This is a genomic window from Variovorax sp. LjRoot175, assembly GCF_964253805.1.
In the GTDB taxonomy this organism is placed as follows: domain Bacteria; phylum Pseudomonadota; class Gammaproteobacteria; order Burkholderiales; family Burkholderiaceae_C; genus Variovorax.
Window position 1 is genome coordinate 1,331,347 of record NZ_CAXURY020000002.1, and the last position, 106,082, is coordinate 1,437,428.

120 protein-coding genes, 1 tRNA gene and 4 pseudogenes (2 of these 125 only partly in view) are annotated in these 106,082 nt (G+C 64.7%); 74 read left to right on the plus strand and 51 right to left on the minus strand.

Features of this window, described 5'->3' with window-relative positions; all coding sequences use genetic code 11:
* The 3 genes in view from ACSQ89_RS36735 to ACSQ89_RS36745 are tightly spaced (at most 17 nt apart) and all read right to left on the minus strand, a layout consistent with a single transcriptional unit that may run on beyond the window.
* Positions 1-892, minus strand: the 5' portion of a protein-coding gene (locus tag ACSQ89_RS36735; RefSeq protein ID WP_436297060.1) for a phosphatidylglycerol lysyltransferase domain-containing protein. The gene continues 35 nt to the left of window position 1, outside the view; the window shows 892 of its 927 coding nt (coding positions 1-892); its start codon is at positions 890-892; the stop codon falls past the left edge of the window.
* Positions 889-1,695, minus strand: coding sequence for a TIGR03084 family metal-binding protein (locus ACSQ89_RS36740; protein WP_436297061.1), 807 nt, complete (start codon positions 1,693-1,695; stop codon positions 889-891). The genes ACSQ89_RS36735 and ACSQ89_RS36740 overlap by 4 nt, the downstream gene beginning before the upstream one ends.
* Positions 1,696-1,712: 17 nt before the next feature.
* Entirely contained in the window at positions 1,713-2,888 is a 1,176-nt protein-coding gene (locus ACSQ89_RS36745; RefSeq protein ID WP_436297062.1) for an acyl-CoA dehydrogenase family protein, read from the minus strand.
* 142 nt (positions 2,889-3,030) lie between these two features.
* On the opposite strand from ACSQ89_RS36745, the gene ACSQ89_RS36750 reads away from it, so the two are divergent.
* The gene (locus ACSQ89_RS36750) at positions 3,031-4,581 is read left to right on the plus strand and encodes a class I adenylate-forming enzyme family protein (RefSeq protein WP_436297063.1); all 1,551 of its coding nucleotides are present in this window, start codon (positions 3,031-3,033) and stop codon (positions 4,579-4,581) included.
* A gap of 31 nt (positions 4,582-4,612) precedes the next feature.
* Here the strand turns inward: ACSQ89_RS36750 and ACSQ89_RS36755 are convergent, their stop codons facing one another.
* Positions 4,613-5,164 (minus strand): DUF2889 domain-containing protein, encoded by a 552-nt coding sequence (locus tag ACSQ89_RS36755; protein WP_436297064.1) that lies wholly within the window; start codon positions 5,162-5,164, stop codon positions 4,613-4,615.
* Between the two features lie 200 nt (positions 5,165-5,364).
* On the opposite strand from ACSQ89_RS36755, the gene ACSQ89_RS36760 reads away from it, so the two are divergent.
* Positions 5,365-7,167 carry an acyclic terpene utilization AtuA family protein gene (locus ACSQ89_RS36760; RefSeq protein ID WP_436297065.1) on the plus strand — a complete coding sequence of 601 codons (1,803 nt, stop codon included), beginning with the start codon at positions 5,365-5,367 and terminating at the stop codon, positions 7,165-7,167.
* A 361-nt stretch (positions 7,168-7,528) separates the two neighbouring features.
* Here ACSQ89_RS36760 and ACSQ89_RS36765 read toward each other — a convergent pair.
* Together ACSQ89_RS36765 and ACSQ89_RS36770 are read right to left on the minus strand one after the other, a co-directional pair.
* Positions 7,529-7,700, minus strand: a pseudogene (locus tag ACSQ89_RS36765) (adenosylmethionine--8-amino-7-oxononanoate transaminase); the annotation flags it as partial.
* A 171-nt stretch (positions 7,701-7,871) separates the two neighbouring features.
* Positions 7,872-9,902: an FAD-dependent oxidoreductase gene (locus ACSQ89_RS36770; protein ID WP_436297284.1), complete on the minus strand. Its 2,031-nt coding sequence runs from the start codon at positions 9,900-9,902 to the stop codon at positions 7,872-7,874.
* Positions 9,903-10,519: 617 nt separating this feature from the next.
* Here ACSQ89_RS36770 and ACSQ89_RS36775 point away from each other — a divergent pair.
* The 3 genes from ACSQ89_RS36775 (at position 10,520) to ACSQ89_RS36785 (ending at position 13,620) form a co-directional block, all read left to right on the plus strand.
* Positions 10,520-10,696: a hypothetical protein gene (locus ACSQ89_RS36775; protein ID WP_436297066.1), complete on the plus strand. Its 177-nt coding sequence runs from the start codon at positions 10,520-10,522 to the stop codon at positions 10,694-10,696.
* A gap of 159 nt (positions 10,697-10,855) precedes the next feature.
* Positions 10,856-11,677 (plus strand): SDR family oxidoreductase, encoded by an 822-nt coding sequence (locus ACSQ89_RS36780; RefSeq protein WP_436297285.1) that lies wholly within the window; start codon positions 10,856-10,858, stop codon positions 11,675-11,677.
* A gap of 350 nt (positions 11,678-12,027) precedes the next feature.
* Positions 12,028-13,620 (plus strand): long-chain-fatty-acid--CoA ligase, encoded by a 1,593-nt coding sequence (locus tag ACSQ89_RS36785; protein ID WP_436297067.1) that lies wholly within the window; start codon positions 12,028-12,030, stop codon positions 13,618-13,620.
* 29 nt (positions 13,621-13,649) lie between these two features.
* Here the strand turns inward: ACSQ89_RS36785 and ACSQ89_RS36790 are convergent, their stop codons facing one another.
* Entirely contained in the window at positions 13,650-14,276 is a 627-nt protein-coding gene (locus tag ACSQ89_RS36790) for a TetR/AcrR family transcriptional regulator (protein ID WP_436297068.1), read from the minus strand.
* Positions 14,277-14,440: 164 nt separating this feature from the next.
* Between ACSQ89_RS36790 and ACSQ89_RS36795 the strand changes: the two genes are divergently transcribed.
* Complete coding sequence (locus ACSQ89_RS36795) at positions 14,441-15,319, plus strand: helix-turn-helix domain-containing protein (protein ID WP_436297069.1); 879 nt, start codon at positions 14,441-14,443, stop codon at positions 15,317-15,319.
* Between the two features lie 136 nt (positions 15,320-15,455).
* On the opposite strand, the gene ACSQ89_RS36800 is transcribed toward ACSQ89_RS36795, so the two are convergent.
* The gene (locus tag ACSQ89_RS36800) at positions 15,456-15,752 is read right to left on the minus strand and encodes a hypothetical protein (protein WP_436297070.1); all 297 of its coding nucleotides are present in this window, start codon (positions 15,750-15,752) and stop codon (positions 15,456-15,458) included.
* Positions 15,753-15,908: 156 nt separating this feature from the next.
* Positions 15,909-16,133 (minus strand): annotated as a pseudogene (locus ACSQ89_RS36805) (DDE-type integrase/transposase/recombinase); the annotation flags it as partial.
* Between ACSQ89_RS36805 and ACSQ89_RS36810 the strand changes: the two are divergent.
* The 3 genes from ACSQ89_RS36810 (at position 16,083) to ACSQ89_RS36820 (ending at position 19,016) form a co-directional block, all read left to right on the plus strand.
* Positions 16,083-17,246 carry an ATP-dependent nuclease gene (locus ACSQ89_RS36810; RefSeq protein WP_436297071.1) on the plus strand — a complete coding sequence of 388 codons (1,164 nt, stop codon included), beginning with the start codon at positions 16,083-16,085 and terminating at the stop codon, positions 17,244-17,246. The pseudogene ACSQ89_RS36805 and the gene ACSQ89_RS36810 overlap by 51 nt on opposite strands.
* A gap of 75 nt (positions 17,247-17,321) precedes the next feature.
* Positions 17,322-18,413, plus strand: coding sequence for a hypothetical protein (locus ACSQ89_RS36815; RefSeq protein WP_436297072.1), 1,092 nt, complete (start codon positions 17,322-17,324; stop codon positions 18,411-18,413).
* Between the two features lie 117 nt (positions 18,414-18,530).
* Positions 18,531-19,016, plus strand: coding sequence for a hypothetical protein (locus tag ACSQ89_RS36820; protein ID WP_436297073.1), 486 nt, complete (start codon positions 18,531-18,533; stop codon positions 19,014-19,016).
* Between the two features lie 271 nt (positions 19,017-19,287).
* Here ACSQ89_RS36820 and ACSQ89_RS36825 read toward each other — a convergent pair whose 3' ends face one another.
* The gene (locus ACSQ89_RS36825; RefSeq protein WP_436297074.1) at positions 19,288-20,061 is read right to left on the minus strand and encodes a hypothetical protein; all 774 of its coding nucleotides are present in this window, start codon (positions 20,059-20,061) and stop codon (positions 19,288-19,290) included.
* A 524-nt stretch (positions 20,062-20,585) separates the two neighbouring features.
* Positions 20,586-22,658, minus strand: a complete 2,073-nt coding sequence (locus ACSQ89_RS36830) for a VTT domain-containing protein (RefSeq protein ID WP_436297075.1) — start codon at positions 22,656-22,658, stop codon at positions 20,586-20,588.
* A gap of 260 nt (positions 22,659-22,918) precedes the next feature.
* Here ACSQ89_RS36830 and ACSQ89_RS36835 point away from each other — a divergent pair, with 260 nt between their 5' ends.
* Positions 22,919-23,530, plus strand: a complete 612-nt coding sequence (locus tag ACSQ89_RS36835; RefSeq protein WP_436297076.1) for a phosphatase PAP2 family protein — start codon at positions 22,919-22,921, stop codon at positions 23,528-23,530.
* Positions 23,531-23,624: 94 nt separating this feature from the next.
* Here the strand turns inward: ACSQ89_RS36835 and ACSQ89_RS36840 are convergent, their stop codons facing one another.
* Both ACSQ89_RS36840 and merC read right to left on the minus strand, forming a co-directional pair.
* Positions 23,625-23,900: a GDCCVxC domain-containing (seleno)protein gene (locus ACSQ89_RS36840; protein ID WP_436297077.1), complete on the minus strand. Its 276-nt coding sequence runs from the start codon at positions 23,898-23,900 to the stop codon at positions 23,625-23,627.
* Entirely contained in the window at positions 23,897-24,319 is a 423-nt protein-coding gene (gene merC / locus ACSQ89_RS36845) for an organomercurial transporter MerC (RefSeq protein WP_436297078.1), read from the minus strand. The genes ACSQ89_RS36840 and merC overlap by 4 nt, the downstream gene beginning before the upstream one ends.
* Before the next feature lie 66 nt (positions 24,320-24,385).
* Here merC and merR point away from each other — a divergent pair, with 66 nt between their 5' ends.
* The 16 genes from merR (at position 24,386) to dsbD (ending at position 36,136) form a co-directional block, all read left to right on the plus strand.
* A complete protein-coding gene (gene merR, locus ACSQ89_RS36850) occupies positions 24,386-24,793 on the plus strand; it encodes an Hg(II)-responsive transcriptional regulator (protein ID WP_436297079.1) in 408 nt (135 codons plus the stop codon).
* A gap of 482 nt (positions 24,794-25,275) precedes the next feature.
* A complete protein-coding gene (locus ACSQ89_RS36855) occupies positions 25,276-25,617 on the plus strand; it encodes a MerR family DNA-binding protein (RefSeq protein WP_436297286.1) in 342 nt (113 codons plus the stop codon).
* A 199-nt stretch (positions 25,618-25,816) separates the two neighbouring features.
* Positions 25,817-26,263, plus strand: a complete 447-nt coding sequence (locus ACSQ89_RS36860) for a hypothetical protein (protein WP_436297080.1) — start codon at positions 25,817-25,819, stop codon at positions 26,261-26,263.
* 148 nt (positions 26,264-26,411) lie between these two features.
* A complete protein-coding gene (locus ACSQ89_RS36865) occupies positions 26,412-26,753 on the plus strand; it encodes a P-II family nitrogen regulator (protein WP_436297081.1) in 342 nt (113 codons plus the stop codon).
* A gap of 60 nt (positions 26,754-26,813) precedes the next feature.
* Entirely contained in the window at positions 26,814-27,068 is a 255-nt protein-coding gene (locus ACSQ89_RS36870; RefSeq protein WP_436297082.1) for a DUF2933 domain-containing protein, read from the plus strand.
* 46 nt (positions 27,069-27,114) lie between these two features.
* Entirely contained in the window at positions 27,115-27,711 is a 597-nt protein-coding gene (gene petA, locus ACSQ89_RS36875) for a ubiquinol-cytochrome c reductase iron-sulfur subunit (RefSeq protein ID WP_436297083.1), read from the plus strand.
* Positions 27,712-27,729: 18 nt separating this feature from the next.
* The gene (locus ACSQ89_RS36880) at positions 27,730-28,404 is read left to right on the plus strand and encodes a c-type cytochrome (protein WP_436297084.1); all 675 of its coding nucleotides are present in this window, start codon (positions 27,730-27,732) and stop codon (positions 28,402-28,404) included.
* On the plus strand, positions 28,401-28,979 hold the full coding sequence (locus tag ACSQ89_RS36885) for a TlpA disulfide reductase family protein (RefSeq protein ID WP_436297085.1): 579 nt from the start codon (positions 28,401-28,403) through the stop codon (positions 28,977-28,979). Before ACSQ89_RS36880 ends, ACSQ89_RS36885 begins: the two co-directional genes overlap by 4 nt.
* A gap of 3 nt (positions 28,980-28,982) precedes the next feature.
* Positions 28,983-29,576, plus strand: coding sequence for an SCO family protein (locus ACSQ89_RS36890; RefSeq protein ID WP_436297086.1), 594 nt, complete (start codon positions 28,983-28,985; stop codon positions 29,574-29,576).
* A gap of 51 nt (positions 29,577-29,627) precedes the next feature.
* Positions 29,628-30,542, plus strand: coding sequence for a F510_1955 family glycosylhydrolase (locus ACSQ89_RS36895; RefSeq protein WP_436297087.1), 915 nt, complete (start codon positions 29,628-29,630; stop codon positions 30,540-30,542).
* Positions 30,535-30,669 carry a hypothetical protein gene (locus ACSQ89_RS36900; RefSeq protein ID WP_436297088.1) on the plus strand — a complete coding sequence of 45 codons (135 nt, stop codon included), beginning with the start codon at positions 30,535-30,537 and terminating at the stop codon, positions 30,667-30,669. The genes ACSQ89_RS36895 and ACSQ89_RS36900 overlap by 8 nt, the downstream gene beginning before the upstream one ends.
* Before the next feature lie 42 nt (positions 30,670-30,711).
* Positions 30,712-32,295, plus strand: a complete 1,584-nt coding sequence (locus ACSQ89_RS36905) for a multicopper oxidase family protein (protein ID WP_436297089.1) — start codon at positions 30,712-30,714, stop codon at positions 32,293-32,295.
* A 6-nt stretch (positions 32,296-32,301) separates the two neighbouring features.
* On the plus strand, positions 32,302-33,018 hold the full coding sequence (locus tag ACSQ89_RS36910; protein WP_436297090.1) for a DsbC family protein: 717 nt from the start codon (positions 32,302-32,304) through the stop codon (positions 33,016-33,018).
* Entirely contained in the window at positions 33,015-33,545 is a 531-nt protein-coding gene (locus ACSQ89_RS36915; protein ID WP_436297091.1) for a TlpA disulfide reductase family protein, read from the plus strand. The genes ACSQ89_RS36910 and ACSQ89_RS36915 overlap by 4 nt, the downstream gene beginning before the upstream one ends.
* 40 nt (positions 33,546-33,585) lie before the next feature.
* Positions 33,586-34,137: a PCYCGC motif-containing (lipo)protein gene (locus ACSQ89_RS36920; protein WP_436297092.1), complete on the plus strand. Its 552-nt coding sequence runs from the start codon at positions 33,586-33,588 to the stop codon at positions 34,135-34,137.
* Complete coding sequence (gene dsbD, locus ACSQ89_RS36925; protein WP_436297093.1) at positions 34,085-36,136, plus strand: protein-disulfide reductase DsbD; 2,052 nt, start codon at positions 34,085-34,087, stop codon at positions 36,134-36,136. The genes ACSQ89_RS36920 and dsbD overlap by 53 nt, the downstream gene beginning before the upstream one ends.
* Here the strand turns inward: dsbD and ACSQ89_RS36930 are convergent, their stop codons facing one another.
* The 6 genes from ACSQ89_RS36930 to ACSQ89_RS36955 all read right to left on the minus strand — a co-directional run bounded on the left by ACSQ89_RS36930 (position 36,137) and on the right by ACSQ89_RS36955 (position 44,390).
* Positions 36,137-36,490, minus strand: a complete 354-nt coding sequence (locus ACSQ89_RS36930) for a hypothetical protein (RefSeq protein WP_436297094.1) — start codon at positions 36,488-36,490, stop codon at positions 36,137-36,139.
* Positions 36,477-39,647 (minus strand): efflux RND transporter permease subunit, encoded by a 3,171-nt coding sequence (locus tag ACSQ89_RS36935; protein WP_436297095.1) that lies wholly within the window; start codon positions 39,645-39,647, stop codon positions 36,477-36,479. The genes ACSQ89_RS36930 and ACSQ89_RS36935 overlap by 14 nt, the downstream gene beginning before the upstream one ends.
* Positions 39,644-41,308, minus strand: coding sequence for an efflux RND transporter periplasmic adaptor subunit (locus tag ACSQ89_RS36940; RefSeq protein WP_436297096.1), 1,665 nt, complete (start codon positions 41,306-41,308; stop codon positions 39,644-39,646). The genes ACSQ89_RS36935 and ACSQ89_RS36940 overlap by 4 nt, the downstream gene beginning before the upstream one ends.
* Before the next feature lie 2 nt (positions 41,309-41,310).
* Complete coding sequence (locus ACSQ89_RS36945) at positions 41,311-42,594, minus strand: TolC family protein (RefSeq protein ID WP_436297097.1); 1,284 nt, start codon at positions 42,592-42,594, stop codon at positions 41,311-41,313.
* Positions 42,595-42,734: 140 nt separating this feature from the next.
* Positions 42,735-43,178 carry a hypothetical protein gene (locus ACSQ89_RS36950; protein ID WP_436297098.1) on the minus strand — a complete coding sequence of 148 codons (444 nt, stop codon included), beginning with the start codon at positions 43,176-43,178 and terminating at the stop codon, positions 42,735-42,737.
* A gap of 387 nt (positions 43,179-43,565) precedes the next feature.
* Positions 43,566-44,390 (minus strand): AraC family transcriptional regulator, encoded by an 825-nt coding sequence (locus tag ACSQ89_RS36955; protein ID WP_436297099.1) that lies wholly within the window; start codon positions 44,388-44,390, stop codon positions 43,566-43,568.
* Between the two features lie 85 nt (positions 44,391-44,475).
* Here ACSQ89_RS36955 and ACSQ89_RS36960 point away from each other — a divergent pair, with 85 nt between their 5' ends.
* The 3 genes from ACSQ89_RS36960 to ACSQ89_RS36970 all read left to right on the plus strand — a co-directional run bounded on the left by ACSQ89_RS36960 (position 44,476) and on the right by ACSQ89_RS36970 (position 46,506).
* Positions 44,476-45,012 (plus strand): peroxiredoxin-like family protein, encoded by a 537-nt coding sequence (locus ACSQ89_RS36960; RefSeq protein WP_436297100.1) that lies wholly within the window; start codon positions 44,476-44,478, stop codon positions 45,010-45,012.
* Between the two features lie 306 nt (positions 45,013-45,318).
* Positions 45,319-46,041: a haloacid dehalogenase type II gene (locus ACSQ89_RS36965; RefSeq protein WP_436297101.1), complete on the plus strand. Its 723-nt coding sequence runs from the start codon at positions 45,319-45,321 to the stop codon at positions 46,039-46,041.
* Positions 46,042-46,053: 12 nt separating this feature from the next.
* Positions 46,054-46,506 (plus strand): DUF302 domain-containing protein, encoded by a 453-nt coding sequence (locus tag ACSQ89_RS36970; RefSeq protein ID WP_436297102.1) that lies wholly within the window; start codon positions 46,054-46,056, stop codon positions 46,504-46,506.
* Between the two features lie 25 nt (positions 46,507-46,531).
* Here ACSQ89_RS36970 and ACSQ89_RS36975 read toward each other — a convergent pair whose 3' ends face one another.
* From ACSQ89_RS36975 to ACSQ89_RS36985, 3 genes are all read right to left on the minus strand, one after another.
* On the minus strand, positions 46,532-46,858 hold the full coding sequence (locus ACSQ89_RS36975) for a hypothetical protein (RefSeq protein ID WP_436297103.1): 327 nt from the start codon (positions 46,856-46,858) through the stop codon (positions 46,532-46,534).
* A 131-nt stretch (positions 46,859-46,989) separates the two neighbouring features.
* Positions 46,990-47,802 (minus strand): universal stress protein, encoded by an 813-nt coding sequence (locus tag ACSQ89_RS36980; protein WP_436297104.1) that lies wholly within the window; start codon positions 47,800-47,802, stop codon positions 46,990-46,992.
* Positions 47,799-48,257 carry a hypothetical protein gene (locus ACSQ89_RS36985; RefSeq protein WP_436297105.1) on the minus strand — a complete coding sequence of 153 codons (459 nt, stop codon included), beginning with the start codon at positions 48,255-48,257 and terminating at the stop codon, positions 47,799-47,801. Before ACSQ89_RS36985 ends, ACSQ89_RS36980 begins: the two co-directional genes overlap by 4 nt.
* Before the next feature lie 17 nt (positions 48,258-48,274).
* Here ACSQ89_RS36985 and ACSQ89_RS36990 point away from each other — a divergent pair, with 17 nt between their 5' ends.
* From ACSQ89_RS36990 to ACSQ89_RS37005, 4 genes are all read left to right on the plus strand, one after another.
* On the plus strand, positions 48,275-48,484 hold the full coding sequence (locus ACSQ89_RS36990) for a hypothetical protein (RefSeq protein WP_436297106.1): 210 nt from the start codon (positions 48,275-48,277) through the stop codon (positions 48,482-48,484).
* A gap of 86 nt (positions 48,485-48,570) precedes the next feature.
* Positions 48,571-48,729, plus strand: coding sequence for an autotransporter outer membrane beta-barrel domain-containing protein (locus ACSQ89_RS36995; RefSeq protein WP_436297107.1), 159 nt, complete (start codon positions 48,571-48,573; stop codon positions 48,727-48,729).
* A gap of 100 nt (positions 48,730-48,829) precedes the next feature.
* The gene (locus ACSQ89_RS37000) at positions 48,830-49,162 is read left to right on the plus strand and encodes a hypothetical protein (protein ID WP_436297108.1); all 333 of its coding nucleotides are present in this window, start codon (positions 48,830-48,832) and stop codon (positions 49,160-49,162) included.
* Positions 49,149-49,424, plus strand: a complete 276-nt coding sequence (locus ACSQ89_RS37005) for a hypothetical protein (protein ID WP_436297109.1) — start codon at positions 49,149-49,151, stop codon at positions 49,422-49,424. The genes ACSQ89_RS37000 and ACSQ89_RS37005 overlap by 14 nt, the downstream gene beginning before the upstream one ends.
* A 261-nt stretch (positions 49,425-49,685) precedes the next feature.
* Here the strand turns inward: ACSQ89_RS37005 and ACSQ89_RS37010 are convergent, their stop codons facing one another.
* The 3 genes from ACSQ89_RS37010 to ACSQ89_RS37020 form a co-directional block, all read right to left on the minus strand.
* Positions 49,686-50,732, minus strand: coding sequence for a serine hydrolase (locus tag ACSQ89_RS37010; protein WP_436297110.1), 1,047 nt, complete (start codon positions 50,730-50,732; stop codon positions 49,686-49,688).
* Positions 50,733-50,792: 60 nt separating this feature from the next.
* Complete coding sequence (locus ACSQ89_RS37015) at positions 50,793-52,052, minus strand: putative Na+/H+ antiporter (RefSeq protein ID WP_436297111.1); 1,260 nt, start codon at positions 52,050-52,052, stop codon at positions 50,793-50,795.
* Positions 52,053-52,202: 150 nt separating this feature from the next.
* Positions 52,203-52,514 carry a DUF1090 family protein gene (locus ACSQ89_RS37020; protein ID WP_436297112.1) on the minus strand — a complete coding sequence of 104 codons (312 nt, stop codon included), beginning with the start codon at positions 52,512-52,514 and terminating at the stop codon, positions 52,203-52,205.
* A gap of 37 nt (positions 52,515-52,551) precedes the next feature.
* Here ACSQ89_RS37020 and ACSQ89_RS37025 point away from each other — a divergent pair, with 37 nt between their 5' ends.
* The gene (locus ACSQ89_RS37025; protein WP_436297113.1) at positions 52,552-53,937 is read left to right on the plus strand and encodes a chloride channel protein; all 1,386 of its coding nucleotides are present in this window, start codon (positions 52,552-52,554) and stop codon (positions 53,935-53,937) included.
* A 107-nt stretch (positions 53,938-54,044) separates the two neighbouring features.
* Here the strand turns inward: ACSQ89_RS37025 and ACSQ89_RS37030 are convergent, their stop codons facing one another.
* Complete coding sequence (locus ACSQ89_RS37030) at positions 54,045-55,508, minus strand: HAMP domain-containing sensor histidine kinase (protein WP_436297114.1); 1,464 nt, start codon at positions 55,506-55,508, stop codon at positions 54,045-54,047.
* The gene (locus ACSQ89_RS37035; RefSeq protein WP_436297115.1) at positions 55,505-56,230 is read right to left on the minus strand and encodes a response regulator transcription factor; all 726 of its coding nucleotides are present in this window, start codon (positions 56,228-56,230) and stop codon (positions 55,505-55,507) included. The genes ACSQ89_RS37030 and ACSQ89_RS37035 overlap by 4 nt, the downstream gene beginning before the upstream one ends.
* 97 nt (positions 56,231-56,327) lie before the next feature.
* Between ACSQ89_RS37035 and ACSQ89_RS37040 the strand changes: the two genes are divergently transcribed.
* The 13 genes and pseudogenes from ACSQ89_RS37040 (at position 56,328) to ACSQ89_RS37100 (ending at position 65,690) form a co-directional block, all read left to right on the plus strand.
* On the plus strand, positions 56,328-56,954 hold the full coding sequence (locus ACSQ89_RS37040) for a cytochrome b/b6 domain-containing protein (RefSeq protein WP_436297116.1): 627 nt from the start codon (positions 56,328-56,330) through the stop codon (positions 56,952-56,954).
* Entirely contained in the window at positions 56,951-57,742 is a 792-nt protein-coding gene (locus ACSQ89_RS37045) for a molybdopterin-binding protein (RefSeq protein WP_436297117.1), read from the plus strand. The genes ACSQ89_RS37040 and ACSQ89_RS37045 overlap by 4 nt, the downstream gene beginning before the upstream one ends.
* Positions 57,743-57,829: 87 nt before the next feature.
* Entirely contained in the window at positions 57,830-58,081 is a 252-nt protein-coding gene (locus ACSQ89_RS37050; protein WP_436297118.1) for a pentapeptide MXKDX repeat protein, read from the plus strand.
* A 260-nt stretch (positions 58,082-58,341) separates the two neighbouring features.
* Positions 58,342-58,785: pseudogene (locus ACSQ89_RS37055) on the plus strand (thioredoxin family protein); the annotation flags it as partial.
* Between the two features lie 20 nt (positions 58,786-58,805).
* On the plus strand, positions 58,806-59,540 hold the full coding sequence (msrA, locus tag ACSQ89_RS37060) for a peptide-methionine (S)-S-oxide reductase MsrA (RefSeq protein ID WP_436297119.1): 735 nt from the start codon (positions 58,806-58,808) through the stop codon (positions 59,538-59,540).
* Positions 59,541-59,552: 12 nt separating this feature from the next.
* Complete coding sequence (locus ACSQ89_RS37065) at positions 59,553-60,023, plus strand: DM13 domain-containing protein (protein WP_436297120.1); 471 nt, start codon at positions 59,553-59,555, stop codon at positions 60,021-60,023.
* 62 nt (positions 60,024-60,085) lie between these two features.
* On the plus strand, positions 60,086-60,364 hold the full coding sequence (locus tag ACSQ89_RS37070; protein WP_436297121.1) for a plasmid pRiA4b ORF-3 family protein: 279 nt from the start codon (positions 60,086-60,088) through the stop codon (positions 60,362-60,364).
* Positions 60,279-60,740, plus strand: a complete 462-nt coding sequence (locus ACSQ89_RS37075) for a plasmid pRiA4b ORF-3 family protein (protein WP_436297122.1) — start codon at positions 60,279-60,281, stop codon at positions 60,738-60,740. Before ACSQ89_RS37070 ends, ACSQ89_RS37075 begins: the two co-directional genes overlap by 86 nt.
* Complete coding sequence (locus ACSQ89_RS37080; RefSeq protein ID WP_436297123.1) at positions 60,712-62,124, plus strand: ISKra4 family transposase; 1,413 nt, start codon at positions 60,712-60,714, stop codon at positions 62,122-62,124. The genes ACSQ89_RS37075 and ACSQ89_RS37080 overlap by 29 nt, the downstream gene beginning before the upstream one ends.
* 52 nt (positions 62,125-62,176) lie before the next feature.
* Positions 62,177-62,962: a hypothetical protein gene (locus tag ACSQ89_RS37085; RefSeq protein WP_436297124.1), complete on the plus strand. Its 786-nt coding sequence runs from the start codon at positions 62,177-62,179 to the stop codon at positions 62,960-62,962.
* A gap of 22 nt (positions 62,963-62,984) precedes the next feature.
* Positions 62,985-63,072, plus strand: a tRNA-Asn gene (locus ACSQ89_RS37090).
* Between the two features lie 148 nt (positions 63,073-63,220).
* A complete protein-coding gene (locus ACSQ89_RS37095) occupies positions 63,221-63,847 on the plus strand; it encodes a hypothetical protein (RefSeq protein ID WP_436297125.1) in 627 nt (208 codons plus the stop codon).
* 643 nt (positions 63,848-64,490) lie between these two features.
* Positions 64,491-65,690 (plus strand): IS256 family transposase, encoded by a 1,200-nt coding sequence (locus tag ACSQ89_RS37100; RefSeq protein WP_436297126.1) that lies wholly within the window; start codon positions 64,491-64,493, stop codon positions 65,688-65,690.
* 705 nt (positions 65,691-66,395) lie between these two features.
* Here the strand turns inward: ACSQ89_RS37100 and ACSQ89_RS37105 are convergent.
* On the minus strand, positions 66,396-66,995 hold the full coding sequence (locus ACSQ89_RS37105; RefSeq protein WP_436297287.1) for a helix-turn-helix domain-containing protein: 600 nt from the start codon (positions 66,993-66,995) through the stop codon (positions 66,396-66,398).
* Between the two features lie 193 nt (positions 66,996-67,188).
* Between ACSQ89_RS37105 and ACSQ89_RS37110 the strand changes: the two genes are divergently transcribed.
* Positions 67,189-67,596 (plus strand): helix-turn-helix domain-containing protein, encoded by a 408-nt coding sequence (locus tag ACSQ89_RS37110; RefSeq protein ID WP_436297127.1) that lies wholly within the window; start codon positions 67,189-67,191, stop codon positions 67,594-67,596.
* A gap of 167 nt (positions 67,597-67,763) precedes the next feature.
* Here ACSQ89_RS37110 and ACSQ89_RS37115 read toward each other — a convergent pair whose 3' ends face one another.
* From ACSQ89_RS37115 to ACSQ89_RS37130, 4 genes are read right to left on the minus strand one after another with little or no spacing between them, the layout of a single operon-like run.
* Positions 67,764-68,384: a hypothetical protein gene (locus tag ACSQ89_RS37115; RefSeq protein WP_436297128.1), complete on the minus strand. Its 621-nt coding sequence runs from the start codon at positions 68,382-68,384 to the stop codon at positions 67,764-67,766.
* Between the two features lie 9 nt (positions 68,385-68,393).
* The gene (locus ACSQ89_RS37120) at positions 68,394-68,522 is read right to left on the minus strand and encodes a hypothetical protein (RefSeq protein ID WP_436297129.1); all 129 of its coding nucleotides are present in this window, start codon (positions 68,520-68,522) and stop codon (positions 68,394-68,396) included.
* Positions 68,519-68,926: a chorismate mutase family protein gene (locus ACSQ89_RS37125; protein ID WP_436297130.1), complete on the minus strand. Its 408-nt coding sequence runs from the start codon at positions 68,924-68,926 to the stop codon at positions 68,519-68,521. The genes ACSQ89_RS37120 and ACSQ89_RS37125 overlap by 4 nt, the downstream gene beginning before the upstream one ends.
* Before the next feature lie 11 nt (positions 68,927-68,937).
* Positions 68,938-69,987, minus strand: coding sequence for a Bug family tripartite tricarboxylate transporter substrate binding protein (locus tag ACSQ89_RS37130; RefSeq protein ID WP_436297131.1), 1,050 nt, complete (start codon positions 69,985-69,987; stop codon positions 68,938-68,940).
* A gap of 296 nt (positions 69,988-70,283) precedes the next feature.
* Between ACSQ89_RS37130 and ACSQ89_RS37135 the strand changes: the two genes are divergently transcribed.
* The 4 genes from ACSQ89_RS37135 to ACSQ89_RS37150 are packed head-to-tail and all read left to right on the plus strand — an operon-like array spanning position 70,284 to position 71,976.
* Positions 70,284-70,487 (plus strand): hypothetical protein, encoded by a 204-nt coding sequence (locus tag ACSQ89_RS37135; RefSeq protein ID WP_436297132.1) that lies wholly within the window; start codon positions 70,284-70,286, stop codon positions 70,485-70,487.
* Between the two features lie 58 nt (positions 70,488-70,545).
* Positions 70,546-71,157, plus strand: a complete 612-nt coding sequence (locus tag ACSQ89_RS37140; protein WP_436297133.1) for an acyl-homoserine-lactone synthase — start codon at positions 70,546-70,548, stop codon at positions 71,155-71,157.
* Between the two features lie 23 nt (positions 71,158-71,180).
* Complete coding sequence (locus tag ACSQ89_RS37145; RefSeq protein ID WP_436297134.1) at positions 71,181-71,519, plus strand: transcriptional regulator; 339 nt, start codon at positions 71,181-71,183, stop codon at positions 71,517-71,519.
* Positions 71,494-71,976 (plus strand): helix-turn-helix domain-containing protein, encoded by a 483-nt coding sequence (locus ACSQ89_RS37150; protein ID WP_436297135.1) that lies wholly within the window; start codon positions 71,494-71,496, stop codon positions 71,974-71,976. Before ACSQ89_RS37145 ends, ACSQ89_RS37150 begins: the two co-directional genes overlap by 26 nt.
* Positions 71,977-72,054: 78 nt before the next feature.
* Here the strand turns inward: ACSQ89_RS37150 and ACSQ89_RS37155 are convergent, their stop codons facing one another.
* The 4 genes from ACSQ89_RS37155 to ACSQ89_RS37170 form a co-directional block, all read right to left on the minus strand.
* A complete protein-coding gene (locus ACSQ89_RS37155) occupies positions 72,055-72,693 on the minus strand; it encodes an autoinducer binding domain-containing protein (protein WP_436297136.1) in 639 nt (212 codons plus the stop codon).
* A gap of 231 nt (positions 72,694-72,924) precedes the next feature.
* Complete coding sequence (locus tag ACSQ89_RS37160; protein WP_436297137.1) at positions 72,925-73,596, minus strand: RES family NAD+ phosphorylase; 672 nt, start codon at positions 73,594-73,596, stop codon at positions 72,925-72,927.
* Positions 73,593-74,231, minus strand: a complete 639-nt coding sequence (locus ACSQ89_RS37165; protein WP_436297138.1) for a hypothetical protein — start codon at positions 74,229-74,231, stop codon at positions 73,593-73,595. Before ACSQ89_RS37165 ends, ACSQ89_RS37160 begins: the two co-directional genes overlap by 4 nt.
* 158 nt (positions 74,232-74,389) lie before the next feature.
* Positions 74,390-75,070 (minus strand): autoinducer binding domain-containing protein, encoded by a 681-nt coding sequence (locus ACSQ89_RS37170; RefSeq protein WP_436297139.1) that lies wholly within the window; start codon positions 75,068-75,070, stop codon positions 74,390-74,392.
* A gap of 279 nt (positions 75,071-75,349) precedes the next feature.
* Between ACSQ89_RS37170 and ACSQ89_RS37175 the strand changes: the two genes are divergently transcribed.
* Both ACSQ89_RS37175 and ACSQ89_RS37180 read left to right on the plus strand, forming a co-directional pair.
* A complete protein-coding gene (locus tag ACSQ89_RS37175; RefSeq protein ID WP_436297140.1) occupies positions 75,350-76,012 on the plus strand; it encodes a hypothetical protein in 663 nt (220 codons plus the stop codon).
* 1 nt (position 76,013) lies between these two features.
* Positions 76,014-76,304 carry a helix-turn-helix domain-containing protein gene (locus tag ACSQ89_RS37180; RefSeq protein WP_436297141.1) on the plus strand — a complete coding sequence of 97 codons (291 nt, stop codon included), beginning with the start codon at positions 76,014-76,016 and terminating at the stop codon, positions 76,302-76,304.
* A 132-nt stretch (positions 76,305-76,436) separates the two neighbouring features.
* Here the strand turns inward: ACSQ89_RS37180 and ACSQ89_RS37185 are convergent, their stop codons facing one another.
* The 8 genes from ACSQ89_RS37185 to ACSQ89_RS37220 all read right to left on the minus strand — a co-directional run bounded on the left by ACSQ89_RS37185 (position 76,437) and on the right by ACSQ89_RS37220 (position 80,622).
* Entirely contained in the window at positions 76,437-76,712 is a 276-nt protein-coding gene (locus ACSQ89_RS37185; protein ID WP_436297142.1) for a type II toxin-antitoxin system RelE/ParE family toxin, read from the minus strand.
* Positions 76,712-76,957 carry a CopG family ribbon-helix-helix protein gene (locus ACSQ89_RS37190; protein WP_436297143.1) on the minus strand — a complete coding sequence of 82 codons (246 nt, stop codon included), beginning with the start codon at positions 76,955-76,957 and terminating at the stop codon, positions 76,712-76,714. The genes ACSQ89_RS37185 and ACSQ89_RS37190 overlap by 1 nt, the downstream gene beginning before the upstream one ends.
* A gap of 734 nt (positions 76,958-77,691) precedes the next feature.
* On the minus strand, positions 77,692-78,021 hold the full coding sequence (locus ACSQ89_RS37195; RefSeq protein WP_436297144.1) for a CcdB family protein: 330 nt from the start codon (positions 78,019-78,021) through the stop codon (positions 77,692-77,694).
* Positions 78,022-78,028: 7 nt separating this feature from the next.
* On the minus strand, positions 78,029-78,295 hold the full coding sequence (locus tag ACSQ89_RS37200) for a type II toxin-antitoxin system Phd/YefM family antitoxin (protein ID WP_093111842.1): 267 nt from the start codon (positions 78,293-78,295) through the stop codon (positions 78,029-78,031).
* An 816-nt stretch (positions 78,296-79,111) separates the two neighbouring features.
* Positions 79,112-79,483, minus strand: coding sequence for a DUF4365 domain-containing protein (locus ACSQ89_RS37205; RefSeq protein WP_436297145.1), 372 nt, complete (start codon positions 79,481-79,483; stop codon positions 79,112-79,114).
* A gap of 66 nt (positions 79,484-79,549) precedes the next feature.
* Positions 79,550-79,906 (minus strand): PIN domain-containing protein, encoded by a 357-nt coding sequence (locus ACSQ89_RS37210; protein WP_436297288.1) that lies wholly within the window; start codon positions 79,904-79,906, stop codon positions 79,550-79,552.
* Positions 79,798-80,127 carry a hypothetical protein gene (locus ACSQ89_RS37215; protein WP_436297146.1) on the minus strand — a complete coding sequence of 110 codons (330 nt, stop codon included), beginning with the start codon at positions 80,125-80,127 and terminating at the stop codon, positions 79,798-79,800. Before ACSQ89_RS37215 ends, ACSQ89_RS37210 begins: the two co-directional genes overlap by 109 nt.
* A gap of 3 nt (positions 80,128-80,130) precedes the next feature.
* Positions 80,131-80,622: a helix-turn-helix domain-containing protein gene (locus ACSQ89_RS37220; protein ID WP_244504125.1), complete on the minus strand. Its 492-nt coding sequence runs from the start codon at positions 80,620-80,622 to the stop codon at positions 80,131-80,133.
* A gap of 332 nt (positions 80,623-80,954) precedes the next feature.
* On the opposite strand from ACSQ89_RS37220, the gene ACSQ89_RS37225 reads away from it, so the two are divergent.
* Complete coding sequence (locus tag ACSQ89_RS37225) at positions 80,955-81,317, plus strand: hypothetical protein (RefSeq protein ID WP_436297147.1); 363 nt, start codon at positions 80,955-80,957, stop codon at positions 81,315-81,317.
* Between the two features lie 509 nt (positions 81,318-81,826).
* Here the strand turns inward: ACSQ89_RS37225 and ACSQ89_RS37230 are convergent.
* The gene (locus tag ACSQ89_RS37230; protein WP_436297148.1) at positions 81,827-82,945 is read right to left on the minus strand and encodes a YeiH family putative sulfate export transporter; all 1,119 of its coding nucleotides are present in this window, start codon (positions 82,943-82,945) and stop codon (positions 81,827-81,829) included.
* A gap of 78 nt (positions 82,946-83,023) precedes the next feature.
* Here ACSQ89_RS37230 and ACSQ89_RS37235 point away from each other — a divergent pair, with 78 nt between their 5' ends.
* From ACSQ89_RS37235 to ACSQ89_RS37280, 10 genes are all read left to right on the plus strand, one after another.
* Positions 83,024-84,013, plus strand: coding sequence for a LysR family transcriptional regulator (locus ACSQ89_RS37235; protein ID WP_436297149.1), 990 nt, complete (start codon positions 83,024-83,026; stop codon positions 84,011-84,013).
* A 342-nt stretch (positions 84,014-84,355) separates the two neighbouring features.
* The gene (locus ACSQ89_RS37240; protein ID WP_436297150.1) at positions 84,356-85,189 is read left to right on the plus strand and encodes a GntR family transcriptional regulator; all 834 of its coding nucleotides are present in this window, start codon (positions 84,356-84,358) and stop codon (positions 85,187-85,189) included.
* Positions 85,190-85,193: 4 nt separating this feature from the next.
* Entirely contained in the window at positions 85,194-86,165 is a 972-nt protein-coding gene (locus ACSQ89_RS37245; RefSeq protein WP_436297151.1) for a Bug family tripartite tricarboxylate transporter substrate binding protein, read from the plus strand.
* 5 nt (positions 86,166-86,170) lie between these two features.
* The gene (locus ACSQ89_RS37250) at positions 86,171-87,400 is read left to right on the plus strand and encodes an aconitase X (protein ID WP_436297152.1); all 1,230 of its coding nucleotides are present in this window, start codon (positions 86,171-86,173) and stop codon (positions 87,398-87,400) included.
* Entirely contained in the window at positions 87,397-87,873 is a 477-nt protein-coding gene (locus ACSQ89_RS37255; protein ID WP_436297153.1) for an aconitase X swivel domain-containing protein, read from the plus strand. Before ACSQ89_RS37250 ends, ACSQ89_RS37255 begins: the two co-directional genes overlap by 4 nt.
* A 107-nt stretch (positions 87,874-87,980) precedes the next feature.
* Positions 87,981-89,483, plus strand: a complete 1,503-nt coding sequence (locus ACSQ89_RS37260; protein ID WP_436297154.1) for an FAD-linked oxidase C-terminal domain-containing protein — start codon at positions 87,981-87,983, stop codon at positions 89,481-89,483.
* 8 nt (positions 89,484-89,491) lie between these two features.
* The gene (gene glcE, locus ACSQ89_RS37265; RefSeq protein WP_436297289.1) at positions 89,492-90,589 is read left to right on the plus strand and encodes a glycolate oxidase subunit GlcE; all 1,098 of its coding nucleotides are present in this window, start codon (positions 89,492-89,494) and stop codon (positions 90,587-90,589) included.
* An 11-nt stretch (positions 90,590-90,600) separates the two neighbouring features.
* Positions 90,601-91,845: a glycolate oxidase subunit GlcF gene (gene glcF / locus ACSQ89_RS37270; RefSeq protein WP_436297155.1), complete on the plus strand. Its 1,245-nt coding sequence runs from the start codon at positions 90,601-90,603 to the stop codon at positions 91,843-91,845.
* Positions 91,846-91,950: 105 nt separating this feature from the next.
* The gene (locus tag ACSQ89_RS37275; protein ID WP_436297156.1) at positions 91,951-92,307 is read left to right on the plus strand and encodes a YidH family protein; all 357 of its coding nucleotides are present in this window, start codon (positions 91,951-91,953) and stop codon (positions 92,305-92,307) included.
* The gene (locus ACSQ89_RS37280) at positions 92,304-92,606 is read left to right on the plus strand and encodes a DUF202 domain-containing protein (protein ID WP_436297157.1); all 303 of its coding nucleotides are present in this window, start codon (positions 92,304-92,306) and stop codon (positions 92,604-92,606) included. Before ACSQ89_RS37275 ends, ACSQ89_RS37280 begins: the two co-directional genes overlap by 4 nt.
* A 225-nt stretch (positions 92,607-92,831) precedes the next feature.
* Here the strand turns inward: ACSQ89_RS37280 and ACSQ89_RS37285 are convergent, their stop codons facing one another.
* Positions 92,832-94,001: a mandelate racemase/muconate lactonizing enzyme family protein gene (locus tag ACSQ89_RS37285; protein WP_436297158.1), complete on the minus strand. Its 1,170-nt coding sequence runs from the start codon at positions 93,999-94,001 to the stop codon at positions 92,832-92,834.
* Between ACSQ89_RS37285 and ACSQ89_RS37290 the strand changes: the two genes are divergently transcribed.
* Positions 94,000-94,785 carry a GntR family transcriptional regulator gene (locus ACSQ89_RS37290; protein WP_436297159.1) on the plus strand — a complete coding sequence of 262 codons (786 nt, stop codon included), beginning with the start codon at positions 94,000-94,002 and terminating at the stop codon, positions 94,783-94,785. The two genes, ACSQ89_RS37285 and ACSQ89_RS37290, sit on opposite strands and share 2 nt — an antisense overlap.
* A gap of 9 nt (positions 94,786-94,794) precedes the next feature.
* On the opposite strand, the gene ACSQ89_RS37295 is transcribed toward ACSQ89_RS37290, so the two are convergent.
* Both ACSQ89_RS37295 and ACSQ89_RS37300 read right to left on the minus strand, forming a co-directional pair.
* Positions 94,795-95,763: a Bug family tripartite tricarboxylate transporter substrate binding protein gene (locus ACSQ89_RS37295; protein ID WP_436297160.1), complete on the minus strand. Its 969-nt coding sequence runs from the start codon at positions 95,761-95,763 to the stop codon at positions 94,795-94,797.
* A gap of 56 nt (positions 95,764-95,819) precedes the next feature.
* Positions 95,820-96,764, minus strand: a complete 945-nt coding sequence (locus ACSQ89_RS37300) for a hydroxyacid dehydrogenase (protein WP_436297161.1) — start codon at positions 96,762-96,764, stop codon at positions 95,820-95,822.
* A gap of 129 nt (positions 96,765-96,893) precedes the next feature.
* Between ACSQ89_RS37300 and ACSQ89_RS37305 the strand changes: the two genes are divergently transcribed.
* A complete protein-coding gene (locus tag ACSQ89_RS37305; protein WP_436297162.1) occupies positions 96,894-97,262 on the plus strand; it encodes an SDR family NAD(P)-dependent oxidoreductase in 369 nt (122 codons plus the stop codon).
* A 30-nt stretch (positions 97,263-97,292) separates the two neighbouring features.
* The gene (locus tag ACSQ89_RS37310) at positions 97,293-98,216 is read left to right on the plus strand and encodes a MurR/RpiR family transcriptional regulator (RefSeq protein WP_436297163.1); all 924 of its coding nucleotides are present in this window, start codon (positions 97,293-97,295) and stop codon (positions 98,214-98,216) included.
* On the opposite strand, the gene ACSQ89_RS37315 is transcribed toward ACSQ89_RS37310, so the two are convergent.
* The gene (locus ACSQ89_RS37315; protein WP_436297164.1) at positions 98,153-99,007 is read right to left on the minus strand and encodes an HAD-IIA family hydrolase; all 855 of its coding nucleotides are present in this window, start codon (positions 99,005-99,007) and stop codon (positions 98,153-98,155) included. The two genes, ACSQ89_RS37310 and ACSQ89_RS37315, sit on opposite strands and share 64 nt — an antisense overlap.
* Positions 99,008-99,190: 183 nt before the next feature.
* Between ACSQ89_RS37315 and ACSQ89_RS37320 the strand changes: the two genes are divergently transcribed.
* The 5 genes from ACSQ89_RS37320 to ACSQ89_RS37340 all read left to right on the plus strand — a co-directional run bounded on the left by ACSQ89_RS37320 (position 99,191) and on the right by ACSQ89_RS37340 (position 104,578).
* On the plus strand, positions 99,191-100,123 hold the full coding sequence (locus tag ACSQ89_RS37320; RefSeq protein WP_436297165.1) for a phosphate/phosphite/phosphonate ABC transporter substrate-binding protein: 933 nt from the start codon (positions 99,191-99,193) through the stop codon (positions 100,121-100,123).
* Complete coding sequence (gene phnC / locus ACSQ89_RS37325; protein WP_436297166.1) at positions 100,120-100,956, plus strand: phosphonate ABC transporter ATP-binding protein; 837 nt, start codon at positions 100,120-100,122, stop codon at positions 100,954-100,956. Before ACSQ89_RS37320 ends, phnC begins: the two co-directional genes overlap by 4 nt.
* Complete coding sequence (gene phnE, locus ACSQ89_RS37330) at positions 100,953-101,990, plus strand: phosphonate ABC transporter, permease protein PhnE (protein WP_436297167.1); 1,038 nt, start codon at positions 100,953-100,955, stop codon at positions 101,988-101,990. Before phnC ends, phnE begins: the two co-directional genes overlap by 4 nt.
* 73 nt (positions 101,991-102,063) lie before the next feature.
* Positions 102,064-102,282, plus strand: coding sequence for a hypothetical protein (locus ACSQ89_RS37335; RefSeq protein WP_436297168.1), 219 nt, complete (start codon positions 102,064-102,066; stop codon positions 102,280-102,282).
* Positions 102,283-102,322: 40 nt separating this feature from the next.
* On the plus strand, positions 102,323-104,578 hold the full coding sequence (locus ACSQ89_RS37340; protein WP_436297169.1) for a phosphocholine-specific phospholipase C: 2,256 nt from the start codon (positions 102,323-102,325) through the stop codon (positions 104,576-104,578).
* A gap of 290 nt (positions 104,579-104,868) precedes the next feature.
* Here ACSQ89_RS37340 and ACSQ89_RS37345 read toward each other — a convergent pair.
* Positions 104,869-105,408, minus strand: a pseudogene (locus tag ACSQ89_RS37345) (methyl-accepting chemotaxis protein); the annotation flags it as partial.
* Positions 105,409-105,612: 204 nt separating this feature from the next.
* On the opposite strand from ACSQ89_RS37345, the gene ACSQ89_RS37350 reads away from it, so the two are divergent.
* A complete protein-coding gene (locus ACSQ89_RS37350; protein ID WP_436297170.1) occupies positions 105,613-105,786 on the plus strand; it encodes a hypothetical protein in 174 nt (57 codons plus the stop codon).
* Positions 105,787-105,868: 82 nt separating this feature from the next.
* Here the strand turns inward: ACSQ89_RS37350 and mctP are convergent, their stop codons facing one another.
* Positions 105,869-106,082, minus strand: partial view of a monocarboxylate uptake permease MctP gene (gene mctP, locus ACSQ89_RS37355; RefSeq protein ID WP_436297171.1) — the end only. It continues 1,319 nt past the right edge of the window; only the last 214 of its 1,533 coding nucleotides appear in the window; its start codon lies beyond the right edge, outside the window — the gene reads right to left on this strand; it ends in the stop codon at positions 105,869-105,871.

The following is a 106,082-nucleotide window of genomic DNA, read 5'->3' on the forward strand; positions in this document are numbered from 1 at the left end:
CGCTGTCGATGGGCAACGGGCCTTCGGGATTCAGCCGCACGCGCAGCTTCGGCAGCATGGCGCTCGGCTGGAAGGACATCTTGCTGCGCCTGAAACCGGGCAGCCCCATGTCCTGCTCGAAGTTGAGCCATGCGACCCGGCGCGGAAACTGGGTGCAGAAGTGATGGAACATGTAGGGGTAGATGCCGTTGTGGCTGTCGAGCCCCTTGGCAAAGCGCATCACGAAGACCCCCGGCTGCAGCTCCTGGGCCAAGACAAATCCGACCGGCTGCCCCTCGGCAAAGTACAGGTAGCCCTCCAGACCGAAGACCGCGGCGAGGTCGATGGCTTCAAGACAGGCGGCGTCGTCGGCTTCGCCTTCACCCTTCCCCTTTTGCGCCATCCAGCCCTTGAGCACCTGCCGGGCGGCAGCGGCGAGGCTCTGGTCGAAGGGGTGGCTCGATGGGACGTGGGCGGCCAGGAATTGGCGCATCTGATTGCGCTTCCTGGCCAGTGCGCGCCCCGGGTATTCGGCAAAGGTGGTCGCCGCGTACAGGTAGTCGGCATCGTCGCGCGACGCGCAGACGCTGAAGCGGTCCGGCGCCAGCCGCGCCGCATGGCGGCTCGCCACGGGGTAGAAACAATCATGGCCTTCGAGGAGCACGCGCAACGCGTCGATCGGTGCCGCGCCCGGGTCGAACAAAGGCATCAGATGTCGCGTGCCATCGTAGGCGCAGCCCGAGATGCACGGCCATTCACCGGGCAGGAAATGGTAGTCGTGCACAGCGCGAAAGAAGTAGAGGTTCGAAAACGCGTGGTCCGACAGGCAGTGTTCCGCGCTGCCCTGGCTCAGGCTGGCGAGGGCCGCGTCGATGGGCCGCCGCATCCGAAGATCGAGCGGCAGGCCAGTCAAGGGGCGTACACCACCTTGCGCACGCCCGGCGCCGGCGCATCGGCGGGCGGCCCGGCAAAGCACTGCGCCACCGACAGCCATTGCCGGGCGGACCCGCTGCTGTACTCCAGGTCGGTATCGGCCAGGTTGCGCCGCTGCGTGACCAGCAGGCAGAAGTCCTCCGCGGTGCCACGCACGAACTCGGGCGAGGCCGGGTCGCCCCAGGACCAGACGCCGCCCTCCGGGGCATCGAGCTCGACATGCGGAACGACGGCCGGCACCGGCAGCTTTCGATTGACGAAGGTCCAGCCGAAGGTGGTCACGCCGATGTGGGCAATGTGCTTGAGTCGGGAGGTCGCCAGGCGCCGGCGGGCCACCACGTCCCAGACGTCCTGGCCATGGGCCCAGGTCTCCATCAGGCGGGCAGTGGCAAAGGAGCGCGCACTCATGCTCGGTCCGTACCAGGGCAGGCGCGCCTTGGGGTCGAGGGCGGCCAGCGCGTCGACCAGCTGCCCGGAGAGGGGCTCCCAGTGCGCGAGCAGCGAAGGCCCGTCGAGGTGACCATACTTGTCCCGCGCGATCGCGCTGATTTCCTTGCCGGTGGCGAGAAGCGCATTGAGCGCAGCCGTGTCGCGCGCGAAGACATCGGGATCGGTGGCCGACTGCAAGCCGGTTTCGTCGAAGAAGCAAAGATGCGCGATCTCGTCCCACGGCGTCCAGCCGTAGAACTCGCTCTTCAAGCGCCATTGCGCCGGCGTCAACGTGCGCGCCAGCGCCGCCAGTTCCGAATACTCGGCGCGAAGATCGCTGATGGTGCCGTTCATCGTGGTCCTGCTCTTGTCTATACACCCAGCTGCCGCGCAGCCAGGTCCTTCATCACCTCTTCCGATCCGCCGCCGATCATCATGACCTTGACCTCGCGGTAGATGCGTTCGCTCTGCGTGCCCCGCATGTAGCCCATGCCGCCCAGCAGTTGCACCGCCTGGTCGGCACAGAACTGCATCGCCTGCGTCGCCTGGACCTTCGCCAGGCAGATGCGCGCCACCAGGCGCGCCGGATCGGAGAGTTGGTGCTCGATGCGGTAGGCCAGGTCATAGACGAGCGTGCGCGCGGCGTCGATGCGCAAGGTCATGTCCATCAGCTTGTGGCGCACCACTTGCCGCTCGGATAGCGGGATGCCGGACAAGGTCCGCTGGCGCGTCCAGTCCACCGCCTCCTTCAGGCACACCTCGGCATAGCCGCAGGCCAAGGCGGACATGAACAACCGTTCGCTGTTGAAGTTCTTCATGAAGATCTTGAAGCCGCGGTTCTCGACGCCCACGAGGTTGGTTGCCGGAACCCTGCAGTTGTCGAAATGCAGATGCGCGGTGTCGGAGCTCCACCAGCCCATCTTCTTGAGCGGCGTGCGCGTGAGACCCGGCGTGTCGCCGTCGATCACCAGCACCGAGATGCCGCCCGAGCCCTTGACCGCCGGGTCCGTGCGCACGGCGGTGGTGATGAAGTCGGCGCGGATGCCGGAGGTGATGAAGGTCTTCTCGCCATTCACGACGTAGTGGTCGCCGTCGCGGACCGCGGTGGTCCGGAGGTTGGCCACGTCGGAGCCGCCCGACGGCTCCGTGATGGCCAGCGCGGCGATCTTCTTGCCCGCCAGCACCGGCGGGATGACCCGGCGCTTGAGCTCGTCGCTGCCAGCAGCAAGAATGGGAGGCAACGCGATGCTGTGCGAATTCATCGAGGCCTGCACGCCCCCGCCGCCGCAGCGAGCGAACTCTTCGGCCACCACAAGCTGGTAGAACACATCGGCCGGCGTGCCGCCGTATTCCTCCGGATAGCCCAGTCCCTGTATGCCCATCTCGGCGGCACGTTCGTAGAGGGAGCGCGGGAAGGTCTCGGCCTCGTCCCACTCGTGCACGTTGGGGGTGATCTCGCGCGCGACGAAGTCGCGCAGGCTGGCTCGAAACTGTTCGTGGTCGGGGCTGAAATAGAAGGGCAGCGGTGGCGCGTCCAGAAACTCCATGGGTGTCTCCTGTGACTTCGAAGGCTAGCCCCTGCCTTGCGCCAGGTCTTGCGCCAACTCGCTAGGGTCAGCGACTTGGCGCAAGCCAATCGGTGGCGCAGGCCTTAACCTGAGGACATCATTCTCCCGTCCTGGACCGCCCATGAATCCAACGCCAGAAGCCGGCCTGACCCTGTCCCAAGCCTTGGCGAGCGCCGCCCGCTCTCACCCGGCAGTCGTCGCCTACATCGATCGTGGCCGCAACTTCTCGTTCAGTGACGTCGAGGCGGCGAGCGACAGACTGGCGTGCGCGCTGCTGGCGCTCGGTTTGTCACGCGGCGACCGGCTGGCCTTGCTGGCCGACAACCGGATCGAGTGGCTGCAAATGTTCTTCGCAGCCGCCAGGATCGGCGTGGCGGTGGTTGCGCTCAGCCCCCGCTACCGGGACGCGGAGATCGAGTACATGCTCGGCGACAGCCAGACCCGGGCCGTCTTCACCCTGGGCCGGGTGGAGGACTTCGACTGCCTCGCCATGTTCGAACGGCTCGCGCCGCGCTTGCCCGACCTACGGCATGTTGTCGCCATGGACGGCGATGACTTTGCCACCATGGCGGCCACCGTCGTGGATCCGGGCCTGCTCGCCGCAGCTTCATCCGCGGTGCGCGCGGACGACCTTGTCATGGTGATCTATACCTCAGGGACGACCGGGCGCCCCAAGGGCTGCGCGCTGACCCACGCCAGCCTGCTGGCATCGGCGCGCGGCCAGGTGGACCATACGCGCGTGCGGGCCGGCGATCTCATGCAGCTGAGCAATCCGTTCAACCACGTCGGCGGGATCACCTGCGGCATCCTGTCGCAGATGCTCGCCGGCGGCAGTTGCGAGCTGGTGCCGGCGTTCAAGGCGAAGACGGTGCTCGACATGATCCGAAGGCACCCGCCGGCGATCCTGGTCGGCGTGCCGACGATGATGGCGCTGCTGCTGATGCATCCCGAATCGGAATCCGCGGACCTGAGCACGGTCCGCCTCATCATCACCGGCGGCTCCAACGTCGACGCCACGCTGCTTGCACAACTGCAGCAGCGCATGCCCCAGGCCACGGTGATGAACCTGTACGGCCTCTCGGAAGCCTCCGGAGCGCTGGTGATGACGCCCTGGGACTGCGCCGACGAGGACCTGATGCAGTCCATCGGCCAACCCCTGGCGGGCGCCGAAGTGCAAGTCATCGGGCCGGACGGCCGCGAACTGCCGCCCGGCGAAGTCGGCGAACTCCGCTTCCGCGGCCTCGGTGTGGTGCGCGGCTATATCGGCGCTGCCGCCGACTCCGGCGCATTCGCCGACGGCTGGCTGCACACCGGCGACCTGGGGCTGATCGACGAACGCGGCTTCATCACGCTCAAGGGCCGAATGAAGGACATGTACATCCAGGGCGGTTTCAACGTCTATCCGGCCGAGGTCGAGGCGCTGATCGCCACGCATCCCCAGGTGCTGATGGTCGCCGGCATCGGCGTGCCCGACCCTGTGCTCGGCGAAGTGGGCCGCTATTTCGTCGTCGCCAAGGAGGGCAGCGAGCTCACGTCCGCCGACGTTCTGGCCCATTGCGCCGGCAGGATCGCAGACTACAAGATGCCGCGGCAGATCGTGCTGCGCACCGAACTGCCGTTCACCCCGGCAGGCAAGATCCACAAGGCCCGGTTGCGATCAGAGCCTGTGTGACGCCAGGCGTGCGGCAAGGACGGTGCGCCCTTCAAGGGGCGAGCTTGTCCGCGCTGCGAAACCAGCGCGGATAGAAGGTCGCCACCATGGGCCCATCGGTCGCGAGGGCGTGGCAGCCGTCGAGATTGAAAGGCCGTTCCGTTTCTGGCTGGTGGATGTCACCGGCCAGCGTCTGGATCACGCCGGTGGCCATCGTCGAGAGCAATTCCGTCAGGTGCGTGCAGCCGCGCACGCCGGCGAAAAGGCGCCGTATGCTCCCGCGGAAACCGGGCCCCACGCGCAGGCCGACCAGCCCATCGTAAGTCGGGGTGATGCTGCCGCAGACGCCGGCGAACGGAGAAGCATCGGTGACAGCCACCGCCGCACGAATCAGCGCCGCGTCGTCGACCGTCAATCGCAACCACATCGAGTGGATGAACTGGCCGGCCGGGCGCCCGCCGCCGGGATAGCTCACGTCCTGTGCGCGCATGTCTGTCAGATGGCCTTCGACGTCCCACAGCCCGTCGCCTCGCCGATACCCGCGAATGCTGATGGTGCGGGTGTGCGTGGCCTCGCGCTCGACGGCGGATGGGGGCAAAGGCATTGAAGAGATCGCGATTCGGATGCTGGAGGAGCGTCCATGGTGCCGGCGCCGTGAATGCATGTCTTGCGCCCAGTGGCTGCATGCCAGCATGTTGGCGCAAGCCTTTTGGGAAGCATCCCGGTAAGCTGACCGCCGTCGGAATTGCGCCGCCGCCCACGCGACGGCGCCTCACATTGCTCCACTCAAGCCAGGAATAGTTCATGACAAGCAGCAAGGAACCCACACAGAAAATCGTCCGCATCGGCGGCGCCTCGGGCTTCTGGGGCGACAGCATGGTGGCCGCGCCGCAGCTGGTGAAGCTGGGCAAGCTCGACTATCTGGTGTTCGACTTCCTGGCCGAGACGACGATGTCGATCCTGGCTTCGGCGCGCGCCAGGAAGCCCGAGATGGGCTATGCGACGGACTTCGTCGACATCGCGATGAAGTCCGTGCTCGGCGAAGTGAAGCGCCAGGGCATCAAGGTGATCAGCAATGCGGGCGGCATCAACCCGCAGGGATGCGCCGACGCGCTGCAGGCGCTGGCCGCCGCCGAAGGCATCTCGCTTCGCATCGCGGTCGTCGAGGGCGACGACGTCAGCGCGCAGATGCCGGCACTGCGCGAGCGCGGCGCCAAGGACATGTTCACCGGCGAGGCACTGCCCGAGAAGGTGCTGAGCGCCAACGCCTACCTCGGCGCGCTGCCGATCGCCGCCGCGCTCGCGGCGGGTGCCGAGGTGGTGATCACCGGGCGCTGTGTGGACAGCGCCGTCACGCTGGGACCGCTGATGCACGAGTTCGGATGGACCGGCCAGGACTTCGACCTGCTGGCCTCCGGCAGCCTCGCCGGGCACATCATCGAATGCGGATGCCAGGCCACCGGCGGCCTGCACACCGACTGGGAAGACATTCCCGACTGGGCGAACATGGGCTACCCGATCGTCGAGTGCCATGCCGATGGCAGCTTCGTCGTCACCAAGCCCGAGGGCACCGGCGGCAAGGTGATCCGCGCCAATGTCGCCGAGCAGATGCTGTACGAGATCGGCGACCCTGCCGCCTACATGCTGCCCGACGTCGACTGCGATTTTCGCGAGGTCGTGATCGAGCAGCAGGCGGACAACCGTGTGCGCGTCGGCCCTGCCAAGGGGCGAGCGCCCTCTGCGAGCTACAAGGTCTCCGCGACCCAGCTCGACGGCTTTCGCTGCGCGGGCAGCATGGTCATCATCGGCATCGATGCCGAGAAAAAGGCGCGACGCACGGCCGAAGCGATCATCGAACGCACCAGCAACATCCTGCGCGAGAGCGGCCAGCCGCCCTTCACTTCCACCTACATCGAGGTGATCGGCTCGGAGTCGCTCTACGGTCCGCACGCACGCACGCGGGACGTGCGCGAGGTCATGATGCGCGTTGTCGCCAATCATCCGCAGAAGGCCGCGCTCGCCATTTTCGCGCGCGAGATCGCACCGTCGGGCACGTCCTGGGCGCCTGGCACGACAAGCCCGGGCGGGGGGCGACCCTCGGTGTCGCCCTTGATCAAGCCCTTTTCATTCACGCTGGACAAGCAGGCCGTCGGCGTCGCATTCGTCCTCAATGGCGAACGCCACGCCGTCTCCGTTCCCCCCAGCGCGGGCGACACCCGTCCGCCGGCCACCGAGCCTCCTGCTCGCTTGGCGGATACCGGAGAGCTGCTGGAGGATGTGCGTCTGATCCAACTCGCCTATGCACGCAGCGGCGACAAAGGCAACATCTCCAATATCGGCCTGATCGCGCGGCGCCCGGAGTGGTTGCCACTGCTGTGGGACCGGGTGACTTCGGAGGCCGTTCAGGGCTACTTTTCGCATATGGTTCACGGCAAGGTCGAGCGCTTCTATCTGCCGGGCACTGCCTCGATGAACCTGCTACTGCACGACGCCCTGGACGGCGGCGGCCCCTCGTCGATGCGCATGGACCCGCTCGGCAAGGGCATGGCGCAGATGCTGCTCGACATGACTATTTCGGTACCGAGATCTATCGCAGCGATTGTCTGAGAGCCCCCGATCGCTGTTCCGATCGAGCTACAGGTTCTGGGCCACATGCTGACGGATGCTCATGGCGGCCGCTCAAGGGCCTCGACGAGCACTTTGTTATGGAGGTGCCTAGAGGCTGAGGGCATTGAAGTCGCGAAGGCATGACCCACTTCATCTTCTAGGCTGGCGCCCAGCACATGGACCAGCGCCGGCGGCGCTGGCCGTCAGATATAGGTCCGCGCCGACCGCAGCAAGGCGTCAGTGATGACCGGGTGTGCGGCAATGAACGCACCGCCGATGCCGGCCGCCTTGCCCAGCGTGTCCATGCAGAGATCAGTCGCTCGCTGCACAGGCCGAAATGCGCCAGCGAGCCGCGGCCCTGCGCCAACATGACGTGGAGCAGCGTGTCGAGCTGACCCTTGACCGCCGCGTTCGAACAGGTTGACCCACCACGAACTGGTGGCGTCGAAGTAGCGGCCGCCGTCGTAGTCGAACACCCAAGGTCTCTCGCCGCAGGCGATCGGCAGGGGTGGCACAGCGGCGGCGCGCTTCATCAGCGTGCACGGGTGCCACACGTGCCGCAGGCTGCGCTGCTGCTAAGACGCGCCCACGAAGTTCATGACCGCGCGATGGATGGCGCAGCGTCGCTCGGGCCGGTGAGCTTCCGCCGGGCCTGCAATGGAGTTTGCATATCGTGTCTCCCCTTGAAGACGCCACGTCGCCCATCAGAGGGCCATGGCCGAACGTACGCCTTGTTCGATGGCGCGCATCGCGTCAAGCTCCAGCGCGAGCAGCGCGCCGCCGATCACCGTCGTGGGCAGCCCGAACCGCTGCAGCGGGCCCAACAGATCGGCCCGCGATTGCTGTCCGGCGCACACAACGATGGTGTCGGCCACGATGAGTCGTGGCTCATCATTCACCCGCACATGCAAGCCGTGGTCATCAATGCGTTCGTATTGCACCCCACCGAGCATGTGCACCCCCTTGCGCTCCAGAATCGCGCGGCGGATCCATCCGGTCGTCTTGGCCAGCCCTTGACCCAAGCGTGCCTCCTTGCGCTGCAGCAGCCAAACCTCACGAGGAGAGGCGGCATCGCGCGAAGGAACCAAGCCGCCCCGGGCTTGCACGGAAAGGTCGATGCCCCACGCCGCAGCAAAGCGATTCAGGGGCGAGTCGCCAGGAGGTTCGGCGTGGGTGAGCAGCTCGGCCACATCGAATCCGATCCCGCCGGCGCCGATGATCGCCACGCGCGCGCCGGCCTGGCGCCGCCCGGTGATCAGGTCGACGTAGCTCACCACTGAGGCATGTTCGATACCGACGATCTCGGGCACGCGGGCTGTCACGCCGGTGGCGAGTACCACGTGTTCGAATCCGTCGGCGGCCAGCTCATTGGCTGTCGCCTGGTGTTCCAGTCGCAGCTGCACGCCTGTCACCTCGATGCGCCGCGCGAAATATCGCAGCGTCTCGTTGAACTCCTCCTTGCCGGGAATTCGGCGAGCCAGGTTGAACTGTCCACCGATGACAGGTGCTGCGTCGAACAACACGACGTGGTGCCCTCGTTCAGCCGCGGTGACCGCGCAGGCCAGGCCGGCCGGGCCCGAACCTACCACCGCCACCCGCCGCGGTCGCGTGGCAGGGACGATATGCATCTCGGTCTCGCGGCAGGCCCGAGGGTTGACCAGGCAGCTGGTTTGGCCGCCGCTGAAGGCCTGATCCAGACAAGCTTGATTGCATGCGATGCAGGTGTTGATCTCATCCGCGCGGCCGGAGGCAGCCTTCTTGACGAATTCGGGGTCGGCCAACAAGGGGCGTGCCATCGAAATCATGTCCGCCTCACCCCGGGCCAAGATGCCTTCGGCGACTGCGGGGTCGTTGATACGGTTGCTGGCCACCACCGGAATGCGAAGTTCCCGCTTCAACCTGGCGGTGAGCGGTACGAAGGCCGCGCGCGGCACCATCGTCGCGATGGTGGGAATGCGGGCCTCGTGCCAGCCCACATAAGGGTTGATCATCGTGGCGCCCGCGTTCTGAATCTCGTGTGCGAGCGACACTACTTCATCCCAGGTGCAGCCGCCATCGACGAGGTCCAGCATCGAAAGCCGGTAGATGAGAATGAAATCTGCACGCGTGGCGGCGCGTGTGCGGCGAATCACCTCCAGTGCAAAGCGCATGCGGTTGGTCGCGCTACCGCCCCAGATGTCGGTGCGTTGGTTGGCGCGCGGCGCGAGGAATTGGTTGATGAGGTAGCCCTCGGCACCCATCACCTCCACGCCGTCGTACCCGACGTCCTGTGCCAGACGCGCGGCGAGTGCATAGTCGCCGATGCTGCGCTCGATGTCATCCTCCCTCATCTCGCGCGGCGTGACGCTCGAGATCGGCGAACGAATCGCCGAAGGCGCCACGCCTTGGGAGTGCCGGGCATAGCGGCCGGCATGCAGCAGTTGCATCGAGATGAGGCCGCCTTCAGCGTGCACGGCCGCGGTGATGCGCCGATGAGGTGCTGCATCGGCCGGGCTGGCGAGCGTGGTCATGTCCTTGAACATGTTGCCCTCAACGTTCGGCGACAGCCCGCCCGCGACGATCAGGCCGACGCCGCCGCGGGCGCGTTCTGCGTAGTACGCCGCCATTCGTTCGAAGCCGTTCGGCGCCTCTTCGAGCCCCGTGTGCATGGAGCCCATCAGCACGCGGTTGGGAAGAATGACGCCGCCCGGCAGTTCGATCGGGCTCAGCAACGTGGGGTAGGGTGAAAGATTCATGATGAGGAGTGGAAGTGCGCAGGACGTTCCCGGTGATCGCAAGCCTAGTGGGTTGGCTGCAAGCGCGTCTTGTGCCAAATGGCTGATCTGCGTGGCACGGTCAAGCCGACAGCTGACGCAGGCGGGCACTGAACGGTTCAGGGACTTTCGTGACGCGCCGGGTCTTCGGGGCAATGAACACGAAGCCGATCTCGCCGCGGCCACTTCCCGCCGGGTCGTCTCCCCGCCATCCGGAAGACGAGGTCGAAGCCATACCTGTTGAAGCCCAGCGGCTTCATTCGCAGCAAGGGATCCGGCTTTCGGCGGCAAGCCCAGCGGGCTCAATGTGCCCCGGAGCCCGTTGCGAGGCGACCCGTCTTGGCGCCCGTGCCCCGGGCGCTAGCACTGGCCGCGGGACCGTCTTCCGCGCGTTTGGCATACCTTGCAGACTCACCACCAAGCGAAACAGGTTGTGAATCAGTGGCAGCCTGAACGGGAGCGCTGACCGATCAGACGCAGCGTAGGCATCGCGGATCTGCGGGTCGTCCTGCGCGCAGTAGCCGTTCGTCTGATCGCCCAGTCGGTGGCAAGTGCGGATTTCCCCACCGCCCGCAGGGCAGACCGCAGCCAGAAACGTGATGCCGAACATCCTGCTGATGGCGGTGATCGGAGGTCTCAGCACGGTGTATGGCGCGGCTCTCGGCGTGGTGCTGTTCACCGTGGCCAAGAACTACCTGCAGTTGCTCCTGAAGACTATCAGCGGCGGCCTTTCGGGCCTGCCGGTGGTCGCGCATCTGTTCGCCCCCGAACCCTAAATGCTGTGGTTCGGCTTTGTCTCCCGTGCTGACGGTCTGCTTTTTCCCCAGCGGCATCATCGGCAAGCTTCGCCAGCACGCGGCGCGGCGTTAGCCAATCGGCACAAGACCCCGGCCGGCGTTCCCTGGAAGATGGCGCTCGATTTACCGAGAGGCAACATGAACACGCTCAAGGACAAGACGCTCTTCATCACCGGCGCCAGCCGCGGAATCGGCAAGGCCATCGCGTTGCGCGCCGCCCGCGACGGCGCCCGTATCGTGATCGCCGCCAAGACGGCCGAGCCGGATCCGCGTCTGCCGGGCACGATCTTCAGCGCCGCAGAAGAGATCGAGTCCGCCGGCGGCCAGGCGCTGCCCGTGATTGTCGACGTGCGCGACGAGGCGCAAGTGCAGGCCGCCGTCGATCAGGCGGTGGCGCGCTTCGGCGGCCTCGACGTGCTGGTCAACAACGCCAGCGCGATCCACCCGCATGGCGTGCTGCAAACGCCGGTGAAGAGATATGACCTGATGATGGACATCAACGTGCGCGGCAGCTTCGTGTGCGCCCAAGCCTGCCTGCCGCACCTGCTGAAGTCAACGAACGCCCATGTGCTGAGCCTGTCGCCGCCGATCAACCTGAACCCGCGCTGGCTGGGCGTCCACGCTGCCTACACGATGTCCAAGTACGGCATGAGCCTGCTAGCACTCGGGGTGGCCGAAGAATTCCGCGACCGCGGCGTCGCGGCCAACACACTGTGGCCACGCACGTTGATCGCGACGTCGGCATTGAACCTCGCCGCGCCTGGCCCGGCGGCGCGAGCGCGCACGCCCGAGATCATGGCCGAAGCCGCGTACTGGATCCTCACCCGGGACAGCCGACAGCTCAGCGGGCAGAGCTTCATCGACGAGGAAGTGCTGCGTGGCACCGGCGTCACGGACTTCGAACGCTACGCGGCGCAACCCGGCGGCACCCTCGAACTGGACTACTTCGTCGAGACCTGAAGCAGCGCCGGTCGGGCCGACGTTCAGCCCTGCTTCGACAAGGTGCCCATGAACTTGCAGAGGACCTGCAGCATCACTTCGTCAGCACCGCACCTCCGTGTCGCAGAAGATGCGCGGATCCATCAGGCCGCCTTGCGCCGGCGCCATCACGACCTAGGCCCGGTCACGCGCAATGACGCCTCGGGACTGGTCCTCGGCGTGGATGTGTTGCAGCCACGCCGAGCCTGCTGCGATGCCTGACGCGAACGCCGCCCTTCGGGTAGTCCCTGCCCTTGGCTAGCCAGTTGAAGCAATCGCTCAGCCAATGGGTCCCGTAATTTCACTGCTTTACAGCAATACCGGAGACCCACATGCGTGACCCAGAATTCGACCGCCTTCCCACGCTGACCCAACTGGTCCGCCGCCGCGCCAGCGCCCTGCCACAGTCGGAGGCCTTCAGGACTCCGTCCAAGGTGTGGAGCTTCGCCGACATCCACTCGGCATCGAACCGCATGGCCCAGGGCTTGAAGACGATGGGGCTGGGTCCGGGCGATCGCATCGGCTGCTTCACCAAGCAGAGCGCCGAATGCGTGGTGGCGTTGATGGCCGCGGCCAAGATCGGCGCGGTCTGCGCGATCTTCAACTGGCGGCTCACAGCGCACGAGCTGCGGTACGTGGTGCAGCAAAGCGAGGCGCGCCTGCTGATCACGGACACGGCCCTGCTGCCGGTGGTGCAGAAGATCGAAGCACCGCTGGTCACGCGAACCCTACTGGCCGATCAGGCTGCGGGGGAATCATCGCTGTCGGCCTGGCGCGAGACACAGCCCGATCTGGATACGGGCCACGAGCCCGGCATCGGCGACACCGTGCTGCAGCTCAATTCGTCCGGCACCACGGGGCTACCGAAGGCAATCGAGATCTCGCACTTCGGTCTGCTGGAACAGTGCCGCCGCCTGGGCGACGTGGCCGGCTACCCGCTGTCGGAGCGCTTCGTCATGCTGAATGCGCTGCCCAACTTTCACGTCGCCGGCATCGTCACGATGCTTTCGACGATGTACGAGGGCGGCACCACGGTTTGCTACCCCGAGTTCGTGCCGGCCGTGGTGGTGCAGGACCTGCAGGAACTGAAGATCACCCACACGTTCCTCGTGCCGGCCATGCTGCAGTTCCTGCTCACGGTGCCGGGCGTGGAAAAGGCCGACTTCTCGTCGCTGAAGGGTGTCATCTACGGCGGGTCGCCCATCGCGGAGTCTCTGCTGGTGCAGTCGATGAAGGTTTTCCGGTGCGGCTTCTTCCAGGTGTACGGCATGACCGAGATCTCGGGCGGTCTGACTTTCTTGCGCGCTGAAGATCACGCGCCCGATGGCCCTCGGGCGCATCTCCTGCGTTCGGCAGGCCAGCCGACTCCCGGCTTCGAACTCAAGGTGGTGGACCCCAGCACAGGCGCCCCGGTGCCGGAGGGCGGCACGGGCGAGATCTGGGCGCGCTGCTCCACGGTGATGAACGGCTATTTCCGCAACCCTGAGGCTACCAACGCCGTGTTTCCGGAGGGCCGCGGCGATGGCACGCCGTGGTACCGCACTGGTGATGCAGGCTGCCTGCGTGAAGGCTTCCTCTACATCCAGGACCGAGTGAAGGACATGATCGTCTCCGGCGGCGAGAACATCTACCCGGCGGAAATCGAGAACGTGCTCAGCGCCCATCCAGCCGTCGCCGAGGTGGCGGTCATCGGTGTGCCGGATCCGACTTGGGGCGAGTCCGTCAAGGCCGTCGTCGTTGCCAAGCCGGGCCAGCAACCCCCGCCCGAGGAACTGATCGCCTTCTGCCGCGAGCAACTGGCCGGCTACAAGTGCCCGCGCTCGGTGGACTTCGCCACGGCGCTGCCGCGCAACCCCACCGGCAAGCTGCTCAAACGCCTCCTGCGCGAACCGTTCTGGGCTTCCCAGAAGCGCCAGGTGACCTGAAGAGAACGCCGACCCGCTGCTTGGCGCTCTCAGTCGACACCTCGCAGCATCAGCCGGCATAGCACGTCGGCGAAGCTGTCCGTCGTGTAGCGCCCGTCGTTGCGGAACCAGGTGATCGCGCCAGTGGTCGTGCTGTGGATCACCCGCACAGTGGCCTGGGCCTCCGTTCTCAGGAGCCCGGCAGCCTCGCACTCCTCAGCGACTGAAAGCACGAGGTCGAAGTAGCGCTGACGCAGAGCGCGCAGTTCGGGCTGCAGGCCAGCGGGCACGTCGCGCCATTCAGATATCAGAACCCCGAAGTAGTCGCGCGTGCGGCTGCCCAGGAAGCATTCCAGTTCGAAGCACACGACCGCACGCAAGCGTGCGGCCGGATCGGTGATGCCCGCCACCAGCGCTTCGGCGCCCGTGCAGATCGTCAACGCGGCTTCCCGAAGGATCTCCGCGAGCATCTGCTCTTTCGACGCAAAGTGATGAAACAGGCTGCCGCTGAGGATGCCGCAGCCGGCCGCGATGTCGCGCACCGTCGTCGCGTGGTAGCCCCGCTCGCGAAACAGACGCGCCGCAGCGAGCAACACGCGCTGCCTTGGAATCGCCGACTCGCGCGTTTTGCGCGCGCGGCCGCCTTTGCGCTCCGTGAGGACTTCGGAGGTGGTCATGAATGAAGCATCTGCTTGGTTGACTAAGACCGCATTGTCAGCTCAATCTCAACTCCGCTGCGACGCAGATCGCCGAGATTATGGAATACCCTTAGTTCATAACCAAGCGCTTGCTTGGTATATTCACGTCAAGTAAAGTGAGCACAGATCCCAAGGAGACAATGATGCCGGATACACCCCGGAACTCGAAGCACTCGGCATCGCTGCTCTCCGCGCACACAGGCGTGATGCTGGTCGACGACAGGCGCAGCCTGTATCGCGGCCGGCTGGTCGAGGCGATTGACCGCAACTTCGGCGGGCATGTCATCTATGTGGGTCTAGACGGGCCTCTGCTCTTCAAGCGGGGAAAAGGGTCGTGGGAATGCGCCACGATCGCGACCGCACCGCCCCATGCACTTCATTCCGTACGCGCAAGCAACGGCTATGTGGCGCAGGTGCTGCTAGAGGAAGAAGACGTCAGCAGCCAGGATCTGCCGGCCTGGGTCAAGTCCAGTGAGGTCGACCCGCTTGCCGAGCCTGCTGCATCCCGACTGCGTGCCAGGATGCAGGCAATCAATGTTCCCTCCGAAGAGGAGGTCAGTCTGGCCCTGGACATGGCGCTGTTCGGCATGCAATTGCCGAAGCGCTCGCTGGACGAGCGAATCGCCCGAGTCGTCTCCGCCATTCAAGCCGAGCCGGGAGCGGCCCATTCTGCCGCCGCATGCGCCCTGCTTGTCGGCTTGTCTCAGTCGCGCTTCTTGCATCTTTTCGCTGCGGAACTCGGCACGCCGTTTCGGCGATTCCGCGCATGGAAGCGCGCTCGGGGCCTGCTCGGTCTGTTGCATCAGGACTGCAGCCTCACCGAGATGGCGCTGGATTCCGGCTATGCCGATTCCTCGCACTTCAGCAACGCCATTCGATGCAGCTACGGGCTGCGGCCTCGCGACATCGTTGCCGGGGGCCGGCGCATGCAGACCATCCATGTGAGACGAAGTCGCACGTGGGGGCTTCACGACCAAGTTGCCTCTGTCGGCCATCTGCGCAGCCACACCCAAATGCCCTGAGCAAGGGCGCGTGGCCCTCCGTACATGGGAAAGCGCGGCGGCGCCGCCGCCAGTGTGAATGTCCCCTTTGCAGGGACAGACAGCCCACGTCTTTGAAGTAACCATTCCAGGCTAGTACGACATCCCGTAAATACGCTTACACGCTTGGATCTCGATATGGAGCCAGCATGGTGACGACAGCCTCGGCGGTTTGGCGCATGTTGCCGGCGGCAGGCAGAGGCTCCCAACGGCCGCTGTGGGTGCGGAATGCGGCGGTGTAGTGGTGCCGGGCGGTTTCGGTCAGACGCGCGACGGTGTCGAGCGCGTCGTCGCGTCGCATCTGAATGAGCAGATGCTTGCCGTAAGGCCTGACGTGGGCTGCGGTATGGCCGGTGAGTTCGGCCAGCAGGCGCTGCAGTTCAGCGGCTCGATCGGGTGACAGGGTTGCGGGCATAGGTGGCGAAGTGTTTGGGCTCGCCAGTTTGCAGCTCAAAGCCGGCAAACGTCCAACGAAACGGCTTGGGTGAGACGTTGCGCTGGGCGATGAATTCCTCCGGGATCTGTCGCAATAGCAGCGCCGGACCGAGCGAGCCCAGTTTGTCCGTGTCGCTCAGGTGAACGCCAACGAGTAGAACTTCGCTGCTGCGGACGAAGCTTGACCCTCGAGGCAGTCCATCTGCCCCTTCCTGATCATGTGCATTGTCTCGATGCCGGCAATGAGCGCTCGCGCGGACCGGAATGACTTGAAGCCGAGCATCGGCCGCACGATGCGTTTGACGGCTCGATGGTCTTGTTCGACGATGTTGTTGAGGTATTTCGACTGGCGCATCTCGATGTCCGCCCCGGAGTCGGCTTGAATGCTCTGGAAAAGGACCAGCGCTACCTTGACTTTAAGCAGAAGTTCGCAGAGCTCTTCGAATCGCCAGAGTCTGGCGTCCGGAAGCTCCTCCAAGAAACCAGCGACCGGGTTCGGACTCATCTGGCCCTGCAATTTCCCGACTGCACAGCACTCGAGTTCAAAGTGGAAATTCCGCCGTTCGAGGATTTTCTAAAGGGCTACACCACGACAGTCGATGATGGCGTAGCGACCAATGCCGATGCGAAGGGAGACGGTATGCAGCGTGCGCTAATGCTCGCGATTATCAAAGCCCACGCCGACGCACGGCGACATGATGCGCTAGGGAAAGCCTTCTTGTTCTTCATCGATGAGGCCGAACTCCATCTTCATCCCACGGCTCAGCGACAGCTCAAGAGCGCGCTGAGCAGCCTCGCCGATGGCGTCGACCAAGTCTTCATCACCACGCATTCGTCCGTGTTCCTTTCGGATACCCATCCTCATCAGGTCGAGTTTGTTGTGGAGAAGGACGATGGCGCGACGACCGTTCAGCGTATGACACCAAGAGACAGAACGCGAGCCGTTTACGAGCTTCTCGGCGGTAGCCCCACGGACCTTCTGTTGCCTGCAAACTTCCTCATCGTTGAGGGTCAGAGTGAAGCAACGTTCCTGGAAATCGTTTGCTCCCGCCACTACCCAGAAAAGCCGCGCATTCATATCGTAGCCGCCGACGGCGATGACGAACGACAAGCGCAGTATCTGGCGGCAGTCATGAAGGCGTACGTGCCACTCGGCGATTCACCGATTTACAAGACTAGAGCAGTGCTGATGTTCGACGCTCCAACCGGACCGGAGAAGGCAGCGAGGCTGGAGACCTTCTTGAACCATCATCCGCACATCCGAGACAACGAGCGGGCCCACACGCTGCCCACGCTGGGGCTTGAGGATTACTACCCGGCTGCCCTGCGTGAGCAGTTCGCCGCTCTGAAGCAGAAGGTGAAGCTCGCGAAAATGATGGGCAAGAGCGTCACTCGAGAATCGTTTGAGGCGGACATGCCCGTTGCGTTCACCGCTTTGACAAAGTGTTGGGGCCTCGCTTACGGCGCAGCTTAACCCAGTATCGCCGCGGCATGAGGCAACCGCCGCCATGTCGCGGGACCCCCTATCATCCTTGGACGAGGAAACCCCATGGCTGAAATGTTGTTGCCAGCAATGCTGCTGTTCGGATTGATTGCGGGCGCCATCATGGCGTGGTTGGTAGCAAAAAGCCGAGGGGCTGCGATAGCGGAAGCGGCTGTCGGCAAGGCCGAGGCAGCGGCCCAGGGCGAGCTGGTCCAGTTGCGTGAGCGGGTCCGTGCGGCCGACGAAATCCGACGCGAGACCCATGAGCGGTTGGCGCAGGCCGAACGCGAAGCTGACAGCATTCGAGGCGAGCTCGAAGGGGCACAGCGTGAGGTGGCGACGCTTACCGAACGCGCGAGCCGGGTGTCGACCCTCGAACTAGAGCTTCAGCGCGCCGAACAAATGGCGCGGGACACTGCGGTGGAGGCTGCTCGCCTGGGACGGGAGTCGGGCGAGAACGCCAAGGCGGTGGGGCTTCTGACCGAGACGGTGAGCGAGCTCCGACGCGAGAAGGACGACCTCGAGCACAAGCTGGGAGCAACGGACGCGGCGCTCAACGAGAGCAACGAGCGCAAGGCGGCGCTTGAAGAGCAGACGCTTCAATTGGCGCCGCTGCGCCAAGAACTGACCACGTTCAGCCGACAACTGGTCGACGCTCAGGCGGCGCTGAATGCCGCCAACGAACGCAGGGCGAGGTTGGAAGAACAAGTTCTTCAGATTGCGCCGCTGCAAGCCTCGCTGGCAGCGACCATCCAACAGCTGGATGCAGCTGAGAAGGAGCTCAATGACCTTCGTGAGAGTTCCGCTGGCGAGATTGCCAGATTGACGTATTGCGCCACTCCTGCTCGGACGCAACGGGATCAATGTCATGGTCGACGGCTGTTTCCGCGGCAGAAGACGGCCCCGCTCGGGCGCCATCCGATGAAGGGAAACCAGCACATCGCCCGCGGCCTCGCCGCTGGCCGACAACCGGCTCCATCCTGGCCGAGCAGCTATGCCGATCGGCCCGTCGTCGGCGCCGCGATTCAAGGTAAGTTGAAAACCGACTGCGGCACGCCATTGAACCTTGCGCGATGCCCGGAGGCGCCGTCGACCGAGAAAAAGCACGGGCGCCTTTGGATTTTCGAGACGCGCGCCATTGGACGTTGGTTTTTGTGACGTTTGCGCCACTGGACTTTCGCTGGTTTTGCGCAGGCGTGCGGACGGAGCAGCGACTTAGCCGCTGCCGTGTTAGGCGTGTGACATGATCCGGCGGTCTTGTAACCCGAAGGCGCTATGGCAACGAAACCCAAGAAGATCCCATACAAGGATCGGAGCCAAATTGAAAAAATTGAGAGCCAATGGCACAAGCTGTCAGGTTTGCAAACCCGAGAAGAGTGGTCAGCGGCAGTCGTCCGCGCGGCGACCGCTTCCGAGCTCGCCGCGACCTTTGTAATCCACGAAGAGTTGAACTCGCGCACCGACTTTGATGACGGCCTGATCGACGGCCTCTTGATCTGGGCCAATGGCCTTGACGGTAAAGTGAGCCGGCTGATTCTTCCGTTGGTGAAGAACCGACCGAAGCGGCACAAGGCCGTGACGAAGCTCTATGGGGACGACATGAAAAAAGTGAACAGGAAGCGGAACGAGATCGTTCACGGTGGCCACTTCTGCTCGAAAAGAGAAGCGACTGCGCTCATCGCCACGTGCAAGACCTTCGTGGAAGGCATGGTCGCGCCGTATGAATTGGGTTTCGAGCTATCTGATCCGGAGTCGACGTAGAAGACCGCCAAAGCGGTGCCGCGGTGGTAGCGGTGCTTATGCAGGTCTGGCGCCCAACCCCGCCGATCCCTCTCTTCCGCGTCGCGCCAATGCGAGTGAGTAGCAGATGGCCTCGGCGCCCCAGACGGATGCGAGTCGGCCGGGCGCGCCCCCGAAAGTTAGGTGGCGCGTTCACGAACGTCCAGTGTCGTTGCGGAGCGCCACTGAACCTCTGACAATCCAGATCTCACGCCATCGGAGAGATCCGGGTCCGAATCGCGGTTGTGAAGCTTCAACGAATCCGGGTACGGGCCTTGTTGTACGCACCCCAGGTCATCGAGCCATCGATCAGGCCAGCTGCCGGGAAAACGACAGCATCCCTCGCCGCTTCGACTGCCCGAGCGGCGAATGTGTTGCCAGAGGCGCGGTCGGCCTCGGCTACCAACGCTGCGTTGGTGTTCATCTCCATGACATAGCCTCGCATCATGCGTATCTCCTCCGGGGTCGCTGTCGAGTGGTCACCCAGCTGGGCAGGCGTGATGGCTTCGGGCTTACATGCCCCCTTCTTCCAGAGTGGCCCATAAGAGATCGTGTCGTAGCAGATCAGTGACAACCGCGAGCGAGCAACGGTCAGCTTGAACTCGCTTTGGTCGGCAGCTCGCCGGCGATCGGCTTCTGCCTTGCGCTGCGCTTCCTCGGCCGCGGGAACCCCTATTGCGGTGGGCGGTGTCCAGCCGGGTTGGTTCCATAAGCTTCCAGATGCATTCGATGTGGACTGCTGTCCAAGATACCAGCCGCGTGCGTTCATGCATGCGCCAAATAGACCTGAGTTGGTTTCTACTGTGTCGATGGCGGCGCCGCCGAACCTATTCACCTGGGCACGCCCCTGACGCTGCTGAGACTCTTGCAGGCAGACGTACTTGTCCTCTGCGAATTCGCTCTGCGTTCCGCCTGGCTTCGTCCACACCAAGGGAGCACAGCCAGTAAGGGCTGCTGTGAGCACCACGAGTGCGGCCGCGCCGCCCAAGTTGGCCGCAAAACTGTTTGGCTCGAACCCATAAAGCATCTTCGCCCCTCCATCTGGTACCGCCGCCAGCTGTTGTGATTGTAGCCAAATGTATCCAGAGCTGGCGCCTCTGCAAAATTCTGCTGGTGGAAAACCGGCGAATCGTGATGAAGGTCGCCCTGCGTCGGCAGCACTGGCGTGCCGGTCGCGCAACGCCACCACGCGCGGCAGCCGATCTGAGCACCAGGGAGGACGCCCATCGAAGGAAAAGGACGCGGGTCGGGCCAATAGCCGCGTCACCCACCGCGCCACCAGCGGCGACGAGGAGACGACCAAGCCGAGAAGCAGGCAGCTGTCGATCGGCGCCCATGATGGTTCCGCCGACCGTTTGCGCATCAAGGTGTTAGGCGCCGGTCCCGCACGCTACCTTGTACCCGCTGTTCGCCACACTTTGAATTTTCGGGAGGGTTTTTCACCATAGATTGAATTGTCCGGTTGCCCGACCGCACGACCTGGTCGCGGGTTGGCTGGCGCTGTCTCCACGATCAATGCGGTCGCTTCGGCAACGCCTCCGAGTGCGCAGCTCACCAGACCAGCAGGACGACCCGACCGGTCCGTTCCCTCAGGTGCGCCGAGCCCTGTTGAGCGCGAACATCCTGAGCGAGCCGCCGCAGCGGCGTTGTGAAGTCGTGTTCCGTTACGGCGAGCGTAATCAAGCCGGCAGGATGTCTCAGGCGCTCGATGGTTGCCATGCCGATCCACAACGGGCGCGGCGGCCCTGCTCCGACGTTGTCGACGACATAGGGCGACGGCCACAGACGCAGCACGATGCGTTCGTCGGCGTTCAGCGCTTTCATGAACGTCATCCCTTGCGCTTCGCCATGGTCGAGCTTTGGCAGCACGGCGAGCTGATCGATGGGCGTGTTCGGCAACAGCCACAGCAGCGCCGTCTTCGCGTCCCAGGGCGGTGGGACATGCCATCCCGCCCGCTTCAGAACGCCCCCAACGTCCTCCGCCGGGCCTGCCCATTGAACCGAAAACGGCTCTTCGGCGTCGCCCCCGAGGTCGGTTCGGGCAGAGGCAAGACCACGCCATCCCTCCGCTCGCCAGTCGGCGACAGGTACCGTGTCGCTTCGTGGGCGGTAGGCGTACTGCGCCAGATCGGCGTGGTGATATTCGCCGACAACCCAACCACCGACGAGCGCCAAGGTCATCCCGACCACCATCGACAGCGGCAAGGCAGACACCTTCTCATGTCGCACATGGTTGAGGTAGGCGATGCTCAGCAACGCCACCCAGGCAAGACCCAGACTCAAGCTGGCCAGCACGTCCGAGAACCAGTGAGCGCCCAGGTACAACCGTGAGAACGCGACCAGCGCAATCACCATCGCGGCCGACATCGTGGTGGCGATCTTCGTTCCAACCGGTTTGGCCCGCGCCAGCAGGAAGGCCAGGAAGCCGTAGACCACGATGTTCATCGCGGCATGGCCGCTCGGGAACGAAAAGGGATCGATCCCGCTGTAGATCTCGGTCGGTCGCGCGCGACCGAGAGTGAACTTCAGCGTCCAGACGAGCAACTGGGCAAAACCGGCGGCCACCAGCCAATACCCCAGCGTGCGCCAGCAGCGCTTTGCCGCCAGCCACAACGAAACAGCGCCAATGACGGAAATCACGACGGGGGCACTGCCCAATTCGGTGATGGCCACCATGACGCTGTCGCCCCAGGCCGTGCGAAGCGTCTGCAGCATTGTGTAGACGCGCCGGTCGACCTGCACGAGCGGGTCGTTGGACAGCACGTCTTCGAGCACGCCGAGGAACAGCCAGATGCTGCCGAACAGCAGCAACGCGGTGACCAGCAGCACCTTCGACTCGGCTCGGGCGGGATCGAACAGGGACATCACGATGCGCGCGGGCGAGTTCGATCTTGTGCTGGCCCAGGCCACAGCGCGATCTCGCCAGCCTCCGATGCGCGGCCGCGCCTGGCGATGCAGGAAGGCGACGACCCAAGCAACGAGCCACAGGGCGCCGGCGACGAGGATCACCAGGACGGCGAGCCGTGAACTAACGGCACCGGCCAATTGGAGCGAGGCACCAAATAGGAAACCGGGAGCGAGGTGAGCCGCTGCCCACACCAACGCCGACAGGACGTTGAACACGTAGAACTGCGGGGCCGGCAGGCCCGACATGCCGGCGATAACCGGCACGATGGCTCGCAGCGGGCCGAGAAAGCGTGCAAGAAAAACGCTCTTGCCGCCATTCTTCGAGAAGTACGCTTGCCCTCGATCGAAAAGAGCGGGATAGGCCTTCATCGGCCACAGCGCGCGAATCCGATCCCGATGGCGGCGGCCGAGCCAGAAGCTGATGCTGTCGCCGGCGACCGCACCGCTCACTGCGGCAACTGCCGTCCACGCCGGATCGAGCGCCTGGAGTCCGACGAGCATGCCACCGACGAAGACGATTGAACTGCCCGGAACGACCGTACCGATCACCGCCAGCGCCTCGAGCAGGGCCGCCGCGAACACCGCGCCGAGCGCCAGTTGCGGGTGCTCCAAAAAATAGCCGATCAGCGCTTGAAGATGTGGTTCCACCAGCGTTCCATTGTCGGCGCCCGGACCGTTCACGGGTGATCGAACGTCGTGATTGGACTTGGCCGTCATTGCGGCAGTAGCTTGGCGTCGATCACAAAACTATCAAATTGAGTACCTGGTTCAGCTTGCGTTCATAAGTGGAACCGAGCATCGCGCCATGCTGACTTTGAAGCCTTGGGTTCATGTTTCCACCATCTGCTCCCACGCCACCTCGGTTTTGACGTGAATCGCCGCTGTCCGGGGTGCTTGGGTGAAGCGTCGAGCGGCCCTCGCGGGGTGCTATCCGTGACCTTATGCGGCTTGCGTGCGCACCGAATGCGGGAGGCCGCATGAGGGCAGTGAATCTCGCCCTGTTCCAGTGGATCGCCGCGGGCTATGACCCCAATCCCTGGCTACTGCCTCTCGCCTCCGCCATCGCGCTCGGCGGGGCCTGGGTGACTGTGGGCCTGATGGGATGGGCGGTATGGCAGCGTCCTTCAGAGCGCGTCTATGTAATAGCCGCTTTGGTGGTTTCCGCGGCAACCGCCTCCATTGCGCATGCCATCGCGGGGTTGCTCGACCTGCCACGCCCTTTCATGTTGGGCCTGAGCCCTGCCTACATCGCACACGGTGCTCGCGGATCGCTGCCAAGTGCGCACGCAGCCGTGATGTTCACCGTCGCCCTGATCTTTCTGCTGCGCCCTCGACTTCGGGTCTTGGGATTTGCGATGGTCGCTGCCGCCGCCATCACCGGATGGGCGCGGGTGTACGTCGGCGTCCATTTTCCCTTGGACATCGCTGCGGGTCTGTTGGTCGCCGTGGCGGTCGGTACAGCCTTCTCTGTCGTTCAGTGGCTGGGTCGCCGCTCCATCGCCCCGTTCATCGCGCGCGATGACTGCCGTGAAGGCCCGCTGGCCCCCGCGGTCGAAACGGCCGGCCACTGGCGTGGAGATTCGCCATGAACAATCCATTCAATCGGCCTTAGGTCCGAGCATCTGCGCGCACTTATGAAGCGCACCCGCTTGACCGCGCCCAGAGGCTATGTCGTGACGGCAATCAAGTAACCTGGGCGCGACCTGCGGGGATGGCGCGCAGGCCCTCCCCGCAGCATTGTCTCTGCGCCTGGACCGACGGGCATTTCACCGAGCCGAACGAGCAGAACACGCAGCAATCGCCAGGCTTCGGGCGCAACAAGGCCTTGCAGCGCTCGCATTCATAGAAGAACTGGCAGGCATCAACAGGCATCTGCTCGCGCTTCTCGTGGCCGCAGTGCGGACATGTGAGCACCGAGTCGAGAACCCCGGCGCCGTGTGAGCTCTCTGCTCGGGTCATGGGCGCCTCTGTTCGATCGCGCAGTCCTCCGCGTCGCAGCGCTTGTGCGCCGGCGACAGGAGATCCCATAGCGAAACGCCGACCATGAAGGCCAGTCCCGTGTACAGCAGCTCGGCGGTCCACCAATGGCCGAAGAACAGCAGCATGGCCGCAAGGACGATCGCCGGGCCGATCATGCCCAACAAGCTGCGGTGCCACTGGCGGTGACGTAACCAGCCCAAAGCATTGGCGATCAGCGCAACGGCGGCAAACAGCGGCAGCAAGGTGGTGAGAAACAGGCCCTCGTACTCGCTGAAGACGCCAAGGCCCGCTGCAGCGCCGAGGCTCGCCAGGGCCGGAAAACAGGCCGGGCACGAGGCGGCAGAGATGATGCTCCCAAGTGCCCCCGCCTTGTCGGCCGCACGCGTGATCCATTCCATCGATCGATTCCTTGTCTGTTCGATGAGCCCACAATACTCCCGTACTCAAGTACGGAGTCAAGCGGTATGAAACAGCTGATCGACGGCAAATTGAGCATCGGCGCCTTCGCCGAGGCGGCGAGTGTCAATGTGGAGACGATCCGGTTTTACCAGCGCAAGGGGCTGCTGCCGGAACCACAGAGGCCTCGTGGCGGCATCCGGCGCTATGGGGATGCCGATGTGGCGCGGGTGCGCTTCGTCAAGTCCGCCCAGCGCCTGGGCTTCAGTCTCGACGAGGTCGCTGGATTGCTCGCGCTGGACGACGGCACGCATTGCGACGACGCGCGCCAATTCGCGGAGCAGAAGCTCGCCGATGTGCGCGCCAAGCTGGCGGACCTGCATCGCATCGAGTCGGTCCTGGCCTCCTTGATTGACGACTGCTGCGCGAGCCGCGCGAGGGTGTCCTGCCCATTGATCGCTGCGCTGCAGGAATAGCCATAGCGGGCAGCGATCGGCTACGCTGCGGCCCCCTGCGGACCTCGATTCCTGGGCGCCACGCCCGATCGAATCGGTCCTCGCGGCGCGCCGCGGCAGACCGGTATCGCAGGCACCTCGGCGCGATGCCTGGCTGAATGGCCGACCTACTTCACGGACTTGGGTCTTGCCTTCCTTGGCAAATTCAAACTCAACGTCCCTTGCCGTCGGCGAACTTATCCAACAGTGCGAACAACTCCCACAAGGTACCATGGATTTGACTCGGTGCGTCTTGACTTTCCCATGGTGGCGAGGCTCAGACTTTGTTCGGCGAAGCTGCCGCGCTGGAAAGGAGGTCGACCATGTTGATGCATAACAGCGCACCGCGGCGCGAACGGGCCGCAAGCTGGCCAGGGGGACACCGCCACCGAGCGCCGGCACCAACCAACGCGAAGCGGTGCAACATCGGTCAGGCGGCCGTACGCTCCGGCGTGACGGCCAAGATGATCCGCTACTACGAGTCCATGGGCCTGCTGCCCCCGGTGGCCCGCACCGAGGCGGGCTACCGGCTGTACGGGGACAACGAGGTTCATACGCTGCACTTCATCAGCCGGGCCCGGAATCTCGGTTTCGCCATGAATGAGATTGCCGAGTTGCTGAAGCTCTGGCAGAACCATCGCCGAGCGAATACCGATGTCAGACGCATCGCTCTGGTCCACATCGCCGAGCTCGAGCGCCGGGTGGATCAGTTGAAGTCGATGAAGCGTGCGCTCGAGGCCTTGGCCGCGTCCTGTCATGGCATCGAGCGGCCAGCGTGTCCGATCCTCGATGAACGCGCCGAATGAGCGAGCGTCGGTGGATGTGGGCGCGCCGCGGAGGTGGTGGTGGTGGTGGTGGTGGTGGTGGTGGTGGTGGTGGAGATCATCGCTGTCGCCGTCGCTTTTGGGCTTATTCGCCGGTGGCGCTTCCATTCCCCGGATTGACGCAGTGCAACATCGTTGCAGGCTGGGAACTGCTCCCCTTGCCGTTGCTCAAATGATCGTCATGACCATCCTGCCCTCCTGGCGCTCGATCTGTCGGCTGTTGATCGGTGTGCTGATGCTCACGCAGCTGGCGATCGCCGCCCATGCCTGCGTCGGTTTGTCGCGCATGGACATGCCTGCGCGGGACCGGAACGCCGATTCCGCCGTCGCGATGGCCGGCAGTGGCGTGGTCGGCATGAGTACGCCGGACCTCGGCGCCGCTGCAGATCAGGGCGACGGCATGGACCCCAAGCTGTCGAATCTTTGCGTCGCGCACTGCCAATACGGACCACAGAGTGCAGACCACGCCCAAGTGCTCGCCATGCCTGCGGTTCTGGCAACCTATCTCTACACGCTCCCACCGCTCGGTGAGGTTGCCGTGAACGCAGGACTTCCCCCTGGGCTGTGGCGTCCACCTGCCGCGGCGGAGCCGCCGCACGCCATCTTGCACTGCTGCTGGCGCATTTGACCCGCATCTGACGCGTGTGCTGGCGACCTGACCGGTCGTCGGCACGCGCGTCCGCACGATGCTCGGCCGGCGAGGTTAATTCGTTTGCCCGGATTTTCGCCCACCGCTTCTTGCTGTCGATCAGACAGCCGAAAACAGCGAGGAAATCATGAATTTCAAGTATGTCGTGGCAATCGTCCCGCCCGACGCGATGAAGTCGCTAAGCGCGAAGCTCAGGAGCATTGGCGTCGAAGGGATCACGCTGACGAAGGTAAAGGGTTTCGGCGAGTACAAGAATTTCTTTACCGATGACCTGCTCAGCGAGCACATCAAGATCGAGATCTTCACGGAGGACTCGAAGGTGGAGTCGCTGCTCGGCACCTTTTTGGAAGTTGGCAAGGCCGATATTCCCGGCGCAGGCATCGTGGCGGTGATGCCGGTGGACAGGTTCCTCCACCTTCGCACCGGGACCGAGGTCTTGCCAGTCCGGTCTGCTCCAAAGGCCCTCTAGCCGGCGAACGCAAAGAGGCTCAATCCCTCACTGCGACGCCCCATCTCAAAGGATTCAATCATGAACTGCGATTTCAAGACGATGATCAAGATCGCTGTCGGCTTAGGCGCTGCGCTCGCGGTGGCGTACTTCGCGGTACCCGCAGCCCACGCGTTCATTCTGGCCAGTGCACCGCTCTTGCTCACACTTGTCTGTCCCATTGCGATGATCCTCATGATGAAGGGCATGAACGGTAGCAAGAACGATGAGAGGTCCAAGCTCGACGAAAGCAAGATGAAGTCCTGGGTCGGCGATGCCGACCCGGACAGGGCCTAGCGAGCGCGTCGGAGTGCGCGTTCGCGCCCACCCTGGAGGCCCCCAGATGCCACAGACGGCAAACCCCAGCGACCCTGCACGTCGCCGGTGGGTCACGGCCTGCTCCGCAGCCGGCAGCGTTGGCATCGTCGCGACAAGCGTGCCCTTCGTCGCTTCGATGGCCCCCAGCGAGCGAGCGCGCGCGTTCGGCGCGCCCGTGGAGGTGGACGTCGGAACCGTCAAGCCGGGCGAGCTAAGGACCGTGGAATGGCGCGGCAGGCCGGTGTGGGTGCTGCGCCGCAATGCGGACATGCTCGCGGCCTTGCGCAGCCACGACGGCCTCTTGAGCGACCCGCGTTCGACCCGGCAGGGGCAGCAACCGGACTATGCACGCAATGACCTGCGTTCGGTGAAGCCCGACATCGCCGTGCTGGTGGCGATCTGCACCCACCTGGGTTGCGTCCCGATCTTCAGGCCGGAACCAGGCGCCCCCGACATCGGCGCGGCATGGCCCGGCGGCTTCTTTTGCCCCTGCCACGGATCGAAGTTCGATCTCGCAGGCCGTGTCTTCAAGAACGTGCCCGCGCCCAGCAATCTCGAGGTGCCGCCGCACCACTACACCGGCGACTCGAAATTGCTCATCGGCGAGGGCCCGGTGGCCTGATCGAGGAGGTTCCAGATGATGCTTGCCAGCTTCGGTCGCGTTGCTCTTCTGGGAGTCGCCGGGAGCTTCTCATGGATCGCGCCTTCGCATGGCGCGGGGGACGTCGAGCGCGGCGCGCGGGCATCGCGTGCCTGCATGGCCTGCCATTCGTTCGCGCCAGGACGTCACATGACCGGTCCGAGCCTCGCCAGCGTGTGGAACAGCAGGGCCGGCACCGCCACCGGGTTCGGCCGCTATTCGGAAGCGCTGAAGCGCTCGGAGATCGTCTGGAACGAGAAGACCCTGGATGCGTGGCTGCAGAACCCGGCCGCATTGGTTCCGAACAACACGATGCTCGTCGCTGGCATACCGGACGCCGGCACGCGCAACGATCTGCTGGCCTATCTGCAGGCCGTGTCCGAAGGACGGGTGTCGGCGCCGGACCGAGGGCTGCCGAACCTCAAGCGTGTCGACGCGTCCCGCGAGGTTGCCACGATCCGCTACTGCGGCGATGCCTACCGCGTCGTCACCGGCGACGGCAAGAGCCGCATCTGGTGGGAATTCAACCTGCGCTTCAAGACGGACGGCAGCCCCGAGGGCCCGTCAGCCGGCAAGCCGGTCGTCATCGGCAGCGGCATGCAGGGAGACCGGGCCGTGGTCGTCTTCTCGCGCCCCGAGGAGATCTCGACGTTCATTCGCAAGGAGTGCCCGTGACGATCCGAAAGCGATGGTTCGTGCTCGCCGCGCTGGCGGCCACCCTCGGTGCCATCCCGGTGCTGCGCCTGACGCGGGGTGCACGGCGCGCCGATCCTGACCTCGTGCTTCACGCGCGCCCGAGGGAGGTGGCGAATCTGCGGTTCTCGGACGGCGACGGAAAGCCGACGAGCCTGGCCGCATTCCGCGGCAAGTTCGTGCTGCTCAACGTGTGGGCCACCTGGTGCCCGCCGTGCGTGGAAGAATTGCCGACCCTGGATCGCTTGCAGGCCACGCTGGGCGGGCCCGGCTTCGAAGTCGTCGCACTCTCGATCGATCGCGGCGGTCTGCCGGTCGTGCGGGACTTCTTCGATCGCACGAGCATCAAGCACCTGCAGCCGTACATGGACACGTTCGGCGACACGTTGTCGAATCTCGCCGTGGCCGGTGTGCCGCTGACGCTTTTCATCGATCGGGAGGGGCGCGAAATAGGCCGCAAATCCGGCCCAGCCGCGTGGGACAACCCGCGGATGGTCGAACTGATACGCCGCCGCATGGCGGCTGATCCAGCGCCATCACAACCGGCGCGAGAGTAGGCCATGGTCCTGAGAGCATTTCTCGTCGTCGCGCTGGCGTTACTCGTGGCAGCCTGTGGCGAGCGCGCGAGCGGCCCGACATCGCCGTTCAAGTCGACCGACATTTCGAAGGTCGAATGGGGACAGGACTTTCACCTGACCGACCACAACGGCGAGCCGAGGAGCGTCGCCGACTTCAGGGGAAAGGTGGTGCTGCTGTTCTTCGGCTTCACGAACTGCCCGGACGTGTGCCCGACGACGATGGCCGACATGGCACGCGTGGTCGACAGGCTCGGCCCCGCCGGCCGGCGCGTGCAAGGCCTGTTCGTCACGGTGGACCCAGCGCGGGACACGCCCCAGGTGCTGGCGAGCTACGTGACCGCCTTCCACCCGAGTTTTCTTGGCCTGTACGGCGACCCGGACGCCACCGCGTCGCTGGCCCAGGAGTTCAAGTTCTTCCACGACGCGCAGGCCGCCGATGCTGAGGGCCACTACGCGGTCACGCACGGAAGCGCCATCTATGTCTACGACCCCCAAGGCCGCTTGCACCTGCTGATGGGCACCGAGAGGACCGTCGACACCATGGCGGCCGACGTCGCGCGGCTGCTGCGGGGGTGACGAACGAACCGATGGCCGAACAACACCTTTTCATCAACATCAAGGATCGACATGCAGTTCATCAACAAGCACAGGTTTCGCGCTCTCCTGCTCATGCTGGTACTCGGCGTGTCCGCGGCGATTCGTGTCCACGCCGGCGAGCCTGTCACCCTGATGCACGTCCACGGCCTGGCCTACAGCGCGGACGGCAAGCGACTCATGATTCCGAGCCACCACGGCCTGGCCGTCTTCGAGAACGGACGCTGGTCGAAGGCCGCCGGGCCGGCGCACGACTACATGGGCTTCTCGACCACGCGCGACACGCTGTACAGCAGCGGGCACCCCGCGCCGGGCTCGGGCTTGACCAACCCCTTCGGCCTGATCAAGAGCAACGATGGCGGCAGCACCTGGCAGAAGCTCGGGCTCGAGGGCGAATCGGACTTCCACACCCTGGCGACGAGCTACGGCATCAACGCGGTGTACGTGTTCAACCACGCACCGAACTCCCGCATGCCACGAGCCGGCATCCACCACACGAGCAACGACGGCCTCAAGTGGACGCGCGCCGCAGCCAGGGGACTGGGCCGCGAACTCAACAGCCTGGCCGTACACCCCACCGACGCCAGCATCGTCGCCGCCGGCACGGCCGACGGGCTCTACCTGTCCCGGGATTCGGCCGAGACATTCGAGCGGTTGGCCGGCGGCCAGCGCGTGCTTGCCGAGGCCTTCGACCTCGATGGACAGCACCTGTGGTTCGGCACGTATTCGGGCAAGGCGACGTTGGCGCGGATCGCCTTGAAGGCCGGCTCCAAACCGGAAGAGCTGCCGATCCCGGCCCTGACCGAGGACGCGGTGGCGTACATCGCACAGAACCCCGTGCGGCGCAGCGAAATTGCGATGGCCACCTTCAAGCGAAGCGTGTTTCTCAGCAAGGACCAGGGCCGCACCTGGTCGCAGCTTGCGCAGAACGGAGTGACCCATGAATGACTCCAAGAAAAGTATGGCGATGAAGATCGTGGTGAACGTGCTTGCCGTCATCGGCGGCATCGCGGTGCTGAGCGTCATCGGCATGGCGCTGATGCATACCGAGATGATGGGCAGTCTGGTCTGCTGAGGGGCCAGAGTCCCCGCAGCCACGCTACATCGGAGAGCCATCGTGAACCCTCAACGGCGCCGCGTCCTGATCCGTGCCGCGACTTCTGCGGCTGCGGCCGCGCTCGGCCTGCCTGGCGTGAGGGCCGGAACCGGCAGAGCGCGCGACATCGATGTCCACATCGAACTGCACGCGGTGCCGGACCAGGTTGCCGTTCATCCGGGCGCCAAGACGCGCGTGTGGCGCTACCGCGGCAGGCTGCTGCGCGGCGAGACGAATGCGCTCGACGCGTCGGCAGACTCCTTCCCGGGGCCGATTATCCGCGTTCGCCATGGTCAGCGCGTACGCATCGATCTCATCAACGGGTTGCCGGAGTCCACCATCGTTCATTGGCACGGGCTGCATGTTCCGCAGGACATGGACGGCCATCCGCGCCACGCGATCGCGCCGGGCGCGCGCTATGTTTACGAATTCACCGTAGTCAATCGCGCCGGCAGCTACTGGTTTCATCCTCACCCGCATGGCAGGACGGGCAAGCAGGCCTACGCCGGGCTGGTGGGACTGTTCCTGGTGAGCGACGAGGAGGAGGCCGCGCTCGACCTGCCCACGGGGCCGCACGATCTTGCGTTGGTCCTGCAGGATCGAAACTTCGACGACGACAACCAGTTCGTCTATCTGGAGGCAGACGGCGGCGGTGCGGGCACGCAGGGCCACGGGATGATGGGCGGCGGCATGGCCTCAATGATGGCCCGCATGATGGGCGTGCTCGGCGACGAGGTCCTCGTCAACGGCAGGCCGCAAGCAAGCTTCGAGGTCGATCGACGGGCGTATCGCCTTCGGCTTCTCAATGCGTCGAACACGCGCATGTACAAGCTGGCGTGGAGCGACGGTTCGCCGCTGACCGTGATCGCCACCGATGGCGGCTTATTGGCTGCGCCCGTGCAACGCGACTACGTCATGCTCGCGCCCGCCGAGCGGGTCGACCTGTGGGTGGACTTCGGCCGCTGGCAGGCCGGCATCGAGCTCGCGCTGCGAAGCCTGGCTTTCGAAGGCGGCATGGACATGGGCGGCATGATGGGGAGCGCCGCTGCCCTACCCGATGGCGCGCCGTTTCCGGTGCTCCGGCTCCGGGTTCGGGACGGCGCAACCATTGTGGGCGCCACGTTGCCGCGGCGCCTCTCGACGCTGCCGCCCCCGGCGCCGCGAACGGCCATCAACGCAGGGCACCCCAAGGTCTTCGAGCTCACGATGGGCATGATGGTCTGGGGCATCAATGGCGAAGGCTTCGACATGCTCGGCGCGAGCCCGCTCGAGACTATCAAGCTGGGAACGCACGAGGTCTGGGAGTTCCGCAACGAGGGCCAGGCGGGGATGATGGGCATGGCGATGCCGCACTCGATGCACGTGCACGGGTTGCAGTTCCGCGTGATCGGGCGCTCGGTCTCGAGCCGGTTTGCACGCAGCTACGAGACCGTCAAGGCCGGCCTCGTCGACGAAGGCTGGAAGGATACGGTGCTCGTGATGCCGGGCGAACGCGTTCGCATCCTGCTCGGCTTTGCGGACTATCCGGGGCTGTTCCTCTATCACTGTCACATGCTGGAGCACGAGGACGCCGGCATGATGCGCAACTACCTCGTCAAGGCCTAGACCATGATGGAGCGCCTGCTGATGATCATCGCGGCGGCAACCGTAGCTACCGTCGCCACGGCAGCTCGCGCCGACGACGCCGCGGCGCGCGCAACGTTGCAGCGCGCATTTCCGCGAAGCCCGATCCAGGGCATTTCGAAGACGCCCGTTCCGGGCGTGCTCGAAGCCGCGATCGAAGGCCAGGTCTTCTACATCACGGAGGACGGCGGGTACATCCTTGGCGGCCCGCTGCTCGACGTCAAAGCCGACCGCAACCTCACCGAGGCCCGGCTCGAACAGATCAATGCGATTCCCTTCGACAGCCTCCCCCTCGATTGGGCGATCAAGCGAGTCAAGGGCGGTGGTGCGCGCAAGATCGCCATCTTCGAGGATCCCGACTGCCCGTACTGCAAGACGCTGGAGCAGACGCTTGCGGGCATGGACAACTTGACGGTGTATGTCTTCCTGTATCCCATCGAGCAGATCCATCCGGACGCGGCCGCGAAGTCCAGGGCGGTCTGGTGCGCCAGGGACCGGGTCAAGGCCTGGGACGAGGTCATGCGCACCGGCATCGCGCCGGCCGCCGCAGACTGCGACAACCCGATTGGGAAGATCGTCGAATTTGGGAAGCGGCACCGGATCACTGGCACGCCGACGACGATTCTTGCGGACGGGCGTCGACTGCTGGGCGCCGTCCCTCGCAGCGAGTTGGAAGCGCAGCTGCAGAAGGCGGCGAAGCGATGAGCCACGATGAGGAGCAGGCGATGAACAGGTTTGCCATGGGCCGCTACGTGCTGGCGATCGTGCTCGGTATGGCATTGGTGGCGACGGCCGCCTACGTGTTCCTGTCTCGGCCGTCGGCGCCGGAGGTTGGGTACGTCACGCTCGATGGCGAAACGACGAGCACGCAGCGTCTGCGCGGCAACGTTGTGTACGTCGTCTTCTGGGCCACGAGTTGCGCCACCTGCATCAAGGAAATGCCGGACCTCGTGAAAACGTACGAGCGCTATGCGCCGCGCGGCTTCGAGTTGATCGCCGTCGCGATGGCATACGACCCGCCGGAGTATGTCGCGAACTACACGCGTAAGCACGGGCTGCCCTTCAAGGTCGTGCTCGACAAGGACGGTTCGATCGCCGCGGCGTTCGGCGGCGTGGACCTGACTCCCACCGCAGTGCTGATCGACAAGCGCGGCAGGATCCTGAGCCGATTCGTGGGCGAGCCCGACTTCGGGTCGCTCCACGCCGCCATCGAGCGCGAGCTCGCCAGTTGATGGTCACCCTCAGCACAGACCTCACGAAGGAGACGACACCATGAAACATCGCGGCAATTTATCCAAGGCTCGATCACCAGAACCGCGCGCTCCCCAGCGACCCGGGCGCCACCGTGCAGTCATCGCGGCCATGATGCTGGGACTGGCCGGTGTTCTGCTGCTGCTGACCTGGCTGGTTCCGGTCCGGCCGGCCCCGCAACAGGCTGCGAACACCGACCGCGCACAGACATCGGCCGAGTCGGGCTGGACCGTGGGCATGCTGCGCCCCGACGGCTTGCGCATCATTCCGACCGGACGGGAGGACGCGTCGGCCGTCCTCGACCCGCAACGCTTCTCGCAGGCGGAGGTCCGCCACGGCTACTGGATCGCCACCCGGATCCCGGCGGTGTTGAACAAGCTGTATTGCTGGTGCGGCTGCGAGAACCGTGGCGTCCACCGCTCCAACCTCCAGTGTTTCGAGGATCGGATGGCCGAGGATTGCCCTGTGTGTCTCGGGACCGCCGAGATCGCGTACGACATGACCAAAAAGGGCATCACCGATGCCGCAAAGATTCAGGCCGCAGTTGACGTCCACTGGGGACCGAACCGGTGAACTCGAGGTCGATCGCAGCATGACAACCGGCACACATCGGCACTGCGCAGACTCGATCGCGCCGCCGGCACCATCTGCACCGCTATTCCGCAGTGCTTGGGCAAGTGCGATGCGTGGTTTGGGCTGGTTGATTTTTGCCGGGTCCACCATCGCGTTTGCGCAAGGCGATACGCCCGGCCCCGGTCCGGCGCCGCAGTCCAGCACGGCGCCAGCAGCGCCGGGCGCGCTGGATTCGATCCGGAAGTGGCTGGGCGGCTCCAGCGCGCAGCCTGAGTTGCTGCCACCGGAGCAGGCGTTCCGCCTTGCGGTGCGGGCGAAGGATGCGAACACGCTCGTCGCCGAATTGACGCCAGCCAACAACTACTACCTCTACCGCGATCGCATCAGCTTCAGCATCGCGGATCCACCGACGGTGTCCGTCGCCAGCGTGTCGCTGCCGAAGGGCGACCCGAAGGCCGACCCGACCTTCGGGACGGTGGAGGTATTCCACCGGCCGTTCGAGGCCATCATCACCTTGCGGCACGGACAAGGTCATGCGGACCAGGTCCAGTTACGCGCGATCTACCAGGGCTGCAACGAGCCGCTGGGCGTCTGCTATCCGCCGATCGAGAAGACCCTTACGGTGGCGCTGTCCGGTCCGACCACTTCAGGGGGTTCTTCGACAGCGCAGCTTGCCGATGCGACGAGCCCGCCCGCGGCAGATTTATCGGACGAAGGCCGCGTTCGCCAGCTGTTCGCGCGCGGTGGCACCTGGGCCCTGGTGGCGGCGTTCTTCGGATTCGGCCTCCTGTTGGCCTTCACGCCTTGCATGCTGCCGATGATCCCCATCCTGTCCGGCATCATCGTGGGCCAGGGGCAGCACATCACGCGGCGCCGCGCCCTCGGCCTGTCATCGGTCTACGTGTTGGCGATGGCGATCACCTACGCGCTGGCCGGCGTGACTGCAGGGCTCGCCGGCACGCTGCTGTCGGCCTACCTGCAAAGTGCGTGGGTGCTGGGCAGCTTTGCAGCCATCTTCGTGCTGCTGGCACTGTCGATGTTCGGCCTTTACGAACTGCAGCTGCCTGCTGCGATACAGAGCAGGCTGGCCAACGTTGGCAGCCGGCACAAGGGTGGCAGGGTGGCGGGTGCATTCCTGATGGGCGTGCTCTCGGCGGTGATCGTGGGGCCCTGCGTTGCCGCCCCGCTGGCGGGGGCCCTGCTGTACATCGGTCAAACGCGCGACATCGTATTGGGCGGCACGGCGCTGTTTGCGATGGCCCTCGGGATGGGCCTGCCGCTGCTCGTCGTGGGGGCAACGACAGGTACCCTGCTGCCGAAGGCCGGCGCGTGGACGGCGTCGGTCAAACGGGTCTTCGGCGGGATCATGCTGGCCGTCGCCGTCTACACGGTGTCGCCAGTCATTCCGGTTGTTGTACAGCAGCTGCTTTGGGCCGCGTTGCTGATCGTGCCCGCCATCTACCTGCACGCTCTCGACCCGTTGCCCGCCGACTCGCCGGGCCATAGACGCCTGTTCAAAGGCGCAGCCGTGCTGGCGCTGGTAACGGGCATCGCTTTGTTGGTCGGCGCGCTGTCGGGCCATCGCGAGATCTTGCAGCCGCTGGCCGGCTTCCGTGGTGCGGATCGCGTGGAGCGCCGGGAACTCGCGTTCCAGCCCGTGAACAGCGTCGCCGAACTGGAGAGCCGCCTGCGCACGGCGCAAGGCCGAACGGTCATGCTGGACTTCTGGGCCGAGTGGTGCGTGTCGTGCAAGGAAATGGACAGGTTCACATTCAGCGACCCGCGCGTCCAGGCCCGATTGAAGGACACGGTGCTGCTTCGCGCCGACGTCACCGCCAACACCGCGGACCATCGCGCCTTGCTCGAGCGCTTTTCGCTGTTCGGTCCACCCGGCATCGTGTTCTTCAACCAGCAGGGGCGCGCGATCAACTTCCGCGTGATCGGATACCAGCCACCGGAAGAGTTCCTCGCATCGTTGGACCGGGCGCTTGCGCCGTGATCACCGGCAGTACAGGATGCGCACTGGCAACCGTACAAGCTGGCCTCCCGTGTCGAAATACTCTGCTTCAAGAATCGACGGGGCATGAACCCGCCAAATCGGCGCTTCATGCTCCCTGCACTCGCCACTGAAGCCGTGCGATGCTGGTGCCGGAGCGACGTAGCAGCGCGCGCACGGCATGCGGTCCGAGGCCGTCGGCATCGATTCCGAAGCCATGGCCGAGATCGCTATCGGCCCGGTCTCCCGCATCACGGGAATCGATGCCCACGCCCCCGCGCCCGGCAAGGCCAGACACAGGAACAGCGCAACGCCAAAGAGTGCACGCCATCGTTGGAGGCATTCAGGGCGTGCCATGGCGCCTCCTCCAGAACGCAAGCGCCGGTGCGCCCCGCTCACGCGTCCGGCGCATCAGAAGGTAGGCCGCCGGAATCACGAACATCGACAGCAGCGGCGCGGTGATCATCCCACCCACCATCGGCGCGGCGATGCGCTGCATGACCTCGGAGCCGGTGCCGCTGCCCCACATGATCGGGAACAGGCCAGCCAAGATGACAGCGACCGTCATCGCCTTGGGTCGCACGCGCAGCACCGCTCCTTCGCGGATGGCATCCAGCAGGTCGGCGTTCTCGGTGCGACCTTCGTCGAGCCGGTCCTGCCACGCGTGCTTGAGGTACAGCAGCATGATCACGCCGAACTCCGCGGACACGCCTGCGAGTGCGATGAATCCGACCGCTCCTGCGACGGACAGGTTGTAGCCGAGCAGGTACAGCAGCCAGATGCCGCCCACCAGCGCGAACGGCAACGCGGCCATGATCAACAGCGCTTCGTCAAAGCGCTTGAAGGTCAGGTACAGCAGCACAAAGATGATGAGCAGCGTGAACGGAACGACCACCTTCAGCTTCGCGGTGGCGCGCTCGAGGAATTCGAACTGCCCCGACCAGGAGACCGAGTAGCCCGGAGGCAGCTTCACCTCCTTCATGACCACGCGCTGCATGTCCTGCACCGCCCCGCGCAGGTCGCGCCCTCGAATATCGACATAGACCCAGCCCGACAGCCGCGCGTTTTCGCTGCGCAGCATCGGCGGCCCATCGGTAATCCGGATATCCGCGACGTCGGACAGCACCAGCCGCGCGCCGCGTTCGGTGACGATCGGCAGCGTCCGCAGCTTCTCCAGAGAATCGCGGATCTCACGCGGGTAGCGCATGTTGATGGGGAAGCGTTGCAGGCCTTCGACCGTCTCGCCGATGTTCTCGCCACCCACGGCCGAGGCGATGACCGACTGCACGTCCGCGATGTTCATGCCAAAGCGGGCGGCTTCGTCGCGTTTGATGTTCACGTCCACATAGCGTCCGCCGGTGAGCCGCTCCGCCAACGCGCTCGACACGCCCGGCACGTCCTTCAGCGCACGCTCGATCTCACCCGTGAGGCGGTCGATAGTCGTCAGGTCGGTGCCCGCCACCTTGACGCCCACCGGGCTCTTGATGCCGGTGGCCAGCATGTCGATCCGATTGCGGATCGGTGGCACCCAGATGTTGGTCAGGCCCGGCACCTTGACGATGCGGTCGAGCTCTTCGACCAGCTTGTCCTGCGTCATGCCGGCACGCCATTCGTTTTGAGGCTTGAACTGGATCGTGGTCTCGAACATCTCCATCGGTGCCGGATCTGTGGCCGTCTCTGCACGCCCCGCCTTTCCGTACACGCTGGCCACCTCGGGCACGGTCTTGATCAGGCGGTCGGTCTGCTGCAGCAGCTCGCCGGCCTTGCCCACCGACAGGCCCGGAAGTGCCGAAGGCATGTAGAGCAGGTCGCCCTCGTCCAGCCGCGGCATGAACTCGCCGCCGATGTGCTGCAGTGGCCACAGGCTCAGCACCAGCACGATTGCGGCGCCCACCAGCGTCAGCTTCGGCCAGCGCAGCACCGCGTTCAGCAACGGCCGATAGGCCGCGATGAGAAAGCGATTCAGGGGATTGGTCTTCTCATCGGGAATCCTGCCGCGGATCAGATAACCCATCAGCACCGGAATCAGCGTCACCGACAACCCCGCCGCTGCCGCCATCGCGTAGGTCTTGGTGAAGGCCAGCGGCGAGAACAGCCGCCCCTCTTGCGCCTCCAGCGTGAACACCGGAATGAAGGACAGCGTGATGATCAGCAGCGAGAAGAACAGCGCCGGACCTACCTCGGCCGCCGAATCGGCGATCACTCGCCAGTGCAGCGCTCCCTGCAGCGTCTGGTTCGGGTGTTCATGGTTCCACTGCTCGATGTGCTTGTGGGCGTTCTCGATCATCACCACCGCCGCGTCCACCATCGCGCCGATGGCGATCGCGATGCCGCCGAGCGACATGATGTTCGCGTTGACGCCCTGGTAGTGCATCACGATGAAGGCGGCGAGGATGCCGATCGGGAGCGAAACGATCGCAACGAAGGCCGAGCGCAGGTGGAACAGGAAAATGAAACACACCACCGCGACGACGAGGAATTCCTCCAGCAGCTTGTGGCTCAGGTTCTCCACCGCGCGCTCGATCAGGCCCGACCGGTCGTAGGTGGGCACGATCTCCACGCCCTGGGGCAAGCTCGCCTGAAGGGTCTTGAGCTTTTCCTTCACCGCGGCGATGGTCTCCAGCGCGTTCTTTCCCGAGCGCATCACGATCACGCCGCCCGCAGTCTCGCCCTCGCCGTCGAGTTCGCCGATGCCGCGCCGCATCTCGGGACCAACCTGGATGCGGGCCACGTCGCCGAGACGCACCGACACGCCGGCATCGGTCGTCATGAGCGGCACCTTGCGGAAGTCATCCAGGCTCTGGAGGTAGCCCGAGGCGCGCACCATGTACTCGGCCTCGCCGAGTTCGAGCACCGACCCGCCGGTCTCCTGGTTGGCCTTCTGGATCGCTTCGACCACCTTGGTGTGCGGAATCCTGTAGGCCGCAAGCTTGTCGGGGTCGAGCACGATCTGGTACTGGCGCACCATGCCGCCCACCGAGGCGACCTCCGCGACGTTGGGCACCGTCTTGAGCTCGTACTTCAGGAACCAGTCCTGCAGGGCGCGCAGTTGCGAGGCGTCCTGCGTGCCGCTGCGGTCGACCAGGGCATACTGGTAGATCCAGCCCACGCCCGTGGCGTCGGGGCCGAGCGATGCCTTGGCGCCGGCCGGCAGGCGCGACTGCACCTGGTTCAGATACTCCAGCACGCGCGAGCGCGCCCAGTAGAGATCGGTGCCGTCCTCGAACAGCACATAGACGAAGGAGTCGCCGAAGAACGAGTAGCCGCGCACCGTCTTCGCGCCCGGCACCGACAGCATCGTCGTCGTCAGCGGGTAGGTGATCTGGTTTTCGACAATGCGCGGCGCCTGGCCCGGGTAGGTGGTGCGGATGATGACCTGCACGTCTGAGAGATCGGGCAGCGCATCCAGCGGCGTGCGCGTCACCGAGTACACGCCCCAGGCACTGACCAACAGCGTGGCCAGCAACACCAGGAAGCGGTTGGCGATCGACCATCGGATGAGCCTCGCGATCATTGCTTGCTTCCCTTTTCAGCGGGCGCTGCCGCCCTGGGCTCGGGCGCCATCGGCGTCACTCGGGTGAGCTGCGGCAGGTCGTCCTTGTCCATGAAGAACTCGAAGGTCACCCGGTCGCCGGTCTGGACATTGCGCGGTGCGCCGCCTGTGGGCAGCTTGAAGTCCATCGTCATCGGGCCCCACTTCATCGTGGCGATGGGGTCATGCGACAAGGTCATCGCGTCCTTGCTGATGCTTTCCACCTTGGCCTCGCCCACGTGCCTTGGAGCGCTCGCGGCTGCGGCGCCAGAAGGCGCAGCGCCCGATGCCGGCACGCTGTTCAAGCGCGCCTCGACACCCCTCAAACTCGCTTCCGAGTCGATCAGGAACTGCGATGAGACGACCACCCGCTGTCCCGCCTGCAAGCCGCGCTTGACCTCGGTCTGCCCACCGCTCTCGATGCCGATCTCGACATCCGCCGGGCTGAAGCGGCCGTTCTCCTCGGCCAGCATGACCACGGTGCGCTTGCCCGTCTGGATGACGGCCTCGGTCGGAATCAGCAGCACCTTGTCGGCGCGCATGTCCATGAACTGCATCGACACGAACATGCCCGGCACCAGCCGCGCGCCCGGGTTCGCCAGCTCCAGCCGCGCCTTCAAGGTGCGCGTCGTCGGGTTGACGTCGGGCAGGATGGCCTGCACCTTGCCGTCGAAGGCTTCGCCGGGAACAGCCGGGCTCCTTGCCTGCACCTTGGCGCCGGGTCGCAGCAAGGCAGCCTGGCTCTCCGGCACCTCGGCGTTGGCCCAAACGGTGGAAAGCCCGTTGATGCGGAACAGCGTGGCGCCCGGCATCACGGTCATCCCCTCTCTCGTCGTCAATTCGGTGATGACGCCGCCGATCGGCGCAATCAGCGTTATGCGAGGCTGCGTGCGGCCGGTGCGTGCCACGAGCTCGATCTGCCCCTCGCTCATGCCCACCTGCCGCATGCGCTGGCGAGCGCCATCGACCAATGGGGCCAAGTCGGTGCCGCGCATGCGCTGAACCGACAGGAACTCCTCCTGGGCTGCAATCCAATCGGGAACGTAGAGTTCGGCGAGGGCCTGTCCCTTGGCCACGCGGTCGAGCGTGGCACGCACATGCAGGCGCTCGACGTACCCGGTCGCCCGCGCCTGCACGATGACCTGATCGCGCTCGTTGAAAGCGATGCTGCCGACCGCCGCGACCTGCGGGGACAGCGTGCCTTCCGACACGACTGCGGCGCGCACACCCAGGTTCTGCTGGACGCGCGGGCTGACGGTCACCTTGTTCTGGTCGCCGTCGCCGCCGGCATAGACCGGCGACATCATCATGTCCATGAAGGGCGACTTGGCCGGCTTGTCGAACTTGTTTCCCGGCACCATGGGGTCGTGGTAGTAGAGGATCTTCTTGCCGTTCGCGGGGTCGGTATCGCCGGCTTTGAGGCCGGCGGCCATATGGCGCCGAGTGGCGTCCTCGCCCGACTCATTGCTCGGTGCCGCCGGTGCTGCGGAAGGCGGCGCGGTAGCAGTCGCTGCACTCCCAGGTGCGGCCGGCGACCCCGCCAAGCCCATGCCGCGCTGCATGCCCAGGGTGTACAAGCCGAAGCCCGCCGCGCCGAGGACGCCGGCGGCGATCAAGCCGATCAAGAGGGGTTTGAGCTTCATGTTCATTTCTCCGTCACTTCAGATGCACGACCCTGCAGAGGCGAACGGCGTTCGGTCGGAATCAGATAGTTGAGTTGCGCCCAGAGGCCAGCCGTCTCCATCTCGAGACGAACCCGTTCCATGCGCGTGTCGATCTCCATGCGCCGGGCCTCGAGCACACTGCCGAGCAGCCCGCCTCCCCGATACGCCGCCATCGCGGCGCGCGTGCGCTCTGAGGCAAGTGGGATCAACGTCTTGTCGTATTGAGTCAGGCGGTCCCGGTTGCTCTTCCACTCTTGCAGCCAGCTGTGCGCTTCTGCCAGGCGCTCGCGAATGGCTTCCTCGCGCTGGTCGTGTGCCTGATCCGCCAGGGCCAGCTTGGCGGCAAGCTCGCGATCCTGCCGTTTCGCCGGGTCGACTTTCAGCGGGATCGAGACATTGAGCGAGACCATGTTCGAGTAGGCGGAGCCGCGCTGGCTGTACATCAGCTCCACGCTCCAGTCGGAGTGCTTGTTGCTTCGGGCCACCTCGGCCTCGGCGCGCGCGACTTCCTCCTGCCTGGCCAACATGGCGATCTGCGGGTGATTCGCGATCTGACTTTCGAGGCTCCATGCATCGAGATGGAGATCGGCCAGATCCGGCGGCGCGGCCAGTTCCTGGTTGGCGTCGTCGCCGACCCAGCGCGCAAGCTTCGTTTTGGCCGTCGCGATCTGCCTGTCGGCTTGCCGGATGCGGTCGTCGATCTGTGCGACGGCCGAACGCGCGGCGAACGCATCGGCCTGCGAGCCGCGGCCCCCCCGGTAGGCGGCGTCGGCAGCCTCGATCTGAAGGCCGGCTTCGTCACGCTGAGCGACCAGAATGGCACGCACACGTTCCTGGTAGTGGCGTTCCAGCCAGGCGGCTGCAGTGTCCCGCTGCAGACTGGCGAGTGCGACGGCACGTCCTGCCTCGGCCGCCTCTGCCTCCCGTTCGAAGCGGGTCGACCTGGCTTTGCGCTTGTCTGCGCGGGTCAATTCCTGCATCACGCCAATGGAGCGCATGGTCATGAAGTCGCGCGTCAAGCTGAATCGGTCGGAACCGTTGACGGGCAGATTGTTGATTCCTGCCTTGAGCGTTGGATCTGGCAACTGCCTGGCGGCGACTGCCATCTCGCGCGAGGCTGACGCGGCGGCATCCTGTGCAGTGAGCTGGCGCGAGCGTTGTTGCGCCAGCTCGAGTGCCCGGGCTAGCGTCAGCGCGGGCTCCGCGTACGCGCTCAGAGTTGTGAGGGTCAGGCACAACGCGGCCAGGAATGAAACGATGAACATGAAATCTCCAGACAACGAAACAATGGCTTCGTGTAGCGCCCAGTGCGCCGGGGCGAGCAGGAGCTCATCGGCGCAGGCGAGCACGACCGATGCGCCGAACCGACCCCGTTGAGGGTCGTCAGCGCGCGTCGTCTGAGAGATCAGATTCGGAAACAGCAGTGCAGGATGGCGTGCGGCGGATCCACCGAAGCCAATGCACTCGACGCAGCGGCCGCAGGGCGCGGCCGCATCGCGACATCGGTCGCGTAGGGTGTGATGAGAAGGGTTGTAAGCAGTACGATGGGCACCGTCAGCGTCGGGGCATGGTCGCTCTGCTGGCCGTAGCGGCAATGTTCGGCGCAGAGATTGGGTGACGGGTCCGTCGCCCCGGCCATGTCGGCGCAGGGACTGGTGGCCTGAGAAGCCGCCATGGGCATGGCTGTGTTGCTGACGTCGAGCGCCGCCGCGTTGTCCGAAAGCATCCGCATCTCGGTCGAAGCACCCGAAAGGAGTCCGGGACAGGCGTAGGCCGCAACGGCCATTTGCGCAAAAAGCAGCACTCCGATCAGCGCGCGACCTACCCTATGCAGCCATCGGCGCTTCATGGATGCGCCTCCAGAGCAGCCCGGAAAACCAACAGCAACGCATCGCCAGCGCTAGATGCGGTGACGTATGGGCGGGCGATGGCTGGGTTGGCAAACATGCGATGGCGGTGGATTGAGAAGTCCGAGTCGGCAAAGTTCAATTCTCGATCAAATCTATGGACCGGCCAAGGTTCGTAGGTTCTCAGAATACTGGGCGGCATTCTCGCGAGTTGCCAATTAACGGTTCCCGGCCGCTACCGAATGTCGATCCGATGAACGAGAAGTCGTTGTCATTTCGATCGTGGGATGCAGATTCATGGGACGCTTGTTTCTGGGTTGAGGTGCATGGCGTGTACCCGTCGGCCGAGACCACCATCGCGCAGGTCGTCGTCCTGGTCATCGCGGGGCCTAAGAAGATGCAGGCTGGACCAGTGCCGAAGTGCTGCGCGCATCACCTCGTTTTCCTGATACTGCGCTCGATCTCGCCGCTGCGGGCGCAGACCCATACGTTCGAGAGTACGCGCGTGAAAACGCAGCCGCGCTACCGAAGCCAGTGCGCCGGGCCACCGACTTGACGGTGTCGCCGGACTCCAGATATCGACGTGCCAAGGTCAGGCGCCATGCAGATAGGTAGGCCATCGGGGTTGTGCCAACGACTGCACGGAAGAGCGCCATGAAGTGACTGCGGGACATTCCGGCCCGCATGGCGAGATCGTCCACCCTCCAGGCGCGCGACGGCATATCGTGGATCGAGACGAGCGCTCGATGCAGTGCTGGATGGGCGAGCGCGGCAAGCAGGCCCGATTCGGCTGTGCCGGCGTCGATCGCCTTTCGCAGCACCATCAGCACGATGACCTCGGCCAGACGGTCCAGGGCGGCGGTACGTCCGCACCGGCTGTCGAACGCTTCGGCCAGGAAAGCAGCTACGGTGGCCCGAAGCGCAGGCACCTCATCCAGTTGGATCGACAGCTCCTCGGGCATCGCAATCATCAACGGATTCGTGTCGTTGTCGAATTCGACCTGCGCCGCGACCAGCACGTCCTGCGGATACCGGTCGAACCCTACGGAGCGGAAGACCACTTGGCCCGCGAGCCCGTCCGCAGTGCCGGCGACGATGAGCGTCGGCCCTTTCACCACCGTCGGCAGCGGGACGACCGCGGCCGCCAGCTTGAACGTCTGGACGAAGGCCGTTAGTCGGTCAACTTTTCGGAGCGGATTCGGACTTTGGATCATGAATCAAGGAGCATTCGTTTCCCAACGTATGGGATCTTATGGGTTCGGTTGCAACTTCTGCGACCAGGCACTGAAGGGAAAACTGATGCTCATACCCCGACAACAAGCCCCCGCGCTGGCGCTCGATACCCTTGAGCACGGGCGCTTCGACCTGGCTGAAGAACGCCCAGGCCTCATGACGCTCGTCTGCTTCTACAGAGGGCTGCATTGCCCGATCTGTGGCAACTATTTGAAGGAACTGGAGCGACAGACGGCCGCATTTGCGCAGCGCGGGGTCACGACCGTCGCGATCAGTTCAGACGATGAAGGGCGCGCGCGGGCGATGGCGGAAAAAGTGGGCGCCAAGGATCTACGCATTGGATACGGCCTCGCCCTCGCCGATGCGAGGAAGTGGGGGCTCTACATTTCTTCATCCCGCGGCAAGACGTCAATCGGCATTGAGGAACCGGCCCTGTTTTCGGAACCCGGTGTTTTCATGGTCCGACCCGATCGCACCATCTACTACTTGTCCGTGCAGTCGATGCCATTCGTGCGCCCGAACTTTGCCGAGATGGTGCAGGCCCTGGATTTCATCATCAAGAACGACTACCCGGCGCGCGGCGAGTATGTCGGCGCTGTGTGATCCATGTCTTGGAGTAGCTGAATCGACGCGATCAAGTTCGCTAAGCGCGGCGCGGGAATACCATGCGCCTCCGAAGACATCGTGGCCGAGCAAGTTCACGTCGAGCGCTCGCCGCCGCCCACTTGCCCACTTGCATAGTGCTGCTGGCTTCCCAACAGATCCTGAACTGCGCGGGCGGAAAGTCTGACGGTGCGCATGGCCGTTACGGCATGGGCTGCGTATCTGTAAGAAACTCGGCAACGCGCCTACGGATCCGACAAGCAGGATCGCAGCGGCCGTGCGAACCTTCAAGGACGCTAGGGCAATATGAAACTTCGCGCCATCACCTTCGACACCGGAGGAACCGTGCTCGATTGGCACAGCGGTGTCGTGCGAGCGCTCCGCCGGGTCGCGGCCCAACAGGGTCCGCAAGCCGATTGGCATGCCATTGCCAACGACTGGCGCAGGCGCACCATGGCCGCGATCGTCGGGCTTCAGCAGCCGACCTTCAATATGGACGACGTACATCGCCGGACCCTCGACGAGTCATTGACTCACTTCGGCCTGCAGGCATTGACACCGGCGCAGCGACACGACGTCTGGCGCGCGTGGCATGAACTGGACGCCTGGCCCGACTTTCCCGCTGCCATGGCGACATTGCGCGAGGTCCTGCCCGTCGTGTCGTTCACGATGTTGCCCACGTCCTTGGTGATCGATGTTTCTCGCAGGAACGCCCTGACCTGGGATGCGGTGATCTCATGCGAAATGATCGGCGTCTACAAGCCGCATGCGCAGGCGTATGAAACGGCGGCGCGGTGGCTGGGCCTTCCGCCTTCCGAGATCCTCATGGTGGCGTGCCACAACTTCGACCTCAACGCCGCCCATGCGGCGGGCTATCGGACCGCATTCGTGCGTCGGTCCGACGAATGGGGCCCCGAAGGACCGCCGGACCCGCATCCGAACATGGACTACGACTTCGTGGAGGATGGGTTCGAAGGTCTGTCGAGCAGCGTGCTGCGCGCACTCGGCGAGCCGGAGATCGGCCCATAAGCAGGGGAAAATATGACACTCGTTCGCATCACAGTCGCTGCCGCATGTGCGCTCTTCGCCTTCGCCGCCTTGGCTGCAGAGGGCCTGATCGCCATCAAGAGCCCGCACTCGCCCGCAGAAACAGCGTCGCGCCTCGAGGCCGCGATCAAGCAACGAGGATTGACCGTGTTCGCGCGTATCGATCATGCCGCTGGCGCGTCCGCGGTTGGAAAGACGCTGCGCCCGACCGAGGTGTTCATCTTCGGCAGCGCCCAGGCAGGTACGCCATTCATGCTGTGCCAGCAAACAGTGGGGATCGACCTCCCGCTCAAGGCCTTGATCTGGCAGGACGCGAATCAGCAGACCTGGTTCGGCTACAACGACCCTGCCTGGCTCGCCCGACGGCATGGGGCGAGCGCCTGCCCGTCGGTCGAGGGCCTGATCAAGGCCTTGTCGGGCCTGGGCGCGGCGGCCACGGCACCCTAGGCTCGCGTTCGATGCTGCTGCGCGGTCAGACGGCGCCGACGTACTCACCGCGGGCCGGGTAGTTCTTCGCAAGCGCGAAGTCGAGCGCGCCGAGCAGGTCGTCGAAATGCGGGCGTGCAAAGGGCATGGTCTGAACCGAGGCGTAATACAGCGTCGCGTCCGGTCGCATGATGAATATGCCGGGCTCAGCGAAAAGCGCAGGCTCCTCAATCCCGATGGACGTCGTGCCGCGCGAGGTGCTGATGTACAGGCCCCATTCCCGCGCCTTCGAGAGCGGCAGGTCGTAGCCGATACGCAAGTTCTCGGCCTTGAGTGCAAGCGTCAGCGATCCGCGTGGTGCGGCGGCGGCCACATGTCTTCGGAGACCTGCAAGCCCAGGCGTACAGTCTGCCCCGCCGAGTTCGCGCGTCGATCGTCGCGAGTGAGCTGCGCGAGGCATTCGCTGCTGTCTCTGCAACCGTCGGGGCCGGCGCCTGATCGGGATCAGCGCAGTATCAGCACCGGCACTTCACTCGCGCGCAGCAGCGTCGTCGTCGTGCTGCCGACGATGAACTGGCGGATTCGCGAATGGCCGTAGGCACCCACCACCAATAGCGTTTCCTTGCGCGTTGACCAGCACGGGCAAAACCGCCTCTGGTTCGCCATCCAGCAGTTCGGTAGTGACGTTGAATCCACTCGCTGCGAGCAGTTGCTGTGCTTGGTCAAGGTGCCTTCGTGCCGCAGAAAGGTCGGCCCCCCGCCATGGCCACCAGCGTCGGCAATCCGGTGAGCAGCGGACTGGCTGGCGGTCACCCGCGCGACCGTCTTGCGCGCGGTCGGGCTGCCATCAAAGGCAAGCACGACACGTTGCGGCGCTGCAAAGCTGTGGCCGGGCACAACCAGCATCGGCCGTTGTACCGAGCGGACCAGTTGCTCCACATGATGGTCGAGATAGATCCTGGCGGATTTGCTGATGCGATGGTGCTCGCCCAGGATGAACAGCCGTGCGTCAGGCTCCAACTCCAACGCGGTCGTGGCCAGATCGCCATGTCGCATCCGGCCGTCAAGCCGAGTCAGACCGGCACCAGCCGCGCGCTCGCGGGCGGCGGCCAGCAGGCGGCGCTCCACTTCCGGCGCGAGCTTGCTGCGTTGCTCGTCGAGCTCGCTCAGTTCCTGCAGGAGCGAGTCCTGCGCGCCCAGGCCGATGGCCCCGCTGTAGTCGGCCATTGCCGCTCGTTCCGGCTGGCGCTCCAGCACATGCAGGAACTCCAGCGGCACATCCAGCCGCTGTGCGGCCCAGGCGGCGCCGTCTATCATGGCCGTGGTGTTGGTTTGCCCATCAGTGCAGGCGTAGACCATATCCGTGGGCTGGGAACGGGGAGGTCCGGCGCCTGGTCGCCGCCCTCGCGGTCCTGCTCGGCGTGCTCGTCATCGTTCGCCCGCACCGCCTCGCTGCCCGCCTGGGGCATCGCAAGCGCCCCGCTCTGCGCGGTGCTGCTGGGCGCGCGCGCTTGCGAGCTGATCGCGCAATCCGCGTTCGTCTGCTGGGCAGTCTCTTGCGCATCGCGTAGCGCCTGGCGCTTGGCGTCGAGCAGCTGGGCCGCGGCTTCCGCGCCGCGCCGGCGGCTCTGCTGCTCGCGAGCCCATTCGCCCTCCAGCTGCCTGGTCGCCTTGCGGGCCCGGTCGACGTCGGCCAGCGTGCATTTTTCCTGCACGGCATAGTGCACCTCGGCGTCGCGCGGGTCCCCCTCGGGCCGCGCGGATCGGTGCAAAAAGCTCCCGGGCGTGGATGGGCGGCGTCGCTTATCCGATACAGATCGGCGGCGGCTGGATCGCCCTGCCGCAGGCGCAGCTAACATACCAGCGCATCAACCCCGACGAGTCGGCCGATATCGCGGCGCTGGTGCGCTTCCGGACCTCCGAGTCGCTGGCCGGTCAGATGGGTGCCGCTTCGCCAGGACCTGGGCGCTGGACGAAAGCGACAAGCTGCGGTCCATGACCACTGGCTGCGCGCCAACCTGTGGCACGAGTTCATGGGCGACAACAAGACGGAGTTCTCGTCGGCCACAGGCTTCCTGCCCTTAGTTGGGCTGGGACCTGGGCGGCACGTGGGTAGAGATGGCCGCGGGCTTCAGCGCGCAGCTCACGCGCCGCGCCACGGCATACGCGCAGGTCGGCTACATGCGCGGCGCGAGCGACCGCCATGCTGTCGATGGCAAGGTCGGGATGCGGATCAACTGGTAGCAATCGCCGATCTTCGACCTGAGTGCTGATCTTTTCGTAGGCGTGCTGTAGGTAAACGCTTTAGCTGGCTACCATTGCGACCGAGGAGAACAAGACGGTCATGGAGCAGACGAACGCGCCCCGCAAGTGGTTGGAGATGACCAAGCCCCTTTCCGACAAGCTCGATGCACTTCGGGAAATGGCGAGCCCTTCGAAGGCGCTGGACATGCTGAAAGCCCTTGAGCCCTCGTCCCGCACGCTCGAATCGATATCGAGAATGAACTCGATGTTCGCGAAGCAAAGGCGGGAACTGACGGAATTCTCCAGGGAGCCACATGACGTAGACGAGTGCGCCCTGGGGCTGCTAGTCGCTAGTCGGGTGAGCTCGGATGTCACGCCCTCTCGATTCTGGGGCTGCCGCCACAACCGGTCACTCTCCCATGCACGCGTTTGAGGACCAAGACTCTGGGCAAACGCTGGCGCAAGGTATCGAGGAATACTTTACCGCCAATCCAGGCTTGGCGAAGGATCGGAACATGACAGCGGAGGCGAAGCACTTTTTCCGATGCCATGACGCAGTTCATGTTGTCTTTGGATGCGGAACAACTCTGAACGATGAAGCGGTAGTCAAGATGGCCAGCATTTTCGGAACAACTGCGGGGCTCAAGGTCTTGAAAGGATACCGGCTGCACGAATCACTGGACATTTACCGGTAACTTCGCATTGCTGACGTCCTGAGGTCGATCGCGCACTCAGTGATCGTCGTCCCTCGCACGATCCGGCGCTGCCTTTCTCAGCGTGCACGTTGGCCCTGGACAGATCATCAACAATACCTCCATACTCCGCTGTACGAACTGCGGCAGCAGTTTGGCATCACTGTCGCCCATAGCCTCGCCACCAAGAATGAGCCCTAACCCCTTCGCCTGGGGGGCTAGAAGCAAAGCTCCATTCGAGAAGCATCGGACCTGAACGGGCGCTCACCGTTTGACCGCACGAAGAACAATGTCGGTGATGACGTCATCGGCTTGACCTTGGCTCTTTCCACGCTGCTCCGTCGAATCTGACGTCACGACGACTACCAGTCTCATGCCCGGATTCACGTAGATCCGCTGGCCGTCGTCTGCTCCCGCCATGTACGGCGCCGGGAGGCTGAGCGTAGGCGCGACCCACCATGCATAGCCGTAACCCCAGTTGATCGGCGGCCCCCCGTTGGACTGTTTGCGGGTAGCTGCCTCGGCATAATCAGGCGCCATCAGTGTCGCGCCCTTCCAAGAACCCATCTGCAGTTGCAACTGGCCGAGCTTCGCCATATCGCGCGCAGTGAGCTCCAGACCGCTGTAGCCGAGTTCGCCGCCGCCTGGCCGATCGATTCGCCACAAGTAGCGCTGGATCCGAAGCGGTCCGAAGAGTTCCTTCCGCGCGAAATGCGAAACGCTCGTCCTCGTTGCGCTGACCAACACCCTTGCCGCCAAATGAGCCGTGCCCGCGTTGAAGCTGAACGTGGTACCGGGGTCGCTGACCAAAGGTCGTTGAAGAGCGAAATCCACAGGAAACGCCCACTTGCCGACTTGCTTGATCGCAGGGTCGAACCCGGCTGTCATGGTCAGAATGTGCGCAAGGGTCATCGTCCGCACCCTGACGTCGACGCCTTCGTCGAGCGCTTCCGGCAGAAAGTCAGCAATGGGCTGGTCGACGCTTCTGATGAACCCCTTCTGAAGTGCGACGCCCACCAGCATTGACACCACGCTCGTGGTCCCGGAGCGCATGTCATGCAAGCTCGAGGGTCCCAGGCCGGCTCGGTAGTATTCAAAGGCAAGCCGACCGTGACGCACGATGACCACGCTCCTGATAGCTTTTTCTTTCGATTCGAGCCCACGCACCAGCTCGTTCAGATGCTCAACGTCGAGTCCCTGCTCGCTCGGCGACGACAGCTGCCAACCGTCTCGCACTTCCTTGCGCGACTGCGGATGCGCCGAGCCCGCGGCCGCCAGCGTGAGAACTGCAGCCATGAGGAGTTGCGACATGCTCCGCCCTGAGCGACTGCGGCAATGATTCGACAAGATAGCCATGCCAGTTCTGCCGGATCACAGGAGGATAAGCGCAGCCACTGCGACCAGCGTCGGAAGCAAAGCTCCCAGAAATAGCCCACCCGCGCCAATCGTCTCGTCGGAAAACCCTCGCTTCAGGAGCGCCACCCCGGCGGGGTTTGGCGCATTCGCAATCATGGTCAATCCGCCTCCGGCTACCGCGCCAGCCACCAGGCTGTACTTCGCCTCCTCGGAGATTCCCGTGATGAGAGAGCCAAGGTACGTCAATGCCGCGTTGTCGGTCACCGCGGTGAGAGCGGTCGCTCCGAAGAAGAGCACCTGGGGCGACATGCTCGACACGAGAGGCTGAAGCCACCACTGCTGCATTCCGCCGAGCACCACCAGACCTGCGAGGAAAAAAGCCACCAAAAGCGCTTCCTTGATGATGAGCGGATTCTGGTGACGCTCGTAGGCTTGGGTAAAGCCGAGGAACAACAGAAACAGTCCCAGGAATGCGACTGGATGGTGAGCCAGCGCCACGACAGCGACAAGAAAACCCAGGTGTACGGCAACCACTGCCATCGGAATCGCTTCCTGCTTGGATTGATTGGGCGGCGCCAGTTTGGCATCAAGGTGGCGGCGAAGCGCCACCGTCGCGACGCTCGCGTTCACAACAACGGCAATGGCCGCCTTCCAGCCGAAGGTGACCAGCATGAAGGAGGAGTCCCAACCCCATGTCGAAGCGACCATCAGCACCGGCGGCGCTGCGAAGGACGTTAGCGTGCCGCCGATCGATACGTTCACGAACAGCACCCCCAAGGCAAGGTACTTGACGTGCTCGGGGACGTCGGGCCTGAAAACCTGCGGGGCGAGCATCAGCGCTGCAATGGTCATGGCCGCCGGCTCCGTGATAGCGGACCCCAGCAGAGGGACGGCGGCCAGCCCGAGCCAGGCTGTGGCCACTGATGTGCGCACCGGCAGACGGCGAGCGGCGAGGTCTACGGCGCTCACCACAGCCTGCAGGATCGGCCGAGAGGCAGCAACCACCATCACCACGAAGACGAACAAGGGCTCCGTGTACTGTCGCGATTCGGCATACGCCAATGCCTGGTCGCCGCCACTGATGACGGCAATGGCCAGCACCAGGACGGTAGCCCAGAAGCCAAAGACAACCTCCACCTCGCCCAAGAGATGGAAAACGCCTGCATGGCGGGGGAAGCTATGCGACAGCTTCTCGAACTGCTTGGCTGCGAAGGTGTGGATGAGCGCGACTGCAAAGAGGCCGGCGGCAATCAACTCAATCGTGTGTTGAGGCATCGGTTCTCAGGCGTAGAACGGCCGCGCGGCGGCCCGACCAGCGCTGAACCTGTCCGACCACCCCGATGCGGACACCCATGGGCAGTTTAACGACGTTGAGAAACCAGCGGCTCGGTCTGGCGGAGTTCTGCCCGACGGCGAAGCGAGCCGTCACGGCCCCTGCGCCTTCAGCTTGCGCAGCAACTCCTCTGCGCGATCGAGTTCGAGCCGCAGGTCACGGATCTCCTGCTCCAGCTTCTCGACGCGGTCCGCGCGGGTCTGCGGCGGAGCGAGGGTCTGGCAGCGGGCCTGCAGCGCGCTCAACACTTCGGCAAGTTGCCGTCGCCCGAGCAGCTGACCTTTGGAGCGAGCGAGATCGATGTTCCGCTCGAGAGCGGCCTCTTCGACCTTGCAATCGGATTCGCCTATCTGCCCGATCGGTCGCGCGAACGCAGCGACGGTCAATCCCAGCGGGACGATCATCAAGCTTGATTTCACGCGATCGTGTAGAAGAACGTCGATGAACCGCGAACCCGATTTCCTGCAGAACCTGCGCGCCGAGCTCTCCAGCGGCCGCGTCTGGCTCGACCGCGCTATCGTTCTTGGCTACGCGGTGGCCGCGGGCCTGTTCGTGGTGGCGTTCACGATCGCGAGCGACTGGGTCTTCGGGCTATTCCACAGCCTGCACCGCTCCCAACCCTGGGCAATCCTGCTCTGGACGCCGCTCGCCACGGCGGCGATCGTCTGGACAACGAGACGCTGGTTCCCGGGCGCTGCCGGCTCGGGCATCCCCCAGGTCAAGGCCGCGCTGCATCCGGCGCTGCCGCCTGAACGACGCAACCTGCTGGTGTCGCTGCGACTGACGGTCGCGAAGATCGGGCTCGCGGTGGCAGGGCTCTCCGCGGGCCTGTCGATCGGCCGCGAAGGCCCTTCAGTGCAGGTCGCGGCCGGCGTGATGCAACATGCAAGGCGCTGGCTCTCGCCCGGTACGTCGATCGACGCGCGCGCCCTGCTGGTCGCAGGCGGTGCGGCCGGCATCGCCGCCGCTTTCAATGCACCGCTCGCGGGCATCGTGTTCGCGATCGAGGAGTTGTCGGGCCGGCTCGAGGCGCGCGCGAGCGGCCTCATCATCACGGCGATTGTGCTGGCCGGCCTGGTTGCAGTGTCGGCCTTCGGCAACCTCAGCTACTTCGGCGTCATCAGGGTTCCCCACATCAGCTGGGACGCACTGGGGCCGGGCCTGCTGGTGGCGATGGCGACGGGAGTGGCAGGCGGCTTGTTCGCGCGGCTGCTGATCGCTTCGCTCACCGGCGCGCCCGAGCGGCTGAATCGCGTCCGCGCGCGCTGGCCGGTGCGCTTCGCTGCGGTTGGCGGCCTCACGGTGGCGGTGATCGGCCTGGTGACCGGTGGTGTCACTTTCGGCGCCGGGTCCGAAGCCGTGAAACGGATGCTGGCCGGGCACGACGAACTCTCGCCGCTCTATACGCTGCTCAAGTTCATCGCAACCTGGCTCACCGCCTGGTGTGGCGTGCCGGGCGGCATCTTCGCGCCCGCGTTGTCGATCGGAGCCGGGATCGGCAACGGGATCTCCCAGCTTGCCGGCCCCGGGCTCGGACCTGCATTGATCGCCATGGGCATGGCCGGATTTCTCGCCGCCGTGACGCAGGCGCCGCTCACCGCTTTCATCATCGTGATGGAGATGGTCGATGGCCATTCGATGGTTTTGAGCCTGATGGCTTCAGCCATGCTGGCCAGCCTGGTCTCGCGGATGATCAGCCGGCCCCTCTATGAATCGCTGGCCGAGCACATGGTGGGTGGCGCGATAGGCTCGCCGGCGCCGGTTGTGACGGCGTCGCAGCCAGAGGCCAGCGAAGAGACGTCCGCTCCGGAGCGCCCGCTCGTGTAGTGCTGCCTTGCTTGGCGCGTGGCCCCACAGATCCTGAGCGGCGTGATTGCCAGTTGCACCAATGGAATTGGGCCGCAGGCTTTCGTGCGCTTCGCCGCCGCCTTCTCCTAGGTTAGACGGAAGGAAAACACCGCGCCCTTGTCGGGACGCGGAAGCAGCCGGATGTCACTGCCATGCAACTGCAGGATGCGTTGCACGATCACGAGCCCGAGGCCACCGCCGCGGTCTCCGCCCGAAGAGAATGCGGGGCGCGTGAAGAGCACCTTGCTCAGCTCGCTGGGAATGCCCGGGCCGGTGTCGCTGATCTCGACCTGCACACCCTCTTTCTGCTGCCGCAACTGGACCACGATTTCGCCTCCTTCCGGCGTGTGCCGGATCGCGTTGTCCAGCAGGTTGGTCAGCACGCGCTCGATCATTCCCAGATCGGCGGTCACCACCGGCAGTCCCGGCGCGATGTCCGGCACCAGACGCTGGCGCCGCGCCTCCGCCGCCAGCTCGAACTTCTGGAACACGTCCTGCACGAGGTCGGCCAGCGCGAAGCTCTCCTTCTCGGGCTTGACGACGCCGTACTCGAGGCGTGCCAGTTCGAACAGCTCTTGAGCCAGCCGCGCGACCTTGCGGCTCTGTGCCAGAGCGATCTCGAGGTAGCGGCGGCTGTCTGCGGTGTTCAGCGAATCAGCTTTGACCAGCAGCGTCTCCAGGTAGCCGTGCAGCGAGGTGAGCGGCGTGCGCAGGTCGTGCGAGATGTTGGCGAACAGCTCGCGCCGCTGCTGGTCCTGCAGGGTCAGCTCGCGCCACTGCTCGGCGATGCGCTGCGTCATCTGCGCAAAAGCCTGGCCGAGCATCGCGATCTCGTCGCTGCCTTGGCCCTCCGGTCCGGGCGCTGGCACGGAACTCTTCAACGCGTCGACGCCATCCGTTTCGAACCTGCGCACCGCGGCCGTCAGCTCGCGCAGGGGGCGGGTGATCAAGTGGAAGGCGGCCAACCCCGCGAGCAGGCCCAGCAGCGCCACCAGGCCCATCGACCACAGCGTGGTGCGCAGCACGCTGCTGGCGGCGACGTTGGCGGCCAGTGCGTCGCGCTCCTCGCCGAACAGCACCACGTAGACATAGCCGGCGTCACGGCCGTCGACGCGCAATGGTGCAGCGCTGAACACCTTCCGGACGGCGTCGCTGCGCGGGTCGTCGCCCAGGATGGGCAGCGGCTCGCCGGCCAGCAGGCGCCGGATCGGCGCGATGTCCACCTGATTGCGCTTCAGGTGTCCCGGCGGAGCTGCCTGTGCCTCGATGCGGCCGTCCGGTGCGAGCAGGTAGACCTCGACGCTGGGATTGACCGCCATCAGCTTGTCGAAGAGGTCGCGCACCGCGGCTTCGTTGAGTCCGCCGCGCCCCATCAAAGTCGAGTTGCTCGCGATGTGCGCCGCGAGGCCGCTGGAGAGGCGCTGCGTCACTTCCTGTTCGTGGCGCACGTTGGCTTCCATCTGCAGCCATGCGGAGGCGCCGCAGCAGGCGAGCAGCAGCACCGCGAACACCACGGACAGCCGCTGCGACAGGCTGGCCCGAACACTCATGCGTCTCTCTCCTCCGCCTCGGAAGCGGACAGCTTGTAGCCGCGTCCCCACACGGTGAGGATGCGACGCGGCTGCGCAGGGTCGGCCTCGACCTTCATGCGCAGCCGGTTGATGTGCGTGTTGACGGTGTGCTCATAGCCGTCGTGCTGGTAGCCCCACACCTGATTGAGCAGATCGAGGCGCGAGAACACCTTGCCCGGGTGGCGCGCGAAGAAGTGCAGCAGGTCGAACTCGCGCGGCGTCAGATCGACCGGCTTGCCGTCGACCTCGGCCTCGCGTGCGACCGGGTCGATGCGCAGGTTGCCGAGATCGAGCCGGCCCGATTCCATGCGGGCATTGCGCGCCAGCGCGTCGGTGCGCCTCAGCAGCGCCCGCACCCGTGCCACCAGCTCCAGCACCGAAAAGGGCTTGGCGAGATAGTCGTCCGCACCGAGCTCCAGGCCCAGGATGCGGTGGACCTCGCTGGAGCGCGCGCTGGTGATGATGATCGGCGTGTAGCGTGTCATCGCGCGCGCCCTGCGGCAGATCTCGAGACCGTCGACGCCCGGCAGCATGAGGTCAAGGATCAGTGCGTCCCAGCTCCCGCGCTCGAGCTCGCGCAGGCCCGCATGCCCGTCAGCGGCGTGTTCCACCGCATAGCCCTCGTCGAGCAGGTGCATGCGCAGCAGCTCTGCGATGTGGGCGTCGTCTTCGACGATCAGGACGCGTTTAGAAGATTCCATCCCGGCGGATTGTCCCGCGATATTGACGGCGCGGTTATCACGATTAATTGAACTCTTCGTGATGAATCGGCCACCCGGCGAGCCCAACAATGCGTCCATGAACCGCGACGCCATGCACCGCGCCAATGCTCCGATCCATCCGGTATGGATGCGGGTCACGCATTGGCTCAATGCCGTGGCCGTGCTGGTGCTGGTCACCAGCGGTTGGCAGATCTACAACGCCTCGCCGTTGTTTCCCTTTTCGTTTCCATCGTCGATCACCCTGGGCGGCTGGCTCGCCGGCGCGCTGCAGTGGCACTTCGCGGCGATGTGGCTGCTAGCGGCGAATGGCCTCGTCTACCTGGCGCTGAATGTGGCGAGCGGGCGCTTGTTCCGCAAGTTCTTCCCCCTCTCGCCGGCCGGCATCTGGCGCGATGCACTCGCCGCGCTGAAGGGCAAGCTCTCGCACGCCGATCCCCGCCGGTACAACAGCGTCCAGCGCTTCGCCTACGTGTTTGTAATGCTCGACATCGCGCTGCTGGTCCTGTCGGGCCTCGTGCTCTGGAAATCGGTCCAGTTCGCGTCCTTGCGCGAGCTGCTGGGCGGCTACGAATTCGCCCGCCGGATCCACTTCTTCGCGATGGCTGCGATGGTCGCCTTCGTGGCCGTGCATCTGGTGATGGTCGCACTGGTTCCGCGCACCTTGCTGACGATGCTGAGCGCCCACGGGGGAGAGAAGCAATGAAGGTCTTCAAGCGTCCGGCCCTGGTCGGTGTCGACGGCGAGGCAGCGCTTGCCGAAGCGAGAAAGCTGATCGGCCGCCGCGTCGAAGCGCCCGCGCGCCGCGCCTTCCTGCAACGCTCGCTGACGCTGGGCGGCCTTTCCCTGCTGAGCGGCTGCAGCATCAACGACAACGCCAGTGTCGAAGCGGCCCTCATGCGCATCTCGCGCTTCAACGACGCCGCGCAAGCCTGGATCTTCGACCCGAACCAGCTCGCGCCGATCTATCCCGACTCGATGATCACGCGGCCGTTTCCGTTCAACGCATACTACGGCGAGGACGAGGTTCGCGAGGTCGACGAGGCGAGCTACAGGCTCGAAGTCACCGGCCTAGTCGCCGACAAGCGCAACTGGGCCCTGGCCGACCTGCGCGCCATGCCGCAGCAGGACCAGGTCACGCGGCACATCTGCGTGGAAGGCTGGAGCGCCATCGGCAAGTGGGGCGGCGTGCCCTTTGCCGAGTTCCTGCGCAGGGTCGGCGCCGACACGAGCGCGAAGTACGTCGGCTTCAAGTGTGCCGACGACTACTTCACCAGCATCGACATGCCCACGGCGCTGCATGCTCAGACCCTGCTCGTGCTGAGCTACGACGGCCAGCCGCTTCCGCCCAAGTATGGCTTCCCGATGAAGCTGCGCATGCCTACCAAGCTGGGCTACAAGAATCCGAAGCACATCAAGGCGATCTCCGTCACCAACACCTACCCTGGCGGCTACTGGGAAGACCAGGGCTACAACTGGTTCGGCGGCAGCTGAGTCCATGGCGGACTCGGCGTTGTTGAAACGCGCGGCCGTGTTCTCTTGAACCGTGCCATTTAGAACCTGACCCTAGAGGACACTGAAATGAACAAGCTCACCGCAACACTGTTGGCCGCCTGCATGGCCGCCGGCTCCGTCTCGGCCTTCGCCGCGGACGAGATGAAGAAGGATGGCATGGCCAAGGACGGCATGGCCAAGGATTCAATGGCCAAGGACGGCATGAAGAAAGACAGCATGGCGAAAGATGGCATGAAGAAGGACGGCATGAAGAAGGACGGGATGGCGAAGGACTCGATGGCCAAGGATGCCATGAAGAAGGACGAGATGAAGAAGTAGCCGCCACAGCGCTCCGACGGAGATCCATCGTGATCCTGTTCATCCTTCTGGCCGGCGTCACGGCGGTTGCGCTCGGCGCCGACACCGGCCTGCTCGCGCAGCGGTCGTCGGGCAGCGTCGGAGCGTCGGTCGGGAAGAGCCTGTTGCAGCGACTTCGCCCGCCCGAACGCGCGCCGGCTACAGCGCTGCGCCGGTCGGCGCTCGTGCGAGGCGGATTCATGACCGTCCAGGACAATGCGTCCAGCGCTCGGCTCCCAACGCTTCCGATTGAGGGGGCGATGCCGCCGCTCACCGGTGCCGTCGAATGGCTCAACTCGCCGCCGCTCACCGCCGAAGCGCTTCGCGGCAAGGTGGTGTTGGTCGACTTCTGGACCTACTCGTGCATCAACTGCCTGAATGCGCTGCCTCACGTGCGCGACTGGCACCGCAAGTACAAAGACCAGGGCCTGGTCGTGGTCGGCGTGCATTCACCCGAGTTCGCCTTCGAGAAAAACATCAACAATGTGAAGCGCGCGGTGGACCGGCTCGAGGTCGCGTTTCCGGTGGCGATCGACAACAACTTCACCATCTGGCGCGCCTTCGGCAACAGCTACTGGCCGGCGCACTACTTCGTCGACGCCAAGGGTCGCATCCGCTTTCATCACTTCGGCGAAGGCGAATACGACAAGTCGGAGCAGGTGATCCAGCAACTCCTGGAAGAAGCACGCAAGGAAGCAAAGCCGATATGAAGAATCCATCGAACCCCAGTTCGCCGCGGCGTCTCGCACTTGCCGCGCTCGCGCTCCTCAGCGGCATGGCGGTGTGGCATGCCATGCCCTCGCTCGCAGCGGAGGCAGCCGTGGTCATTCCAGCAGCTGTGGAGGATCTGGCCGTCGTGCCAGGCGCGGTATCGGAGACGGCCGTGATCGCGGGCGGCTGCTTCTGGGGCGTGCAGGGTGTCTTCCAGCACGTGAAGGGCGTGACCAGCGCCGTGTCGGGCTATGCCGGCGGCGACGCAGCCACGGCCAAGTACGGGGCAATCGGTTCCGGCCGGACTGGCCACGCCGAGGCTGTTCGCATCACCTACGATCCGCGACAGATCAGCTTTGGACAACTGCTGCAGATCTACTTTTCGGTGGCGCACAACCCGACCGAGCTGAACCGCCAGGGGCCGGACAGCGGGACGCAGTACCGCTCGGCGATTTTTCCGGAGAATGCGGAGCAGGCGCGAGTGGCCAAGACCTACATTGCGCAGCTCGACAAGGCCAAGGTGTTCGGCAAGTCGATCGCCACCACCGTCGAGCCGGCGAAGACTTTCTACCCGGCGGAGGCGTATCACCAGGACTACATGACGCGCAACCCGCGGCAACCCTACATCGCAATCAACGACCTGCCCAAGGTCGGCAACCTGAAGCGCGTGTTCCCCGAACGCTATCGCGCTGAACCTGTGCTGGTGGGCGCCACCGGCACCCTGCAGTAGCGCGATCAACGCATGAAGAAGATTCTCCTCCTGATTGTTTCGCACGCTGTCGTGGCTGCTGCGGGCTTCGGCGTGGGCATCTATGCCTTGCCCATTCTCACGGCGCCGCCCGCACCTGCGCCGGCCGAGGTCACTGCACTGGCCGCCCAAGCGCAGTTCACCGGTCGGTTCAGGCGTGACCTGATGGACAGCGACGTCCTGCACTGGGGTGAAGGCACGGTGGCGGTGAGTCGCAGCGCGGTGTCACTGCAAGGCAGGGTTGCGCCCGGGCCCGACTACAAGCTCTACCTCGCGCCGGAGTTCGTCCAGACCGAGGCCGACTTCCTGCGGGTGAAGGCGAGGATGCTGCGCGTAGGCGACGTGAAGACCTTCGAGAACTTCATCGTGCCGATGCCGGCATCGGCCGATCCGACGGCCTACAACACGGTCATCGTCTGGTGCGAATCGTTCGGCGAGTTCATCACCGCAGCCCAGTACCGATGATGGCGTTGTTGGAGAGCATCCCATTCCTGGGGGTGTGCAGTGCAGCAAAGTAAGCTTCGGAGATGGAAACCGCGGCGTCATCTGGGCAAGGAGTCTTGCAGCTGCGCGCAGTGCTGAGGGGCATCAGTCCGCTGATCTGGCGCCGGCTCTTGGTGCGGGTCGATACAAGCATCGCCCAGCTGCACCACATCCTCCAGGTCGCTTTCGGTTGGCAGGACATGCACCTGCACCGCTTTGAGATCCGCGGCCGCGAATATGGAATCCACCAAGAGGGCGGGCCCGTTCTTCGATACCGACGCTCACAAGGCTTTGATCGGCCAACTGAAGCTGCGGCGCCATGAGCGATTCATCTACGAGTACGACTTCGGCGATAAGTGGGTTCACGATCTGCGCATCGAGGCGACCTTGCCCATCGACCCCAAGAGGGGATACCCGGTCTGCATCGCGGGCGGGCGTGCAGCGCCTCCGGAGGATTGCGGTGGCCCGCACGCGTTCATGGCCAAGCGACCGGCGTATGCCGTGATCGGCGGCGCGGGCGAATCCCCGCGCGAGTTTGAGGATCTTCTTGACGAGGTGGAAGACGAGGAATGGGACATTCTGCGTCGCTACCACCCCGACCGTTTCGATCGGCGCGGCGTCAATCGCAAGCTTGCCGCTTTGGCTGCGCCATTCCACGAGAGGTGTGCAGATGAAGGTCATCATCCAGATTTGCATTGAAGGGGCAGCGTTGCGACCACCCTTCACCGTCCCCATTCACACCATTGATCGCCGATGTGATCAGGTACAGGATGTTGGACTCGCCCTCGAGGATGCCAAGTCCCTACTGGGGCAGCTGCAGCAAACGCTTGTGCGAGAGCAACTGGAGCACTACTTGACCGATCACAGGGCGTGCCCGCACTGCGGCAAACAGCGGGCGATAAAGGGCTACCATCCGCTGCGTTTTCGCACCGCCTTTGGCGATATCTGCCTGCGCAGTCCCCGTTGGAACCGCTGTCTCTGCGAGCAATGCCGAGAGGCCACGTTCTGCCCATTGAGCGAGCTTCTGACGGTGCACACGGCGCCGGAACTGGCGTACCTGGAAGCCAAGTGGGCCGCGCAAGGCTCCTTCGCGGCCGTCGGGGCGCTGTTGCATGATGTATTGCCCGTCGATCAGGCGCTGCGTCAGGAGACCATTCGCCGGCATGTCCTGGCCACAGCTGAGCGACTCGAAGCGCAGCTCGGGCCGGAACAATTCGCCTACGACGGTGGCTGCCAGCGTGAGATCGAAGCGTCACCTGAGCCTGCGGCCCCGATCACGGTGGGGCTGGATGGGGGCTACATCCGGGGACGCGAACGATTGCCCGGCGCCAACGGATGCTTCGAAGTCATCGCGGGCAAGAGCATTCCCGAGGAAGGTGCCGCCAAGGTCTTCGCCTTTGTTCATCGGATAGACCGTAAACCCAAGCGCCGGCTGCGCGCCGTGCTCGAATCGCAAGGCGTCTTGCCGCGTCAGCACGTTACCTTCCTTTGTGATGGCGGCGACACTGTGCGCGAGCTTGGCGCATACGTGCATCCGCGGTCCGAGCACATACTGGATTGGTTTCACATCGCGATGCGAGTCGAACAACTTCTGCAGACGACACGCGGGCTGCAAGGGGCAGAGAAAGCGGTGCTCCTCACGGGCATTGAGCGCGTCAAATGGTTCTTGTGGCACGGCAACGTGATCCGTGCCGATGACACCCTGAACAACCTCCTTGAAGAGATCGATGATGCGCGCGACAGGCAGCGAAGAGCGGGCTTCCCGAGCTCGGTCGTACTCAAGAAGCTTGCCCGAGCACTCGATGAATTCGCGACCTACGTCGACAACAATGCCGGTGCCATCGTCAACTACGGCGAACGCTACCGGTGCGGGGAGCGCATTTCCACCGGTTTCGTCGAATCCGCGGTCAACCAGGTGATCGCCAAACGGTTCGTGAAGAAGCAGCAGATGCGCTGGACGCCGCGCGGCGCTCACCTATTGCTTCAGGTACGGACCCAGGTCTTGAACGGCGAGCTGCGCGCGTCCTTCGAGAAGTGGTACCCGCGCTCCGGCGCGCCAGTCCAAGAGCCGCTCGCGGCGTAGCCGCGAGGGATTGCTGCATCGCACACCCCCAGGAATGGGATGCTCACCCCCGATGGGCGTGCGCAATGCCGCTCGATTGCTCTGGGAGACGGCGCGGCGGGAGGCCGAGGAGGTTCAGCGCGGCGAGCTGGAATCGGTGCGCTCGGAGCTCCAAGAACGCGAGAACGGGCTGGCCGAGGCGCAGGCAGCGCTCGCGCAGCGCGAGGACGCGTTCGCCCAGGCGCGGGTGAGCCTAGACGCCGCGCTGGCTTCGTCACAGCAGGCTCGCGAGGCGCTGGAGCGCCAACTTAAGGAGCACGCCCTCGAGGCGCACCGGGTGCGCACGGGCCTGGACGACGACATCAAGCGGCTGACCACCCTGCTCTCCCAGGCCGGCGAAACCCAGGAACGCATGCGTCGGGAGCACGCCGAGGCGATGGCCGCGCGCGACCAGGACCTGCGCCAGGCCGAAGATCGACACGCCGGCCAGGAGCGCCGGATGCTGGCGGAGGTCGATCGGGCCAGGCAAACGGCCAAGGCGCTGGAATCCGAGCTGGCCCGGGAGCAGCAGCGGCGGGCCAAGAGCGAAGAAGCGGCGGCCAAGCGACTGGAGGCAGAGCTGGAGAAGCTCCACCAGGCTCGCGAAGCAGCGCGGCAGACCGAGGCCGGGCTGCGCGAGCAACTGGCCGCACAAGGCATCGATCTGGCGCAGGCGCGAACCCAGACAGAAGCGCTCGTGAGCCGGATCGACGAGGAAAAAGCCTCGCACGAGAAGACGCGGCGGATGTTGGCCGAGACCCTGGTCAGCAAGTCAGCTGCGAAGGCCGATACCTCCGTTCGTCGACGGCGGAAGCCTTGAGCCGCGAAGAGCGAGGGGGTTTTCATCGCTGGTCACTTGGCGCAACCAACGTTTTGACTGACGGACTGTTAATCCGTAGGTCCCTGGTTCGAGCCCAGGTCGAGGAGCCACTACAAGCCGCAAGGCAACTGGAAAGCCCGGTTGCGCTCATGCGCGAGGAGGATGCGGTACGTGCTAACGAAGCATACGAGGTGCTTCGCCGCTCTCGCGGCAACGGCGGGCGCTGAATCGCCACATCAATTCCCAAGACATCTCAGAATGACGCAACAAGCACGAGACATCATCTTCTACCAAGGCAGCGAGCATTTCATTTCCCCTGAACCGCTAGAGTCGTACCGCGACCTGCCAGAGTTCATGGCGCTCAGCACCGCAAACCATCGCGGATACACCGCAGTGTGGACTGTTGTGGTCGACCGGCTCTTTCTCGTCTCCCTAAGCGGCTGGGCGGACGGTGCGGCGGAAGCAGGCATTCGCGGCGTCTTCCCAACGTGCGAAGCGCCCGTACGCGCTGACTGGTTCTCTGGAGAATTGATGCTCCAGAGTGGCAGACTCCTGAGCCCGAGTGAACTCGACCCGTTGTACGAGGACGAGAAGGTGCTCTATGTCGTTGCCGGTCGCATCCAGAGCATGAGGAAGCTGCAACGTCCCAGAAGGCCCGTGCAATCGGACCGCCTCCTGAGAGCACACGTGACCGAGTTGGACAGTGTGGACTCTCGCATCCTTCATGCGCTTGAGGTAAACCACATTACGACCATCGGCGGCTTGGTTCGCCTTGACGCGCTAGATGTCATGCGTGCGGCGCAACTAGACCTTGCGGCCTTGGCCCAACTTGAGGCCGCGCTGGCAGAGGAAGGCCTCACATTTGGACTTCAGGTGCCCGACTAACCTCGCTTCCGCTTCGCTGGCGTTCGCGAACTGCCAGCCAAGCATCAGCGTCTTCTTGACGCCAGCGAAGCAACTTGGTTCCAGGGAGTTGCAGGCACGGCGGGACGTCGTCGGGGTTGTGGCGAAGGGCGTGCTTGATTGCACTGGGGCTGCGGGCAAGGAGGCGTGAGAGGTCGTCGAGTTCGAGAAGTGGGGCCATGAGACTTCGGGCGCGCTTGTTGGCGGCGAAAGCTCTCTCGCAGCTCAAGTCCTGCCGCCGGGCGCTGCGCGGGGACCTCGGTGACCGGTATAGCTCAACGCTTTTGATGCGGCTCCGTGGCACCCCCTGCACTCGGTTTGGTTGCGCATGCGTTCCCTTCCAGACCGCCTCCGCCCGAGACATTTGGTCACAGAAGTTCAGACGCGCGGAGGAGGGGGGCCGCGCTATGCGGCGCAATTTCAGAGTCTGCATGGGCAAGCCCTTTTTCCGTTGATGTCCCGGGAAGTGGTGTAAGTCTTCTTTCACTCGCTGCGCGGCAAGGCGCGTAGGGCGTAGCCCGAAGCGGCTTGCCGCGCAGCGACCGCTCCCTTCGGGGGTGGCCATCGTGAAGTCCGGATAAGTTTGGGGTGCGACCCACCAAACCTGTCCATAAAGGAAATCACAATGACCACCGCCACTATGGCATTAGCCGAGCTCGCCGAGAAGGGAGCCGACGTCGACGTCCTGCGCCAGATGGTGCAGTTCATGGCCCAGCGCCTGATGGAGCTCGATGTCGACGGCCGCTGCGGCGCCGCCTATGACGAGAAGAATCCCGCCGAACGGCTCAACAGCCGCAACGGCTACCGCGAGCGCACCTGGGACACGCGCGCGGGCAGCGTCGAGCTGAAGATCCCCAAGCTGCGCCAGGGCAGCTACTTCCCCGAATTCCTGGAGCCCCGGCGCACCGCCGAGAAGGCGCTCACGGCCGTCATCCAGGAAGCCTACGTGCAAGGCATCTCCACCCGCTCGGTGGACGACCTGGTCAAGTCGCTCGGCATGAGCGGCGTCTCCAAGAGCCAGGTCAGCCGCCTGTGCGGCGAACTCGATGAGCGCGTTAACGCCTTCCTGGGGCGTCAGATCGAGGGCGACTGGCCCTACCTGTGGATCGATGCCACTTACGTCAAGACCCGCGAGGCCGGGCGCATCGTGAGCGTGGCGGTGATAGTGGCCGTGGGCGTGAACACCGACGGTCAGCGCGAGGTGCTGGGCTTGAAGGTCGGTGCCTCGGAGGCCGAGCCCTTCTGGACCGAGTTCCTGCGCAGCCTGAACCGTCGAGGTCTTCGCGGTGTGAAGCTCGTGATCAGCGACAGCCACGAGGGCATCAAGGCGGCCGCCGCGAAGGTGCTGAAGGCCACCTGGCAGCGTTGCCGGGTGCACTTCATGCGCAACGCTCTGGCGCATGCCGGCAAGACGCAGCGGCGCATGGTCTCGGCCGCCATCGGCACGGTGTTCGTGCAGGACTCGGCCGATGCAGCGCGCGCGCAATGGCGGTCGGTGGCCGATCAGCTCCGAGACAAGTTCCCCAAGCTCGGCTCGCTGATGGACGACGCGGAGAACGACGTGCTGGCCTTCATGACATTCCCACGGGCGCACTGGACCCAGATCTACAGCACCAACCCCTTGGAACGGCTGAACGCCGAGATCAAGCGACGCACGAACGTCGTGGGCATCTTCCCCAACGACGCCTCGATCACGCGGCTCGTCGGCGCCATGATGCTCGAGCAGAACGACGAGTGGTCCCTCAACCGGCGCTACATGCAGTTGGAGGGCTTGCAGACCCTGAGCGATACTGCGCCCACTCGGCTGTCCGCAGTGGCACGCTGAGTACCGTGCAGCTCAGCCTTCTCCGGGCTGTGGACCTACACCACGGAATGGGACGCGACCCTTTTTCCCAAAGAGAAATCAGGTATTGAAGGGGCCTGAACATCAGGTCCCGGACTCCTCGAAATCAGGTTCTATTTTGAATCCGTACACATCGAAAGAACTCGAGCAGCTCCTCCTTAGAAGCCGCAGAGGCGCAGGAGGCGCCGATCCCCCCGCGACCTAGAACCAAACTGTGCGGCGCCGTTTATGACTATATTCGCCCGTTTACGACTGTATTAGGGCGTTTACGACTATTTTGGTCTTGAACAAACAGCCAACCTCCACGAAAGATCTTCTGCAAGGGTGTAAATCGAGTTTACGGACCACCTCAACCTCTGGGAGAGAACCCAACTCGGCGTAGAGACCACGACTTGCGGCACGCGTGCATAGAAGCAATTGTCAAGGAGATTCCCAACCGACTTTCATTTGTACAGAGGCCCTCCGCTCGTATGGCGGAAGTGCCACAACTTTTGTTAACCGGCGCCGGCCCTATGCGAATCGGGTTCTATTCGAACAAGAAACTCAAGAATCTCCGCGTAAGAAGCGTCTTCTATTCGAACGATCCAAGACAGCTCGCTTCCTCGAAGGTTAGCGATCCACAGTTACGCTCTTCGCCAGATTCCGCGGATTGTCCACGTTCAGGCCCGTGGAGTCTTTTCAGGGTGACTATCCGCGCAGCGTAAACACGACGGATAGGTATGACACAGGCTGCACCTCTACGGCCTCGATCCCATGCAATGCCGTGGCGTCGAACAGAAGCGAATCTCCCACTTTGAGTTGGACGACCTTTGTTCCGTACCGATAGCTCACTTCGCCCGACAACAGGTACAAGAACTTATGACCCGGGTGCTGGAACGTGACATAGGGCTTGGCGCCAGGCAGAAGGGTCACAAGGTAGGGTTCGACGAAGAGGTTTCCCGAAAGGATGTGGCCAATCAGTTCATAGCGGTAGTCCGCAACGACTCCGACGCGGTCGACCTGCACTCCCCTGCCAGCGGGCACATGGGAAAAGTCGGTTCGGCCTGGCTGGTCGCCAAAGAACCGCGAGATCGGAACGTTCAGTCCACGCGCTATGCGATAGAGGGTATCAACCGAGGGAGACACCAAGCCCCGCTCGATGCGAGACAGCATGGATGCAGAAATGCCGGAAGTGGCTGCAACCTTGCTACCCGGGACCCCCGCCGCGAGTCGCAGAGCGCGTACCTGAGCGCCGACCTCGCATGCAGCAGGCCTATGCGATGGTGGGGTTGTCGGCCGGAGAGCCAGCGTCCGCGCGATCGAGGCGGGCAGCTTTACAGCTTTTCCGGTCGGAAACGGTGAAGCCATTGTCACGATGCCTTTCCCGGTGCTGGCCAGCGGCGGACATGCAGAGGGAGTGAAATTTACTCTTTGAGGATTATAAGCTTCGAAGCATGTATTGCGTGGCAATAGATGCCGCAGCCAAGCAGATTCGGCGCCAATGAGTACATCACCGCGCCGATCCATCATTCCAAATGGCGCCGTTCCCCGACCGATCACGCCAGCCAGCGTTACAGAGAAAGAGCGCAGCTCGAACCCCGTCTCGTTGGCGCTCGGCAAGCACCTCAAGGCTCTGCGAATCTCAAGGCAGTTGTCCCAGGAGGAAATGGCTGACAAGGCCGAAGTTGATCGCACACTTGTCAGTCGCATTGAGCGAGGAGTGGCTAATCCGTCGTTGATGACACTGTCTGTCATCTGCTACGTGCTCGATATCTCGCTATCGGAACTGATGACGCCCATTAAGAAGAATCTCATGCCGCAATGGGCTGATCCGACTGCGCCGATTCGTCGCCAGAACCGTCGTCGCTCCGATAAGCCCTCCACTGGAGCCAAACGCCGCCTCCGCTAGGGACCTAGCGTGGCGCTGGAGCTAGGTGCAGAACTGCGTCGGACGCACGCTCGCTGGAGGTATCGCTCGTGTGAGCGAGCGGTACTTGTGCGACGCACGACAGCGCGCCCGCAGATGATCTTGGTACAAGCGCCGAGCGTGATTTCGGCGAGATCGTCCGGGAGGCTTCAGCTGCCGCCGAGACTCGACGATCGTCCGATTCGTTCCCGATACTGGCGTGCGACCGGGCTGTCCTTCCAGACAACCGCCCTGCCCTCGTCGACGGCTTCGCGTCCGTAGACGATCCATGCGTCGCAGATGCTGCCGATGGGCTCGATCACCTCAAAGCGCTCAGCATGTGCCTCGGCGAAGGACGCGAAAACGATGCCCGCTTCGTAGCGTCCTTCAGCTAGGCTTGCCTGGACCGCGAGCACCGTAGGCTCGTGGACGACGGTCGGCCAGGCGGAAAGGTCGGCATAGCTCTGCGTAGCGGGCTGCACGCCGACCTTGCCGGCGCCCTTCCCGCTTCCCACGGCGCGTACCAGCGCCATGGGACGGCTGGGGGAGATGAAGGCGTCGACCACCACCATTGCCGTGCGATAGGTGCCTGTGATCTCGGCGGCTGTGGGATGAACGGCGCATTGAAGCAGGTAGTCCGCCTTGCCGGCAATCAGCGCGCAAGCTCCGGCGTGGAAGTCGTCGAACAGCACGATGTGAGTGGTATGCGACAGGCCATGCGCGGCGAGGTACTGCTGAAGAACGAAGTGGTGGTTGCTGCCCTCGCGGCCTAGCGTCGAGAAAATGAGCATGTGCTTGCTTTAGCGGTAGAGCATGGCTTTTGAGAGATGGTCGACCTCGATGGCCGGCTTGGCAAGGGGCGCGGCCTTCGCGAGCTGCCGGCAATGCCTCGACCGGCTCTCGGTTGAACGGAAGGTGAGCGGCTTCATGCCGGCGTCGCGGGCACGCCGATGATCTCATCCTCCAGGCGGCAGGTCTCCGTGATGATCAGCTCGTAGAGCGCACGCAAGAACACCGGGCTCATGCCGTGCTCGGCCGCGAAGGCAGCCGCTCGTTCCTGCACCACCCCGATGCGGTGCGGCTGCATCATCGGGATGGCATGGTCGCGCTTGTGCAGGCCGATCCGGCAGCAGCAGTCAAGCCTTTGCCGCAGGGTCTCGAGCAGCGTCCTGTCCAGGCCGTCGAGCTCGTCGCGCAGCGACTGCAGGATTTGTTGGGCTTCCTCGTAGCTGCTGGCAGGGGCTGCGCCTCCGCTCTGCGGGGCCGAGGTTGCGTCATTGGCCGCGGCTGTGGTTTTCTGGCGCCCGTCCGGGCGCGGCTGTTCCGGGTTCATGCTGCGCCTCCCTACTCGAGCTTGATGCCCTGGCTCGCGATGATCTGGGTGAGCGCTGCCGTGTCCGCCCTCACCCGACGGACCAGCGCCTCGCCCGATATGCCGGCTGCCTCGTAGCCATGCTGGAAGAGTTTCTGCCGCACCTCGGGGGAGCGGATGACTTCCGAGAGGACCTGGGTCAGGCGCTGGACGATCGGGGCGGGCAGGCTGGCGGGGGCTGCCGCAGCAGTCCAGATCTCGAGCTCGAAATCCTTGAGTCCTGCTTCCTGCAAGCTCGGGTAGTCGGGCACGAGTGCGGAGCGGCGCGCCGAGGTCACGCCGATCGCGCGGAGCTTTCCGGCCTTGACCTGCACTTCGGCGAGGCCCGGCGGAAGGAGCGCCAGTTGCAACTGGGCGCTGGCCAGGCCGGTGATGACCTGCGGATTGCCCTGATAGGGCACGTGCACGGCGCCGATCCCGGTGCGGGCCTTGAGGAGCTCCATGCCGAGGTGGCCGATCGTGCCGATGCCGGGCGTCCCATAGCTCCAGGTGCTGCCGGCAGCGCGCGCGGTGTCGAGGAAGCCGCGGGCGTCGGCCTTCGAGACCTCCGGCGTGGTGGCGAGCACCAGGGGTGCCGTGCAGATGATGCTGAGCGGCACCAGGTCCTTTTGCGGATCGTATGGGGTCGCCGGATTGAGGACCTTGGCGATCGTCATGTTGCCGTTGATGAGGATGCCCACTGTGTGTTTGTCGGTGGACTTCGCGACGATGTCCGCCGCGATGTTGCCGCTGGCGCCCGGATGGTTCTCGACGACCACCGGCTGGCCCAGCGCCCTCGCCATGGGGATGGCCAGGGCGCGTGCAACGAAGTCCGGCGACGAACCGCCGCCAAAGCCGACGATGAGGCGCAGCGGTCGCGTCGGCCAGTTCAGATCCGCCGGCTGGGTGTTCGAGGTGCCCGGTGGGCTGGGATCGGTGCGACTCGCACCGGACGATTGCGCGGAGGCGACGCCGGCGCAGGCGAGCGCGCCGAAAACGCACAACAGGCGCGCCGCAAATGATCGAAAAAGGAGGAAGGACATGGCAAGAGAAGTTGGAAATCGGAAGCCAAGTCTTTCTTCGACAACGCGCCGAATCAACTCCTGCTTGGTGCGCAAAAAGCCTCCACACTGGCTCAGCGCCGCACAGGCCCGACTTGCCCACGAGCGGGTGAAGCCATGGCTCGTCGCAATTGCTTGGTGTGCAAGATCGTTGTCGAGCGTCGGCGGCGCGCTGCTGCGCTGCAGGCGTGTCGCGGCACGCGCGCGACGATTCTTGCTGCGTCTTCGCGTCAGCTGCGGTCATCGCGGCAGTCCCTCAAGGCGCTTTCAGGGTGCGCATGCTGATCGGCTTTTCGAGTGACTTGGGCCTGGTCATGCGTGAAGCGATGCACGTGCGAAGGGCGCAGCTTGCGTTCCCCGCCCTCGACCATTCCGGGGTGCATCCAGGAGCGCTCGCGATCCTGTCAGCCTGTGGTGAGCGGCAGCGCATTCGTGGTGTCAGGCAGGACGATCATGTGATCAGCCCCTGCCAAATCTGGTAGTGCCGCCCTGCCCGCTGCCTCGCTGTAATGCGATCACTTCGGACAAGAAGGGTCGCACATGGAATTCATCACGGGCACCGCCGATGTTCTCCCGCCAGGCATGCTGTTCGATCTGGCGCACTACCGCCATCGCGTCTTCGTGCAAGGTCTGGGCTGGAAGCTTCCTGCGCGACAGCGCATTGAACTCGACGAGTTCGACCGGCGCGATACGCGGTACGTGGTGGCGCTGGACACCCAGCGCAGGATCGTCGGCACGACCCGACTGCTGCCGACCGAGGGCCCCTACCTGCTCAAGGAAGTGTTCCCCGATCTGTTGGGCGGCGCGCGGTTTCCGCATTCACCGCAGATGTGGGAGCTCTCGCGCTTCGCGGCGGTGGATCTCGAGTCGGCGAAACGGGACTTCCACCGTTCGCTCGCCTCCCCGCTCGCGCTGCAGGTCCTGGAGGCGGCCATGGGCCTGGCGGCCCGCTGCGGCGCGACCCAGCTGATCAGCGTTTCGCCCCCGGCGGTCGAACGCATCCTGCGCGCCGCCGGCCTGCGCGCACAACGCGCCGGACCCCCGATGGAATTCGACGGCGAGATGCTCATCGCCTGCCTCCTCCAGGTCGATCCGACCTGGCGCGCGCCGGCATCCGCCTCGGTCACGCCAGGCGAGCGCGTCGCCGCCTGAGTATATCGGCAGGAACTACGCCATTGGCGTACACTTCGAACATCCTGACGGTCGTTGAAACGCCGACGTTCCAGAAGCTTTGGCCGAACTATTGGACGGAGGAAGAGCGCGGCGAGTTCGCAGCCTACATCGCAGCGAACCCAGACGATGGAGACCCGGTAAAGGGATCGGGAGGTGTGCGGAAGGTGCGATGGAGCCGGGCTGGATCGGGCAAGAGTGGCGGCGTGCGGATTGTCTACTTCAACCGCAAGAAGGCCGGCGAAGTCGTTCTGTTGTTGATCTACGCCAAAGCGAACCTTGATTCGATCTCCGGCGAAACGTTGAAGGAGTTGCGTGATGCCGCAGAAAACGCCTCTGAGTGATGCCGAGCTGGCTGCCTTTGAAGCCGGCCAGGACTTCGAAGCCTTGCTCGTTCAATCGGCGCGCGAGATGGGCGCCGGGAAGGCGCGCAAGGTGTACACCCCTGTCGTGGCAGCTCGCGAAAATGCGGGCCTGTCGCAAGCCGCGTTTGCCGAACTGCTCGGTGTCTCTGTGCGCACCTTGCAGCAGTGGGAACAGGGCCGTCGCGAGCCCACGGGCGCAGCGAAGACGCTGATAACGATCGCCGCAAAGATGCCGGAAGCACTCAAGGCAGTCGATCCGAATTTCAAGGCGCCCGCCGCGCGCGTTGCCAGTGCCCGTGCGGTTGCCGTCATGCGTAGCGCAGTCGAGGCGGCAAACAACGCATTTGAGGCCGTGCAGCGCGCAGCTGTCCATTCCGCAAAGAAGGCACCTCAGCGCGCCCATGGCCGCGTGGTTGCCAAGCACATCAAGGCCTGAATCCATCGAATGCCGGGCAACAGCTCGCGAGACCTACGACGGGTCGCGGTGGGGTGTGCGAAGGTTTTGGGACACCTCTCACCGGCCGTCGATAGCGTCCAGCCGAGCGCATCGCCGCCTGATCGCGACGAAACGCGTCAGCGCAGGCTTGCCGTCGGCCGTCCATCGGAGAACCTCGACCTGCCGACGCGTGAACGGCTCGTGGATCGCCGCCTGGGCGCCGCCAAGATGGCCGGCGAGTGTCAAATGCGCGTTGTTCGCGAGCCAGCGCATCATAGGATCGTGCGCGAGAAGCTCTTTGCGCGTTAACCGCTCGTTCGAACGCGCAAGCGTGAGCATGCCCATGCGGCCATCGGCATCGAAACAGGATTGGGCCCAGCCCACACGCAGGCCGAAGGAGCGCGCCTCCTCCCACATCTGCGGTGCTCGCTCGAAAAGCTTGTTGCTCCACACCACCGGCTGCGCACTGCGCGTACCGTGCGCGACGGTGGGGTCTGTGCGCAGGTAACCCGCCTCGAGGTAGCGCTCGCGCCAGCCGCGCTCGTAACTCGAGAGGATCAGCGTTTTCGGATTGGTGAACGACAGCGGAAGGCGCAGGCCATAGGCACAGTACTCGAAGCCGAGCTCGCGTGCGCCGAGCGCGATCTGCGCGAACGCGTCCTCCGGGCTGCGTGCGCCCGTGAGCCGCCGCAATACGTCATGGGCCCACAGTGCCATCGAAGATGGCCTCTCTCGAAGTACGGGACGCGAGGCACTCACATCCCGGTCGGGGGCAAGGCACCCCCCGCTGCCTGAAGGCTCGAGCACTTCCTCCAGCAGCCACAAGAGAAGTCTAGAAGTGACCCCAGCAGCCGACCGGCCCGCGCACAGCTGATGCCGCTCGCCGCGCCGGACAAGGTGCCGCGCGGTGCCCGGTGGCCGGCGCGTGCGCGCCGCCCGATCTCCGGCTCACACTTCGTGCAGCTTCAGGGACCGCACCAGCGCCAGCAACTCCGCGCGCCGCGCCCCGACGGCCAAGGGTTCTTCATTCAGCACCTCGAACGGCGGCTCGGGAAGGCGTTGCCCGAACAGCATCAGACAGCGGGCCGCATCGTGGCGCTTCGAGCCGTAGCCGATCGCCTGGGCCGCCGGTCGCTGCAGGTAAGCCGCCTGGGACCAGCGCCTGGTCTGCGGATAGCACCCCGGCAGACTGTCGATCAACTGCGCCCGCGAGATCTCCTGCAGCCTCGGCAGATACGGCGTATGGAAGCTGACATACCGCAGCACCGGCGGCAGCTTCAGCTTGACCAAGTGGAAATGCGCCAGCGAGGCCACCTCGAACAAGCCGGGCGGCGAGAGTGAGACGTCGTGCAGCACGGACTCCATGTAAGCGGCTTCCGGGCTGCTCGCAACATAGTAGGTGTGCACCGGCGTGTCATCCGCCTGGTCAATGGGCGCAAAGCGGGTGTCGCCCCAGCCTTCGGCGAACGTCTGTGCCGTGGTGCTGGGATGGCTGCGCGTGCAGTACACGTGGTACCAAACGGGCACCTCCTCGTGCGTTACTTCCCGGACCTCGAAGTCCTCGGCCGCGCCGGGGTCGGGAAGGTCGCAGGCCGCGCCGTGCGGCGGACCGCCGCTCATGCGACGTAGCTAGTGCGCCGCCGCTGCGCCGCATGGAGCACGGCGTCATGCCGGTCCAGCGCCTCCTTTGGCGCGACCGGCGTGCCGTCGGCTCCGACGATCCAGGCATTCGGGTAGTGGAACCACGCCGCCAACACCCACGGGTCGGCGACTTCTCCGAAGGCTTTCAAGATCTCGCGGATGACAGGCAGGGGCTCGTACATCGCATCGAACTGGTAGCGGGCGAAGTACTCCCTCCCGCCGTGGCTCACGCCGTAGATACGCCCACGCCGCTTCCAGTCGCTCGCCGGCTGCGACTTGCTCTTGGGCGCCGCTGCCTGCAGCACGTTCAACTGCTCGGCGGTCAACCAGTCGCCCTCGGCGAACACCTGCCGCAGCGTCCGCATCCGATGCACGCGGTCCTCGAGCAGTTCGGTGCTCGGCTCCAGCAGGCCTGTGGCGATCTCCGCCAAATGGTCGGCACGCACGATCACCTGACCCTGGCCGGCGTGCATCAACACCACCAGCGCCTTCTCGATAGCTTCGACCACCGACGACACCGCTGCCGGATCGGTATCGTCCGGCATGTTGACCGGCACACGCAGCCCGCCGGCCGGCCCGGCAGGCATTTGAAAGTGCATCGCTTCGTTGGGCATGGCGGGCTCCTTTGGCTTCCGATCTTGCCGACATACTATCATCAATCGTCAATCTCGGCAAAAGAACGCGTTCGTGACGGCGTGGGTCGAAGGGCGCCCGCCCCCGGGCGGAGATCATTGGACCTGCCTTGTGGTTGGTCCCCGCTGGCCCTTTGCTGCTACGTGACGGCCAGCGGCTGCGCCGTCGAGTCGGTGCTAGCGCTCGCTTCGTCGCGCCGGTGGACGGCAACGCCGCTTCGTGTTCCAGCAATTGGTGCCGCGGCGCATGCAGACCGGCGAGATTGCCGTGACCGACGCGGCCGGTGAGACGCGCGTGTTCCGGCGCGATTCCGACTGCCAGCCAACGACTGGTTCCTGGTCGGCCAGGCCGACCTCACGGTCGGACGGGACCGCACCAGTCGCCCTGCCGCATTGCTGATCAACGTCAAGAACCGCTCGTTCGAACGCGCAAGCGTGAGCATGCCCATGCGGCCATCGGCATCGAAACAGGATTGGGCCCAGCCCACACGCAGGCCGAAGGAGCGCGCCTCCTCCCACATCTGCGGTGCTCGCTCGAAAAGCTTGTTGCTCCACACCACCGGCTGCGCACTGCGCGTACCGTGCGCGACGGTGGGGTCTGTGCGCAGGTAACCCGCCTCGAGGTAGCGCTCGCGCCAGCCGCGCTCGTAACTCGAGAGGATCAGCGTTTTCGGATTGGTGAACGACAGCGGAAGGCGCAGGCCATAGGCACAGTACTCGAAGCCGAGCTCGCGTGCGCCGAGCGCGATCTGCGCGAACGCGTCCTCCGGGCTGCGTGCGCCCGTGAGCCGCCGCAATACGTCATGGGCCCACAGTGCCATCGAAGATGGCCTCTCTCGAAGTACGGGACGCGAGGCACTCACATCCCGGTCGGGGGCAAGGCACCCCCCGCTGCCTGAAGGCTCGAGCACTTCCTCCAGCAGCCAGAAGGCAAGTCTAGAAGTGGCTGCCCCTCGCGGGGAGACAAACTGCCCCCAAATCCCGCCAACGCCCCCCTCCGTTGGTCGAAGTCATGCGCGTGTCACAAGTCGCTAAAGTGCGCGCGCGTGCCGCGCGCGCTCACGGCGCGGGTTCGCACATCGGAACAAGCGCTCTCGAGCATGCAACGTGCCTGGTTTCTGCTGCTGCCCGGCTTTCCCGTGGTCGACGTGACGGGTGCGATCTCGGTTCTGGAGATCGCCAATGCCGTGCTCGGCGAGCTCAGGAAGAAGCCGTTCTACCGCGTGCTCGTGATCGGCGCCGAGGCAGGTGCCGTGCTGGCCTCCAGCGGCGTCGCGCTCGCCGCGGAGCCGCTGCCGGCGCGCATCCAGGGCAGCATCGCCATGCTCATCGTGGCGGCAGGCCCGTGGCTGCGCACGACCGGACACTCCGATGCGGGCCGGGCGGTGGTCGAATCCTGGCTCGCCCGCATGGCCCCGCATATCGGCAGCGGCGCGACGATCGGGCAGGACGCCCGCACGCTCGTCCAGGAGGCATCCCACGCTGCCCGCGCCATGGCATCGGCACGCACCGCAACTGCTCCCGTGCACTGGAGCGCGGTGAGCGTGACACGTGGCGTCGACCTCGCGATGAGCCTCGTGGCCGCCGACCTCGGAGGCGTGATCGCGACGGCGATCTCGAGCCGCATGGCCGCTCCCTTCCAACGCTCCTACGGCTTTGGCCTTTGGCAGCCGCAGGGGCGAGAGCGCCACCGAGGTGCAGCGCGATCCACGCATTGGCGAGCTGCATCTGTGGATCTCGATGAACCTGCGCAGGTCCTATAGCGTGACGCAGCTCGCCGAGCACCTCGCGATGTCCGAGCGCACCTTCGCGCGGTTCTACCGCGGCGCGACCGGCTCGACGCCTGCGGCAGTCGTGCAGCAAATCCGCGTGGACGCCGCGTGTCGGCTGCTTGGGGGCAGCCATCTCTCGGTCAAGACGATCGCCTCCCGATGCGGCTTCGCCTCCTCGGAGGCCATGCGCCGCGCGTTTATACGCAGCCTGCAGCTCTCGCCACAGCAGTACCGGCAGATCCAGACCCACACCCGCAGGCACGTTGAAACGGCGCATGGGTAGCCGCATCAGGTCGATGGCGGATCGGCGAGGAGGTCCGGTAGGCCGCGGCGTCCTGGACCGACAAGACGGCAGCGCCCCTTGCGTTCAACCGGAGCAGGAGCCAGCGGCGCGTTGTGCTTGTACGCGCCATGATCAGCGATCCTCGCGAGTGTGAAACATGCGCACGATGAAGATCGTGCTGCCGTCGATCTCGTAGCGCAGTTCGTAGGCACCCACGAGAAGTCGCCGAACCTCATGAGGCTCGGGGGCCTCCACTCGGCGTCCAATGCGGGGGTTGGCCTGCAGGGTCACCGGAGCGGCAGTCAACATCTGTACCGTCCGAGCTGCAGCTGTCGTATCGACTGGCTCGAGGAATTCGTAGAGGCACGCGAGGTCAGACAGAGCCTTGGAGGTCCAACGGATCTCCATCAGCGCGGCACCGGCAGCGGCTTGTCAGTACCGAGGCTCTGGGCCCAAGCGTGGACGGAGGCATGGTCGACGGTGCGGCCGGCCTTCACATCTTCGAGCCCTTCCAGCGTGAGCCGCATTCGCTCGGCTTCCTGCTCAACCCATGCGGTGAGGGCCTGCTTGATGACCCACGCGCGCGAGCGATCGAGCTTCGCAGCGAAGTGGTCGACCTGGTCGGCGAGCTCGGTAGGTACATGAGCCGTCATCACCTTTGTCGAAGGGGTAGTAGCGGGTTGAGTCATAAATGAATCATAGTGATTCAATTTGATTTATCAACCTCTCCATACTTTGAAGCCGATGGATGCGCCGTAAAGCGGCATCCCTTGTGTTGGCGTGGAACCGCTTGGGCCTTCCAAAAAGCCGCATCGATGGTAGTAGCCCGAGCTTCCCGCTCAGCGAAGGTCAGTGCGCTCGCCTTCCGGACGCAAGCTACAACCCCATTGCGACACAATCGCTCAGACCCTGAGTTGACGCGCACAACGCAATGTCGGCTATGGCATCGCGCCGAGGCTTCTTCATGTCGGAGTCATCGGTCCATCGCTTGAGTCGGATTGCCAGAACTTCCACCAGGGTCGCCTGGGGGTCGGAACCAGCGGGGCACGCAGGGTGATCATCTGGCTCGCGCGAATGCGCCCTCGCCTTTCGACTTCGAGCACGTGGGCGACTCCGAACGCGCCAGACTCACCACGCGCAGCGCGAGCCCGCCAGGCGTGCGCCAACTCGTCAAGCTCGGCATCTTCGAGCTGGGCCAGTTGAGATGGCGTTGGAACGGCAGTCATGTCCTCTTGAAGTGAACCGAGTGAATCTTGGACGGGCGCAAGGCACCCCCGAACGCTGTGGCATCCGGCACGACCATTATCTACATAATTAGTAATTATGACGTGGCATCTGTCACGGCACTTTGAGTTGGGAAGCGCGACGACGACAAGAATTTCTCCTTCTAGCCCCAGGCGCGGGTTGTCAATTCGTCCATGGCATCGGTGATCTGTTGCCCGTGATCCGCGAGCGATTCGACGACAGCACCCAGCTGGTCAAGGGCCACAGAGACGGTTTGAAGTGGATTGAGTACCACCTCGACGCCACCGACACTGAAGATCGGGTTCATTCGAGACCCGGATATGGACGCGCCGCCCGGGGCGTTCTGGCGGAGAACCAGCGGGACTACAACGCGGCGACGATAGGCATCGAATCGCGCGGACTGGATGACCACGACGTAAGGAATGCTGTCCTTCTGGCTGCCCTTGTTGCGATGGACGTCGAATTGCGCCATGGGCGGGTTAGAGCGTCGAGTGTTCGTCAGCGAACGAACCGAACTTGTTGTCGAATTCGTTCCAGGCTTCCGCGCTGGCTGTTGCCCAGTCGCGTTGAGCCTTCTGTTGGGTGTCACCGCGCGCTCGCGCCTCCTGAAGCTCTTTCATGTCTTGAGGGGAGATCATGTATGCAGCTGGTCGCCCATGGCGCGTGATGATGATTGGCTCACGCTGTGCCTTGTCAAGAAGCTGTCCGAATCTGTTTTGCGCATCAACGGACGTGACAGTAATCATGGTTCAATCCCAATGAAAATAGCTAACCTGTACAGTTTAGCGCGGCCAGCTGCCCGACGTCCAGCTGTGCCACGGACCGGAGCCGCCAACTGGTAGCTATGCGCTCGATCTGGCGCTCAGGCGAACAGCGCCGTCACCTGTGTCCGAGCGCTCACAATTCCACCTGGCTGGCCCGCAGGTGCGCCGGCGCGCTCTACTTCCGGCGCTTGCACGATGCCGAAGGCTTCCCGCTCGCCAAGATCGGTTCGAGAGCAAAACCCCGACGAGACGCTCGAGCTCACCGGCATCGAGTGGGAGAGCTGCGGCTGTCCTCGGAGCGGGCGATCCATGGCGTTGAAGTGAGCCGATTAAAAGCTGGACAGTTGGAGGTCAGGCGTGGGAGTGAAACTGAGCAGCCCCTGCCCCTGCCCCTGCTCCTATCTGCCCGGTGAGTCCGCGAAGGCGAACGCCCGTCAAATAGAACGAAGTCGGAATTGCGGACACAAGGCAAGCTTCCCACAAACAGAATTCCGTGCCGCATGTCTGGACCGAGCGGCACGACGACCCGGCAAATAGCTTTGGCCCCGCAATGCACTGTCTGCCGGACTTCGAGCTTCAACGGATCTGTCGAGCTGTCTGCGGATGGAATGGCCAGGCGAACCAGATCGGCCAGGCTCTGTGCCGTCTCGCGCTCCTGACGGCGCTGCCAAAGGTATGGAGTGACATCCGTTTCAGGGGTGAGGCCCTGTGTAACAGGAACCCTGAGGGTGACCTCTTCCCGCTCGCTTGCCACATCGACCGCGAACTCGGATCCACGCAGCCGTTTCAGTTCGTCGGCTATCCAAGTCCAATAGACCTTGCTCTGCGTTGCGTCTGCTTTGCCGTTCGGCGCGACACGACCACAGCAACGACCAGCATCACATCGTCTTGCGATTGAGCATACAGGTTGAGCGTTCTGCGTTTGAGGGCGATGCTCAGCGTGCTGCCATCAGCGGAGATTGTTGGTGATTCGGTCCCCTTGAGTTGTGCGCGAAACGTAAAACGCACCTGGCCTGCAGGCGCGACTTGCACCTCAAGGTCGAATCCGTAGTCGTTCGGTCCCTCCCTCGAATCGTTCTCCCAAGTCGAAGGGTGGCAGAGATCGACCAGATGCTTGGAAGCTGTGCTGATCCGATGATTGCGATCAACGATTGGGAAGTCTGCGGACATGCCGAGTGTTGGTACAAGGTTCCCCCGCGGCGGCGCGATGGCGTTGGAGCGGGAAGTTGCTTTTTGTCAGATGAGCTTGGAGGCTTTCGCGAGGTAGGCCGCCGTCTGCGGCAAGCCGCGCAGCTCGAGCGCCTTGACCAACTCCTCAGGGGAGCGCGCTGGATTTGTCCAACTCGCCGCTCGCATCTCCTTGATGGCGCCAAGCGCCGTCAGGTCGTGCAGTTCGAGCTGGTTCATGATGAATTCGTCTGGATGCTGTGCCTCGATGTGGTGGATCGCCAGCACTTCGGCGGGGAAATCCTTCAGGTTGTACGTCACGATGGCATCTGCGTGCCCCGCGATGGCCGCGGCCAGAACATGGCGATCGTCTGGATCCGGCAGTCGAGCCAGGCGACCAGCTTTTCGTACCCGACGACCAGGCAGTCCGGCACCGCATCGCGCATGAGGCTGACGGTCCGTTCGATGGCTCGCGCCTGCTCGGGCCGCTTCTCAAGCAGGTTGCGCGTCCACTCTTCTTCGATGGTGGCGCTCCAGCGCGCGTGATAGAGGCCGGCGAACGTGAGCCGCATCAGCACGTCTCGTACGAGTTGCGGGTACAGCACGCACGCGTCGAGGATCGCGGTGAACCGCGCGGAGCCCGCCATCGCCTAGAACTCGAATCCTGCCTCTTGGGATACGCGCGCCAGCTCGTCGAGCGCGGCGCGAGACTTCTCGCGCGACGCCGCCTGGTAGGCCAGCAGATCCTCGAACGCGATGCGCCGATGGCGGCCCACCTTCCGGTGCTTCAGCCTCCCCTCCTCAATCTCCTTGATCACGAACGGGCGCGAGACGTTCAGAATCGCGGCCGCCTCCTGCGTGGTCAACTCCGCCTGCTGCGGCACCAGCATCAGCGGCTGGCGCGCGGCCATGGTGCGCAGCACATGCGCGAGCAGGTGCAGCGCCCGCGGCGGCAGCTTCAGGACTGGCGCCGCTTGAGTCGCATCGTCGAGGTCAAGGGTGACATCGATATGGTCAGCCTTGGAATGATCCAACGCCATCACCAGGCACTGATGCGCAGCCGCCGCCATTTCCGCCTCGGCTTGCGTGGCAGGTTCCAGCACTTCGCTCGTCATTTCGCTTTCTCCTTGCAGTTGCTTCAACACGGCTTCCAGCCTCTTAAGGGACCGTGGGGTGATGATGAGGCCTAAACGCAGTAGACGCAATATTCGCAGTAATCGAAAAAACTATCGCGTGTGGAAATCCATTCGGCGCTGCCAGATAGCCAGCGCTCACTCTGGCGACGCCCCGGGCGTCTCAGGGACAGCAGGGCGTGTGATGCCGAGAGCGAATTGAGGCGGCGCCTCGAGCCGATGTCATACACGCGCGCCCCGCGTCGGTTAGAGTTGAACGTCCTCCCGCGCGCTCCCCTTCAACCCCCACCGGCCGGGCGTCTTCACAGGCCTCGAACTGCTCGGCCTGCGGGAAATTCTCCATGCGCTGCGCTTACGTGATCGGCCAAGCCCTGCAGCGCGGGTGCCGCGGCGAATCGATCCGGGTCGAGCAGGATCAGCCGTGCGGTCTGAATTTCTATTCCCGCGGCGCGGCCGCGCCCTGCGAACTCGGCGTCATCGACATGGGCGGCCTGCGGCGGCGTCGGAAAGGAGGTCATGGCTTGTTGAAGTTGCTCGATCAAAAGCTGGACACTTCCGGCCTTGGCGGCAAGACGTGTGAAAGAACCCGCGCGGCCCCTGTTGCCCTTCGCCAATGGCATGACGCCGAGTGGGCCAAGGATGATGGCGGCCGAACAATGCTCAGCATTCTTGGTGACAGCATGCCCATGCCTTGGGCGTTTTGAACGGTTTCAGCACCCTGAGCCGAACGGCCGGTCCGGTCCTGACCATTCCGGTTGCGGCGGTTGAGCCCAATGAGGTGTCCGTCGTCGAAGACATCACGAGTCTCTCCGTCCCGCCGGGCCGTCCGTTGGCCTATTTCAGGATGCGGGAACTGTCAAAGGAATAGTGTCGCATCGCTCAACTACTGTGTCGCATGTCATGCGACACCGATCCTTCAACTGGCTCGCAAAACGCGGCAAGGACTTACCCGGCTTTGGTGACGCGGGTCAGACGTGATTGCGACAGCATTTGTCCGCCCACCACGGGTTTGCGACACTAAAGGCGCCTCAGGCTCTTCGGCTACAACATGCTGACAATAAATTCGTAAAGATGCTTCGGATAGCCATGGGGCGACGGGTGGGACTGCGGGTCGCAACTGGGCTCCGGGAAGTGATGAAGAGAATCGGGCAGGCTTGCTGCGGTAGAGGGCGAATCGGCGTGGTTTATTCCATCGGGACGCAAATTCGACGCCTCACCCCAGCAGTGCCGGCACCCAGCGGTTGATCAGCGCGCCGCCGGCGACCAGCCAGGCAAACAGGATCAACGCCAGCAGCAGCGGCTTTGCACCGGCCTTGCGGATGGCACCCAGGTGCGTGGCCAGGCCGAGTGCGGCCATCGCCATCGCCAGCAGCGCGGTGTCGAGTTCGGTCGTGGCAGCGACGACCGAGGTGGGCAGCCAGCGCAGCGAGTTGAACAGCACCACGCCGACGAAGCCAAACGCGAACCAGGGCACGGCGAGCTTGCCTTTGCCGCCGGCTTGCCCCGGCTCGGGAGCTGCGTGCCGCATCGCATCGCGCGACAGCCAGGCCGACAGCATCACCAGGAAGGGTGCGAGCATCATCACCCGCACCATCTTCGCGATCACGGCGGTGTCGGCCGCGTCCGGCCCCACGGAGCGCGCCGCAGCCGCCACCTGGGCCACCTCGTGGATGGTCGAGCCGGCGTAGATGCCGAAGCCGTTGGCGCCGCCCGGGATCAGCCGCAAGTGCTGGTTCAGCTCGAACAGCAGCGGGTACAGGAAGATCGCCAGCGTGCCGAACACCACCACGGTGGCAACGGCGACCGCGACCTGCTCGGCACGTGCCTTGACCACCGGCTCAGCCGCCATCACTGCCGCGGCGCCGCAGATCGAGCTGCCGGCGCCGATCAGCATCGCGGTCTTGCGATCCATGCCCAGCCAACGGGTGCCGATCCAGCAGGCGAGCGCGAAGGTCGAGCTCAGGACCAGCGCATCGATCGCGACGCCGGCGATGCCGACATGGCCGATGTCCTGCACCGTCAGGCGCAGGCCGTAGAGCACCACGCCCAGACGGAGCAGGTTCTGCTTCGAGAAATTCACGCCCGCGTCGCTGGCCGCCGCGAAGCGCGGGTAGACAGTGTTGCCGACCAGCATGCCCAGCACGATGGCCAGCGTCAGCGCGCTGAAGCCATGGTCCTGCAACCAGGCGATGCGGCCCAGCGCCATGCCGGCAGCAGCCAGCGCAGCGCTGAGTGCCAGGCCGGGCAGCAGGCGGGGCCAGGTGTCACCACCGCGAGAAGGCGGCTTCGGCGACGTGCGCCCGACAGTGGTGGTCTGGACAGCGGTTGTCATGGCGGATCCGTTCGATGTGGCAATGAAGCGCAGTCTGGATCGCCTCGTTCGACCCGTCCAACGGGTTGTCTGCGTAAGATGTACCTGTTGAGTCGCTATAAACGGGAGAACCTTATGGATGTGCTCCGCCTGACGCTGCGGCAGCTTCAGATCTTCGTCGCCGTCGCGCAGAGCGGCAGCACGACGGCTGCGAGCACCGCGATCGCGCTGTCGCAGTCGGCCACCAGCGCAGCGGTCAACGAGCTCGAACGGCTGCTGTCCTTGCGCCTGTTCGACCGCACCGGCAAGCGGCTGCTGCTCAACGACAACGGCCGTGCGCTGCTGCCGCGCGCCCAGGCGCTGCTGCATGGCGCCAGCGGCGTCGAGCGCATGGCGCGTGATGGCAGTGCGCAATTGCAGGCGCTGCGCATCGGTGCCAGCACGACGATCGGCAACCATGTGCTGCCGGCCCTGCTGGCAGGATTTCTGGACGGCCACCAGCACGCCGCGGCGGACTGGCGCTCGAGTGTCGCCATCGGCAATACAGGCGACATCTGCGCCCGTGTCGCGGCCTTTGACCTCGACATCGGCCTGATTGAGGGCGCCTGCCACGAGCCGTCTCTGGAGGTGCACCCCTGGCTGCGCGACGAGATGGTCGTGGTGGCGGCGCCGGCGAAAGCACGCCGCAGCGATCCGGCGGAGCGGTGGCCCGTGAAGGCCTTGCGCGACGTGGTCTGGTTGCTGCGCGAGCCGGGCTCTGGAACGCGCGAGGCGACCGACCAGGCGCTGCTGCCCCACCTGCGCTCCTACCGTCGCAGCATCGAGCTGGGCAGCTCCGAGGCCATCAAGCATGCCGCGGCCGCCGGGCTCGGCGTGGCCTGCCTGTCACGCTGGGTGGTGGACGATCTGGTTCGGGCCGGATACCTGCGCAAACTCGCGACGACCCTGCCTGCCATCACCCGCCAATGTCATTGGGTCGTTCACAGAGAAAAGCAGATCACGCCGGCTTTGCGCCGACTTGTTGGGCAGCTTCCTGATGCTGGAAGTCGAGTTCTCAGATGGGACGCGTCTCTTCGTGGACTGTCGTGACGGTGGACAAAACTCGTAGTAAAGCAGCCCCTTTCGGCTTTGAGTGTTGTCCTATGAATGAATAAAGTCGTAAGAGCGCCACTGCATGTTTCGCGGCGCTGCCGCCGCAACTGCATCAGCTCCCTCCAATGACTCAACGCCTCCAATAGCCTAGGCGCGCGACCGCGGTCGCTCTGAGGTCGGGAACGACCCAGATCGAACTTGATCCTGCCTCTGCGCAGCACAACGGCCACGGCTTGCATCTGCTGGATAACCACTACTAAATTTCTCTTGCGTAGCGGCCAGAGTCGAACTAGAGTAATACATCTTAGGATAACCTAGTACAACACAAGATAACTCACCATGCGAAAGTCAAAGGCGCCAAGTCGGCCGCTCATCGACGCGGCGAGCTCTGAGCCGCTCTATCTGCAGATAGCACATCGACTTGCTCAAGACATTACGAGCGGGCGGCTTGCGCAGGGGGCGAGGGTACCGAGCGAAGCGGAGCTCATGGAAAGCTACAACGTTAGCCGCGTCACCGTCCGTCAAGCCATCCAACTGCTGACGCGCAATGGACAAGTCGTGCCGAGGCGAGGAAAGGGGACCTACGTGGCCCGCTCCGAGTTCCAGCACGATCTGAGCACGCTTCAGGGTTTTCAGGACGCTTTGCGGAACCAAGGCGTCGATCCAGAGACCACGTTGCTCGAGTTTTCTGTTTCGGCGGGCCGTGTCGATCCGACGCTTCCCCAGGGACTCGATTTGCCGGTGAGGTTGCGGCGACTCTACTGCGTGGATGGTGCTCCCTTCGCAGTCGTCGAAGGATACCTGCCCGGCTCGGCCGCTCAACTTGGAGAGCAGCGTGCTCGGCACCTCTCGGTCTACGACATCCTGCAGCAATTCTTAGGGCTTCGAATCGCGCGGGCGGATGTCGAAATACGCTGCGCGCAACCGAGCCCCCAGGTAGCGCGCGAACTTGGACTCTCTAGTAGCGCGAACGTACTGGTGATGCAGCGGACCTCGTTCACGCTGCCTGGCGTGGCTTGCGAGTACGTGCGAATCCATATCGTTCCTGAGCGCTACAAATTCAAGCTGAGCCTGCCCGGCCCCCTGGAGATCGTTCGATCGCTGGTGCCGACACAGGATGCACGCCTGCGCCCCAATGACCGCGCAACTTCATCTGCTAACGACAGGAGGTAGCTCTGTGGCCCAGTTCACGTTCAATCGTCGTCTGTTCATCGGCGCAAGCATCGGCTCGCTCCTGGTTGGAAGAAGCTTCGCCCAGCAATACCCTTCGAAGCCGATTCGTCTCGTCGTGCCTTTTCCGGCTGGTGGGCCGACCGACATCGTCGCGCGGCCCATCGCGCAGCTTCTCGGGAGCGCCTTGGGACAACAGGTCTTCGTGGACAACCGCGGTGGTGCTGGCGGCGTGATTGGCGCGGACGCGATAGCAAAGGCGCCGCCGGATGGCTATGCACTTCTGATGGGGACAGTTGGCACGAGCGCCATCAACGCCTCGCTTTACAAGAAGCTGCCGCACGACCCAGTCAGAGATTTCACGCCCGTCGCGACAGTCGCAAGCGCGCCGGTCGGAATCGCTGTCCATCCGCGAGCGGGCTTCGCCTCGCTCAGTGCTCTGGTTGCGACGGCAAAGGAAAAGCCCGACTCGATTCAATTCGGTTCCGCTGGCAACGGTACGCCAGGACATCTCGCCGGCGCCATGTTCTGTGATGCCGCCGGCATCAAGATGCAGCACATCCCGTACAAGGGGAGCGCGCCAGCGATTACGGACCTGCTGGGCGGGCAGATCACGGTCATGTTCGATCCTCTGCAGTCGATACTGCCGCACGTGCAGGCCGGAAAGCTGAAGGTGCTGGCCGTCACGAGCTCCCGACGTTCCTCGTTGCTCCCGGACGTGCCCACCGTGGCCGAGTCCGGCTGGGCCAACTTCGAGACCACCGCCTGGTGGGCGGTGTTCGGACCCGCTCATCTTCCGCCTGACATATCCAAACGCCTGGCAAGAGAACTCGATCAGATTGTGCGATCGGCCGAGTACCGCCAGCGCCTTGGCAACGTTGGCGTTCAGCCGTTGAGCGTGCCGCTCGACGAGTTCCAGAAGTCAGAAACCGCCAAATGGGGCGCCGCTGTGCGCAACGCGGGCATCACCCTCGAGTAAATATCATGATCCTCAACGATGAAGAGCAAGCAATGTTGAACGGCGACGCCGGGTTTGTCGTGCAAACCGCAATCAGGCATCAGATCGCCGTGGGTGATTTTTTTGGCGCTAAGGATTTTGTGCGAGTGAGCCAGGCGCACATCATGGCGGACACCGAAAGTCTGGGGCAGGCCGGTGTGCAATGGTTGGAGCGACTCGCCGATGCGGAGGAAGGCGGTGTCCGCATCCCGACCATCACTGATCCTCGCGGCACCGACTTCAGCAAGGCCAGCAATCTCGGTCAGGCCGATTGGATGCTTGAACTTGAGCGTCGTGCGATCGCAGCTTTCGAGAGACTCGGTGTCAGCATGACCGACACCTGCATCAATTATCAAACCGTGCTCGCTGCCACGCGTGGGGAGCACGTGGCATTCGGCGACACGGGCGTCGTTATCTATTCCAACTCTGTCGGGGGCGCTCGCTCCAACTTTGAAGGCGGCCCCTCCGCCTTGTCCGCAGGTTTGACAGGACGTACACCGCGCTACGGCTATCACCTTGACGCGCACCGCCAAGCGACCGTGCGGATCCAAGTCGACTGGACGCCTAGGGAGCTGAGCGACTGGGGCGCGTTGGGCGGCGTCATAGGTCGCCTCGCCGGAAACTACTGGGCAGTGCCGGTGGTCGAGGGGCTGGCCGGCGCCCCCACATCCGATGAGTTGAAGCATTTCGGTGCAGCCATGGCGAGCTTTGGTTCCACGGCGCTGGTCCACTTGGTAGGGATTACGCCGGAGGCTTACACGCTCAAGGATGTCGGCGGCGATCGTCTTCCAGTTGCACACCGTATCGGAGAGGCCGACATCAAGGCGCTGAGAAGCAGCTACGCGACAGAGAAGAGTGTCGACGTGGTCGTGTTTTCGGCGCCGCAGTTGAGCCTGTACGAGTTGAGGCAACTGTCTGGACTCTGCGAGGGTAGAACGTTCCGCCGCCCTCTGCTCGCGGTTACGAGCCCGCAGGTCAAACCTGATTGCGACCGCTTTGGCTACACCAAGTTGATCGAGGCAGCGGGCGGGACGGTGCTGTCGGGGATGTGTTTCTATCAGTCATATGCCCGTGAAATCAGTGAAGCCAAGGGATGGAAGCGCTTGGCGACGAACAGTGCGAAGCTGGTCAATATCTTGGGAGGCTATGGCTATACGCCTATGTTGGCAACGATGCAGGAATGCGTGAGTGCCGCTGTATCTGGAGAACTGCAATGATCGAATTTGTCGCCCGCCATGCGATGGGTGCGAAGGTATCTGGCGTCGCCTTGGTGGCCCATGATGGTCTGTCGGCGCGCTATGACTTGAACCGGTTGACTGGCGTGTTCTCTCGTCCGACCCACAAGTTGGTCGGGCTGTCCTATGTTGACCGAATCCTGATCCTCGATACCGCAAAGGGCGGCGTCGCCTCGGCTTGGATGCTGCACGAGATGAAGTCGCGGAATATGGTTCCCAAAGCGATCATCTTCAACACCGTCAACACGATCTTGGCGCAGGGCGCCGCGCTGGGAGGCATCACGATGCTGGCAGGATTCGATGTGGACGTGACGGCGCAGATTCCGCATGGTTCCACGGTAGAAGTGGATCCTGGAACTCGCACGCTGCGTGTTCTCAGCGCTGGGAGCGGGACGGTGGCTCTTGCGGAGGTCGATCATCGACCCAATCCCGTCGTGCACATGCACGAGCGCTGATCGGCTGGTGACTCCTTGCTTCATAGAGATCGAACTTTCCCGGTGGCTTCATTTGCCCAAGGTATCGCCCTCCCCTCCGGGAGTGCTCCCCGGGTAGCGGAGATGATGTGATCGCGGTGGACTCGCTCGATCGAGCCGTTCCGGCGAATCTGACCGAACGCCAGTCGCAGGTGGTGCGCGCGCTGCAGGCCCACCTGCCGGCGCACGCGCTGATCTGGAACGCCGAGGACACCACGCCCTACGAGTGCGATGGCCTCACCGCCTATCGCCAGCGCCCGCTGGCCGTGGCCTTGCCGGAGACCGAGGCGCAGGTTGCGGCCGTGCTCAAGACCTGCCACGCGCTCGGCGTGCCGGTCGTGGCGCGCGGCGCGGGCACCGGGCTCTCGGGCGGTGCGATGCCCAACGCCGTCGGCGTCACGCTCTCGCTGGCCAAGTTCAACAACATCCTGAAGATCGATCCTGTCAGCCGCACCGCGGTGGTCCAGTGCGGGGTGCGCAACCTCGCGATCAGCGAGGCGGCCGCGCCTTTCAACCTCTACTACGCGCCCGACCCCTCGAGCCAGATCGCCTGCACCATCGGCGGCAACGTGGCCGAGAACTCGGGCGGGGTGCACTGCCTCAAGTACGGCCTCACGCTGCACAACGTGCTGCGCGTGCGCGGCTTCACCGCCGAAGGTGAGGCGATCGAGTTCGGCAGCGAGGCACTCGACTGCGCGGGCCTGGACCTGCTCGCGCTCGTGATCGGCAGCGAAGGCATGCTGGCCGTGACCACCGAGGTCACCGTCAAGCTGGTGCCCAAGCCGCGGCTCGCGCGCTGCATCATGGCCAGCTTCGACGACGTGCGCAAAGCCGGCGATGCGGTGGCGGCCGTGATCGCGGCCGGCATCATCCCAGCCGGCCTCGAGATGATGGACAAGCCGATGACGGCCGCCGTCGAGGACTTCGTGCGCGCCGGCTACGACCTCGAAGCCGAAGCCATCCTGCTGTGCGAATCCGACGGCACGCCCGAAGAGGTCGAAGAAGAGATCGGTCGCATGAGCGCCGTGCTGTGCGATTGTGGCGCCACCGCGCTCTCGGTGAGCCGCGACGAGGACGAGCGCCTGAAGTTCTGGAGCGGCCGCAAGAACGCCTTCCCGGCCTCGGGCCGCATCAGCCCCGACTACATGTGCCTCGACTCGACCATCCCGCGCAAGCGCCTGGCCGACATCCTGCTCGCGATCCAGCAGATGGAGAAGAAGTACAACCTGCGCTGCTGCAACGTGTTCCATGCCGGCGACGGCAACCTGCATCCGCTGGTGCTCTTCGATGCCAACGACCCCGACGAGCTGCACCGCTGCGAGCTCTTCGGGGCCGACATCCTGGAGACCAGCGTCGCGATGGGCGGCACGGTGTCGGGCGAGCACGGCGTGGGCGTAGAGAAGCTCAACAGCATGTGCGTGCAGTTCACGGCCGAGGAGAACGAGCAGATGTTCGGCGTCAAGCGCGCCTTCGATCCGGCAGGTCTGCTGAACCCCGGCAAGGCCATTCCCACACTGCAGCGCTGCGCCGAGTACGGCAAGCAGGTGTTCCGCGGCGGACAGATGTCGCATCCCGATCTGCCGAGGTTCTAATGGACCGACTGGATCCAGCCCTCAGCCAGATCATCGAGCGCGTCCGCACTGCCGGCGCCGATGCCACGCTGCTGCGCATCCGCGGCGGCGGCACCAAGGACTTCTATGGCGAGCCGCCGCAGGGCGAGCCGCTTTCCACCGCCGCGCTCTCGGGCATCACGAGCTACGAGCCGAGCGAACTGGTCGTCACCGTGCGCGCCGGCACACCGCTGGCGCAGCTCGAAGCCCTGCTGGCCGAACAGGGCCAGTGCCTGCCATTCGAGCCGCCGCATTTCGATGAAGGCGCAACGGTCGGTGGCATGGTCGCGGCGGGCCTGAGCGGCCCGGCGCGGGCCAGCGTCGGTGCGGTGCGCGACTATGTGCTGGGCGCCACCTTGATCAACGGCCGCGGCGAAGTGCTCAGCTTCGGCGGCCAGGTCATGAAGAACGTCGCCGGCTACGACGTCTCGCGCGTGCTGGCCGGCTCGCTGGGCGTGCTGGGGGTCATCGCCGAAACCAGCCTCAAGGTGCTGCCGCTGTCGCCCGCCGAGGCCACCCTGGCATTCGAATGCAACCAGGCCGATGCGCTGCGCCTGCTCAACGGCTGGGGCGGCCAGCCGCTGCCGCTCAACGCGAGCCGCTGGCTCGAAGAGGGCGGTGCAGGCCGCCTCTGGCTGCGATTGCGCGGCGCGGTGGCGGCGGTGGCGGCCGCCTGTGCCCACCTCGGCGGAGAGCGGCAAGACCCCGCGCAAGCCCCGGCCGAATGGCAGGCTGCGCGCGATCAACGCCTGCGATGGTTTGGCGCGCGCGCCGCGCGCGATCTGTGGCGCCTGTCGGTGCCGCAGGCCGCACCGGTTCTGGCGCTCGAGGGCTCGCCCCTGATCGAATGGCATGGCGCACAGCGCTGGTATCTGGCGTCGCCCGACGAGGGCCCGAAACTGCGCGCGGCAGCCCGCGCGGTCGGCGGGCATGCGACGCTGTTCATGCCCTCGGCCGAGCGTGGCCATCGCGTGCTCGGCCGCTTCGACGCGCTGAGCCCGCCGCTCGCGCGCATCCACCGTGCGCTGATGCGCGAGTTCGACCCTCATGCCGTCTTCGATCGCGCACGGCTCTATCCTGCGGACTGACGCCTAGCCCCATGCAAACCGAACTCGCTCCCGAATTCCAGGGCACCGCCGACGGCCGCGAGGCCGAGGCGATCCTGCGCAAGTGCGTGCACTGCGGCTTCTGCACCGCCACATGCCCGACCTACCAGCTGCTCGGCGACGAGCTCGACGGCCCGCGCGGACGCATCTACCTGATCAAGCAGGTGCTCGAAGGCAAAGCGCCGACGCGCAGCACGCAGCTGCATCTGGACCGCTGCCTCACCTGCCGCAACTGCGAAAGCACCTGCCCGAGCGGCGTGCAATACGGCCACCTGGTCGACATCGGCCGCAAGATCGTCGACGAGAAGGTGCCGCGTCCGGCCATGGAAAGCGCGCTGCGCTGGACCTTGAAGGAGGCGCTGCCTTCGCCGCTCTTCGGCCCCGCGATGAAGCTCGGCCAGTCGGTGCGCGGCCTGCTGCCGGCCAAGCTCCGGGCCAAGGTGCCGGCGCCTCAACCGGCGGGCGTTTGGCCCATGCGCACGCATGCGCGCAAGATGCTGATGCTGGCCGGCTGCGTGCAGCCCTCGATGGCGCCCAACATCAACAGCGCCACGGCGCGCGTGCTCGACGCGGCCGGCATCGAGGCCGTGATCGCGCCCACCGCGGGCTGCTGCGGTGCGGTGAAGTTCCATCTCAACGACCACGACGGCGGCAAGGCCCAGATGCGCGCCAATATCGATGCCTGGTGGCCCTACGTCGAAGGCGGCGTGGTGGAGGCGATCGTGATGAACGCCTCGGGCTGCGGCGTCACCGTGCGCGAGTACGGCCACATCCTGCGCGAGGACCTGGCCTATGCGGCGAAGGCCGAACGCGTCAGCGCGCTCACGCGCGACCTGAGCGAGCTCTTGCCCGAACTCGTGCCGCTGTTGAAAGAGCGCGTCAACGCGCCGTCCGGCGTCGTCGCCTACCACCCGCCATGCACGCTCCAGCATGGACAGAAGCTGCGCGGCGGCGTCGAAGCGAACCTGCGCGCACTGGGCTTCGACGTGCAGATCGCGATGAACGAATCGCACCTGTGCTGCGGCTCGGCCGGCACCTACTCGGTACTGCAGCCCGAATTGGCCTACCCGCTGCGCGACCGCAAGCTTGGCCACCTGAACCAGTTGAAACCCGAGACCATCGTCTCGGCCAACATCGGCTGCATCACGCATCTGCAAAGCGGCAGCGAGATCCCGGTGCGGCACTGGGTGGAACTGCTCGACGAGGCGCTGCGCGACAGCAGTTCCATTCAAGTTTGACCCGCCTCATGAAGGTCGCCTTCGTCAACTGCGCCAGCCTTCGGTCACCCTCCGGCTTGGAAGACCGCACGCCTCCATATTGAAGCCGAATCCCGTGAGAAACGTATGCGACGAGCCCCATGGCAAACCGAAGGACATGAGCCTGACTACAGGTTCTCCCTGGCGAACGAGCGGACCTTTCTCGCCTGGATGCGCACCGCGCTGGCACTCTTGGCGGGCGCGGTGCTGTTCGATCAAGTGGCGACTCGTGTTCCAGATCAAACCTACGTTCCGGCGCTCGCCGTCGCCGCAAGCATCGTTTCCTCGGGAATGTGTGTTCTGGCATTTCGTCGCTGGAAAGCCAATGAGATCGCGATGCGTCATGATCGACCGCTTCCGTCTTCGATTTTCCTCGCTGTGATCGCATTCGTGTTCATGATCGCAGCAGCGATAGTCGCGATCATTCTCGCAAGGCACCTATGAGAGATCCGGGGCTCCAACCAGAACGAACGGTGCTGGCCTGGGGCAGGACTGCGCTCTCGGTTTTGGTGAATGCAGCGCTTTACCTGCGGCTGGGTTTGGAGGGGCACCGATGGGGGCTCACGCTGAGCGGCGTCTTCTTGCTCTTGGGCGCCTGCTTGCTGCGGTGGATTGCATTGCGGCGCAGGAACGAACTGGACGCGGGGGGCGTCGCGACGGCACCCTCCAGCGGATTGATGTCCGTCACCGTCTGTTTGGTACTCGTGAGCGCGGCGAGCGCCTTCGCCGTCGTTTGGCGATGATGGGCGCCATTCGCCATCACAGCAATGGCGCACGTCCACTGGCTCCTGAAATGGCGACTCTGCAGCGGCAGCCGGGACCTGCAAGCGCAAGTTGGCGCGCAGGCTGCGCCGGGTGTGCTGGGCAAGAGTCCACTCTTCCACGTGCAGGTCGTGGTGTGGAGCGCGGTCCATCTGCTCAAGACCAGGGAAAAGGTCGGACCTGCCCTGGGCGCGCCAGAACAGCTCTTAGATTCCAACCTCCGACACCGGAAGTAAATACGCCTGGCACGCTTCCATGCTGGGCTCGACGCCCAGCCCCGGCCGGTCGCCCAGGACGACAGCGCCGTCCTCGAGCACGAACTGCGGTGCGGCCAGCAAGTCGCGCAGCGGGTTGGGATTGGCATCCACCTCCACATAGCCGGGGCCCCCAACGGCGGCCTTCAGATGGAAGGACGCTGTCAGGCCGATGCCGGCACCGAGCCAATGCGGGCAGAAGTGCTTGCCGCTTTGCAGCGTAGCGCGGCCTACTTCGAGGCAGCCACTGAAGCCACCCCATTTGCCGATATCGGGCTGGAGGATGGACATGCCTTCTGCCACGATGAATCTCTCGAACTGCGGCAGGCCTGCGAGGTTTTCCCCGCCTGCGAGCCGCAGTGGCTGCGCGGAGGCCAGTTCGCTCCACTGGGCTGGCGCGGAGTCCGCAGTAATCGGCTCTTCCAGCCATGCCAGGTTGTGCTTCGCCATTCGCCGCCCGGCCTCGACGGCCTGCTCCATGTCCCACGCCTGGTTGGCGTCGACCATGAAAGGCGCGTCGTCCCCGATCACCTCACGCACCGCGCGCAAGTTCGCGTCGTCACGCGCGTGGCCGAAGCCGACCTTGAGCTTGAAGGCGCGGAAGCCCTCCTTGAGTTTCGCCGCCGCGAGCTTCTCAGGATTTGTGGGATTCAGGCCGGACGCATAGACAGGGACGGGCTTAGGTCGGTCCGCATCGTCGGCAGATAGCAGCTTCCAGAGAGGCATGCCGGCACGGCGCGCCACCATGTCCCACACCGCGACGTCCAGCCCCGCGACGATTTGTTGCAGCGGCCCTGGCTCACCCGTCTGGATCGCCAGCACGGCGAGCTTGGCGCTCAGCGCAGCAAAACAGGCTTGCGGGTTTTCCCATTCCTGCCCGTACATCAGCGGCCGCAGGTAGGCCAGCGCCAAGCGTGCACGGTGCTCGGCTCCGACAGTCGGAAAGTTGCACCAAATCTCTCCCCAGCCATGAATGCCCTCGGCACTGGTCACGCGCAGCAGCACCGCGGGCCGTTGGCGCATGATGCCGAACGAGGTCTGCACCGGTGGATCGGCCGGCGCGCGAAATAGGAAAACATCGAGCTCCCGGACCGAGAATGTGGATTGAATTCGAGAAATCATGACCATCTTGCCTTTTCAGAAAAATGAAACGCGACCCGACGGGCACGCTGCGATGAAGGGCTCGATTCGCCCCTCCGTCCGCAGCGGCACCGCGCCCAAATACGGCGTCGTCGCCGACACGCTGCGCCAGCGCATACGCCGCGGCACATGGCCTCCGGGCACCCGCGTCCCTTCCCTGCATTTACTGGCGGAAGAGTTCGGCGTGGCTCGCCTCACTGCGCGACAGGCCGTGCAGGTGCTTGTGCAGGAGGGGCTTCTGTCCGCACGGCAGGGGCAGGGCACCTTCGTGACCGACCTGCAGCCGTCGATCAAGAACATCAAGGTGCAGACGACCCTGCAGGCGCTCAGCGCGATGTACGTGGAGACGCCACCGGACATCCGCACCATCACCGAAACCGTTGGCCCTCTGCCGCCACACAAGGCGCAAGATGACACGCCGTACGTCCGCTTGCGGCGGGTCCACTCGGACAACAATGTGGCGTACTGCGTCATCACCGTTCACATCGACGCGGCGGTGTTTGCACGGGCGCCCAAGCGCTTTCGAAAGCAAGCGGCGATCCCGGTGCTGCTGTCACTCGACGGCATCAGCATTGCCCGAGCGCATCAGACGCTCACCGTGGGCACCGCCGACGCCGAGGTCGCTGCTTTGCTGGCGATACCCGTCAACGCCCCGGTCGCGTTCGTCGAACGAACCTTCGAGAATTCCGGCGGACACATCGTTTACTTCGCTGAGGTGATCTACCGGGGCGAGGCGGTTCGACTCGACATCGAGCTGACTGTCTGAGACGACCGACTACTGTTCGATTTTTGCGGCCTGCACGACCTTGCGGAACTTCTCGCGCTCGGATTTCACGAAGCTTTCGAATTCCGCCGTCGGCATGCCGCTCGGATCGGCACCCTGTTTGCTGAGGGTGTCACGCACTTCAGGCATGGCCAGCACCTCCGAGATGTCGCGCTGGATCTGCTGGACGACTGCATCGGGTGTCTTTGCCGGCACAAACACACCGAACCACTGGATCAGCTCGAACTTTTCGAGGCCCGGCGTCTGCGCGATGGGCGGGATCTGCGGCGCAGCAGCGGCCGCAGCCTTGGACGACACGCCCAGCGCGCGCAGCTTGCCGGCCCGGACCTGCTGCAACGCGGTCGGCAGGCCGGCGAAGCCAATCTCCACCTGGCCGCCCATCAGGTCAGTCATGGCCTGCGCAACACCCCTAAAGGGCACGTGCAGCAGAGACACGCCCGCGAGCTGCTCTACCAGAACGCCGGCGAGATGCTGGGGTGTGCCTGGCCCGGAGGAGGCGTAGCTAACCATCCCCGGATTCTGGCGCGCGTAGTTGAGCAGCCCTGCCATGTCCTTGTAGCGCTTTGATGGCTCCGTGACCAGCGCAAACGGCAGTTTCACCAGGAGGGTGACTGGCTTCAGATCGCGCTCGGGATCGTAGGCCATCTTCTTCATGAAGTGCTGGTTGATGACCACCTCGGCTGTCGCCGACATAAGGATGGTGGTCCCATCCGGTATGGCCTTGGCCACCACATTGGCGCCGATGGTGCCGCTGGCGCCGGCGCGGTTGTCCACCAACACCGGCTGCTTCCAGCGATCTGCCAACTTTTGCGATACCAGGCGAGCGACCGGATCTACGCCGCCGCCCGCCACGTACGGAACGATCACAGTCACCGGCTTTGCAGGCCAGGACTGCGCAAAAACTGGTGCGCTTGCCGCGGCCATCAGAACCAAAGATGCGGCTATTCCAAAAATGTTCATGGGGCTTGTCTCCTTTTGTGCATTGGTAATAGCCACTAGGTGTTGCGGCTGTGCTTTCAAACTGCCGCCAATGCCTCGGCGACCCGCTCGGCAATGTTCATGGCGACACGCAGATTGGATTCCTTGGTCAGCCCCGCCACATGCGGAGTGAGGATGAGGTTGGGGCAGCCGCGCCACGGGTTGTCTGCCCCGACGGGCTCGCAGTCGAATACATCGATCGCCGCACCCCCCAAGTGACCAGCACGCAGGGCATTGGCCAGCGCTCTTTCATCGACAATGCCGCCACGCGCCGTATTAATGAGGATGGCGCCGCGCTTCATGCGCGCAAGTTCGGCCGCATCCAGCATGCCTCTCGTGTGCTCGGTAAGCGGCACGTGCAGAGTGACGGCATCGGCCGTCTCCAGCAATTCCTCCAAGCTACTGGCAGGCCTGCACGGCATGCCAGCAACGGCGGCAATGGCAGGTGTACCCCGCTCGAAATAAACGATCTGCATCCCCGCGGCCATTGCCAGTTGCGCGGTGCGCTGGCCGATGGAGCCGAATCCGATCACCCCCAGCGTCTTGCCCGCGATCTCCGTGCCATTGATGAATGCCTGCCGCGGCCAAAGGCCATCCGCCACTGCAGCCGACGTTTGATAGATTCCTCGCAACAACAGCATGGTGCTGCACAGCACGTATTCGGCCACCGACCGCGCGTTCGCGCCGGCAGCGGGGATGACGGAAATGCCGCGGGCCTCGCACGCGGCGACATCGATATTGTCCAGACCCACGCCAAGGCGCCCCACGACGCGTAAGGCGGGGAACGCAGTCAGCAGCTCCGGATTCACCTGCGTGCGATTGCGCACGATCAACGCGTCGGCATCGCGTGTCTCGGTCAGCAACCGGGGCAGGTCATCTACCAGCTCGGGCGCGTAGAACACATCGTGGCACTCACGCAGTAGATCGACCGCCGGCTTGTCCATCCATTCGGTAACAACGATCCGCGGGGAGCTTGCAGGCATCATAATGTCCATAGGTATGTATCTATGTACCTATTGTAGAGCTGATCGTCGCTCTCCGGATGTATCCATGCCTAGGCTCTTTGCAAGTTTCCTTTAATTGACCAAACAACCCATCCAAGGAACCCATTCATGTCCGATCGACCCACATTGAGAATCGCACTCGTGACCGGAGCCGGCAGCGGCATCGGACGCGCAGTTGCCCAAGGCCTGCTGCAGGATGGCTTGCGGGTGGCGGCGACCCTGAGCAGCAACGACGGCGACGTCGTGCGGCAGTGGGCGCTGAAGGGCAAGGGCCTGATCATGCGCTCGGAATGGGACATCGCCGAGAGCCTGGCCTCTGGGCATCTGGTTCGGGTACTGGAGGACTGGAGCCTGCCGGCCGCCGACGTGGTGGCGCTGGTGGCGCAGCGTCTTGGCATGTCCGCCAGGGTGAAGCTCTTCCTGTCGTTCCTGCAGGAGCGCTTCAAGCCTGCACCACCATGGCGGCCACGGAAGTGAGTGTGCCGCGGGCAAGTAAGCTCGGGGCCCATGAAGCAGCAGGGCACCAAGAAGAAGTCCGGCAAGAGCGGCGCACGTTCCGCCGGAACAGCCGCGGCGCCGGCCCCCAAGACATTCGCCGTGCTGGCGCGCATCGAGTCCGTATGGCCTTCGCTCGGTCCGGTGGGCCAGCGCATTGCCGCCTTCATCGTCCAGAGCCCGCAGGAAGTGGTCCACATGTCGGTGAGCGAAGTGGCGGAGCGCACCGGATGCAGCGAGGGCAGCATCGTCGGCTTTTGCAAGAACCTCGGCGCCACCGGCTTCCAGCAGATCAAGATCGCGCTGGCCCAGGAAACCGTGCAGCCGGTGCAGTTCATCCACGAAGACCTGGAGCCGAGCGACAACGTCGACCTTGCCATCCGCAAGATCTTCCAGAGCAACGTCCAGACCCTGCACGACACCCAGGCAGCGCTGGACGTCCGCGCCATGCAAAAGGCGGTCGACCTGCTCAGGAAGGCTCGGCGCATCGAAATCTATGGCATCGGAAGCGCGGCCACCATTGCCGAGGATGCCCACTACCGCATGCTGCGCATCGGGCTCGATGTCAAGGTGGCGGTCGATTCGCACGTGCAAGCCATCAGCGCCTCGCTCACCGGACCCGGCGTGGCCACGCTCACCATCTCGCACTCGGGCAGCACGCACGAGACCGTGACCGCCACGCGCCTGGCGAAGGAGGCGGGGGCGTCCACCATCTGCATCACCAATTTCGGCAAGTCGCCGATCCAGGCCTTCTGCGACGTGCTGCTGTTCACGATGGCGCGCGAGACCAGCTTTCGCACCGAGGCGATGACGAGCCGACTGGCGCAGCTCGCGATCATCGACGTGCTGATCGCCTGCCTCGCGCTCAGCGACTACGAGAAGTCGGTAAAGACACTGCGGCAGACCTTCGACGTGCTGTCGCTCAAGCGGTACTGAGGCGGCGCGTCCGTGCGCAGCAGCGCGGCCAGCGTTTTCGCCTCGGCCTGAGGCGCGTTTCCCACGAGCATGCAGCGCATGCCCAGCTGCAGTGCGCCGAGCGCGTCGGTCGAGGGGTTGTCGCCGATCACGATCGTGCTGGCCGCCTGCGCGCCCAGCCGGCGCAGGCCTTCCTCGAGCAGCAGCGGCCCGGGCTTGCCGATGATCCGCCAGGGCGCAACGCCGCTCGCGGACACCAGGGCCGCCATCAGCGCCCCGGTTTCCGGCACCACCGTGCCCCCGGGACCGGGATGGTTGTCGTCGCTGTTGGTCACCAGCAGCCGTGCGCCGCCGCGCAGCTGATTGGCCATCGTGCCGAGGCGCGCACGATTGAAATGCGGATCGAGCGCCAGCACCACGAAGTCGGCTTGCGCCTTCACCAGTTCGCATCCGATCGAGAGCGCATGGCGCTGCAGCACGGGACTGGCGGCCAGCAGCATGCGCGCATGCGGATGGTCACGGCGCATGTAGTCGATGGTCTGCTCGCCGGCCAGCACGATGTGCTCGGGCTCGACCTTCAGCCCCATGCGGGCGAGTCGCCGGGCCATGCCACGCGCGGTGTGCGTCGAGTTGTTCGAGACGATCACGTAGCGGTCGCGAAACCGCGTCAGCAGTTCGGCCGCGCCTTCGAGCGGCTCGTCTTCGCGGATCAGCGTGCCGTCAAGATCGACGATGAGGTGACGGGCTCGCGCGAGTGAGGCGCCAGCGGATGGGATGGCGCCGTTGCCATTGGACGTGGTTGCAATGCTCATGGTGTTGTGGGTTGCGCTCGCACCGGCCATCCGGTGATGGCCGAGGATTGTATTGAATATTTCTCAGTGTAGATGTCTATTGAAATGAGCTGCATTCATTCTCCTGTCATCTGCGTCTCCTAACCTCGTCGGGGTCGGGCCGGTCGATACGCCGGCCACAGCACCGTAACGAGGAACACCCCCATGAAGAAGCTTCTGACATTCGCCGCCACGCTCACGCTGGCGGCAACTGCCTTGACTTCGGCCGCCGCCCAGGGCGTGGCCGACGGCACCAAGGAACACCCGCTGCGCGTGCTCTTGATCCCGGCGGACGGCGGCACCGAATCGGGCACCAAGGCCGACTACGCGCCCGTCTTCAACGCGATCTCGCGCACCACGGGCCTGCAGTTCGATTTGAAGGTCGGCCAGTCGTACGGCGCCGTCGTCGAAGGCATGTGCCATCAACTTGCGGATATCGCGTTCTTCGGGCCTGTCTCCTACGTGCAGGCGCACAAGCGCGGCTGCGCGCAGTTGCTGGCGGTGGGCGTGGAGAAAGGCGAATCCGTCTACTACGCAGGCATGTTCGCCAAGGCCGATACGCCGATGGCTTCGGTCAAGGACGTCAAGGGCAGGCGCATGGCCTTCGGCGACGTCAACTCGGCATCGAGCTTTACTTTTCAGGTTGCCATGCTGATGGATGCGGGCCTCGATCCCATACGCGATCTCTCGGCGATCCGGATGACGGGCAGCCATGCCAACAGCCTGGCCGCGTTGGCGCAGGGCCAGGTCGACGTCGCCTCGCTCTCTTTCGACTCGTACGAGAAGGCCGTCGAACAGGGCGCCATCGATCCGAAGAAGGTCAAGGTGGTTGCCAAGAGCATCGCTATTCCCTACCCGCCGCTGGCACTCAACTCCAAGCTGCCCGAAGGGCTCAAGACACGGCTCAAGACGGCCTTCTCTACCGTCCACAAGGCGCCCGGCGTGACGCCCGACATGATCCGCGGCTACGGCGGCAAGAAGATCGATGCCTTCGACACGAAGTTCTCCGAGGACGAGTTCAACGTCGCGGCCGAGAAGCTGGCATTGCTCACCGACGAGCTCAAGGGCCAGATCCTGAAGAAGGCGGCCGAGCGTTGAATACCTCCGAACCGCACGACACGGCCCGCCCGCCCATGCTGCGCTTCGACTCCGTCGGCATGAGGTATGCGGATGGCACCGTGGCACTCAAGAGCGTGTCGCTGAACATCCCGCACGGCGAGTTTTGCGTGGTGCTCGGGGCCTCGGGGGCGGGCAAGTCCACGCTGCTGCGAATGGCCAACGGGCTCGCGAAGCCAACCAGCGGCACGGTGCAGGTAGCCGGTGTTCACATCGAGGCCCGCTCGCTGGCGGAGATTCGCCCGCGCATCGGAATGATCCACCAGCAGTTCAACCTGGTGCTGCGGTCCACCGTGGCTGTCAACGTGCTCAGCGGCACGCTGCCGGCGCTGCCGGGGTGGCGCGCGATGCTGGGCCTGTTCCCGCAACCCGCGCGGCGCAAGGCCTGCGAACTGGTCGATGCAGTCGGGCTGCAGGAACAGCACCTGAGTCGCCGCGCCAGCGAACTTTCGGGCGGCCAACAGCAGCGCGTCGGCATCGCACGCGCCTTCATGCTCGACCCGCCGCTGGTGCTGGCCGATGAGCCCGTGGCGAGCCTGGACCCCCAGGCCAGTGTGGAAGTGCTGGCGCTGCTCAGGCGCCAGGCGCGCGAGCGCGGCACTACCGTGCTGTGCAGTCTCCACCAGGTGGACCTGGCACGCGCATTCGCCGACCGCATCGTCGCCCTGCGCGACGGTTGCGTCGTATTCGACGGTCCGCCGGACGCGTTCGACGTCTCGGCCTCGCGCGCGATCTACGGCAGGGGCGCCATGCGCCCGGTGGCCGCGCTCCCCGAACTGCATTCCGAGCCAGAGCTGGCGCTGAGAACAGCATGATGGAACAGACCCTGAACCCGACCCTCGGGAGCGCAGAGCGGCGGCCCGCATCCGCATGGGAGATGGAACGCCCCTTCGGAACGCGCACGGTGATCGCCATCGTGCTGGCGTTCATTCTGTGCCTGGTGACGGGCCACCGTGTGGAGATGGACCGCATGCTGGCGCTCAGTGGCGAAGGCATGCTTGCTGCAGTCGGCCTGCGCGAGAGCTCGCAGGTATCGGCCGGCATGGCGCAGATAGCGAACTCGCTGTTTCCTGTCCAGATCTCCGAGCGTACCGAGGTGGCGCGCATCGACAACTTCGATCGAAATCATCTGCCCTGGCTGGCCCATGTGGAGGAACAGGAGACCCGCACGCGTCGCCTCAACCCAGGAACGCTGCAGATGGAGGAAACAGTCGAGCACCGCGAGGTTTTGGTCGAACCGCTGGGCTACCTGTGGCACGTGTCCAGCAAGATGCTCGAAACGCTGGAGATCGCGCTGTGGGCGACGCTGCTGGCGGTGCTGTTCAGCCTTCCCCTCGCATGGTTCAGTGCACGCAACTACACGCTGAATCGGCTCAGCTATGGGCTCGCGCGTGGCCTGGTGAGCATGCTGCGCGCCGTGCCCGAGTTGGTGACCGCGCTCTTCCTCGTGCTGGCATATGGCTTCGGACCGATCGCCGGTGTGCTCGCGCTTGCACTGCACTCGGCCGGCTTTCTCGGCAAGTTCTACGCCGAGGACGTCGAGACCGCCGACGACAAGCCGCAGGAAGCCCTGCGCGCCATCGGCGCCGGCAAGCTCAAGGTGATGCGCTTCGCGGTGCTGCCGCAGCTGATGCCGCAGTTCATCGGCTACACGCTGTACGTGCTCGATCGCAACGTGCGCATGGCCACCGTGGTCGGCCTGGTGGGCGCCGGCGGCATCGGCCAGGAGCTCAAGGGGCGCTACGACATGTACAACTATTCGCACGTCGGAACGATCCTGATCGCGATCTTCCTGACTGTCTTCCTTCTCGACCAGATCGCAGCGCGCATGCGCCGCCGCTTCGCCTGAGGCGGATCCACGCCCCGGACCTCTGCACACCCTCCCCTTTTTCATGGACATCTCTCAACCAAGGAATCCCGCAATGAAACCTGTCTTCCCCACCCGCGGCGTCTGCGCCGCCGCTCTTCTACTGAGCCTCGCCGCGTGCGGCGGCGGTGGCTCCGGCTCCGATGCCGGCGCATTGGGTGCGACGGCACCCGGCAGCGGCCAGGCGCCGGCCGCGCAGAAGCCCAACGGCGCGACGGCCGATGGCTCGACCGCGGACAACGCCTCCTCGCCATCCGTGACCTGGGCGCCCTGATCCGCCCCCTCCTCGTCCCTTCCATCTTCGAATTGCCACCATGACCACGAACAATCCCCAACGACGCGACTTCCTTCGCAAGACCGCCGGCTCCCTGGGCGCCGCGACCGCCCTCACCATGCTGCCGCCCTCCATCCAGCGCGCACTCGCGGTCCAGGCGGACGTAAGGAAGCGCACCATCGAGGACGTCCAGCACATCGTCATCCTGATGCAGGAGAACCGCAGCTTCGACCACTACTTCGGCACCATGCGCGGCGTGCGCGGCTTCGGCGACCGCTTCCCGATTCCGCTGGCGAGCGGCAAGTCGGTGTATTTCCAACCCAACCCCAGCGGCGGCGCGGAGATCCAGCCCTTTCGCCGCGATTCCAGGACCGGCAGGGCGCTGATCGGATCCGGCACGCCGCACAATTTTCCCGATCAGCAGGCGGCGTGGAACCAGGGAAAGATGGATCGCTGGATCCAGTTCAAGAACCAGGCGACGATGGGCTACTACCTGCGCGACGACATTCCGTTCCAGTTCGCGCTGGCCGATGCCTTCACGATCTGCGACGGCTATCACTGTTCCGTCCTCACCGGCACCGACCCGAATCGCATCATCTTCTGGTCGGGCTCCAACTTCAACCCGGAACTGCGCAAGCAGGGCATCAACAGCACGCACGCTGATTCCGAGCCCGTCAACTCGCGCTGCTGGCCCAGCCCGTCCAGATGGGTCGCGGACAGGGCGCAGCAGGCAGACGGGTCGGGTCAGATCGATCCCGCAACGGGTACCTACAACTACAAGTACGTCAACAACGCCTTCAAATGGGCCACGTTGCCGGATGTCCTGCAGAAGGCGGGCATCAGCTGGCACATCTACCAGAACATGAACAACAACTGGACGGGCGCCATGCACGGCTGCCTGGCCTTCCAGAGTTTCCGCACTGCACAGCCGGGTTCGCCGATCTATGAGCACGGCCTGACGGGCGGCCCCGCGACGGCTGACGGCGCTGTCAATTTCCTCGCCCAGCTCAAGCAGGACGTGATGAACGACACCCTGCCGCAGGTTTCGTGGGTGCTGCCCACGCAGGCCCTGGCCGAGCATCCCGGCAGCAGCGAAGGCACTGCCGGCGCCGCCGACTTCATCTCGGACGTGCTGGACGCGCTGACGTCCAATCCGAAGGTCTGGAGCAAGACGGCCCTTTTCGTGACCTTCGACGAGAACGACGGCTTCTTCGACCATCTGCCGATGCCGGCGGTGCCGTCGTATGACGTCAATGGCAACCTGATGGGCAAGTCCACCGTGGCGTTGGACGGCGAGTATTTCGACGCCTCCGTGGGCAACTACCTGAACGTCAATGACACCACCAGCGGCAAGATTCGCCCGTGGGGCCTGAGTTCGCGCGTGCCGATGTACGTGGTGTCGCCGTGGAGCAAGGGCGGCTGGGTCGATTCGCAGGTGTTCGACCACACCTCCGTGGGCATGTTCCTGGAGAAGCGTTTCGGCATCACGGTGGACGCCATCAGCCCGTGGCACCGCGCAGTCTGCGGCGACCTCACCTCCTGCTTCGACTTCGTCAGCCCGAACGACCCGGTCTTCCCCAAACTGCCCGACACGAGCAACTTCCCCGCGATCAATGCGGCGCAGAGGCTGCTGCCCACGGCCCCCGTGACGACTGCGCCCGCCACGCCGCAGCCGCTGTTCCAGGAGACCGGCGTGCGCCCGTCGCGTGCACTCCCCTACGAGCTGCACACCAGCGCGCGGGTGGAGTCGCGCGGCATGCTCTCGCTGGTGTTCGCCAACAGCGGCAAGCAGGGCGCCGTCTTCCACGTCTACGACAAGCTGCACCTGGACCGCATTCCGCGCCGCTACACCGTGGAGGCCGGCAAGACACTGACCGACAGCTGGAACACCGGCGCCTCCGACAGCGGCAAGTACGAGCTCTGGGTCTACGGCCCCAACGGCTTCGTGCGCACCTTCAAGGGCGATGCGCTGTTCCACGACACTGCGGCTTTCAAGCCCGAAGTCCAGATCGGCTACCAGGCCCGCAGCGGCCATCTCTACCTGAGGGTGCACAACAGCGGCAGGGAAGCCGGCCGCGTCACGATCACGGCCAACGCCTACAGCAAGCATGGCCCGTGGACGATGGACATCAAGCCCGGCGAGGCCGAGACGCAGCAATGGAACCTTCAGACGAGCGGCGACTGGTACGACTTCACCGTCAGCGCCGAGAACTTCGAGCGCCGCTTCGCCGGCCGGGTGGAAAGCGGCAGGCCGGGCGTCAGCGATCCGGCCATGGCGCTGCATCTGCAGGGCTGACGCCGAGGGCGCCCAGGGAGGGCGGCTGTCGCTTGTCGCGCGCCCATGGGATTGCATAGGTCCAGACAAAGCAAAATGGCTTGCGAGAAGAGATTCTCGCAAGCCATTGCCTTGTTTGCCACCTTATGAGTCGAAGCGCATGGCGCCTCGCTCATGGTTCATGCAGTCATCGGGTTGCGGTGCCAATCGCGGCCGCCGCGCTGCGCCTTACGGGACGACGTTCCATCGTGAACTGCGGCGGAACCACGGTAGCCTGGAAAACCCGAATATTTCGCGAGCAATGAGGTACCTCAGAACTCGGTCCACTCGCCCGCCGCTTGGCCGGCCACGGCGAGGCGAGGTGAGGCGGGGCTCTTTTCTCGAGGGTTCGCCAGGGGGCTTGGGCGTGGCTTCGGTGCCGCCCCACGCGCGCCGGCCCCGGCGGCGTGCAATGGCTTGATGCGCCCCAAACTCAGTGCAGCGTTGTCCAGCTTGAACACGCCCACCGCTTCGACCAAGCTGCCGGCCTGCTCCTGCATCGACTGCGCCGCAGCCGCCGCCTCTTCCACCAGCGCCGCGTTTTGCTGCGTCACCTGGTCCATCTGCGTGATTGCCTGGTTGATCTGCTCGATCCCCGAGGTCTGCTCCTGGCTCGCCGCCGTGATCTCGCCCATGATGTCGGTCACCCGGCGCACGCTGCCCACGATTTCATCCATCGTTCGGCCGGCTTCACCCACCAGTGCGGTGCCCGCAGCCACGCTGCCGACGGATTCATCGATGAGCCCCTTGATCTCCTTGGCCGCAGCCGCGGAGCGTTGCGCAAGGTTGCGCACCTCGGACGCTCTCGTTGCTCAGAATGAGCGCCGTGCGGTAGGCTCCGCGCCCCGCCGCCTTGGCGTCTTCCACGAGTTTCTTGCGCCAGCGCATCCGCTCGGCGGGCGAATGAACGGGTGGCTCATGAAGCAGCGAGCGGCTGACGTCGAGCAGTTGACGCGACGAGACCAGGCAAAGTGGATGGCGGCCCGTTCGGGCTGAGCCTGATAGGCTTCCCTTTCATGGCGCAGCGCATCTTCCTGATCGACAGGCGACAGAGCATGCCGCCGTCGGCGATGTACGCTCTGGCCTTCTCCAAGGCTAAGGAGGCTGCCCTGAGCAAGGCTTTCTCGGTGCTGGCCCTGTCCAATTGTCGTCGTTTCAAGATTTTTCCCTTTTCAAGTTGGCTTCGCTAGGTGAGTCGTTCGATCGGATTGCAGAGAGAGGGCTGAGCGAATGAGCTTCCCTTCTGCAAAGACCCGAAGCGCATACCTGTGTTCACCTCCCTCCACTCCACCTCCGCCAAGCTTGCCCGGACAGCACCGGCAGCTCTCGTGACCGAGCCACGCTCCTGATCAACAGCTGCCCCAGCACCGCCACGGCGATATTGAGTGCAAGCGCGATGAGGCCTGTGTAGAGCGTGTAGCTGCTCCCGCCAAGCACGAAGGTATGCACCGGCTTGATGCCGTCAGCCAAGGCAAGCCAGCTGCCG

Excerpts from the sequence above, each read along its gene's own strand:
- ACSQ89_RS37065 (WP_436297120.1), top strand. The coding sequence starts at position 59,553 with ATGAAGAAGATTCTCCTCCTGATTGTTTCGCACGCTGTCGTGGCTGCT.
- ACSQ89_RS36870 (WP_436297082.1), top strand. The coding sequence starts at position 26,814 with ATGAACTGCGATTTCAAGACGATGATCAAGATCGCTGTCGGCTTAGGC.
- ACSQ89_RS37285 (WP_436297158.1), bottom strand. The coding sequence starts at position 94,001 with ATGATTTCTCGAATTCAATCCACATTCTCGGTCCGGGAGCTCGATGTT.
- ACSQ89_RS37025 (WP_436297113.1), top strand. The coding sequence starts at position 52,552 with ATGAACCGCGAACCCGATTTCCTGCAGAACCTGCGCGCCGAGCTCTCC.
- petA (WP_436297083.1), top strand. The coding sequence starts at position 27,115 with ATGCCACAGACGGCAAACCCCAGCGACCCTGCACGTCGCCGGTGGGTC.
- ACSQ89_RS36780 (WP_436297285.1), top strand. The coding sequence starts at position 10,856 with ATGAACACGCTCAAGGACAAGACGCTCTTCATCACCGGCGCCAGCCGC.
- ACSQ89_RS37015 (WP_436297111.1), bottom strand. The coding sequence starts at position 52,052 with ATGCCTCAACACACGATTGAGTTGATTGCCGCCGGCCTCTTTGCAGTC.
- ACSQ89_RS36945 (WP_436297097.1), bottom strand. The coding sequence starts at position 42,594 with ATGTTCATCGTTTCATTCCTGGCCGCGTTGTGCCTGACCCTCACAACT.
- ACSQ89_RS36865 (WP_436297081.1), top strand. The coding sequence starts at position 26,412 with ATGAATTTCAAGTATGTCGTGGCAATCGTCCCGCCCGACGCGATGAAG.
- ACSQ89_RS37190 (WP_436297143.1), bottom strand. The coding sequence starts at position 76,957 with ATGACGGCTCATGTACCTACCGAGCTCGCCGACCAGGTCGACCACTTC.
- ACSQ89_RS36790 (WP_436297068.1), bottom strand. The coding sequence starts at position 14,276 with ATGACCACCTCCGAAGTCCTCACGGAGCGCAAAGGCGGCCGCGCGCGC.
- ACSQ89_RS37045 (WP_436297117.1), top strand. The coding sequence starts at position 56,951 with ATGAAGGTCTTCAAGCGTCCGGCCCTGGTCGGTGTCGACGGCGAGGCA.
- ACSQ89_RS36810 (WP_436297071.1), top strand. The coding sequence starts at position 16,083 with ATGGTCTTGTTCGACGATGTTGTTGAGGTATTTCGACTGGCGCATCTC.
- ACSQ89_RS37280 (WP_436297157.1), top strand. The coding sequence starts at position 92,304 with ATGAGAGATCCGGGGCTCCAACCAGAACGAACGGTGCTGGCCTGGGGC.
- ACSQ89_RS37315 (WP_436297164.1), bottom strand. The coding sequence starts at position 99,007 with ATGAGCATTGCAACCACGTCCAATGGCAACGGCGCCATCCCATCCGCT.
- ACSQ89_RS36895 (WP_436297087.1), top strand. The coding sequence starts at position 29,628 with ATGCAGTTCATCAACAAGCACAGGTTTCGCGCTCTCCTGCTCATGCTG.
- ACSQ89_RS36750 (WP_436297063.1), top strand. The coding sequence starts at position 3,031 with ATGAATCCAACGCCAGAAGCCGGCCTGACCCTGTCCCAAGCCTTGGCG.
- ACSQ89_RS36930 (WP_436297094.1), bottom strand. The coding sequence starts at position 36,490 with ATGGCACGCCCTGAATGCCTCCAACGATGGCGTGCACTCTTTGGCGTT.
- ACSQ89_RS37140 (WP_436297133.1), top strand. The coding sequence starts at position 70,546 with ATGGAATTCATCACGGGCACCGCCGATGTTCTCCCGCCAGGCATGCTG.
- merC (WP_436297078.1), bottom strand. The coding sequence starts at position 24,319 with ATGGAATGGATCACGCGTGCGGCCGACAAGGCGGGGGCACTTGGGAGC.
- ACSQ89_RS37135 (WP_436297132.1), top strand. The coding sequence starts at position 70,284 with ATGCTGATCGGCTTTTCGAGTGACTTGGGCCTGGTCATGCGTGAAGCG.
- ACSQ89_RS37335 (WP_436297168.1), top strand. The coding sequence starts at position 102,064 with ATGAAACCTGTCTTCCCCACCCGCGGCGTCTGCGCCGCCGCTCTTCTA.
- ACSQ89_RS37240 (WP_436297150.1), top strand. The coding sequence starts at position 84,356 with ATGCGAAAGTCAAAGGCGCCAAGTCGGCCGCTCATCGACGCGGCGAGC.
- ACSQ89_RS36745 (WP_436297062.1), bottom strand. The coding sequence starts at position 2,888 with ATGGAGTTTCTGGACGCGCCACCGCTGCCCTTCTATTTCAGCCCCGAC.
- merR (WP_436297079.1), top strand. The coding sequence starts at position 24,386 with ATGAAACAGCTGATCGACGGCAAATTGAGCATCGGCGCCTTCGCCGAG.
- ACSQ89_RS37120 (WP_436297129.1), bottom strand. The coding sequence starts at position 68,522 with ATGAAGCCGCTCACCTTCCGTTCAACCGAGAGCCGGTCGAGGCATTGC.
- ACSQ89_RS36830 (WP_436297075.1), bottom strand. The coding sequence starts at position 22,658 with ATGACGGCCAAGTCCAATCACGACGTTCGATCACCCGTGAACGGTCCG.
- ACSQ89_RS36980 (WP_436297104.1), bottom strand. The coding sequence starts at position 47,802 with ATGATAGACGGCGCCGCCTGGGCCGCACAGCGGCTGGATGTGCCGCTG.
- ACSQ89_RS36815 (WP_436297072.1), top strand. The coding sequence starts at position 17,322 with ATGGCTGAAATGTTGTTGCCAGCAATGCTGCTGTTCGGATTGATTGCG.
- ACSQ89_RS37005 (WP_436297109.1), top strand. The coding sequence starts at position 49,149 with ATGCACGCGTTTGAGGACCAAGACTCTGGGCAAACGCTGGCGCAAGGT.
- ACSQ89_RS37255 (WP_436297153.1), top strand. The coding sequence starts at position 87,397 with ATGATCGAATTTGTCGCCCGCCATGCGATGGGTGCGAAGGTATCTGGC.
- ACSQ89_RS36920 (WP_436297092.1), top strand. The coding sequence starts at position 33,586 with ATGAAACATCGCGGCAATTTATCCAAGGCTCGATCACCAGAACCGCGC.
- ACSQ89_RS36950 (WP_436297098.1), bottom strand. The coding sequence starts at position 43,178 with ATGAAGCGCCGATGGCTGCATAGGGTAGGTCGCGCGCTGATCGGAGTG.
- ACSQ89_RS36825 (WP_436297074.1), bottom strand. The coding sequence starts at position 20,061 with ATGCTTTATGGGTTCGAGCCAAACAGTTTTGCGGCCAACTTGGGCGGC.
- ACSQ89_RS37290 (WP_436297159.1), top strand. The coding sequence starts at position 94,000 with ATGACCATCTTGCCTTTTCAGAAAAATGAAACGCGACCCGACGGGCAC.
- ACSQ89_RS37350 (WP_436297170.1), top strand. The coding sequence starts at position 105,613 with ATGGCGCAGCGCATCTTCCTGATCGACAGGCGACAGAGCATGCCGCCG.
- ACSQ89_RS36740 (WP_436297061.1), bottom strand. The coding sequence starts at position 1,695 with ATGAACGGCACCATCAGCGATCTTCGCGCCGAGTATTCGGAACTGGCG.
- ACSQ89_RS37000 (WP_436297108.1), top strand. The coding sequence starts at position 48,830 with ATGGAGCAGACGAACGCGCCCCGCAAGTGGTTGGAGATGACCAAGCCC.
- phnE (WP_436297167.1), top strand. The coding sequence starts at position 100,953 with ATGATGGAACAGACCCTGAACCCGACCCTCGGGAGCGCAGAGCGGCGG.
- ACSQ89_RS37110 (WP_436297127.1), top strand. The coding sequence starts at position 67,189 with ATGAGTACATCACCGCGCCGATCCATCATTCCAAATGGCGCCGTTCCC.
- ACSQ89_RS37160 (WP_436297137.1), bottom strand. The coding sequence starts at position 73,596 with ATGAGCGGCGGTCCGCCGCACGGCGCGGCCTGCGACCTTCCCGACCCC.
- ACSQ89_RS36760 (WP_436297065.1), top strand. The coding sequence starts at position 5,365 with ATGACAAGCAGCAAGGAACCCACACAGAAAATCGTCCGCATCGGCGGC.
- dsbD (WP_436297093.1), top strand. The coding sequence starts at position 34,085 with ATGCCGCAAAGATTCAGGCCGCAGTTGACGTCCACTGGGGACCGAACC.
- ACSQ89_RS36940 (WP_436297096.1), bottom strand. The coding sequence starts at position 41,308 with ATGAAGCTCAAACCCCTCTTGATCGGCTTGATCGCCGCCGGCGTCCTC.
- ACSQ89_RS36915 (WP_436297091.1), top strand. The coding sequence starts at position 33,015 with ATGAGCCACGATGAGGAGCAGGCGATGAACAGGTTTGCCATGGGCCGC.
- ACSQ89_RS37195 (WP_436297144.1), bottom strand. The coding sequence starts at position 78,021 with ATGGCGCAATTCGACGTCCATCGCAACAAGGGCAGCCAGAAGGACAGC.
- ACSQ89_RS36965 (WP_436297101.1), top strand. The coding sequence starts at position 45,319 with ATGAAACTTCGCGCCATCACCTTCGACACCGGAGGAACCGTGCTCGAT.
- ACSQ89_RS37165 (WP_436297138.1), bottom strand. The coding sequence starts at position 74,231 with ATGCCCAACGAAGCGATGCACTTTCAAATGCCTGCCGGGCCGGCCGGC.
- ACSQ89_RS37035 (WP_436297115.1), bottom strand. The coding sequence starts at position 56,230 with ATGGAATCTTCTAAACGCGTCCTGATCGTCGAAGACGACGCCCACATC.
- ACSQ89_RS37310 (WP_436297163.1), top strand. The coding sequence starts at position 97,293 with ATGAAGCAGCAGGGCACCAAGAAGAAGTCCGGCAAGAGCGGCGCACGT.
- ACSQ89_RS37170 (WP_436297139.1), bottom strand. The coding sequence starts at position 75,070 with ATGGCACTGTGGGCCCATGACGTATTGCGGCGGCTCACGGGCGCACGC.
- ACSQ89_RS37100 (WP_436297126.1), top strand. The coding sequence starts at position 64,491 with ATGACCACCGCCACTATGGCATTAGCCGAGCTCGCCGAGAAGGGAGCC.
- ACSQ89_RS36900 (WP_436297088.1), top strand. The coding sequence starts at position 30,535 with ATGAATGACTCCAAGAAAAGTATGGCGATGAAGATCGTGGTGAACGTG.
- ACSQ89_RS36860 (WP_436297080.1), top strand. The coding sequence starts at position 25,817 with ATGACCATCCTGCCCTCCTGGCGCTCGATCTGTCGGCTGTTGATCGGT.
- ACSQ89_RS37040 (WP_436297116.1), top strand. The coding sequence starts at position 56,328 with ATGAACCGCGACGCCATGCACCGCGCCAATGCTCCGATCCATCCGGTA.
- ACSQ89_RS37230 (WP_436297148.1), bottom strand. The coding sequence starts at position 82,945 with ATGACAACCGCTGTCCAGACCACCACTGTCGGGCGCACGTCGCCGAAG.
- glcF (WP_436297155.1), top strand. The coding sequence starts at position 90,601 with ATGCAAACCGAACTCGCTCCCGAATTCCAGGGCACCGCCGACGGCCGC.
- ACSQ89_RS36800 (WP_436297070.1), bottom strand. The coding sequence starts at position 15,752 with ATGCCCGCAACCCTGTCACCCGATCGAGCCGCTGAACTGCAGCGCCTG.
- ACSQ89_RS36990 (WP_436297106.1), top strand. The coding sequence starts at position 48,275 with ATGGGCGGCGTCGCTTATCCGATACAGATCGGCGGCGGCTGGATCGCC.
- ACSQ89_RS37225 (WP_436297147.1), top strand. The coding sequence starts at position 80,955 with ATGCGCTGCGCTTACGTGATCGGCCAAGCCCTGCAGCGCGGGTGCCGC.
- ACSQ89_RS37185 (WP_436297142.1), bottom strand. The coding sequence starts at position 76,712 with ATGGAGATCCGTTGGACCTCCAAGGCTCTGTCTGACCTCGCGTGCCTC.
- ACSQ89_RS37320 (WP_436297165.1), top strand. The coding sequence starts at position 99,191 with ATGAAGAAGCTTCTGACATTCGCCGCCACGCTCACGCTGGCGGCAACT.
- ACSQ89_RS37340 (WP_436297169.1), top strand. The coding sequence starts at position 102,323 with ATGACCACGAACAATCCCCAACGACGCGACTTCCTTCGCAAGACCGCC.
- ACSQ89_RS37300 (WP_436297161.1), bottom strand. The coding sequence starts at position 96,764 with ATGCCTGCAAGCTCCCCGCGGATCGTTGTTACCGAATGGATGGACAAG.
- ACSQ89_RS36820 (WP_436297073.1), top strand. The coding sequence starts at position 18,531 with ATGGCAACGAAACCCAAGAAGATCCCATACAAGGATCGGAGCCAAATT.
- ACSQ89_RS37075 (WP_436297122.1), top strand. The coding sequence starts at position 60,279 with ATGGAATCCACCAAGAGGGCGGGCCCGTTCTTCGATACCGACGCTCAC.
- ACSQ89_RS36770 (WP_436297284.1), bottom strand. The coding sequence starts at position 9,902 with ATGAATCTTTCACCCTACCCCACGTTGCTGAGCCCGATCGAACTGCCG.
- ACSQ89_RS36835 (WP_436297076.1), top strand. The coding sequence starts at position 22,919 with ATGAGGGCAGTGAATCTCGCCCTGTTCCAGTGGATCGCCGCGGGCTAT.
- ACSQ89_RS36880 (WP_436297084.1), top strand. The coding sequence starts at position 27,730 with ATGCTTGCCAGCTTCGGTCGCGTTGCTCTTCTGGGAGTCGCCGGGAGC.
- ACSQ89_RS37250 (WP_436297152.1), top strand. The coding sequence starts at position 86,171 with ATGATCCTCAACGATGAAGAGCAAGCAATGTTGAACGGCGACGCCGGG.
- ACSQ89_RS36935 (WP_436297095.1), bottom strand. The coding sequence starts at position 39,647 with ATGATCGCGAGGCTCATCCGATGGTCGATCGCCAACCGCTTCCTGGTG.
- ACSQ89_RS36855 (WP_436297286.1), top strand. The coding sequence starts at position 25,276 with ATGATCCGCTACTACGAGTCCATGGGCCTGCTGCCCCCGGTGGCCCGC.
- ACSQ89_RS36840 (WP_436297077.1), bottom strand. The coding sequence starts at position 23,900 with ATGACCCGAGCAGAGAGCTCACACGGCGCCGGGGTTCTCGACTCGGTG.
- ACSQ89_RS37235 (WP_436297149.1), top strand. The coding sequence starts at position 83,024 with ATGTACCTGTTGAGTCGCTATAAACGGGAGAACCTTATGGATGTGCTC.
- ACSQ89_RS37205 (WP_436297145.1), bottom strand. The coding sequence starts at position 79,483 with ATGTCCGCAGACTTCCCAATCGTTGATCGCAATCATCGGATCAGCACA.
- ACSQ89_RS37095 (WP_436297125.1), top strand. The coding sequence starts at position 63,221 with ATGACGCAACAAGCACGAGACATCATCTTCTACCAAGGCAGCGAGCAT.
- ACSQ89_RS37275 (WP_436297156.1), top strand. The coding sequence starts at position 91,951 with ATGCGACGAGCCCCATGGCAAACCGAAGGACATGAGCCTGACTACAGG.
- ACSQ89_RS37030 (WP_436297114.1), bottom strand. The coding sequence starts at position 55,508 with ATGAGTGTTCGGGCCAGCCTGTCGCAGCGGCTGTCCGTGGTGTTCGCG.
- ACSQ89_RS37125 (WP_436297130.1), bottom strand. The coding sequence starts at position 68,926 with ATGAACCCGGAACAGCCGCGCCCGGACGGGCGCCAGAAAACCACAGCC.
- ACSQ89_RS37115 (WP_436297128.1), bottom strand. The coding sequence starts at position 68,384 with ATGCTCATTTTCTCGACGCTAGGCCGCGAGGGCAGCAACCACCACTTC.
- ACSQ89_RS37150 (WP_436297135.1), top strand. The coding sequence starts at position 71,494 with ATGCCGCAGAAAACGCCTCTGAGTGATGCCGAGCTGGCTGCCTTTGAA.
- ACSQ89_RS36910 (WP_436297090.1), top strand. The coding sequence starts at position 32,302 with ATGGAGCGCCTGCTGATGATCATCGCGGCGGCAACCGTAGCTACCGTC.
- ACSQ89_RS36960 (WP_436297100.1), top strand. The coding sequence starts at position 44,476 with ATGCTCATACCCCGACAACAAGCCCCCGCGCTGGCGCTCGATACCCTT.
- ACSQ89_RS37155 (WP_436297136.1), bottom strand. The coding sequence starts at position 72,693 with ATGGCACTGTGGGCCCATGACGTATTGCGGCGGCTCACGGGCGCACGC.
- ACSQ89_RS36775 (WP_436297066.1), top strand. The coding sequence starts at position 10,520 with ATGCCGAACATCCTGCTGATGGCGGTGATCGGAGGTCTCAGCACGGTG.
- ACSQ89_RS37050 (WP_436297118.1), top strand. The coding sequence starts at position 57,830 with ATGAACAAGCTCACCGCAACACTGTTGGCCGCCTGCATGGCCGCCGGC.
- ACSQ89_RS37200 (WP_093111842.1), bottom strand. The coding sequence starts at position 78,295 with ATGATTACTGTCACGTCCGTTGATGCGCAAAACAGATTCGGACAGCTT.
- ACSQ89_RS36795 (WP_436297069.1), top strand. The coding sequence starts at position 14,441 with ATGCCGGATACACCCCGGAACTCGAAGCACTCGGCATCGCTGCTCTCC.
- ACSQ89_RS37070 (WP_436297121.1), top strand. The coding sequence starts at position 60,086 with ATGGAAACCGCGGCGTCATCTGGGCAAGGAGTCTTGCAGCTGCGCGCA.
- ACSQ89_RS37215 (WP_436297146.1), bottom strand. The coding sequence starts at position 80,127 with ATGGCGGGCTCCGCGCGGTTCACCGCGATCCTCGACGCGTGCGTGCTG.
- ACSQ89_RS37080 (WP_436297123.1), top strand. The coding sequence starts at position 60,712 with ATGAAGGTCATCATCCAGATTTGCATTGAAGGGGCAGCGTTGCGACCA.
- ACSQ89_RS36785 (WP_436297067.1), top strand. The coding sequence starts at position 12,028 with ATGCGTGACCCAGAATTCGACCGCCTTCCCACGCTGACCCAACTGGTC.
- ACSQ89_RS36890 (WP_436297086.1), top strand. The coding sequence starts at position 28,983 with ATGGTCCTGAGAGCATTTCTCGTCGTCGCGCTGGCGTTACTCGTGGCA.
- ACSQ89_RS36970 (WP_436297102.1), top strand. The coding sequence starts at position 46,054 with ATGACACTCGTTCGCATCACAGTCGCTGCCGCATGTGCGCTCTTCGCC.
- ACSQ89_RS37295 (WP_436297160.1), bottom strand. The coding sequence starts at position 95,763 with ATGAACATTTTTGGAATAGCCGCATCTTTGGTTCTGATGGCCGCGGCA.
- ACSQ89_RS36955 (WP_436297099.1), bottom strand. The coding sequence starts at position 44,390 with ATGATCCAAAGTCCGAATCCGCTCCGAAAAGTTGACCGACTAACGGCC.
- ACSQ89_RS37085 (WP_436297124.1), top strand. The coding sequence starts at position 62,177 with ATGGGCGTGCGCAATGCCGCTCGATTGCTCTGGGAGACGGCGCGGCGG.
- ACSQ89_RS37175 (WP_436297140.1), top strand. The coding sequence starts at position 75,350 with ATGCAACGTGCCTGGTTTCTGCTGCTGCCCGGCTTTCCCGTGGTCGAC.
- ACSQ89_RS37020 (WP_436297112.1), bottom strand. The coding sequence starts at position 52,514 with ATGATCGTCCCGCTGGGATTGACCGTCGCTGCGTTCGCGCGACCGATC.
- ACSQ89_RS37130 (WP_436297131.1), bottom strand. The coding sequence starts at position 69,987 with ATGTCCTTCCTCCTTTTTCGATCATTTGCGGCGCGCCTGTTGTGCGTT.
- ACSQ89_RS36755 (WP_436297064.1), bottom strand. The coding sequence starts at position 5,164 with ATGCCTTTGCCCCCATCCGCCGTCGAGCGCGAGGCCACGCACACCCGC.
- ACSQ89_RS37010 (WP_436297110.1), bottom strand. The coding sequence starts at position 50,732 with ATGTCGCAACTCCTCATGGCTGCAGTTCTCACGCTGGCGGCCGCGGGC.
- msrA (WP_436297119.1), top strand. The coding sequence starts at position 58,806 with ATGAAGAATCCATCGAACCCCAGTTCGCCGCGGCGTCTCGCACTTGCC.
- ACSQ89_RS37305 (WP_436297162.1), top strand. The coding sequence starts at position 96,894 with ATGTCCGATCGACCCACATTGAGAATCGCACTCGTGACCGGAGCCGGC.